This window comes from Bradyrhizobium sp. SZCCHNR1017, from assembly GCF_032381375.1.
Lineage (GTDB): Bacteria > Pseudomonadota > Alphaproteobacteria > Rhizobiales > Xanthobacteraceae > Bradyrhizobium.
In genome coordinates, this window is the sequence record NZ_JAUHIR010000023.1 from 1 (window position 1) to 108,468 (window position 108,468).

Annotated in this window: 91 protein-coding genes and 12 pseudogenes; 37 read left to right on the forward strand and 66 right to left on the reverse strand. The window is 60.7% G+C overall.

What is annotated here, in order from left to right; genetic code table 11:
* The first annotated feature begins 480 nt into the window (after nucleotides 1-480).
* Both QW863_RS33150 and QW863_RS33155 read left to right on the forward strand, forming a co-directional pair.
* Nucleotides 481-1,893 carry an AAA family ATPase gene (locus QW863_RS33150; protein WP_315712578.1) on the forward strand — a complete coding sequence of 471 codons (1,413 nt, stop codon included), beginning with the start codon at nucleotides 481-483 and terminating at the stop codon, nucleotides 1,891-1,893.
* Nucleotides 1,894-1,945: 52 nt separating this feature from the next.
* Complete coding sequence (locus QW863_RS33155; RefSeq protein WP_315712580.1) at nucleotides 1,946-2,824, forward strand: DUF4435 domain-containing protein; 879 nt, start codon at nucleotides 1,946-1,948, stop codon at nucleotides 2,822-2,824.
* A gap of 290 nt (nucleotides 2,825-3,114) precedes the next feature.
* On the opposite strand, the gene QW863_RS33160 is transcribed toward QW863_RS33155, so the two are convergent.
* Entirely contained in the window at nucleotides 3,115-3,750 is a 636-nt protein-coding gene (locus QW863_RS33160; RefSeq protein ID WP_315744949.1) for a LysR substrate-binding domain-containing protein, read from the reverse strand.
* A 54-nt stretch (nucleotides 3,751-3,804) separates the two neighbouring features.
* Here QW863_RS33160 and QW863_RS33165 point away from each other — a divergent pair.
* Nucleotides 3,805-4,434: pseudogene (locus tag QW863_RS33165) on the forward strand (hopanoid biosynthesis-associated RND transporter HpnN); the annotation flags it as partial.
* 295 nt (nucleotides 4,435-4,729) lie between these two features.
* Here QW863_RS33165 and QW863_RS33170 read toward each other — a convergent pair.
* The 6 genes from QW863_RS33170 to QW863_RS33195 form a co-directional block, all read right to left on the reverse strand.
* Nucleotides 4,730-5,107: a GlcG/HbpS family heme-binding protein gene (locus QW863_RS33170; protein WP_409998346.1), complete on the reverse strand. Its 378-nt coding sequence runs from the start codon at nucleotides 5,105-5,107 to the stop codon at nucleotides 4,730-4,732.
* Between the two features lie 73 nt (nucleotides 5,108-5,180).
* Nucleotides 5,181-6,527 (reverse strand): cytochrome c, encoded by a 1,347-nt coding sequence (locus tag QW863_RS33175; RefSeq protein ID WP_315769843.1) that lies wholly within the window; start codon nucleotides 6,525-6,527, stop codon nucleotides 5,181-5,183.
* Nucleotides 6,518-8,689 carry a xanthine dehydrogenase family protein molybdopterin-binding subunit gene (locus tag QW863_RS33180; RefSeq protein ID WP_315769845.1) on the reverse strand — a complete coding sequence of 724 codons (2,172 nt, stop codon included), beginning with the start codon at nucleotides 8,687-8,689 and terminating at the stop codon, nucleotides 6,518-6,520. Before QW863_RS33180 ends, QW863_RS33175 begins: the two co-directional genes overlap by 10 nt.
* A gap of 8 nt (nucleotides 8,690-8,697) precedes the next feature.
* A complete protein-coding gene (locus QW863_RS33185) occupies nucleotides 8,698-9,162 on the reverse strand; it encodes a (2Fe-2S)-binding protein (RefSeq protein ID WP_315769847.1) in 465 nt (154 codons plus the stop codon).
* 63 nt (nucleotides 9,163-9,225) lie between these two features.
* Entirely contained in the window at nucleotides 9,226-9,513 is a 288-nt protein-coding gene (locus QW863_RS33190; RefSeq protein ID WP_315769848.1) for a putative quinol monooxygenase, read from the reverse strand.
* A gap of 63 nt (nucleotides 9,514-9,576) precedes the next feature.
* Complete coding sequence (locus QW863_RS33195; protein ID WP_315769849.1) at nucleotides 9,577-10,110, reverse strand: hypothetical protein; 534 nt, start codon at nucleotides 10,108-10,110, stop codon at nucleotides 9,577-9,579.
* A gap of 603 nt (nucleotides 10,111-10,713) precedes the next feature.
* Here QW863_RS33195 and QW863_RS33200 point away from each other — a divergent pair.
* Both QW863_RS33200 and QW863_RS33205 read left to right on the forward strand, forming a co-directional pair.
* Entirely contained in the window at nucleotides 10,714-11,730 is a 1,017-nt protein-coding gene (locus tag QW863_RS33200; RefSeq protein WP_315769850.1) for an aldo/keto reductase, read from the forward strand.
* Nucleotides 11,731-12,048: 318 nt separating this feature from the next.
* Entirely contained in the window at nucleotides 12,049-12,549 is a 501-nt protein-coding gene (locus QW863_RS33205; RefSeq protein WP_315769851.1) for a DNA starvation/stationary phase protection protein, read from the forward strand.
* Nucleotides 12,550-12,768: 219 nt separating this feature from the next.
* On the opposite strand, the gene QW863_RS33210 is transcribed toward QW863_RS33205, so the two are convergent.
* Entirely contained in the window at nucleotides 12,769-13,206 is a 438-nt protein-coding gene (locus QW863_RS33210; protein ID WP_315769852.1) for an alpha/beta hydrolase, read from the reverse strand.
* 211 nt (nucleotides 13,207-13,417) lie between these two features.
* Between QW863_RS33210 and QW863_RS33215 the strand changes: the two genes are divergently transcribed.
* Nucleotides 13,418-13,543 (forward strand): hypothetical protein, encoded by a 126-nt coding sequence (locus QW863_RS33215; protein ID WP_315769854.1) that lies wholly within the window; start codon nucleotides 13,418-13,420, stop codon nucleotides 13,541-13,543.
* Here the strand turns inward: QW863_RS33215 and QW863_RS33220 are convergent.
* The 6 genes from QW863_RS33220 to QW863_RS33245 form a co-directional block, all read right to left on the reverse strand.
* Nucleotides 13,527-14,273, reverse strand: a complete 747-nt coding sequence (locus QW863_RS33220; RefSeq protein ID WP_315769855.1) for an alpha/beta hydrolase — start codon at nucleotides 14,271-14,273, stop codon at nucleotides 13,527-13,529. The two genes, QW863_RS33215 and QW863_RS33220, sit on opposite strands and share 17 nt — an antisense overlap.
* A 138-nt stretch (nucleotides 14,274-14,411) precedes the next feature.
* Nucleotides 14,412-15,767, reverse strand: coding sequence for a threonine/serine exporter ThrE family protein (locus QW863_RS33225; protein WP_315744966.1), 1,356 nt, complete (start codon nucleotides 15,765-15,767; stop codon nucleotides 14,412-14,414).
* The gene (gene fumC / locus QW863_RS33230; RefSeq protein ID WP_315769856.1) at nucleotides 15,730-17,154 is read right to left on the reverse strand and encodes a class II fumarate hydratase; all 1,425 of its coding nucleotides are present in this window, start codon (nucleotides 17,152-17,154) and stop codon (nucleotides 15,730-15,732) included. The genes QW863_RS33225 and fumC overlap by 38 nt, the downstream gene beginning before the upstream one ends.
* Nucleotides 17,155-17,223: 69 nt before the next feature.
* Nucleotides 17,224-17,880 (reverse strand): NAD(P)H-binding protein, encoded by a 657-nt coding sequence (locus QW863_RS33235; RefSeq protein WP_315769857.1) that lies wholly within the window; start codon nucleotides 17,878-17,880, stop codon nucleotides 17,224-17,226.
* 17 nt (nucleotides 17,881-17,897) lie between these two features.
* Nucleotides 17,898-19,331: an NAD-dependent succinate-semialdehyde dehydrogenase gene (locus tag QW863_RS33240; protein WP_315744972.1), complete on the reverse strand. Its 1,434-nt coding sequence runs from the start codon at nucleotides 19,329-19,331 to the stop codon at nucleotides 17,898-17,900.
* A gap of 962 nt (nucleotides 19,332-20,293) precedes the next feature.
* The gene (locus QW863_RS33245; RefSeq protein ID WP_315769859.1) at nucleotides 20,294-21,823 is read right to left on the reverse strand and encodes an ATP-binding protein; all 1,530 of its coding nucleotides are present in this window, start codon (nucleotides 21,821-21,823) and stop codon (nucleotides 20,294-20,296) included.
* A gap of 213 nt (nucleotides 21,824-22,036) precedes the next feature.
* On the opposite strand from QW863_RS33245, the gene QW863_RS33250 reads away from it, so the two are divergent.
* The 4 genes from QW863_RS33250 (at nucleotide 22,037) to QW863_RS33265 (ending at nucleotide 23,799) form a co-directional block, all read left to right on the forward strand.
* Nucleotides 22,037-22,663, forward strand: a complete 627-nt coding sequence (locus tag QW863_RS33250; protein ID WP_315769860.1) for a response regulator transcription factor — start codon at nucleotides 22,037-22,039, stop codon at nucleotides 22,661-22,663.
* A gap of 40 nt (nucleotides 22,664-22,703) precedes the next feature.
* Nucleotides 22,704-23,057, forward strand: coding sequence for a response regulator transcription factor (locus QW863_RS33255; RefSeq protein WP_315744976.1), 354 nt, complete (start codon nucleotides 22,704-22,706; stop codon nucleotides 23,055-23,057).
* Between the two features lie 66 nt (nucleotides 23,058-23,123).
* Nucleotides 23,124-23,585 (forward strand): aldo/keto reductase, encoded by a 462-nt coding sequence (locus QW863_RS33260; protein ID WP_315769861.1) that lies wholly within the window; start codon nucleotides 23,124-23,126, stop codon nucleotides 23,583-23,585.
* Between the two features lie 10 nt (nucleotides 23,586-23,595).
* On the forward strand, nucleotides 23,596-23,799 hold the full coding sequence (locus QW863_RS33265; RefSeq protein ID WP_315769862.1) for a hypothetical protein: 204 nt from the start codon (nucleotides 23,596-23,598) through the stop codon (nucleotides 23,797-23,799).
* 699 nt (nucleotides 23,800-24,498) lie between these two features.
* On the opposite strand, the gene QW863_RS33270 is transcribed toward QW863_RS33265, so the two are convergent.
* Nucleotides 24,499-25,257 (reverse strand): alpha/beta hydrolase, encoded by a 759-nt coding sequence (locus QW863_RS33270; RefSeq protein WP_315744980.1) that lies wholly within the window; start codon nucleotides 25,255-25,257, stop codon nucleotides 24,499-24,501.
* A 69-nt stretch (nucleotides 25,258-25,326) separates the two neighbouring features.
* A complete protein-coding gene (locus QW863_RS33275) occupies nucleotides 25,327-26,130 on the reverse strand; it encodes an FUSC family protein (RefSeq protein WP_315769919.1) in 804 nt (267 codons plus the stop codon).
* A 416-nt stretch (nucleotides 26,131-26,546) separates the two neighbouring features.
* On the opposite strand from QW863_RS33275, the gene QW863_RS33280 reads away from it, so the two are divergent.
* Nucleotides 26,547-27,044 (forward strand): lactoylglutathione lyase, encoded by a 498-nt coding sequence (locus QW863_RS33280; RefSeq protein WP_315769865.1) that lies wholly within the window; start codon nucleotides 26,547-26,549, stop codon nucleotides 27,042-27,044.
* A 327-nt stretch (nucleotides 27,045-27,371) separates the two neighbouring features.
* On the opposite strand, the gene QW863_RS33285 is transcribed toward QW863_RS33280, so the two are convergent.
* The 3 genes from QW863_RS33285 to QW863_RS33295 all read right to left on the reverse strand — a co-directional run bounded on the left by QW863_RS33285 (nucleotide 27,372) and on the right by QW863_RS33295 (nucleotide 30,091).
* The gene (locus QW863_RS33285) at nucleotides 27,372-27,536 is read right to left on the reverse strand and encodes a hypothetical protein (protein WP_315744986.1); all 165 of its coding nucleotides are present in this window, start codon (nucleotides 27,534-27,536) and stop codon (nucleotides 27,372-27,374) included.
* 334 nt (nucleotides 27,537-27,870) lie between these two features.
* Nucleotides 27,871-28,623 carry an alpha/beta hydrolase gene (locus QW863_RS33290; protein WP_315744988.1) on the reverse strand — a complete coding sequence of 251 codons (753 nt, stop codon included), beginning with the start codon at nucleotides 28,621-28,623 and terminating at the stop codon, nucleotides 27,871-27,873.
* Between the two features lie 454 nt (nucleotides 28,624-29,077).
* Complete coding sequence (locus tag QW863_RS33295; RefSeq protein WP_315769867.1) at nucleotides 29,078-30,091, reverse strand: alpha/beta hydrolase; 1,014 nt, start codon at nucleotides 30,089-30,091, stop codon at nucleotides 29,078-29,080.
* A gap of 359 nt (nucleotides 30,092-30,450) precedes the next feature.
* Here QW863_RS33295 and QW863_RS36070 point away from each other — a divergent pair.
* Nucleotides 30,451-30,624, forward strand: a pseudogene (locus tag QW863_RS36070) (ferritin-like domain-containing protein); the annotation flags it as partial.
* Between the two features lie 546 nt (nucleotides 30,625-31,170).
* Here the strand turns inward: QW863_RS36070 and QW863_RS33300 are convergent.
* Together QW863_RS33300 and QW863_RS33305 are read right to left on the reverse strand one after the other, a co-directional pair.
* Nucleotides 31,171-31,839, reverse strand: coding sequence for a type 1 glutamine amidotransferase domain-containing protein (locus tag QW863_RS33300; RefSeq protein ID WP_315769869.1), 669 nt, complete (start codon nucleotides 31,837-31,839; stop codon nucleotides 31,171-31,173).
* Nucleotides 31,840-32,175: 336 nt separating this feature from the next.
* Nucleotides 32,176-32,673, reverse strand: a pseudogene (locus QW863_RS33305) (transposase); the annotation flags it as partial.
* Between the two features lie 65 nt (nucleotides 32,674-32,738).
* Between QW863_RS33305 and QW863_RS33310 the strand changes: the two are divergent.
* The gene (locus tag QW863_RS33310) at nucleotides 32,739-33,155 is read left to right on the forward strand and encodes a cytochrome-c peroxidase (RefSeq protein WP_315769870.1); all 417 of its coding nucleotides are present in this window, start codon (nucleotides 32,739-32,741) and stop codon (nucleotides 33,153-33,155) included.
* Here the strand turns inward: QW863_RS33310 and QW863_RS33315 are convergent.
* A complete protein-coding gene (locus tag QW863_RS33315; protein ID WP_315744995.1) occupies nucleotides 33,083-33,478 on the reverse strand; it encodes a hypothetical protein in 396 nt (131 codons plus the stop codon). The two genes, QW863_RS33310 and QW863_RS33315, sit on opposite strands and share 73 nt — an antisense overlap.
* A 757-nt stretch (nucleotides 33,479-34,235) precedes the next feature.
* Here QW863_RS33315 and QW863_RS33320 point away from each other — a divergent pair.
* Both QW863_RS33320 and QW863_RS33325 read left to right on the forward strand, forming a co-directional pair.
* Nucleotides 34,236-39,725 carry an AAA family ATPase gene (locus QW863_RS33320; protein ID WP_409998347.1) on the forward strand — a complete coding sequence of 1,830 codons (5,490 nt, stop codon included), beginning with the start codon at nucleotides 34,236-34,238 and terminating at the stop codon, nucleotides 39,723-39,725.
* A 36-nt stretch (nucleotides 39,726-39,761) separates the two neighbouring features.
* The gene (locus QW863_RS33325; RefSeq protein WP_315745072.1) at nucleotides 39,762-40,001 is read left to right on the forward strand and encodes a hypothetical protein; all 240 of its coding nucleotides are present in this window, start codon (nucleotides 39,762-39,764) and stop codon (nucleotides 39,999-40,001) included.
* 341 nt (nucleotides 40,002-40,342) lie between these two features.
* Here QW863_RS33325 and QW863_RS33330 read toward each other — a convergent pair whose 3' ends face one another.
* The 24 genes from QW863_RS33330 to QW863_RS33440 form a co-directional block, all read right to left on the reverse strand.
* Complete coding sequence (locus tag QW863_RS33330; RefSeq protein WP_315769872.1) at nucleotides 40,343-40,564, reverse strand: DUF2274 domain-containing protein; 222 nt, start codon at nucleotides 40,562-40,564, stop codon at nucleotides 40,343-40,345.
* A 3-nt stretch (nucleotides 40,565-40,567) separates the two neighbouring features.
* The gene (locus QW863_RS33335; protein ID WP_315769873.1) at nucleotides 40,568-41,770 is read right to left on the reverse strand and encodes a TrbI/VirB10 family protein; all 1,203 of its coding nucleotides are present in this window, start codon (nucleotides 41,768-41,770) and stop codon (nucleotides 40,568-40,570) included.
* On the reverse strand, nucleotides 41,767-42,714 hold the full coding sequence (trbG, locus tag QW863_RS33340) for a P-type conjugative transfer protein TrbG (protein WP_315769874.1): 948 nt from the start codon (nucleotides 42,712-42,714) through the stop codon (nucleotides 41,767-41,769). Before trbG ends, QW863_RS33335 begins: the two co-directional genes overlap by 4 nt.
* On the reverse strand, nucleotides 42,711-43,394 hold the full coding sequence (gene trbF, locus QW863_RS33345; RefSeq protein WP_315769921.1) for a conjugal transfer protein TrbF: 684 nt from the start codon (nucleotides 43,392-43,394) through the stop codon (nucleotides 42,711-42,713). Before trbF ends, trbG begins: the two co-directional genes overlap by 4 nt.
* 2 nt (nucleotides 43,395-43,396) lie before the next feature.
* Nucleotides 43,397-44,620: a P-type conjugative transfer protein TrbL gene (gene trbL, locus QW863_RS33350; protein ID WP_315769876.1), complete on the reverse strand. Its 1,224-nt coding sequence runs from the start codon at nucleotides 44,618-44,620 to the stop codon at nucleotides 43,397-43,399.
* Nucleotides 44,617-44,931, reverse strand: coding sequence for a putative entry exclusion protein TrbK-alt (gene trbK-alt / locus QW863_RS36075; RefSeq protein WP_409977995.1), 315 nt, complete (start codon nucleotides 44,929-44,931; stop codon nucleotides 44,617-44,619). The genes trbL and trbK-alt overlap by 4 nt, the downstream gene beginning before the upstream one ends.
* Nucleotides 44,931-45,668, reverse strand: a complete 738-nt coding sequence (gene trbJ, locus QW863_RS33355) for a P-type conjugative transfer protein TrbJ (RefSeq protein WP_315769877.1) — start codon at nucleotides 45,666-45,668, stop codon at nucleotides 44,931-44,933. The genes trbK-alt and trbJ overlap by 1 nt, the downstream gene beginning before the upstream one ends.
* Nucleotides 45,665-48,109 (reverse strand): conjugal transfer protein TrbE, encoded by a 2,445-nt coding sequence (gene trbE / locus QW863_RS33360; RefSeq protein ID WP_315769878.1) that lies wholly within the window; start codon nucleotides 48,107-48,109, stop codon nucleotides 45,665-45,667. The genes trbJ and trbE overlap by 4 nt, the downstream gene beginning before the upstream one ends.
* A gap of 10 nt (nucleotides 48,110-48,119) precedes the next feature.
* On the reverse strand, nucleotides 48,120-48,401 hold the full coding sequence (locus tag QW863_RS33365) for a VirB3 family type IV secretion system protein (RefSeq protein WP_315769880.1): 282 nt from the start codon (nucleotides 48,399-48,401) through the stop codon (nucleotides 48,120-48,122).
* Nucleotides 48,401-48,730: a TrbC/VirB2 family protein gene (locus QW863_RS33370; protein ID WP_315769881.1), complete on the reverse strand. Its 330-nt coding sequence runs from the start codon at nucleotides 48,728-48,730 to the stop codon at nucleotides 48,401-48,403. Before QW863_RS33370 ends, QW863_RS33365 begins: the two co-directional genes overlap by 1 nt.
* The gene (gene trbB, locus QW863_RS33375) at nucleotides 48,727-49,707 is read right to left on the reverse strand and encodes a P-type conjugative transfer ATPase TrbB (protein ID WP_315769883.1); all 981 of its coding nucleotides are present in this window, start codon (nucleotides 49,705-49,707) and stop codon (nucleotides 48,727-48,729) included. The genes QW863_RS33370 and trbB overlap by 4 nt, the downstream gene beginning before the upstream one ends.
* 140 nt (nucleotides 49,708-49,847) lie before the next feature.
* Nucleotides 49,848-50,288, reverse strand: coding sequence for a CopG family transcriptional regulator (locus QW863_RS33380; RefSeq protein WP_315769922.1), 441 nt, complete (start codon nucleotides 50,286-50,288; stop codon nucleotides 49,848-49,850).
* Between the two features lie 12 nt (nucleotides 50,289-50,300).
* A complete protein-coding gene (locus QW863_RS33385) occupies nucleotides 50,301-52,304 on the reverse strand; it encodes a conjugal transfer protein TraG (RefSeq protein ID WP_315769885.1) in 2,004 nt (667 codons plus the stop codon).
* Nucleotides 52,305-52,314: 10 nt separating this feature from the next.
* Nucleotides 52,315-54,147 carry an MFS transporter gene (locus QW863_RS33390; protein WP_315769886.1) on the reverse strand — a complete coding sequence of 611 codons (1,833 nt, stop codon included), beginning with the start codon at nucleotides 54,145-54,147 and terminating at the stop codon, nucleotides 52,315-52,317.
* Between the two features lie 77 nt (nucleotides 54,148-54,224).
* The gene (locus QW863_RS33395; protein WP_315769887.1) at nucleotides 54,225-55,148 is read right to left on the reverse strand and encodes an alpha/beta hydrolase; all 924 of its coding nucleotides are present in this window, start codon (nucleotides 55,146-55,148) and stop codon (nucleotides 54,225-54,227) included.
* A 175-nt stretch (nucleotides 55,149-55,323) separates the two neighbouring features.
* Nucleotides 55,324-57,075 carry a relaxase/mobilization nuclease domain-containing protein gene (locus tag QW863_RS33400; protein ID WP_315769888.1) on the reverse strand — a complete coding sequence of 584 codons (1,752 nt, stop codon included), beginning with the start codon at nucleotides 57,073-57,075 and terminating at the stop codon, nucleotides 55,324-55,326.
* 246 nt (nucleotides 57,076-57,321) lie between these two features.
* Entirely contained in the window at nucleotides 57,322-58,038 is a 717-nt protein-coding gene (locus QW863_RS33405; protein ID WP_315769890.1) for a lytic transglycosylase domain-containing protein, read from the reverse strand.
* A 209-nt stretch (nucleotides 58,039-58,247) separates the two neighbouring features.
* Complete coding sequence (locus QW863_RS33410) at nucleotides 58,248-58,763, reverse strand: S26 family signal peptidase (RefSeq protein ID WP_409977994.1); 516 nt, start codon at nucleotides 58,761-58,763, stop codon at nucleotides 58,248-58,250.
* Nucleotides 58,760-59,224, reverse strand: a complete 465-nt coding sequence (locus QW863_RS33415; protein ID WP_315769892.1) for a DUF2840 domain-containing protein — start codon at nucleotides 59,222-59,224, stop codon at nucleotides 58,760-58,762. Before QW863_RS33415 ends, QW863_RS33410 begins: the two co-directional genes overlap by 4 nt.
* A 313-nt stretch (nucleotides 59,225-59,537) precedes the next feature.
* Entirely contained in the window at nucleotides 59,538-60,443 is a 906-nt protein-coding gene (locus QW863_RS33420; RefSeq protein WP_315769893.1) for a replication initiator protein A, read from the reverse strand.
* Nucleotides 60,443-60,724 carry a helix-turn-helix domain-containing protein gene (locus QW863_RS33425; RefSeq protein ID WP_315769895.1) on the reverse strand — a complete coding sequence of 94 codons (282 nt, stop codon included), beginning with the start codon at nucleotides 60,722-60,724 and terminating at the stop codon, nucleotides 60,443-60,445. The genes QW863_RS33420 and QW863_RS33425 overlap by 1 nt, the downstream gene beginning before the upstream one ends.
* A gap of 229 nt (nucleotides 60,725-60,953) precedes the next feature.
* On the reverse strand, nucleotides 60,954-61,466 hold the full coding sequence (locus QW863_RS33430; protein ID WP_315769924.1) for a DUF2285 domain-containing protein: 513 nt from the start codon (nucleotides 61,464-61,466) through the stop codon (nucleotides 60,954-60,956).
* Nucleotides 61,467-61,533: 67 nt separating this feature from the next.
* A complete protein-coding gene (locus QW863_RS33435; RefSeq protein ID WP_315769896.1) occupies nucleotides 61,534-61,803 on the reverse strand; it encodes a transcriptional regulator domain-containing protein in 270 nt (89 codons plus the stop codon).
* Nucleotides 61,804-61,886: 83 nt separating this feature from the next.
* Complete coding sequence (locus QW863_RS33440) at nucleotides 61,887-62,162, reverse strand: DNA -binding domain-containing protein (RefSeq protein WP_315769898.1); 276 nt, start codon at nucleotides 62,160-62,162, stop codon at nucleotides 61,887-61,889.
* Between the two features lie 210 nt (nucleotides 62,163-62,372).
* On the opposite strand from QW863_RS33440, the gene QW863_RS33445 reads away from it, so the two are divergent.
* Nucleotides 62,373-62,522 (forward strand): hypothetical protein, encoded by a 150-nt coding sequence (locus QW863_RS33445; RefSeq protein WP_315769900.1) that lies wholly within the window; start codon nucleotides 62,373-62,375, stop codon nucleotides 62,520-62,522.
* Between the two features lie 536 nt (nucleotides 62,523-63,058).
* On the opposite strand, the gene QW863_RS33450 is transcribed toward QW863_RS33445, so the two are convergent.
* Nucleotides 63,059-63,289, reverse strand: a complete 231-nt coding sequence (locus QW863_RS33450; protein ID WP_315745055.1) for a helix-turn-helix transcriptional regulator — start codon at nucleotides 63,287-63,289, stop codon at nucleotides 63,059-63,061.
* A gap of 373 nt (nucleotides 63,290-63,662) precedes the next feature.
* Between QW863_RS33450 and QW863_RS33455 the strand changes: the two genes are divergently transcribed.
* Both QW863_RS33455 and QW863_RS33460 read left to right on the forward strand, forming a co-directional pair.
* Nucleotides 63,663-64,064 (forward strand): hypothetical protein, encoded by a 402-nt coding sequence (locus tag QW863_RS33455; protein WP_315769902.1) that lies wholly within the window; start codon nucleotides 63,663-63,665, stop codon nucleotides 64,062-64,064.
* A 209-nt stretch (nucleotides 64,065-64,273) separates the two neighbouring features.
* On the forward strand, nucleotides 64,274-64,690 hold the full coding sequence (locus QW863_RS33460) for a hypothetical protein (protein ID WP_315769903.1): 417 nt from the start codon (nucleotides 64,274-64,276) through the stop codon (nucleotides 64,688-64,690).
* Nucleotides 64,691-64,934: 244 nt separating this feature from the next.
* On the opposite strand, the gene QW863_RS33465 is transcribed toward QW863_RS33460, so the two are convergent.
* The 7 genes from QW863_RS33465 to QW863_RS33495 form a co-directional block, all read right to left on the reverse strand.
* Nucleotides 64,935-65,255 carry a DUF736 domain-containing protein gene (locus tag QW863_RS33465; protein WP_315769905.1) on the reverse strand — a complete coding sequence of 107 codons (321 nt, stop codon included), beginning with the start codon at nucleotides 65,253-65,255 and terminating at the stop codon, nucleotides 64,935-64,937.
* Between the two features lie 546 nt (nucleotides 65,256-65,801).
* Nucleotides 65,802-66,266, reverse strand: coding sequence for a hypothetical protein (locus QW863_RS33470; protein WP_315769907.1), 465 nt, complete (start codon nucleotides 66,264-66,266; stop codon nucleotides 65,802-65,804).
* A 170-nt stretch (nucleotides 66,267-66,436) separates the two neighbouring features.
* Nucleotides 66,437-67,372 carry a DUF2493 domain-containing protein gene (locus tag QW863_RS33475; RefSeq protein ID WP_315769908.1) on the reverse strand — a complete coding sequence of 312 codons (936 nt, stop codon included), beginning with the start codon at nucleotides 67,370-67,372 and terminating at the stop codon, nucleotides 66,437-66,439.
* Nucleotides 67,373-67,713: 341 nt separating this feature from the next.
* Nucleotides 67,714-68,766, reverse strand: a complete 1,053-nt coding sequence (locus QW863_RS33480; protein ID WP_315769909.1) for a toprim domain-containing protein — start codon at nucleotides 68,764-68,766, stop codon at nucleotides 67,714-67,716.
* Nucleotides 68,766-73,079 (reverse strand): strawberry notch family protein, encoded by a 4,314-nt coding sequence (locus tag QW863_RS33485; protein ID WP_315769911.1) that lies wholly within the window; start codon nucleotides 73,077-73,079, stop codon nucleotides 68,766-68,768. The genes QW863_RS33480 and QW863_RS33485 overlap by 1 nt, the downstream gene beginning before the upstream one ends.
* A 207-nt stretch (nucleotides 73,080-73,286) precedes the next feature.
* Nucleotides 73,287-75,413: a ParB/RepB/Spo0J family partition protein gene (locus QW863_RS33490; protein ID WP_315769912.1), complete on the reverse strand. Its 2,127-nt coding sequence runs from the start codon at nucleotides 75,411-75,413 to the stop codon at nucleotides 73,287-73,289.
* 110 nt (nucleotides 75,414-75,523) lie between these two features.
* Entirely contained in the window at nucleotides 75,524-76,480 is a 957-nt protein-coding gene (locus tag QW863_RS33495; protein ID WP_315769913.1) for an ArdC family protein, read from the reverse strand.
* Nucleotides 76,481-76,665: 185 nt separating this feature from the next.
* Between QW863_RS33495 and QW863_RS33500 the strand changes: the two genes are divergently transcribed.
* Both QW863_RS33500 and QW863_RS33505 read left to right on the forward strand, forming a co-directional pair.
* On the forward strand, nucleotides 76,666-77,151 hold the full coding sequence (locus QW863_RS33500; protein WP_315769914.1) for a DUF3833 family protein: 486 nt from the start codon (nucleotides 76,666-76,668) through the stop codon (nucleotides 77,149-77,151).
* A gap of 458 nt (nucleotides 77,152-77,609) precedes the next feature.
* A pseudogene (locus QW863_RS33505) lies at nucleotides 77,610-77,997 on the forward strand (Ku protein); the annotation flags it as partial.
* Between the two features lie 17 nt (nucleotides 77,998-78,014).
* Here the strand turns inward: QW863_RS33505 and QW863_RS33510 are convergent.
* Together QW863_RS33510 and QW863_RS33515 are read right to left on the reverse strand one after the other, a co-directional pair.
* Nucleotides 78,015-79,202: pseudogene (locus QW863_RS33510) on the reverse strand (IS3 family transposase).
* A 63-nt stretch (nucleotides 79,203-79,265) separates the two neighbouring features.
* Nucleotides 79,266-79,403, reverse strand: a pseudogene (locus QW863_RS33515) (integrase core domain-containing protein); the annotation flags it as partial.
* A gap of 16 nt (nucleotides 79,404-79,419) precedes the next feature.
* Between QW863_RS33515 and QW863_RS33520 the strand changes: the two are divergent.
* The 11 genes and pseudogenes from QW863_RS33520 to QW863_RS33570 form a co-directional block, all read left to right on the forward strand.
* Nucleotides 79,420-80,157 (forward strand): annotated as a pseudogene (locus tag QW863_RS33520) (IS3 family transposase); the annotation flags it as partial.
* Nucleotides 80,158-80,552: 395 nt separating this feature from the next.
* Nucleotides 80,553-81,057 (forward strand): annotated as a pseudogene (locus QW863_RS33525) (transposase); the annotation flags it as partial.
* Between the two features lie 1,058 nt (nucleotides 81,058-82,115).
* A complete protein-coding gene (locus QW863_RS33530) occupies nucleotides 82,116-83,084 on the forward strand; it encodes an NAD-dependent epimerase/dehydratase family protein (protein WP_315718576.1) in 969 nt (322 codons plus the stop codon).
* Between the two features lie 194 nt (nucleotides 83,085-83,278).
* Entirely contained in the window at nucleotides 83,279-84,214 is a 936-nt protein-coding gene (locus tag QW863_RS33535; RefSeq protein WP_315729396.1) for a glycosyltransferase family 2 protein, read from the forward strand.
* A 19-nt stretch (nucleotides 84,215-84,233) separates the two neighbouring features.
* Complete coding sequence (gene rfbB, locus QW863_RS33540) at nucleotides 84,234-85,310, forward strand: dTDP-glucose 4,6-dehydratase (RefSeq protein WP_315718574.1); 1,077 nt, start codon at nucleotides 84,234-84,236, stop codon at nucleotides 85,308-85,310.
* A complete protein-coding gene (gene rfbD / locus QW863_RS33545) occupies nucleotides 85,307-86,197 on the forward strand; it encodes a dTDP-4-dehydrorhamnose reductase (protein WP_315718573.1) in 891 nt (296 codons plus the stop codon). Before rfbB ends, rfbD begins: the two co-directional genes overlap by 4 nt.
* Nucleotides 86,194-87,078, forward strand: a complete 885-nt coding sequence (gene rfbA / locus QW863_RS33550; RefSeq protein WP_315718572.1) for a glucose-1-phosphate thymidylyltransferase RfbA — start codon at nucleotides 86,194-86,196, stop codon at nucleotides 87,076-87,078. The genes rfbD and rfbA overlap by 4 nt, the downstream gene beginning before the upstream one ends.
* Before the next feature lie 722 nt (nucleotides 87,079-87,800).
* Nucleotides 87,801-88,703 (forward strand): FkbM family methyltransferase, encoded by a 903-nt coding sequence (locus QW863_RS33555; protein ID WP_315718571.1) that lies wholly within the window; start codon nucleotides 87,801-87,803, stop codon nucleotides 88,701-88,703.
* Nucleotides 88,700-89,407, forward strand: a complete 708-nt coding sequence (locus QW863_RS33560; RefSeq protein ID WP_315718570.1) for a class I SAM-dependent methyltransferase — start codon at nucleotides 88,700-88,702, stop codon at nucleotides 89,405-89,407. The genes QW863_RS33555 and QW863_RS33560 overlap by 4 nt, the downstream gene beginning before the upstream one ends.
* Before the next feature lie 14 nt (nucleotides 89,408-89,421).
* Complete coding sequence (gene rfbC / locus QW863_RS33565; protein ID WP_315718569.1) at nucleotides 89,422-89,997, forward strand: dTDP-4-dehydrorhamnose 3,5-epimerase; 576 nt, start codon at nucleotides 89,422-89,424, stop codon at nucleotides 89,995-89,997.
* 472 nt (nucleotides 89,998-90,469) lie between these two features.
* Nucleotides 90,470-91,182, forward strand: a pseudogene (locus QW863_RS33570) (transposase); the annotation flags it as partial.
* 266 nt (nucleotides 91,183-91,448) lie between these two features.
* Here the strand turns inward: QW863_RS33570 and QW863_RS33575 are convergent.
* The 7 genes and pseudogenes from QW863_RS33575 to QW863_RS33605 all read right to left on the reverse strand — a co-directional run bounded on the left by QW863_RS33575 (nucleotide 91,449) and on the right by QW863_RS33605 (nucleotide 97,829).
* Nucleotides 91,449-92,794: pseudogene (locus QW863_RS33575) on the reverse strand (ISNCY family transposase).
* Nucleotides 92,795-92,877: 83 nt separating this feature from the next.
* Nucleotides 92,878-93,854: pseudogene (gene tnpC, locus QW863_RS33580) on the reverse strand (IS66 family transposase); the annotation flags it as partial.
* A 50-nt stretch (nucleotides 93,855-93,904) separates the two neighbouring features.
* Nucleotides 93,905-94,258, reverse strand: a complete 354-nt coding sequence (tnpB, locus tag QW863_RS33585; RefSeq protein WP_315718568.1) for an IS66 family insertion sequence element accessory protein TnpB — start codon at nucleotides 94,256-94,258, stop codon at nucleotides 93,905-93,907.
* A complete protein-coding gene (tnpA, locus tag QW863_RS33590; protein ID WP_315729395.1) occupies nucleotides 94,252-94,674 on the reverse strand; it encodes an IS66-like element accessory protein TnpA in 423 nt (140 codons plus the stop codon). Before tnpA ends, tnpB begins: the two co-directional genes overlap by 7 nt.
* A 106-nt stretch (nucleotides 94,675-94,780) precedes the next feature.
* Nucleotides 94,781-95,695, reverse strand: a complete 915-nt coding sequence (locus QW863_RS33595) for a glycosyltransferase family 2 protein (protein ID WP_315718567.1) — start codon at nucleotides 95,693-95,695, stop codon at nucleotides 94,781-94,783.
* A 65-nt stretch (nucleotides 95,696-95,760) separates the two neighbouring features.
* Nucleotides 95,761-97,077, reverse strand: coding sequence for a glycosyltransferase family 2 protein (locus QW863_RS33600; RefSeq protein ID WP_315718566.1), 1,317 nt, complete (start codon nucleotides 97,075-97,077; stop codon nucleotides 95,761-95,763).
* On the reverse strand, nucleotides 97,074-97,829 hold the full coding sequence (locus QW863_RS33605) for a glucosyl hydrolase (RefSeq protein WP_315718565.1): 756 nt from the start codon (nucleotides 97,827-97,829) through the stop codon (nucleotides 97,074-97,076). The genes QW863_RS33600 and QW863_RS33605 overlap by 4 nt, the downstream gene beginning before the upstream one ends.
* A gap of 478 nt (nucleotides 97,830-98,307) precedes the next feature.
* Between QW863_RS33605 and QW863_RS33610 the strand changes: the two genes are divergently transcribed.
* The 3 genes from QW863_RS33610 (at nucleotide 98,308) to QW863_RS33620 (ending at nucleotide 101,028) form a co-directional block, all read left to right on the forward strand.
* Nucleotides 98,308-99,078 (forward strand): class I SAM-dependent methyltransferase, encoded by a 771-nt coding sequence (locus QW863_RS33610; protein ID WP_315718564.1) that lies wholly within the window; start codon nucleotides 98,308-98,310, stop codon nucleotides 99,076-99,078.
* Between the two features lie 64 nt (nucleotides 99,079-99,142).
* Nucleotides 99,143-100,261 (forward strand): DegT/DnrJ/EryC1/StrS family aminotransferase, encoded by a 1,119-nt coding sequence (locus QW863_RS33615; protein ID WP_315718563.1) that lies wholly within the window; start codon nucleotides 99,143-99,145, stop codon nucleotides 100,259-100,261.
* Nucleotides 100,262-100,314: 53 nt separating this feature from the next.
* Nucleotides 100,315-101,028: an acetyltransferase gene (locus QW863_RS33620; protein ID WP_315718562.1), complete on the forward strand. Its 714-nt coding sequence runs from the start codon at nucleotides 100,315-100,317 to the stop codon at nucleotides 101,026-101,028.
* Nucleotide 101,029: 1 nt separating this feature from the next.
* Here QW863_RS33620 and QW863_RS36080 read toward each other — a convergent pair whose 3' ends face one another.
* Nucleotides 101,030-101,740, reverse strand: a complete 711-nt coding sequence (locus tag QW863_RS36080; protein ID WP_409998354.1) for a WbqC family protein — start codon at nucleotides 101,738-101,740, stop codon at nucleotides 101,030-101,032.
* 143 nt (nucleotides 101,741-101,883) lie between these two features.
* Nucleotides 101,884-102,717 carry a phytanoyl-CoA dioxygenase family protein gene (locus tag QW863_RS33625; RefSeq protein ID WP_315769917.1) on the reverse strand — a complete coding sequence of 278 codons (834 nt, stop codon included), beginning with the start codon at nucleotides 102,715-102,717 and terminating at the stop codon, nucleotides 101,884-101,886.
* A gap of 62 nt (nucleotides 102,718-102,779) precedes the next feature.
* Here QW863_RS33625 and QW863_RS33630 point away from each other — a divergent pair, with 62 nt between their 5' ends.
* Nucleotides 102,780-103,865, forward strand: coding sequence for a glycosyltransferase family 2 protein (locus QW863_RS33630; protein ID WP_315718560.1), 1,086 nt, complete (start codon nucleotides 102,780-102,782; stop codon nucleotides 103,863-103,865).
* Nucleotides 103,866-104,161: 296 nt separating this feature from the next.
* Nucleotides 104,162-105,443 (forward strand): annotated as a pseudogene (locus QW863_RS33635) (IS256 family transposase).
* Here the strand turns inward: QW863_RS33635 and QW863_RS33640 are convergent.
* Complete coding sequence (locus tag QW863_RS33640; protein ID WP_315718559.1) at nucleotides 105,419-106,615, reverse strand: O-antigen ligase family protein; 1,197 nt, start codon at nucleotides 106,613-106,615, stop codon at nucleotides 105,419-105,421. The pseudogene QW863_RS33635 and the gene QW863_RS33640 sit on opposite strands and share 25 nt — an antisense overlap.
* A 986-nt stretch (nucleotides 106,616-107,601) precedes the next feature.
* Between QW863_RS33640 and QW863_RS33645 the strand changes: the two genes are divergently transcribed.
* Entirely contained in the window at nucleotides 107,602-107,985 is a 384-nt protein-coding gene (locus tag QW863_RS33645; protein ID WP_315718558.1) for a hypothetical protein, read from the forward strand.
* Nucleotides 107,986-108,468 lie beyond the last annotated feature (483 nt).

Sequence of the window (108,468 nt, forward strand, 5' to 3'; positions counted from 1 at the left end):
CTTGGCATCAGCACCGCGATGCCAGGACCACACCACTTCGCCGTCGCATCGCTCCGTTCGTCGGCGCGGGCTGTGACACCCGGCTGCGAAGCAACGCGCCCGTCGCATCTTCCGGCTCGACGCTCGTGACGATCGCGAAACGTCCCTCTTCAGCGAGCCGGGATGCGCGGAAATGTGGCGGTGATTTGCCCGACGGCGCAAGGGATAAGTCCGCGACAAACTGGCACGACGGGCAGTTGATGCATACGGGGCATGCGCGGATTGCCCGTCGGGTAGATCCCTCTGTTGAATGCGGCAGCAGGGGGGTCTCGACCGCCAGCGAGGAGCAGAAGTTTAGTGCACTGTCACCGTAATACATCGTCATTTGATCAGCGGAGACGCGGTCGCGCACGAAACGCGAGGACTAGCCCTTATCGCGGTTGTGAATACACCCGCAATGGGCTACTCTAAAGCAATTCTCAACCAAATAGGATTGCGTCAGTGCCAAACGACGCCTCTCCCGTCCTTCGTAGTTTTCGCCTTGTAGGGCTTCACAAGTACAAAACCATTCGTCTCGACTTCGAGAGTCAAGCAAAGATTGTTATCGCCGAAAATGGCGCAGGAAAGACAATCTTCCTTTCAGCACTCGATGCCTTTCTCAAGACAAATTTCGGCAAACTTGCCGATTTGGATTTTGAGAGAATCGAATGCGAACTTGCAGGTGCTTCAGGGCCATTAGTTCTCTATCGGACTCAACTGCCCACGATTCCGGAAGAAATTGAAACCGGCGTAAATGAACTAGCGCATTACGCCAACGTTCGCCCCACTGAGGTTCAAGACCTAATCCTTGACTACAAGGGAGCCGATATTCGCGAGATTCCAATTCTCAATCGCGCGTACATGAATTCGCCGTGGTCAATCCCCGAAATTCAAGAGCGTGTCAACGTTATTCATTCCGCGCTTTCTCGTACCCGGTCTCCAGAAATAAAAGAGCTCGTCTCCTCGATCAAAGATGCTCTCGGCCACACCGACGTCCTATATCTTCCAACTTATCGGCGAATTGAACTGGCGATACAGAAGCGACACAGCCGACGCTTGTCGGCAACGATTCCGCGCCCACGCTCTGCTCAAGGTCTATGGGAATCTTTCGAAACCACAATGGGCATTAACTACGGACTCGCAGATGTCGAAGCTCGACTACTTCAGTTGACCGAATTAATTCAACGCAGGTCAAATAGAGGTTATCGAGAAATAAGCGCGGCGATCATCGACGACTTGCTTGGCGGCCGCTTCCCTTCAGGTGACTGGCAGAGCGAATCACTTCCAACGATCGACTCACTCAGACTTTTCTTTTCACGAATTGAGCAATCAGCCAACGACGCCGAGCAGCGCCTTGACATCATAAATCAGCTCTACAGAAGTGGCGAGATAGGCGAGCAATCGCACCAGCCGCTACGATATTTCCTCGCCAGACTGTCAAAGGTAGTAAACCAGACAAAAGAATTGGAGTCAGATATCGAGAACTTCGTCAACAAGGCCAACGAATACCTCAGCATGTCGGGCGACAGAAAGAAACTGCGCTACGAACCAACACAAATGAAAGTCAAGGTTCTCAATGAATGGACCGGCAAGGACATCCAATTTGACGACCTATCCTCTGGTGAAAAGCAAGTAATCTCACTGTTCGCTCATCTATACCTCAGTCGAACAAAGAAGATTGTTCTGATCGATGAACCAGAACTCTCCCTATCGATTGATTGGCAAAAGCGTCTATTGCCGGATGTTATTCATTCTCCTACTTGCCGACAACTTCTAGCTATTACGCACTCCCCATTCGTTTTTGATAATGAGCTTGACGCCTACGCCAGCCCATTCAACGTCACGCGCGATATTTCCGGTAAAATGAGCAATTGAGATGTCACCTTCCTTAGTGGATGCCGCGCGGCAAAGCAGGAAGAGCCCTGCCGTGCTCAAGCTCCAAATTTTGAGCGTACGATCTCGCGAGAAAATCAAACCAATCTTCGTATTTGAAGGACCAGAGGATCTAGGCCCCTTTAGCGTCTGGATAGGACGGTGCGACGATTCTTTAGCCTTTGAACCGATACCGGCATCGGGAAAGGATCAAATCCTGCGGTTTAGGGACAACATAAAGCCTAACGAAGCATATCTAAAATCTGGCATATATTTCTTCGTCGACCGAGATTTCGATGACCTGAAGGGATACAACGCTGGTCCTGACCTCTTCTTGACGGACATGTACTCGATCGAGAACTATCTGGTTTCAGAACGAGTTTTAACAAGCATTCTGGTCGACGAATTCAAATGCGCAGGGGAGCGAATCGAAGCCGTCCTCCTCTGCTTCGGCCGAGTCCTGCAATGCTTCCATCTCTCGATGCGCGCAGCGAACTTGCGAATATTTGCCGCACGACGACTAGGAATCGGTGTGAGAAATAGCGGTCTGGAAAATCGAATTACCAAGTTTGTTGTCGTAGAGCTTGACGCAGTTAAACCGTTGATAAGCACTGCTGACCTTCTGGAGTTGATCCCTCTGGACCGTGAGCCGACGACAGAAGAGATGAAGGATTTAGAAAACGAGTTTGATAAGTTGGAACCATCAGCGCGATATCGAGGCAAGTTTATTCTTTCGTTCTTTCTACGATGGCTTGATCTTCTTGCGGAGGAACGCTGGCAGCCGAACAAATCGCTATTTGCAACCTCTTTGAGGTCGCATTTTTCGTCCCAGCAACTATCCAAGCGTTCGCTCGCGACGAGATCAGAGCTGCCGCATGGGCTGAGAACGTTCATCGAGCTAATCCGGCAAGACCTCGTTCAATCTCCTGGCTGAGAAGCAAAAAGACGACTGCGCACCAATCAATTCGGCCCACGTTCTTTAACCTACTCCCACTCGATTATCTTGCGTGGCACTAAAGCATTGATCTGTAATGCTTTTACCGACATGCCACATCGGGGCGCCGATGGCGAGACCGACGAATTCCTTTGGTCTTGATTCCACAGGAATATTTTGCGGGATCATGCCGAGCTTCTCTTCGTCAACTATCGGCTGCTTTTGCCGGCACAGCAACAAGTCGTTTGTTAGTTCCATACAGACCCGCGCATCTCAGCGCCTTGTTCTGCTCATGCCTTCCCAAGAGATTCTTCGATCTTCTCCAGCGCACAGCTCAGCCTTGGAGCAACATAATCCAGAAAGGCGCGGCGCAGGAGCAGTTGGACCGGCTGCGGCTGGTGCACGAGATTGACTGGCGTCGGACGATCGTCTTGACGGTACAGGATCTGCACCAGCCGGCCGTCGGCGATCGCCGGAGCGACCTGGTAGGACATCAGACACGCGACGCCGAGGCCGGCTGCTGCTGCCTCCACCACGGCGTCGGCCGTGTTGACCGAAAAGCGTGGCTTGATCGGCAACGTGCGCTCGTCGGCGCCAACGCCGAACGTCCAGCGCATATAGGTCTGCAGGCCTTCGAAGGCGATGCAATCATGATCACGCAGAGCCTCGAGGTCTTCGGGCTCGCCGCGGCGGACGAGGTAGTCCGGGCTGGCGATGAGTATCCAGCGCACATGCCCGACCTGACGGCTGATCAGTTGGCTGTCGGGCATGCGGCCGATGCGGACCGCGACGTCGACATGCGCGTCGACGATGTCGATGACGTGGTCCGACAGGATCAGCCGCACGCTGACCGACGGATAGGCGGCGAGGAACGCATGGACGAGCGGCGCGACATGAAGCTTGCCGAACTTGTTCGGCGCCGTCACCAGCAACTCGCCGCGCGGTTCGCGATACTCGCCGCTCGCCGCTCGCCGCTCACTCGGGTGCAGATTTCGCCTAGAGGCAATGCCAATGACCCCGACGTGCTGCGCGGCTTCGCTCGCGCCGTGCTGGCCGCTGCTCCTGCGGCCAGCGGCGCCGCGATCAACTACTATGAATCCAGCCGCATCGTCACCGGCGCCTTCGCCGAAACCGGAACCCTGGCACTGCTTGCGATCGCAGCTCTGCTCTATATCGCCTTGCGGCGGATCGGCGACGTGCTGCTCACGCTCGTTCCGCTGCTCGTCGCCGGTCTGCTTGCACTCGAAATCGTGGTGATCTGAGGGCTTCCAACCAACTTTGCAAACATTGTAGCGCTGCCGCTTCTTCTCGGAGTCGGCGTTGCCTTCAAGATCTACTACATCATGGCCTGGCGGGCGGGAAATACGCACCTGCTCCAATCGGCGTTGACCCAGGCCGTCGTGTTCAGCGCGCTGACAAATGCGGTTGCCTTCGGCAGCATGTGGGCCTCCGAATATCCGGGAATGTCGAGCATGGGTAAGCTGATGGCTCTCTCGCTCCTGTGTACCATGATGGCCGCGGTGTTGTTTTAGCCCGTGCTGATGGGCCAGCCGAGAGACGTGAAGCCATTCGCCCGTGAATGCCCGGAGGCGTCAGCTCCGGCCGAGTAAGGCGGTACGTGACCGCGAGCACCATCAGCATCGTGCTCGCGTTTCTCTCGTCGCCAGTCTGATCTACTTCGTCGGTCACATGTCCGGACGATTCAACGTCGACACCGTGATCAGCCTCGTCAGCGAGGATGTGCAGGCGATGATCGACTCGCTCACCCGCGACGGCACTCAACCTGCGCCACCCCCTCCGAGCTATTTGGCAACATGCCGGTCCCGATCAGCGATGCAAGATGCAGAGCCTTTCCGTGCCGCGGGGGATGGTCGGGTAATTGATCGGCTGAACATAGATGCCGTGCTACTTGAGGAGAAGATGGCTCCCTTTTTGCACTTCTCCGGATATTCGACCATCGAAGACGGCCGGAATGCCTCCGCCGGAGATAACGACCTTGCCGGCGTTGCTCGCCTGGATGCCGAACGGCGGCTTTCCCGGCTGGGCAAGATGCGCCCGTTCGGACTTCGGCTTGTCGAAAAGCCGCGCCGTGACGGCCTTGTTGATCGCAAGATCGATGCTTCCGCTCAGCGCGCCGTCCTGGCGCGTGAATGCCAGGAGATGGCCATCAGCATCAACGACGGCCATGTTGTAGAGAGTACCAAGGCTCTCGGCTCGGCCTCGGCAGCCGACAGCATTTGCTTCGCGTCTCGAATACGTCAGGCAGTCGTATGAGCACGGCATGACAGATCTCACATGCTGGAGCAGCTTCGATGGCTTACGCCCGGTCTTCGCCGGCCGCCCACGGAACGCGGCCCTAGTTCTGCGCCCTCAACTCGGCAATGTCCCTTGCGGTCAGCGACGAACCCTTCGCGCCGAAGCGGCCGGTCACGTAGTTGGCCACCGCGGCGATCTCATCGTCGGAGAACGCACGCCCGAATGACGGCATCGAGAGCGCGCTATCGACGGGAGTCAGGCGCCTTGTTCCGCTGATAACGATCTGAGCCACGTTCGTAGCGTTCGGGTCGTTGACGGCGGCACTCCCGGTCAACGTCGCGAACTTCGAGACTGCGCTCTCGCCACTCCAACCGTGGCAGCTCGCGCAGGCGCCTTCGAAGATCTTCTTGCCGAGGAGGCTCGCGGTGACGCCATCCTTGTGAGATGCCGGAGCAGGTACGGGCTTCGGCGAGGGACTCGACGAGGTCGCCGGCGGAACGCTCCGCAGGAACGTGACCACCGCCTCGATGTCGGCCTTGGCCATCTTGCTGAAAGAGTGATCGACGGCCTCGCCCATCGGACCCGATGCGGTGCCGCGTCCGGAGACGTGTCCGACACCGAGATAGGAAGCGATTTCGTCGTCGCTCCAGCCGCCGAGGCCGGTTGACTTGTCGGAAGATATATCCGTGGCCTGCCAGCCTGCGACCGGCGCCCCGGCGAACTTCTTCCGGTTATCGAGCGCAAACCCGATGTTGCGCGGCGTGTGGCATTCGCCGCAATGGGCCAGCGCTTCGGCCAGGTAGGCGCCCCGATTCCATTTCAGGGTCTGCGACACGTCGGGCCGGAAGCGCTCGTCGCGATTGAACACCAACGACCAGAAAGTCATGGCCCAACGCTGGCTGAACGGAAACAGCAACGTGTTCTCCGGCGGCACCGAGCGCACCGACGGCAGGCTGAAGAGATAGGCCTTGATCGCAAGCGCGTCTGCGTCCGTGACCAGAGTGTAAGACGTGTACGGCATGGCCGGGTAAAGTCGCGCGCCGTCGCGGCGTACGCCGCGATGCATCGCGTCGAGGAACTCCTGATCGGTGTACTTGCCGATGCCCGTCTCCGGATCCGGCGTGATGTTGGTCGAGTACATGGTGCCGAACGGAAGCTTGAACGCGAAGCCGCCAGCATATTTCTTGCCGCCCGGCGCAGTATGACAGACTACGCAGTCCGCTGCCTCAGTGAGATATTTGCCGCGCTCTATGAGGCTGGCCTGCCTCAACTCGGCAGGCACGCCCGTCGGATCGCCGTGCTCATAGTCAACCACTAGGACGTTCTTGCCGCCGCTGAAGGCCAGCGGACCGGGCCCGCGTACGTACCAGACGGCGCCGAGCGCAACGACGGCGCCCACAACGACAACGCCGGCTGCCCATTTCAAGAGTCCGGCTTTTACAACCATGATTTCTTCTCCGCGATCAAAGCCCGGTCGATCGGAAGACGGCGCAATGCGACACCCGTCGCCGCATAGATCGCGTTACGCAGCGCGGGAGGCCCTCCGACGACAGCGGCCTCACCGATCCCGCCCGGCGCCTCTCCGCTTTTTACCAGGTGGACGTCGATTTTCGGGGCCTGGTCGATGCGGAGCATTCGATAGTCATGGAAATTCGACTGCTGGACCCTGCCCTTCTCCAGAGTGATTTCGCCATACAGAGCGGCGGTCAGGCCGAAGATCATGCCCCCCTCGACCTGCGCAACGACCGTGTCCGGATTGACGGCGAGGCCGCAATCCACTGCGAGGGTCACCCGGCGAATGTAGACGTCCCCGCCGGTATCCACTTCGGCCTCGACGACGGTCGCGATCGACGTGTTGAAGGTCGGTTGTACGCTGACGCCGCGGCCGACGCGCGGCGGCAAAGGCTGGCCCCAGAGCGACTTTTCCGCCGCGAGATCCAGCACGTGCCGGATTCGCGGCGTCTTCCCGAGCATGTCGCGCCGGAACGCGACCGGGTCCTTATTCGCCTTCCGCGCCAATTCGTCCATGAAGCATTCGATCGCGAACACGTTGTTGTTCGGCCCCACCCCGCGCCAAAAGCCGGTCGGCACGGCGGCTGGTTCAACGCGGACGTACTCCACCTGAACATTCGGAATGTCGTAGGGCGTATCGACCGCGCTGTCGACGGCATCGATGTCAATGCCCTGATTGAAGGCCGGCGGCAGGAAGCGCGCAATCACCGACGAACCGGCGACGCGGTACTTCAGCGCGATGACCTTTTCGCCGGACATTCGCGCTGAAATGCTGTCGCGGTAGACGGGACGGTAGATGTCGTGTTGCACGTCCTCTTCGCGGGTCCACACGATCTTGACGGGTCCATCGACCTCGCCGCCGATCCGCACCGCGACGGCGATCATGTCAACTTCGAGCCTGCGCCCGAATCCGCCGCCGAGCAGATGCTGGTGGATCGTTACCATCTCTTCCGGAAGTCTGGTCGCTTTCGCCGCCACGGACCGGGCTCGGGCAATGATCTGCGTTCCCACCCAGATATCGCACGACGTCGGCGTGACGTGGACCGTGCAGTTGAGAGGCTCCATCGTCGCGTGCGCAAGGAACGGCATTTCGTACGAGGCATCGTACGTCTCGCCCAAATAGAGCACGTTGGTGACGTCTCCGACGGATTTTGCGACGACGCCCTCGCCCTCGCTCGCTGCACGGAGATGCTCCCATATGTCTTTGGAGCTGACGTTGGCGTTCGTGCCTTCGTCCCATGTGATGTCCAGAGCTTCGAGCCCTCGTTTGGCGGCCCACATATGATCTCCGACGACGGCGACGAGGTCGTCCAACGCAATGATTTGCTGTACACCAGCGATCTTCCTCGCGCCCTCGTCCTCGACCTTCACCACCTTGCCGCCGAAGACCGGGCACTGCGCCAAGGTCGCGAATTTCAAGCCGGGCATCATGGTGTCGATGCCGTAGATCGTCTTGCCATTGACCTTGTCCATGGTGTCGAGGCGCTTCAGTGGCTTGCCGATCAGGACGAAGTCCTTGGGGTCCTTGAGCGCAACGTCGCCGGGTACCGCAATCTTTTTCGCGGCATCCAGGAGGTCGCCATATGCCGTTTGTCGACCGCTTTCCTTGTGAACGACCGCTCCATTGATCGTGCTGCAGCTCTCCGGTGCGACGTGCCACTGGTCGGCGGCTGCCCTGACAAGAATGGCCCGTGTGGCGGCGCCGGCTTTCCGGAGAGGCGTCCAGAACGCGCGGACCGAGGTCGATCCGCCTGTCGCTTGGAGCCCGAGCAAAGGATTGGTATAGAGCTTCTCGTCCGGAGGAGCATGCTCCAATGCGACCTGGGACAGGTTCGCATCGAGTTCCTCCGCAAGGATTGTGGCAACGGCCGTGTATATGCCTTGACCCATTTCGACTTGCGGCATCATCAGCGTCACCTGGCCGGTCCCGTCGATCCGGATATAGGCGTTCGGGGCGAACGCTGCGCCGTCCGGCCCCTTCTGCACGGGCCCGGCGGCCCGGACCGGGAGATGGAAGGCGAAGACGAAGGCCGAAGCCAATGCGCCACCAAGAACGTGACGACGCGAGATGTCAGACAGTTCGATGGATCCGGTCATGAGGTCACCTAAGCCTTCTGAGCGGCCGCCGCCTGCTTGATGGCGGCACGGATGCGTACATAAGTGCCGCAGCGACAGATGTTGCCGGCCATGGCAGCGTCGATATCGGAATCGTCCGGATCCGGCGTCGACAGCAGGAGCGCCGCCGCCGACATGATCTGGCCGGACTGGCAGTAGCCGCACTGCACCACCTCAAGGTCGAGCCAGGCCTTCTGGACCCTGGCACCTATAAGCGTTGAGCCGATGCCCTCGATGGTGGTTATCGTTCGGCCTTGAACATTGCCGACGGGCAGCACGCAAGAGCGCACCGGCTTTCCGTCGACATGCACCGTGCAGGCGCCGCATTGCGCCATGCCGCATCCGAATTTAGTACCCGTGATGCCGAGTATGTCGCGCAACACCCACATCAGGGGCATTTCGGGTGGCGCTTCGAAGGACCTGTCCTCACCGTTGATGTTCAGCGTGGTTGCCATGTGAGCTCCTGCCGTTTTCTGAGGCGAGTTTGGTGCGATAAAGACGCGCCGGGCTTTGTCGCTTTATGAGACCACGTCCAAAGGATGCGACGTGACGGCGGTTCTCGTCGCGAGCTCGTCGATTCTTGATGCATACTCCCGAAAGTGGGGAGTTGCCCGATGGGCCTCTACCGAAGCAGCATCCTTGTAGAGCTCGTCGATGATGAAATTGGTCTTGTCGCTCTGATCCTGCCAGAGATCCCATCGAAGATTGCCCGGCTCCGACCGGCTATGGTTCGCCAGCTCCCGCAGCAGAGCGATCAGTTCGCTCGCCCTGCCAGGCTTAGCCTTCAATAGCGCCGTCGTTTTCATGTGAGAGGCCACTGATCCCTCCTGTCGGCCGGCCTTGTCTCGCGGCGGCAATCCGCCGTTCAGTCAGGCGGATGCGGCTACGCCGGACCTGTGCCGGGCCGTTGCCTTGTCGAGCGCCTTGACCAGCACCTCACCGACCCCATGATCGGAGCGTAGATTCTGGCCGGTGATGAGTTCACGATCGACGATCACGTGCGGCTCGAAATCGACGTTCGTCATAATTACGTCACCTTCCGCTGCGCTTGGCGCCTGGGGCATCGTGAAATACATCTTGCCGTGCAGGATTTCCTTTTCCACCCATGTCTCCTCGGAAGCGGAAAAGATCGTCATCAGGTATCCGGCGTAGGACCAGCCTCGGGCCTGCTCCTGCGCGTCTATACTGTCACCTTCCATCAGGGCTGCGCGAAGTTCTACCGGACGCGACATCGCCGAGACGAGCGCAATCGGATCATGGCAGAGAAGCGCCCTCGGTTTCGAACAATCGTGGAAATGTCGAAGTACCTCGCCCATCTGGGAGTCCTGCATCAGGTCGACCACCGGCGCCTGGTCGCCCGGCACGAAGACGCCCGCATAGCCGTCCCGTTCCTTCTCGATCACGGCACACAGGGGGCTGGATCTGGTTCATCGCAGGATCATTCATCCAGAACGCCCTGGCGCGGGCATAAGCGGCAGCATCGCCGCCTAAATGCGCGCCGGAGTCCGAGGCCTTGTCCATGTGAGGTTTGGTGCCGTCCGGTGCGGCGAGCTGAATATCATAACCGGCGCTCTGCAGGGCCATGCTCGGAACGACGGTCTCGTTCAGATAGTTTCCGGTCGGCCCCCATTTGCCGCCCTGGACTTCGATCTGGGTCGCATTGGATCCGACGACCAGCACCTTCGTCTTGCTCATGGTATCGCCCTTCCGTTCGTTCTTGAATTTGCCGCAGTAGCTCAAGTCGAGCACCATTGCCGTGGTTACACATAATCGGAAGCGGCAACAGGCGCCCGTAAAGAGATGTAAAACGTCGGCAGCGAAGGCGCCGCGCAGACAATTCGCCTTTCCGACTCGGAGCCCGTATTTTTCGGCGATCGATTTTTCTCGATTTACAAATCGCTATTCGTCTGTGGGGGCTCGGCGACATACAGTCGATGAACCGCGTTTGCAAATTGGCTCGGCGCCAAGACGGCGTCGCGCCGGCACCATCAACACCGGAGGTTCATATGCGAATCAGGGAAGCACTTCAGGCGGGGCCGCTAGGATTCGGCACCGCTCCGCTCGGCAACATGTATCGGGCCATTCCGGAGGATGAGGCGCTGGCGACAGTGGATGCAGCCTGGGACGCAGGCACCCGCTTCTTCGATACCGCACCATTCTACGGAGCGGGACTGGCGGAGATCCGTCTCGGCAAAGCGCTCTCCAAACGACCCCGCAGCGAGTACGTTCTCAGCTCGAAGGTCGGGCGGCTGATCCTCGACGAGGTCGAAGATCCGAGCGAGCGGGATTACGGCGAAAAGGGCGACATTTTTAAACACGGCCGTCTCAACAAGGTCGTTCCCGATTACTCGTACGACTGCACGATGAGGTCAATCGAGGACAGCCTTAGGCGCATGAATATCGGTCATATGGATTTCGTCTGGGTTCACGATATCGCCCAGGATTTCTACGGCGACGGATGGCTTGCGATGTTTGAAACCGCAAGAACGGGCGCCTTCCGGGCTCTTTCCAGACTGCGCGACGAAGGCGTTATCAAGGGCTGGGGTCTTGGCGTGAACAAAGTGGAGCCTGTGGAGCTCCTGCTCGGGCTCGCCGAGGCTGAGCCGGATGCCACCCTGCTGGCCGGCCGCTACACTCTCCTCGACCACGAGTTGGCGCTGCAGCGGCTGATGCCCACGGCGCAGCGCAGGAAGGTCGACATCGTGATCGGTGGTCCCTACAGCTCCGGCGTGCTCGCTGGCGGCCGTCACTTCGAATACGGTGCGGTGCCGCCTGCGATCGCGAACAAGGTCGAGAAAATCTCCGCGCTCTGCGCTGAATACGACATACCCATCAAAGCGGCGGCGCTCCACTTCTCTTTGGCGCACCCGGCGTCGGCCGCGGTCATCCCCGGAGCCAGCAAGCCCGAGCGTATCTTCGAAGATCACGCGGCGCTGAAGACCAGAGTCCCTGCCGAATTCTGGCGTGAACTTCGAAAGAGAGGCCTGGTTTCTGCGGAGGCGCCTCTGCCGATCGATCGATAAGCCTCGACGTCGGCGGCCGCGCTCCACACCTGTAAATCCGGCGGCATGCAATTTTTACACGATGTCACACCGATTTAATTGATACTGAGGATTTGTGGTTCTACCCTCGCCATCAGTTCAGAAATCTTGACGACTTTGGCTTTCAGAAAGTCCGGCGCCCCAAGCGCGCGTCCTTTCAAAGCCAAATGCCCTGCGGATGGCGGCGCGCCATGCGTAGGTCGGGGCGCAAGCCGCCCGAGCTCCTCCCCTTGGGGCGCCCCGATCGTCATTTTTCTCACATTCCGTCGCGGCTCGCCGCATGAACGTTTGGAGACGACAATGATTCCAGCCCGCATACCAACATCCGATTCCGCATCAGCCCCGGGACTGCGAAATACTACCTCAGCCGCCGACGCGCTCAACACAATCCTGGCGGACATGCTCGCGCTCTACTTCAAAACCAAGAATTTTCATTGGCACATGGCCGGCCCGCACTTTCGCGACTATCATCTGTTGCTTGACGAGCAGGCGACGGAAATCTTCTCGGTCGTCGACGACATCGCCGAGCGGCTTCGCAAGACGGGAAATACCACCCTGCGGTCGATTGGAGACATCGCTCGCCGGCAGACGATCAAGGACAATGACGCCGAATTCGTACCGGCAGCCGACATGCTCGCCGAACTCCGCGAAGACAATTTCGCGCTGGTTCGTGCGTTTCGGGAGGCGAAAGTGCTCGTCGATGAAGCCAGGGACAACGGTACTTCGGGACTGCTGGACGGCTGGACTGACCAGGCAGAGCGGCGAGCTTGGTTTCTCTTCGAAGCCTCAAGAACTGCCTGATGCTGGCAGCAATCGGGGCGTAGATTGATTAGGCACACCCCGAAACGCACGCGCCGTTGTTGCGTGGCTTTGATGGTCAAATCGGCAGGTTGATTTGTGCCGCCACACGACATCTCCGTGCAAACGGATATTCGTAGTCATTCTCGGAGAACGCAAACGAAAAGCCGCCTGAAGGCGGCTTGGTTTGGTCCCGCGGCTCGCCGACCGACACGTCTCGGTCTAGAGCGACGACGACGCTTTGGCGATGAACTCGGCAACGACATCGGGTCGAGAGAGCATCGGCACATGCGAGATTTCCAGCACCAGCGACTGGGCGCCCCTTCGCTTTGCGGAATGGCGCTCAACACCGGAAGGAATAGTCTGATCTTGCGCGGCCACGATGTACCAGTTCGGTTTAGAGCGCCATGCCGCCGCCGTGATCTTGTCACCGAAACACTTGACTGCAAGCGGGCCCTGGGCCGCGTACACGATATCGGCTTCATCCGACGGAATGTCCTGCACGAAGTGCTTGCGGACCCCCTCGAGGGTCAATGCGACGTATCCCTCGCCATATGGCTTGATTTCGGTCGCCGCAGGCGCCGGCGTGTAGTTCTTCCAGTCGGCGAACGACTGACCGCTGTCCGGCGCTCCGGCCGAGATATGAACAAGACCCTTCACCTGAGGATGGTTGCCGGCCTCTGTAATGACAGCGCCCCCCAAGAGTGACCGACGAGGAGAACTGGACCTTCCTGCATCCCAATGACCCGTGGGTAGCCGTAACATCATCCGCCAGCGAGCCGAGCGGATTTTGAACGGCGATCGCTTTCAAACCACGCTTTGTGAGCAGCGGAATGACCTTTGTCCAACAAGAACCGTCCGCGAGAGCGCCATGCACAAGAACGATGGTCTTTATGGCCACGATGACTACTTTCTGTTGATGCTGTTTCAAGACATGCCGACCAGTGTGGCGGTCGGCAACATCGCTTGCGGCAGCGCTGCTACTCCGCCGCCTTGATGATCAGCTCGGAGACCTCTTTCGGGAACGCCAGCATCGCGACATGGCTCGGGGGCATCTCGATCGCGGTAGCATTAGCGGCTTTCACCTGGTCCTTCTCCATTTGCGGCGGGATGATGGCGTCCTTGGTCGCAACGACCATGAAGGTCGGCTTCTCCCGCCATGCTGCCTCGCTGATCGTCGCGCCGAGCGCTCTGATGTGGAATGGTCCCTGCGTCGCGGCTACGACGGACTGCTCCTTGGGCGGAAGGTCGGCTGCGAAATATTTCCTGATGCCTTCCTCGCTGATCGTGAGATATCCGTCCGGCTCCTTGACGAAGGTTTTCAGGCTCTCGGGATCCGGATATTTCGAAGTCGCGCTCTTCACTGACTCGCCCTTGTCCGGCCCGTGGGCCGCCAGATAGACCAGTGATTTGACCTTGTCGTCGTTTCCCGCCTCGGTGATGACGGCACCGGCCCAACAATGGCCGACGAGCACGACGGGGCCTTCCGCGTTCCGAATCGCCCGTTTGGTCGCAGCGACGTCGTTGTCCAGAGAGTCGAGCGGATCCTGAACTGCGACTACCTTGAGCCCCGCCTTTTGAGATAGGGGATAACTTTCTCCCCAGCTCGACCCGTCGGCGAACGCACTGTGGAGAAGGACTGCGGTCCTGGCCTTGAGCTCGGCAGCCAAATCGCAGTCATCCCGCTCAGGAGAGCCAAGCCCAAAGCGATTTTGTAGGGGTTTCATAGCTGCGTTTCCTTTTCTTTGCTGGAGATGTCGGCCGCGACAGAACTGGTCATGGCGATCTATCGATCGAACCGAGGTCGTGTGGTCAATAGAGGCGCTGGAGCCGAGTAAAACCAGTATAAAGATGCGCCCGACTGGTCAGCGGCGCCCAATGCGCGGTGGCGAGCCTGCGCCCAGCACTCCGCTTGCTCCGGCATGCTTCTCACAGGCGTCGACGATTAGTTTCGGCACGATCAGACCGAAACTCAATGCGAGGGTGATCATCGCGGCGTTGGCGCCGTCGACCAGGATCGCCGCAATAAGATCCTGCGTCACCTGAGCTTGGGTGGTGACCTGCAGCAGCCCCGCTGCCATCCTGAAAAGATAGACTCCAGGAATCATCGACACGACGGCGGCGAATCCGATGGCGGCAAACGGCATGTTGTCGCGTCGTGCGACCGGCGTCAGCGTCAGACCCACGACCAAGGCCGCAACCAACGCGCCGGTCGCGGCGCCGGCTCCGAACTGCGTGATCGCGACCCATCGCGACGCGTGGGCGACCATGCCGACCCCGACCGGCCACGGCAGCATGCGGAACGGCGCTGAGAAGAACACGCAGTAGGCTGCGACTGCCACGCCCGCTGCGACGACGTCTCTCCACAACGACGCGATGCGACCAGGCGGTTCGATCGGCAACGACGCGCCGAAGCAGGCCAGCCCGAGCAACAATCCCGCCGAAATCGCCGCAACGACCAGGATCGCATAAAGCAGGCGCGACGCGCCGAGCGACAACCGCCCGCGGGCCAAGTCGATCATTCCGTTCAGGAAATGCGGACCCGGCACCAGCACCATGCAGGGGCAGACCGCGACCAAGCGCAGCGACGAACTCACCTGATAGCGGACCGCCAATCCACCGATCAGACCGGCCAGCAGCGCCGCGCAAAACGGTTGCAGAAATAGATTTTCGCTCAAGCGCGCCAAGCCTCGCCGCAGCAAGGCGCCGAGGCAACCGCCGACGAAGATCAAGCCCGCGGCAGCAACATGTTGGACGCCGAAGATGACGGCTAGCGCCAAGCTGCCGGCCCCCGCGGCGAGCATGAAGAGCCACGTCGGCGAGGGACGCAATCGCGCGATCGCATCTATTGTCGTGGCGGCGGTATCGGGCCCCAGACGTCCCGCCTCCACGTCGCAGATGGCACGGATGACGGAGGCCACCCGGTCCATCTCGACGCCCGTAGGGTTCGCCGAGGCTTGGTACAGGAATGTGCGGGCATCCTCGACTACAGAGAGAGTTAGCTCGCCCCACCGAGTGATGAGGGTCGCGCTCAAACCGAGCGCACGCGCAAGCCGCGAGGCCGCAGCAATGGTCTGTTCCGTAGACTGACCGCTTACGTAGAGCACCTCTGCGAACGCGAGCACCAGCCTCGCCCGCCGCTCGCAGTTCAGCGGCGCGTACTCGGTGCTCTCTTCCGTAGGTTCACCCTGCGGCGGATTGTCCCGGAGCCGGCGCGACATTGGGCCTCACCATCTTTGCGGGATCGACGACACGATCGAACTCCGCTTCGTCGACGAAGCCGAGTTTCAGCGTAGCCTCCTTGAGCGTAAGATCGTTGTCCATGGCGAAATGGGCAATCCTGGATGCCTTGTCATAGCCTATGACAGGCGAGAGCGCGGTCACCAACATCAGCGAGCGCTCGACGAACTCCTTGATCCTCTTCAGGTTCGGCTTGGTGCCCTCGACCAGAAACCTGCGGAAATTGGTGCAGCCGTCGGTCATGATCGTGATCGAGTGCGTGATGTTGTGGATCATCAGAGGCTTGTACACGTTCATCTCGAGGTAACCGCCACCGCCGCCGAAGCCGACGGCGACGTCGTTGCCCATCACCTGAACGGCGATCATGGCGAGCGCCTCGCACTGTGTCGGATTGACCTTGCCCGGCATGATCGAAGAGCCGGGTTCATTCTCAGGGATATTGAGCTCGGCGAAGCCGGCTCGAGGACCGCACGACATCAGGCGAATGTCGTTGGCGATCTTGTAAAGCGACACCGCGAGCGTCCGCATCGTTCCGGAGAGCTGCACCAGCGCATCGTGCGCCCCCTGAACGGCGAACTTGTTCGGGGCGGTGACGAAGGGCAGGCCCGTGAACCTAGCGATCTCCGCTGCCGCTGCCTCGGCAAAGCCCGGCGCCGAGTTGATGCCGGTGCCCACCGCGGTCCCGCCGAGGGCAAGACGATAGACGCCTTTTAGTGCGTCCTCAAGCCGTTCCAGATCGTCCGACAGCATCCCGGCGTAGCCTGACCATTCCTGGCCCAACGTCAGCGGCGTCGCGTCCTGCATGTGGGTGCGGCCGATCTTGACGATGTCATCCCATTCCGCTGCCTTGGCTGCAATCGCGTCGCGCAATTGCGCAGCCGCCGGAACGAGCCGCTGCTTCACGTTGACGGCCGCTGCGATGCACATCGCTGAAGGAAAGGAATCGTTCGACGACTGCGCCATGTTGACGTGGTCGTTGGGGTGAACCGGAGCGTGGCTTCCGAGCGGCGTGCCGGCGAGCTGACAGCAGCGGTTCGAGACCACCTCGTTGACGTTCATGTTGAACTGCGTACCGCTGCCGGTCATCCAAACGTGCAGCGGAAACATGTCGTGGTATCGCCCGGCCAAGATTTCATCGCAACTCTGCACGATCAGTTCATGGGGTCTGTCGTCCAGCCGTCCGCCGGCATGATTGGCGACCGCCGCGGCCCTTTTCAGGGTCGCGTAGGCGGTGATCATTTCGCGCGGGATCAGATCGTGTCCGATGCTGAAATGTTCGAGCGAGCGTTGGGTCTGCGCGCCCCAGAGCTTGTCCGACGCAACCTTGACATGGCCAAGGCTGTCGCTTTCGGTGCGGTAGTCGGTCATATCATTCTCTTTTTTTGGTATGGATCGTTGCGCCCCTTGATCGCAAGGGACGCAAAGCGCCGATCTCACTCAGCCGGCGGCCTGCACGGCGACGGCGGTTTCGATGGGCGTCGCCCCCTCCGTCAACTCCGGGATTTTGCGCCGCAAGGCCGGCGTATGTATCACTTGCGCCATGGTTGCCGCTACGTCGTCACGACTGATGTTGGTGTGGAACTCGGCGGGCCCCAGGCTGACAGCGCCGACGCCGGGCTCATTGTTGAGCGAGGACGGCCGTATGATGACCCAGTCCAGCTCGGTTCGCGACAATTCCACGTCGGCACGCTTCTTGACTGCGATGTAGTGCTCGAAGCTTTCGCCCCATCCTTCCCGGCGACCGGCTTCGGGAAACACCGAGACCAGGACGAAGCGCTCGACTCCAGCCCGCCTGGCGGCGGCGATCGATTTGGTCACGCCGTCGCCGTCGACCATATCGATCATGGCATCGCTGTCGGCATCGCCCGCGCCGGCCGAGAACACAATGACGTCACTCCCGGAGAAATGGTGCGCCAGCTTCGTCTGATCCATTCGGACGAGATCGCCATGCGTGCCGGCAACCCCGATCGAGCGCAGCTTTTCACCTTGGTCGACCCGGCGATACAGGCCGTCGACCTCATCGCCTCGCCGTTTGAGCAGGCTCGCCAGTCTGAATCCGGTCTCTCCGGAAATGCCGACAATGAAGATTCTCACGCGCGTCCCCGTCTGGCCTACAGCTTCTCGACGAACACCGTCTTGATGTTGCAGAACTCCCGAATGCCGAACTCCGACACTTCCCTGCCGTAGCCGCTGTTCTTCACGCCGCCGAACGGCAGCCTGGGATCGGACCGAACGTTCTGATTGACGAAGGCCGCTCCCGCTTCCAACTCCTCGGCCGCGATGCGCTCGCCCCTTTCCGTGTCGGCGGTTATGATCGCGGATCCCAATCCGAACTCGCTCGCATTCACGATACGAATCGCGTCTCGCTCGTCCTTTGCGGATATGACGGCGGCGACTGGGCCGAACAGCTCCTCGTCATGGGCCGCCTGGCCCGGCAGAACGTTCGTCAGGATCGTTGCCGGGAACCACGCGCCGGCGCGCTTCGGGACGTCGCCGCCCAACAGGACTTGGGCGCCGTTTTTGACGCTTTGCCGGACCTGGCTTGCGATCTGGTCCCGCGAATGCACGCTTTCCATCGGTCCAAGAAGGGTATTGGGATCGTTGGGATCTCCCATTTCGAAGCGCTTCATCTCCTCGACCAGGGCGCGCTCAAAAGCCTGCTTGACGCTCTCGACCACAACAAAGCGCTTGGCCGCAATACAGCTCTGGCCCCCATTCACCATGCGACCGCGCGCACAGATCCTGGCGGCGGCGACCGGATCGGCATCGTCGAGCACGATATAACCGTCCGAGCCGCCGAGTTCATAGACGCCTTTCTTCATGACGCCGCCCGCGATCGCCGCAACCGACTTCCCTGCAGCAACACTGCCGGTCAGCGTTACTGCGGCGATGTGCGGATCTTCGATCAGCGGCCGCAAGTCCTTCGAAGACAGCAGCACGGTCCGGAACAAGTCGGCGGGAAATCCTGCTAGCTTGAATATCTCCTCCAGCGCCAAGGCGCAGCCCGGTACGTTGGAGGCGTGCTTCAAGACACCACCGTTGCCGGCCATCAGATGCGGCGCGGCGAACCGGATAACCTGCCAGAACGGAAAATTCCACGGCATCACCGCAAGGATGACGCCAAGCGGATTGAAAGTCGCGAACGCTTTAGGCGGCGCGCCCGGGCCGGCATAGCCAGCGCTCATATCGAGAGGCTTCGGTTTAAGGAACCCTTCCGCGGACTCCGCGAAATAGTCGCAGCAGGACGCACATTTCTCGAGTTCGGCAAGACCGTCGGTGACCGGTTTGCCCATCTCCTCCGTCATCAGCTTGGCATAGCGCGTGCGATTGTCGCGAATGACCTCCGCGGCCTTTTTCATCAAGGGAGCGCGCTCCTTGAAGCTCGCTCGGCGCCATACGACTTGCGCGCGATGAACATCGGTCGCAATCGACAACGCCTGGTCCCCGGTATGCCCCGGATAGGCAGCTCCCTTCTCGCCAGTCGCTGGATTGACCGTTTGGAAGAGATTGGGTGCAGCTACTGCGATCGCTCTCTCTTCCGCCATATGTTGCTCTCCTGCTTTCTGTGGCTCTTCGCGTTCACATTGCCAGCGACTCTTCAGCGAGCAAGTAAAGCGAGGTAAAATCAACTTTCACGGCGTCCGTCGCATCCGGGCGGTGGCGTTGGGCCGGTGCGGGAGGCGCGTCCGGAGACGCCGTTCTTTGGTCTGAGCTCACGCAGCGGCTCCGCCTTCGGCCGGGGCCGCCGCGCCCGGAGGCCAGGGGCGTCCGGCCGTCTCAGTGAAGCCCGCCAGGCGATCCGTTACCGGGGATCGAGATCAGGGTCGTGGCGCCGCCCTCTCCGAGCACGCCACCAAGCATTTTGAGCTCACCGGGCACCCCATCATCGAAGGCTACGACCCGCCGGAAGGCTGGGGCTGGTGTTATCGCGACGAGGTATTCATAGACCTCGACGGGCCGACGCCGCAGTTCGGTCCGATACCGCGGTTCGTACCCGGACGATCTGAAACAAATGCCACACGAAGCCAGGCGCAGCGCGCGCCCTCAAACGCGAGTTTGGGCCTGACCGGATACTTCCACCTGATCGACTCTCGGTTCCAAGGCCCCTATTATCGGAGGAAATGGGCCTAGCAATGGAATGCCGGCCTGACGCGAAGAAATCAGGCGGGGACGCTTTCACCCTTCTCCCCGCGGGAGCCTAGAGTAGTGGCGCTGCGCGCCTCGCCCAGCGCGATGGTCTCCTCGACCCGGGCGTCCGCCTCCGCAGGCAGTGCGCCCCAATCGGCCCGCAGCGTCTCGGACCTTCCTCGGGTCTGACTCAGCTTGAACATCGGGCCGCGGCGCGGATCCGGACGCAAAACCCACCCAGCGGGGCCAGGCAGCCGGCTTCGAGCTCAGATCGTGACCTGTCTCCAACATCCACGATGCTAAGTCGCCGCAGGCCAACGAAAGTCGCGAAGCCGCACCGCACATGCAGGTCTGCCGCGTTTGACCAGCGGCCTGAACCTTACAGCGAACGTGCGACGTTTGCCGCGTAGGCTCTCGTCGTCTCAAGCAGGCGGAACATTGGCGCATCACCTGCCCTTTCCACCGCGAGAAACGATTTGTCCAGAAGGCTGTAGAATACCTCCGCGGGGAGCTGGCCTGCGCTCCCGCCACAGCTTGCAATGGCACGTTCGGCCGTAAAAGAGCCGCGAAGAGCCGCGAGGTGCACCAGCATCCGCTGCTCTTGGTCCGACAGCAGGCCATAACTCCAATCGAAGGCTGCGGCGAGGGTACGATGCCTGGGCAGAGCGGTCCGGCGCCCCTTTGTCAGAATGGTGAAGCGATTGTCGAGGCGGGAAGCAATTTCGCGGAGTCCTAGTTCCGCAACCCGGGCCGCGGCGAGCTCGAGCGCGAGAGGTATGCCGTCCAGCCTCCGACAAATTTCAGCTATTTTCGGTAGATCCCGCCGGCACGGTTGAAACCTGGTCGTCGACCTAACACGCTCGATGAACAAGGACACCGCCGAGAAGTTGTTCAGGTGTCTCTCGTCGATCTCCTGTCCCTCCCCCGGAAACATCAACGAGGGCAGGCTGTGGATCCATTCTCCCGCGGCACGCAGCGTCTCTCGGCTGGTTACGAGCAATCTCAGGCCAGGGCATCGACCCAGCAGTGTCTCAGCCAGCATGGCGATGTCCTCCACGATATGCTCGCAAGTGTCGAGCACCAAAAGGGCATCATCGGCTCCAACGCGTGCGCAGAGCCCGTCCATGAAATCTCGTTCCGTCATTGGATGCAACGCTTCAGCGATGACCCGAATTGCTGCTGAGCCGTCGTTGACGTTCGACAAATCGATAAACCGGACCAAGCCCCGAAAATTCTCCGCGTACCGCTTGACCGTCGCGATCGCAACAGTCGTCTTGCCGATCCCGCCAGGACCGGTGATTGTGACCAGGCGGCTTTCCTCCAATGCATCTTCGATGATCCTGATCGCATCATCCCGCCCCACGATTTTGCCGGCGAGGATGGGCAGCGTTGGACTTGGTTGGGCCCTTGAGCCGGTCGATCCTTCCCCACCCGGATGATGGCGCACGGGCAGGACGAAGCAATAACCCCGGTTCGGTACCGTATTGATGGCGCAGTTCGCCTCCTCCCATTGCGACAGGTTCTTTCTGAGGATGTTAATCTGCACGCGCACATTTGCTTCCTCGACCGTCACATTGGGCCAGACTAGGCGCATCAGGTCAGCGAAGCCCACCACGTCGCCGGCTCGGGCTACCAGCAAACAAAGCAAGTCGAGCGCCCGCCCTCCAATTGCGATGCGGTCTGCCCCACGCACGAGAGCCCGCCGTTTCGGAAGCAGTCGAAAGCCCGCGAATTCGTAGCACTCCTCCGCGATCAGTTCGGGATCAAAAATGGGAGCTCCATCAGCAGAAAGCGGATCGAAACCGATGAACTGCCTAGCTGCCGTCGCCGGCCCAAGATTAAGTCCCTCCTGTTTGATGTGAACGACCCCGGCTTGGTCCGAGGCAAGCACCCTGAGAGGCGTGTTCATCGAAGTTTCTCCTTGCTTCTTCGAGCAGAGCGTCAGAACACTAGGCGTACGCCTGCAGTGTGATGGCCAGTCTGTCGAAGGCCAACATCGCAAGGGTCTCTCCGACCCACACCTTGGTATATGCCTCTTGCTGTCGTTCCAGCACCTTAGTTTAATGCGAGCCGGCGCAACTTATGATATCGAGTGTAACCCGTTGATGTGTGGCCCGCGCAAATGGCTCAAGCGAACGAAACACCTACCGTACACGTCATCGATGACGATGACTCGGTGCGCCTGATGCTCGATAGCTTGCTGCGGTCGGTTTGGTTCAATGTCCGTAGCTACGGCACCACGCAGGAGTTCCTGAAGGAGAGCCCACCGGAAGGACCCGGCTGCATCGTTCTGGACATTCGCCTTCCAGGAATCAACGGCCTGGATTTCCAAGAGCAGCTCCAAGAAATCGGGGTGAGATTGCCCGTGGTGTTGATGACCGGACACGGCGATATCCCGATGAGCGTCAGAGGAATGAAGGCCGGTGCCGTCGACTTCCTGCCGAAGCCATTCCGAGACCAAGACATGATCGATGCGGTCACGATGGCGATCAATCGCGATCTTGTGCGGCGCTCGACCGAAGACTTTGCGATGGCCGCCGCCGAACGGTTCGCGGCGCTCTCCTTGCGCGAGCGCGAAGTGATGATGCTGGTGACGTCCGGCAAGCTGAACAAGCAGGTCGCCGGCGACCTCGGCCTCAGCGAGATCACGGTCAAGATGCATCGCGGTGCAGTGATGCGCAAAATGCAAGCCCATTCCCTTGCGGAACTAGTTCGCATGGCAGATGCCCTCAAGTATAAGACGCGCTGAGGTCGACTAGGACCATCCAACTTCGCAGGCGGCGACAGAAATGATCTCCATTGTTGATGATGACCTCGCCGTACGGGAGATGCTGGTCTCTCTAACCCGATCCCTTGGATACGACGCTTTCGCCTTCGCATCTGCCGAAGATTTTCTCGCATCAGTTGATTTCGAACGCTTCACTTGCGCGATCACTGATATTCATATGCCTGGAATGAGCGGCTTCGAGTTGCAGGAATGCCTTCAAAAGCTCGAACGCTCTCTTCCTCTCATCATGATAACGGCACGCACCGAACCAGACCTCGAGAAGAAAGCGCTTTCCGGAGGCGCGATCGGCTTTCTCCGAAAACCCATCGACGTCGAAAAGTTGCTCGGCTTCATCGAACGCGCGCTGAGTGCCTGAATCCTCTGCATACTACTGCTCGGACGTCCTCGCAGCGATTACGTTCTCAGCTCAAAGGTTGGCCGGTTGATACTCGACGAGGTCGAAGATCCGAGTGGCCGTGACCATGGCGAGAAGGGCGAGATCTTCAAACATGGTCGGCCCAACAAGATCGTCCCCGACTATTCGGCCGATGGCACCATGAAATCGATCGAGGACAGCCTCAAACGCATGAAGATCGACCATATCGACTTCGTGTGGGTGCACGACATCGCCCAGGACTTCTATGGTGATCGCTGGCTCGCATTATTTGAAACCGCTCGAACGGCGGCTTTCCGCGCTTTGTCGAAACTGCGCGACGAGGGTGTGATTAAGAGCTGGGGCCTCGGCGTCAATAAGGTCGAGCCTGTGAAACTTCTGCTTGCTCTTAGCGAAGCGGATCCGGACGCCACCTTGCTCGCAGACCGGTATACGCTGCTCGATCACGAGATTGCCCTCCATCGGGGGCCCCTACAGCTCCGGCGTACTCACAGGCCGGCGTCAGTCTGAATACGGGGCTGTGCCACCAGCAATTGCCGTCAAGGTCGAGCAGATCTCCGCACTCTGCGCAGAATATGACATACCGATCAAGGCAGCGGCGCTGCACTTCTCGCTGGCGCACCCGGCTTCAGCCGCCGGCATTCCCGGGGCCAGCAAACCGGGACGCATCCTCGAAGATCATGCAGCCCTCAGGACCCAAAATTTCCGCCGAATTTTGGCTTGAGCTGGGAAAGCGAGAGCTTGTGGCCGCCGACTCGCCGCTGCCGATCGACAAAAAGTGCGCATTATGCCGGCGTCTCACACCGGATAAATTCACGCCCCACGAGATCCTACGCACCGTTACGCCGATTAAGTTGAGCTCCGTCTGGTGTGGTTCTACCCTCGCTACAAGTTCGGAATGCCTGACGACTTTGGCTTTCAAAAGGTCTGGCCGATAAGCCCACGTCTTTCCAATGCTAAATGCCATACGGATAGCGGCGCGCCACGCGTAGGTCGGGGCGCAAGCCGCCGGAGCTCCTCCCTCGGACCGCCCCGATCGTCACTTTTCTTCACATTCCGCCGCGGCTCGCCGCATGAATGTCAGGAGACGAAAATAATTCCAGCCCGCATACCAACATCCGATTCCGCATCGACGGCGCCGCCCTAGCCTTGACCGACCCGGAGAACCAGACCTTTTTGTATCCCAATCACCCGGTGGGCAGCCGTAACATCGTCCACCAGCTAGCGGAACAGTTTTGAACGGCGATTGCTTTCAATCTACGTTTCGTGAGCTGCGGAATGACCTTTGCCCAGAAAGAACAGTCGGCAAAAGCTCCATGCATAAGAACGATCGTCTTTATGGCCATAATGACTCCTTCCTGTTGACCGTTGTTTCAGGACATGCCGACCAATGTGGCGGTCGGCAATATCGCCTGCGGCAGCGCTACTCCGCCGCCTTGATGATCAGCTCGGAGACTTCTTTCGGGAAGGCCAGCATCGCGACGTGGCTCGAGGGCACCTCGACTGCCGTGGCCTTGGCCGCCTTCACCTGGTCGCGCTCCATTTGCGGCGGAATGATCGCATCCCTCGTTGCGACGACCATGAAGGTCGGCTTCTCCCGCCAGGCAGCCTGGCTCATCGGAGCGGTGAGTGTCCTGATGTGGAAGGGTCCCTGCGTCGCCGCTACGACGGCCTGTTCCTTGGGCGGAAGGTCGGCCGCGAAATACTTCCTGATGCCTTCATCGCTGATCTTGAGATAACCGTCCGGATCCTTGACGAAGGCCTTGAGGCTCTCGGGATCCGGATATTTCGAGGTGGCGCTTTTCACCGATTCACCCTTATCGGGCGCGTATGCCGCCACATACACGAGCGATTTGACCTTTTCGTCATTTCCCGCTTCAGTTATGACGGCACCACCCCAGGAATGGGCGACGAGGACGACAGGACCTTCGGCATTCCGGATGGCCCGCTTGGTCGCGGCGACGTCGTTGTCTAGCGAGTCCAGCGGGTTCTGGACTGCAATGACCTTAAGCCCGGCCTTCTCGAGATAAGGAATGACTTTCTCCCAGCTCGACCCGTCCGCGAACGCACCATGCACAAGGACGGCGGTCTTGGCTTTTGGTTCGGCAGCCAAGACTTGTTGGCTGATCGCGACCATAGCTGTTAGGAGGCTCAGGCTCAAAACGCCTTTATACGACTTCATTGCTGCATTCCTTCATTTGGTGGGAGGTCTTGGTTTTGTCGATACGAGATCATCGATAACTTTGCTCGGTCACGTAGCTATAAACTTGCGGCCGCGCACCGCTGTGCACACGTCATAGCGAGAGTGGATGCGGTATACGAGATCGATCGTCGGGAGCATCGCTTGCAGTTCGTCTTGCGTTGAAACGTTCGCTCTGACGGTCATATCTTCCAGTCCGGCCGCGGTTATGCGACCAGTAGAAGCGTCTGGTCGCGATAAAGCGAGTTTAAAGATGTAAAAGCGCTGGGCGTGGATAAATCGTGCCGACCGCACTAAGCGCTGATCGCGTGGGTGGCTTGCTTCGGGATAACCGTCACAGGTGTCGACGATGAGTATCGGCACTTCCTTTTCCGGTAGGAGCGTGCGCACCACGCGCTTCTTGCGATCGGCAGGGCGCCCATCCGGTCGGCGTCTGTCATGCGCCGGCCTGCCTCTCTTTCGAATGGGACGCGTCGTCGGAAGCCGGGACGATGTCAGCTTGGGCCACGGCCCTTTCGCCAGCGTGCCGACCCTGATCCCAACCACGGTGTCGAGCAGACGGAGCGATGGCTGCGCCAGCGCATGCTTCGGATCGATGGCAGCGACGACCAGCACAACCGTCGTCGTGATCCCGATCGTCACCATATCCTCGTGCCGTCCCAGCACCATCATCACAATGGCGCCTAGGCCGATCACGAGGCCTATGCCCGCCGCATTGACAGGAGACAGGGCAATGTAGATGAAGCATAGAACGAAGCTCACGAAAGTCGCGGCCAACCGCGAAATTCCGGATGAAAGGCTCCCCCGGCGCGTCTCGCGGAGGACGAACAGTGTTGCGACAGCGGCCCACTCCACCAAGGAGGGTATCGCTCCGATCGATAAAGCCGCCGAGCAATTCAGTCGTCAGTAGGTAGGCGCCAGCGCAGGCTGCCGCCATAACGGACGCGTGAATCAAGTCCCGAGCCGTGAGTTGGTTCATGACAACCCAGATCCGATGTTCACACAGCGCCGCCTCCCTCAATCGCCAAGAAGTCCGTCATGGCACTCTTTGGCGTGGAAACAGGTGGCGGCAAATCGATCAAGTTCACGCCTCGGCGGCGTGACGTTCAGCTGCGCTGTTGTTCGGCTCTTCATTGTAGGTGCTCTATGCGGGGCTCGATCAGGCCAATCGGCTCGATTGGCTCGGGTCCGCATCGTGGTCAAGCTGTTTGCTAGGGGCGCCGCCCTGTTCATCGCTTTCCTTGCTAACGAACGGACCTACGGTCCAGAATATGGACCGGGACTTCGAGGCTTATACCCAGGTTCTCGGCGGCAACGAGGTCATGCGGGATGGCGATCTTCACGGCCTCCCGATCCATAACACGCTTATTACCGACCAGGACATCGTAGCGCGAGAGCTCAAGGTCGATCCACGTTCGATCGGCCTGCCCGACTTAACGGGCGGCACGCAGCGGCTGGACCTCCGCTTCGTTCAGTTCGACATTTTTGTGATCGAGCTCTTTCAGCATCGCAAAGCGGACCAGCCGATGGGACGCGGAAACAGCTGGGCGGAGCCACGCGACCACATGAGCCCCGCTTACCCACGATCCATGCATATCTGCTACTACATCCACGATGATGTGAATTTTTCAAATTTCATCAACGATCTCGAGGCCCTATGCGCCCGCGGCGGCATGACTCTGGTCAAAGCGAACCGCGTTGTTTCGGTGCAAACGGAAGATCAGCGCAAGGCCGCGCCCCCGAGCGCCGATGCCAACAAGATTGCTTGAGGCAAATCGAATGGCTGGTCGCTGATCTACTGCAAAGGGCCGGAAGGCGAGCAGCTTGAGTTCGTCCTGGCGCTCGCCCCCGTGAAGCAGACTTTCCAACAAGCTCTCGAACAGCTTCGGCGCCCCCGAAGCGCTGGCTGAGTGCCCGATTTCTTGGCGGGGATGTGGAGGGCTGACAATGCTGCATCCGATCAAGGTGCGTTCTTTTGGCTTGTTGTTGGCCGTCGGGATGACTTGCGCGCGAGCGAGTGGGCAAGACGGTCCCCGAGCTGAATATTCCAGCGTACCCGACAATGCCTTCTCGACCGACCATCTTGCTTCTCTTGGTCAGCTCACCGCGGGCGTCGCCCACCAAATCAAAATACGCTCAATTTCGTCAACAACTTTACGGCGTTGGCCGTTGAACTGACGGACGATTTTAATGATCTCTTGAAGCCGATCATCGTCGCAGAAGATAATCCGTTCGAAGGCCGACGAATTGATTGTTCTCAAGGACAATCTCGGGAACTGTCTAGCATGGTGGGCGAGCCGACTTCACCGTCAAAAGTACGCTGCTGCACCCGCGCGACCGCACAGGCGAGCGCCGCTCCGCTGACATCAATGCGCTGGTCGAGGAGAGCCTCAGCCTCGCCTATCACGGGGCGCGTCTCAGCGCATATTGCCTGGCTCCGCCCTGCATTGGGCAGCCATCTCGTCGAGCAACAACCAGAGTCCTTGCACCTTTTTGGGACGCGCGGTCAGGACTGCGGCGATCCTTTACGGCTATAATCATCGCGTGACCTCCACGAACCAGTGTACCCCGTTTCGAGTGAGTTGATCGCGTCGATCATCGATCGGCAGACTCGATGAACGCGGCGACCTCGCGCGGATGAGACAACATGACCGCGTGGCTGCTCTTGATCTCTTCCGTGCGCGCACCGCTTCGCTGGGCCATCTTCCTTTGTGAACTCGGCGTTATCATGCGGTCCTGAGACGGGATCAGGAAGGAGCTCGGCTTTGCCTTCCAGCCAACTTTCGTGATCTTGGCTTCGACGGCCTTCAGTCCCCATGGCACCTGCGCGACCGCCATGAATTTGGTGAGTGCCTCAGGGGAATCAGCGGCGAAGGAAGCCGGGAACTTCACGGGATCAACCAGCAGGTACCCGTCCTGCGGCGGCAGCAGGGGCGCCTTCGCCTCACCGGGCTCTGCTGGCCATTCATTCAGCGATGCGGCAGATTCGCCAGCATCCGGCGCAAACGCCGCGACGTAAGCCAGGCTCTTGACCTTCGGATTGGTGCCGGCCTGGGTGATCACCATGCCGCCATACGAGTGGCCAACCAGCGTGACAGGGTATTTGGCTGCTGCGATCACGGCTTCCGTGGCGGCGACATCACCCTCGAGCGTGATAGTCGGATTCTGGACCACCAGTACCTCGTATCCGACGTTGCTGAGGAGATCGTATACCGCTTGCCAGCCTGAGCCATCGACGAACGCGCCATGCACGAGTACGACGGATGTCGTTTTCTGTTGCTGGGCTACCGAGGAGGTCGACGTTAATGCGAGAGCGGAGAAGGCCAACAAAGATGCCCGATCGTTCATGGGATTCCTCTCGTGTTGTGAGGGCGGCGTTTGGAATGTTGGATTGGATCGACGATCTGGCCGTCATAACGGAACGACGGTGCCATTGCGCACAGAGTTGATCAATTTTGCGAAAAGATAATCAGACCAGGATTCCCGCCGTTGATGAGCCTTCGCGCGCTGATACGCGTTCGTGGTATTAACGAAATACATGGCCGAGTCGGGCGCATCGTCGCTGGTGGGCTGGCGCCCAGTTGGAGTTGCAAACACGACCCTGAACACCCCTCAATGTCCACCGTGGCTGGTGGCACGACCAGTTCATTGAAGTAATGGCCGGTTGGACCGGTCCGACTCGTGCCTATGCGCACGTCGATCCGGGTCGCTGTCGACACCAGGATCTGTATTTTTCCCTTGGACATAACTCATTCTTCCTTGAGCTAAGTAGGCCATGGTCTGGTTCGTGCGAAAGCATGCGTCAGCGTCGTTCATTCATTCGGTCGAGAAAATCGTTGATCAGCGGCGCCATCACGTCGAGTTGGTCCTCGAGCGCGAAGTGACCGGTGTCGAGGAGGTGCAACTCGGCGTCGGGCAAGTCGCGCAGATAGGCGTGTGCGCCGACTTCGGCGAAGACCTTGTCGTTCTTCCCCCAGACAATTAGAGCGGGCGGCTTCCATTCGCGGAAAAAGGCCTGGAACGCAGCGTAAAGCGGGACGTTGGTCCGGTGGTCGTAGAATAGATCGAGCTGAATGTCTTTGTTGCCCGGACGATCCAGTAGCGCTTGGTCGTGGAGCCAGTTATCAGGACTGATGCGCGTCGGATCGCGGACACCATCGGTGTACAGGAATTTCGTCGCTGGGAGAGAGACGAGGGACGAAATCGCATTCCTCCGCTCCTCCGTCCCTTCCTTCCAATACGCCTTGATTGGGTCCCAGGCCTCCCGCAGCCCCTCTTCGTAGGCGTTGCCGTTCTGGATGATGAGGGCAGTCACACGCGCTGGATGCTTGATGGCGAGGCGATAGCCGACCGGTGCGCCATAATCCATGACGTACATGGCGTAGCGCTTCGCTCCGAGTTGATTTAGCAACGCGTCGATCATCTCGGCATAGTTAGCGAACGAATAGGAAAATCGGCTGCGATCCGGCGAATCGCTTTGCCCGAAGCCCGGGTAATCCGGCGCGATGACACGGTATCGGTGGGCCAGATTCGGGATCAGGTTGCGGAACATGTGTGAGGATGTCGGAAAGCCGTGCAGAAGGAGCACGACGGGTCCATCTACTGGCCCGGCTTCGCGATAGAACACGTTCACGCCGCTGATCACGGCCGTGCGGTAATGAACCGTTGAAGCGTCTACGCTGCCGAAGGGCGTCGGCGAAATGCAGCGACGAACGGGCGTTTCGGCCGGTCCAAATGCCGATGTCGTGCACTGCCCAAACGCTGGATGCGCGCTTGCAATGGTCAATGCAATGACGGTCGCGCAAGAAAGTCGCATGGCGGCTCCTTCAGTAGGTACACGTCGGGTCTCTTGGCAATAATCGGGTGTAATCGACCTGAGATCCAGTAAAGGAATGTAAAGGGTGCTGAGACATTATCGAGCACGCAGCATGCTCCTTTGGAGAGGGACGGTCTAGACAGTCGGCGGATCAATCCCGGACAGCGTACGAGGAGTTATCGTTCTCGAAAAGCCAACCCATCGGTTTGCGCACGACTTGATGTCGACAATTGCCTCCATCGAGATCGCGGCGCGAAGGATAACGAGCGAAGAGGTCCGCGTTACACTCGCTAGCGTGGCACAGCACGTTTCAACACGATCCTGACGGACATCTTTGCCGCCATTGCAAGACCAGGAACTATCATTGGTATATGACCGGGCCGCGCTTTCGCGGCTATCACCTATTGCTGGACGATCAGGCGTCAGAAATCTTCACGGTTACGGACGACATCGTCGAGCGGCTTTGCAAGACGGGCAACACCACCCTGCGGTCGCGGAATAGTCGCTCGTCGACAGACGATCAAGGATTATGATGCCGATTTCGTATCTCTCCTCAACATATTCGTCGAGCTCCGCGATGAGAGTTTTGCGCCAGTCCGTGCGCTCTGGAAGGCGAAAGTGATCGCTGATGAAGCCAACGACAACGGAACCTCGGGACTGCTCGGCCCGGCAGAGCGGCGAGCTCATTTTACTTTTTGAAGCCACAAGGTCGACATGATGCTCGCAGCAGTTCAGTCGCGGTGCTCTCTCAAGATGATATTCGTGGATCGGACGCGGAACACGCAACCAAGATGACGATTTCTCAGTCATCTTCCGTCTACCGCCTCCGCCGTCATCGACATACGCTCGGCAAATGCCGAAACCTTGGCCGAATAGGCTTGATAATGATGCGAGGCTCGATAAGCTTCGCTCGCAGTGTCGTCTCGGCAAAACTCTCAAGGCCGCAACGACTGCTATTTTAGCGTACGCAATCGCTCTTGCCCGGATAAGCGACTAAGATAGCAGTAATTTTGACGGTATGTCATAGCTGGCCCGCGGGAAAGTGACTTTTGCCCAGCGTTGCTCGGCCGCCTAATCACTTATTTTCTAAGTGCAGCCAGAAGCTCCTCAGCAAGTAGCCCGGCCGACGCCGGATTCTGGCCGGTGATCAGACGTCCGTCGACGACGACGTGCGGTTCCCAATTTGCTACAGACGTATATTCGGCGCCCTCTGCCCGCAGTGCATCTTCCAATTCGTAGGGAACGTCTTTGCGCGCGTAGTCGTGCTCTTCCTTCTTCGAGAAAGAGGTGAGCTTTTTGCCTTGCAAGAACGGCTTGCCATCGCCGAGGTCAACCCCGAGAAGCGCGCACGGACCGTGACAAACGGCAGTCACAAACTTTCCCGTACTCCAGGCGCGGACAACTGTATTTTGAACGACAGGGTTGCGCTGGATATCGACCATTGGTCCAAGACCGCCTGGCACGAAGATGGCATCAAAATCTGCAGCATCCACGTCCGCAAGTTTGCGACTGCGGTTCAAGCGGCGAAACGCCTTGCTTTCAAAGAAGACCTTCTCCGCGCGATCTTTCTCGTCGTAGGCATCATATGGTGTCCATCCGCCTCTCAAGGAAGCGAACTCGATGGCGATACCTGCCTTGTCAAGAACATCGAACGGATGCGCGACCTCGGCGAAAAAGAAGCCTGTTTTACGATTGTGCGGACCGATCACCGCTGCGTTGGTTACAATAAACAGAACATGGATAGTCATGACTTCCCTCTTTAGTGTGTGGACGCACCAAACCAACCTCATCCTTCGCTAACAATTCGCTATACCCAGCAGCGTGTAGCGGGTCGCCGATCAAAGGAAGCTATTGTTCATAGGCCGATACGAAAGACCTTTGCGTAGAGTGCAAGTGATGTCAGTCCGCTTCTGTAGGCGCTTTGTCGATGAAGGCCGCAACTTCTCGCACGTAGCAGCGCACTTTAGGCTGCCGGGTGACGCAGACAAGTTAATTTAGGTAAAGATTTGCGGTCTTTGGAAGTATCGTAAGCCCCTAGTGACGGCCGCCTTGCGTCGGCGGTGAGGCTTCGCGAAGCGATAGGACTAGTACCTCGACACAGAGGTTTTGACTCTTTGTTTTTTCGCCGGTTTGGCCGGTTTTTTGGGATAGGCACGGCCTAATTTGGTGCGCGCCTGTTCGGTGGTGAACATCCAATTGATTTGGGCGCGCTCGGTGTTTCGACGTCTCTCCCACGCCGGGGTCTCTTGGACGAGCTTGGCGTAGCTGTCGATGCGACGAGCGAGACATTGCTGCTCGAGAGCGCCGATCTCGACCATGTTGAGCCAGCTGGCTTGCTTCGGGGTGTGATGGAATTCCAGGCGTCGCAGCAAGCCCCGCGCCTGTTCGACCGGGGACGCCGAATAGAGCGCGCCGGCCGTATGGGTTGACAGATTGTCGAGCACGACGCGAATGCGACCGGCCCTGGGATAGTACACGTCGACGAGTTCGCGTGTGCACTGGGCGCAGTCGGTGGCGGCGCGGTGCTCGGTGACCTTGACTTGGCGCCAGGGTCGATTCACTTCCATGAACACGAACAGGTTGTAGTGATGAAGCGGGGGCAGAAGCTGTTCTTCGACAGCCGGCTCTCGGGCGACGGGATCGTTGCTTGCGCCACAGTCAAAATCCGGCACGCGCTTTCATTGATGGGCGGTCGAAGTCTGTTGGTATTTACGGCCGCGTCGGTCAACGCAACGCCGCGACGGCGCTCGACGCGTACTATTACACGACCCAGCTCTGGGAAGGCCGTGTTCACACGCTGGAGCAGCAGGCTGCCCTCTCGATCACCAACCCGTTCGAAATGGGCTCATCCAGCGTCGCCGACGCTGCATCCAGGATCGCCGACGATAAGAACTACCAAGCGCAATTCGTGGAGGGCTCTGGCCGCGAGGTAAACGAGAAGGAAATGCTGCGCGCGATAGCGAGCTACGGACGCGCGCTGATTCCTTCGTTTCACCGTTCGATAATTTCGTCGCTGGAGATGCGAACGCCATCAGTGACGCGGCCAAGCGCGGCTGGGATCTGATCAATACCAAGGCGCGCTGCAATCTCTGCTGTGCACCGACGGAGAATGAGCGGGACGTCACGTTTTTCTCCGACAATAAGTTCCATCACATCGGGATTGGGATTCTCCAGCATCACGTTGGCCCTCTGGCACAGCAGGCGAAGCGTGAATTGGTGAAGGGCCAGCAGTTGGATCTCGACATAGTGGCGATCGAGGGCGAGATGTCGATCTTGGGGCGTTTTCTCGTCACGAAGAGGCAGAGTGAAATTGCCGCCTTCAAGACGCCCAACCTGCGGAACGTCCTTTTCACAGGCCTTACTTTCACGACGGGTCGATGCAAACATTGTGCGACGCCATGCATCACCATAACCATGGAGATGGCGTCACAGACCATGGCTCGACCGGGATATCCAGCCTCTGGCGAGCCGATAAAGATCGAAAAGGTGGATGGAACCGTGATCGTCACCAGTGATCTTGTCGGCGACTTTCCCGGAAGCCCCATTGACTTGCGATATTTCCTTCGGCTACAGGCAGAAGGATCGCGGTCCTGGAAATGGCCTTGTGAAGTCCAGCCCCGACCGCCAGGCCAAACGTATTTTGCTCGGCAGATTGGCAGAATAATATCTCACGCGAAGACGAACTCGCCCTGGTGCTCCGCGCGAGCCGCGCATTTTAACAAGCGGAGATCAGCGTTTGGCGCAAGTCATGACTGCACATCGGGTTAGGATGCAAGCTCGTTGATGGACAACGTCACTAGATCGGCCCAGGGCGGAGTCAATGAAGCGGAATGTCGCTCCTGCGAGGTTACTTATCTCAAATATGATCTACTCGATGTGAGTTTGCGTTAACTTCTCAGACGAGATAACGTACAGTACGTCTGCAAGTTTACAAATTTTAACAAGCGCTAAGTACCGAAAGCGAGCTTTCCGGTGCTCTATTGCAACCTCCGCAGTCAGAAGGTGCGGTTCCGTCGATGGCGCAGGACGCAGCTCTCACGGCCGGCGGCTCGGCGCCAGACGTCGCTGGCCGGTGGCCGGGGAGTATGATAAGTTGAGCCAGTCCGTCCCTTTTTTGGGATCCTCGACGCAGCAGGGCGGTGAGTTGCAACCGCTTTGGGAGGATGGAGAAAGGGTATTTTCCCGTGGGCAGCTAAACGGGGACGAGCGCAGGCAGAGGCCTGTGCTGGTGGTACGTGCCGCAGATGATCGAGCGCCGCCAGCACTCCTCGATCGCTTCGCTCATGAATATGGCTTGCGCGATGTATTGATCGATGCGCCCGTCCTCGTGCCACTTGCGTTGGAACGAGACGGCAACAAGACTCTGCTGCTGCTCGAGGATTTTAACGGCGAGCCGCTCAGCCAGTTGCTGGGCGAGCCGATCGAGGTCGGCATCATGCTGCGCATCGCCATAGCAATCTGCGCGGCAGTCGGTGTGATCCATCGGCGCGGCCTCGTCCACAAGGATCTCAAGCCCGCGAACATCGTCGTCGATATTCCGTCCGGGCAGGTGAGACTCACTGGCTTCGGCATAACCTCGCGGCTGCCACGCGAACGGCAGTTTCCCGAGCCGCCCGAGACCATCGCCGGCACGCTTCCCTACATGGCGCCTGAGCAGACAGGGCGCATGAACCGTTCGATCGATTCCCGCAGCGATCTCTACGCGCTCGGCGTGACGCTCTACCAGATGGCAACCGGTTCGCTTCCCTTCTTCGCCCATGACCCCATGGAATGGGTCCACTGCCACATCGCCCGCAAGCCGACGCCGCCAATCGAGCGGCTCGAGAGCCTTCCCAGCGCAATCTCCGCGATCATTTTAAAGCTGCTCGCCAAGATCGCGGAGGAGCGCTATCAGACCGCCAGCGGCGTCGAGCGCGACCTTCGGCGCTGCCTCCACGAATGGGAAGCCGGGGGCCATATCCGCGATTTCCCGCTCGCCCGTGAAGACACACCGGACCGCCTGCTCATCCCCGAGCGCCTTTACGGCCGGGACCGAGAGGTCGAGGCCCTGATGTTAGCCTTCGACCGCGTGGTCGGCTGTGGCGAGCCGGAGTTGGTGCTGGTCTCGGGCTATTCTGGCATCGGCAAGTCTTCGGTCATCAACGAGTTGCACAAGCTACTGGTGCCGCCACGGGGCTTGTTCGCGGCCGGCAAATTCGATCAGTACAAGCGCGACATCCCCTACTCGACCCTGGCGCAGGCTTTGCAGGGACTAGTGCGACCACTGCTTGGCAAGACTGATGCGGAACTGGCCCGCTGGCGCCGCTCCTTCCTTGAGGCGTTCGAGCAGAACGGCCAACTGATGGTGGATCTCGTGCCCGACCTCCGGCTTATCATCGGCGATCAGCCCGACGTGCCGGAAATGCCGCCGCAGCAGGCGCAGGCGAGATTCCAGCGGGTGTTCAGGAACTTCATCGGTGTTTTCGCACGCCCCGAGCACCCGTTGGCACTTTTCCTAGACGACCTTCAGTGGCTCGACGCCGCGACCCTCGACCTGATCGAGGACGTGCTGACCCGATCGGATCTTCGCCACTTGATCCTGATCGGCGCCTATCGCGACAACGAGGTCGACACCGCTCACCCACTGGTGCGCAAGCTCTTCATCATCAAGGCGACCGGCGTGAAGGTGCAGGAGATCACGCTCGCGCCGCTGGGGCGGGAACACATTGCGCAGTTGATCGCCGACACGCTGCACTGTGCACCGATCGCAGTCGCCCCCCTAGCCCAACTGGTATTGGACAAGACCGGCGGCAACCCATTCTTCGCGATTCAGTTTATCTCCGCGCTCGCCGACGAGGGAATGCTGTATGTCGACCACGTGACCGGCCGGTGGTCATGGGACTTCAGCCGTATTACCGCCAAGGGCTTCACTGATAACATCGTGCACCTCATGATCGGCAAGCTCGCCCGTCTGCCGGAGAAGACACGGCGAGCGGTGCAGAATCTGGCTTGCGTCGGCAACGTGGCCGACCTGTCCCTACTCGCGACCGCCTTCGGCGTGTCCCGAGCCCAGGTCGAGGCGGATCTGTGGGAAGCGGTTCGGCTCGAACTTGTGGAACGGCGCAAAGACGCCTACGCCTTTGTCCATGACCGGATATATGAAGCCAGTTACTCGCTGATACCGGAAAATGCGAGGGCGCCAATCCATCTTAGGATAGGCCGCCTCCTAGTCGACCGGACGACGCCGGAACAGCGGCAGGAGACGATATTCGAGATCGTGAACCAGTTGAATCGTGGCTCGGCATTGATCGAGGAAGACGACGAGCGGGCACGGCTTGCTGAGCTGAATTTGATCGCCGCCCGGCGCGCCAAGACGTCGACTGCCTATGTCTCGGCCTGCGCCTATCTGCGTTTTGGCATGGCGCTGCTCGGGGACGAGGCATGGAAGTTTCGACGAGAGCTCGCTTCCACCCTGTGGCTGGAACGGGCCGAATGCGAATATCTGAGCGGTGACTTCGACGAGGCCGAGCGGCGTATCGCCGAGTTGCTAACTCAGGCTGGATCAAAGATCGACAAGGCGGCCGCATATCGCATCAGGATCGACCTTCAGGTGATGAGGTCGGAACATGTGGAGGCGATCGACACTGCCATAGAGTGCCTTCGTCTGTTTGACATCGAGCTCTCGCCCCATCCCCCGCGCGCGGAGATGGACGCGGCCTATGCGCAGGTCCTGCACAAGCTCGACGGCCGTCGGATCGAGTCGCTGGTCTCGTTGCCGAGGCTGACGGATCCGAACGCGGAAGCGGCGATGACGATACTAGCGACGATGTGCGGCCCGGCCATGTGGACCGATTCGACACTCTCGGTACTCCAGCTCTGTCACATGGTGGTGCTCGCACTGGATCACGGCGTGACGGGAGCCTCCGCGCCAGGCTTCGCGGCGTTCGGCATCATGCTCGGGCACGTCTATGGGCGCTACGAGGAGGGTTATCGCTTCGCGCAGTTGGCGCGCGCGCTGGTCGCTCGGCACGGCCTGGCAGCGAACGAGGCGATGGCTCTCTGGGCACTCGAACTCGTAAGCCTCTGGACCCAGCCGGTCTCCACCGCCGTGGAGGCGATAAGGGCGGCTTTCGAGAGCGGCGTGAAGTCCGGCGACATCCCCGTGGCCTGTTATTGTTGCAACCACATCGTCTCCAATCTCCTGCTCCGCGGGGACCGGCTGGAGGAGGTTTGGACGGAATCAGAGCGCAGCCTCGCCTTCGCTCGGCGTGCCGGCTACCGTGACGTGGTGGATGTGATCACCGCGCAGCGGCGCTTCATGCTCACGATGCGCGGCCTCACAGAGAGCTTTGGGAGCTTCGGCGCCGGAGATTTCGACGAGAGCGAATACGAACGCTCGCTGACATCCGACCGCGCGACGATCATGATCTGCTGGTACTGGATTATCAAGGGGCAGGCCAGATTTCTGGCGGGCGACCTAGCGGTCGCGCATGACTGCTTCGAGCGCGCTGCGCCTCTACTGTGGGCCTCTCCGGGGCACATCCAGCTGCTCGACTATGAGCTCTACGCGGGATTGACCTTGGCGTGCCTAGAACCAGAGCTGCCGGACGTGGGAGCCGATGTCAGGCGCGCACGTCTCCTTGGCCATTGCGGTCGTTTGGCAACGTGGGCGGAAAGCTGTCCGTCGACCTTCGCCGACAAACACGCCCTTCTCCGCGCCGAGATCGCCCGCCTGGACGGCCACGATACCGATGCGATGCGCTTTTACGAGGTGGCCGTCCGCTCCGCACGGGTCAACGGATTTCCCCATTACGAGGGTCTCGCATACGAGCTTGCCGCCCGATTCTATCGCGCGCGGGGATATGAGGAGATCGCCGATCTCTACCTGCGCAATGCTCGTCGCTGCTACGCCCTCTGGGGAGCAGACGGCAAGGTGCGCCAACTCGACGAGACCAATCCGCATTTTCGCCCCCTTGAAACCGCTTCCGCCTCCTCCAACACGATCGGGACACCGGTCGAGCACCTCGACCTCGCCACCGTGATGAAGGTGTTGCAGTCGATCGCCGGCGAAATGGTGCTAGAGAAACTCCTCGACACGCTGATGCGAACCGCGCTCGAGCAGGCCGGTGCCGAGCGCGGCCTGCTCATCCTCGCCCGCGCCGCCGAGCCGCGAATCGCGGCGCGGGCGGCGGTCGCCGGCCCCGTCATCCGCGTGGACCTGCCGGACGAGTCCGTCGACCCCGCCGCGCTGCCGCAGTCGGTGCTTCAATATGTCCTGCGTACCCATGACGCCGTTATCCTGAGCGACGCTGCGCTGGAGGCTCCCTTCGCCGGGGACGCCTATGTCCGCGAGCACAGGCTGCGCTCGGCGCTGTGCGTGCCCTTGATCAATCAGGGTAAGCTCATCGGCGCGCTGTATCTGGAGAACAACCTCGCGCCGCGGGCCTTCGTGGCCGCGCGGATTGCGGTGCTAAAGCTGATCGCCTCGCAGGCCGCGATCTCGCTGGAGAACACGCAGCTCTATCGCGACCTCGAACAACGTGAGGCGCGGATCAGAAGCCTGGTGGACGCCAACATCATCGGCGTCTTCTTTTGGGATTTCGAAGGCCGGATCCTCGATGCCAACAATGAGTTTCTACGCATCGTCGGGCGTGATCGCACCGATCTCGCCTCCGGTTCGCTGCGCTGGACCGACATCACGCCTTCCGAATGGCTCACGCGCGATCAGGAGTTGTGGGTACCAGAGCTCCGAAGGATCGGCACCACCCCACCCTTCGAGAAGGAGTTCTTGCATAAGGGTGGGACGCGAGTTCCGGTGCTAATGGGCGTTGCGTTGCTTGAGGGTAACCAGGAGCAGGGCACGGCCTTTGTGCTCGACCTTAGCGAATACAAGCGCGCAGAGGCCGAGGCGATCGAAAGCGACCGTCGCTACCGTGAAGCGCAGACCGACCTGGCGCGCGCCAATCGTATCTCGACGATGGGCCACCTCACCGCCTCGATCGCCCATGAGGTGCGCCAACCGCTCACCGCGACGATCGGCAACGCCCAAGCCGGCATGCGTTGGCTCGACCGTGCACCTCCCGACATAAAGGAGGTCCGCAAAGCCTTCACCGCCATCGTGAAAGACGCGGCGCGCGCTAACGACATTGTAAATCGAATCCACGACATGGTGCGGAAGGCGCCGCCCCGTGTGACGCAGGTCAACGTTAATACGGTCGTGCGGGAAGTCATCGAGCTGACCCGCAGCGAGACGAACCGCCATAGGGCACTGGTCGAGGCCCGCTTTGCCGAGCAGCTCCCTCTTGTCACAACCGATCGGATCCAGTTGCAGCAAGTGATGCTCAACTTGATACTCAATGCCGTTGAGGCCATCGGCAGCGTCGAAGACGACCCCAGGGAAGTCCTGATCCGCACTGCAGTAGAGGGCGCCGGTGTCATCGTGACGGTGTGCGACACCGGGCCTGGGCTGCAGGTGGCCGAGCCCGAGCAGGTTTTCGAGGCCTTCTATACGACCAAGTCGGGCGGATTCGGACTCGGCCTGTCCATCTGCCGCTCTATTGTCGAATCTTACGGCGGCAGACTGTGGGCGATGGCTAACCAACCCCGCGGCACCACCTTCCTGTTCACGCTCCCAGCGTCGATATCGGTCGGGTGAACTAAAACGCCCTCCATGGCGCGACCGGACATGGTCATGGGCCGCCTCAAGCTCGGTCTGGCCGGTGGACCGCCACGCATTCCACACGTCCGAAAAAATGACGCTTCAACCAAGCCGATGTCGTCTACCAGCAGGGTAAAGGCGATAGTCGATGCGATCTGTGAAAATGCAGCCGATCGTCCTGCTGATTCGTTGATTGTCATGACTGAGTCTTGCGTTGTTTCTTGCATGCCACTGATGTGCGACGAACTCTCTTCAGTGGCTCTGGCGGTTTGACTGGCCAATGACTGGACTTATGAGGCGACCACCGCAAAACCTGGCGCCGCGCGCCGGCGCGGCTCGACCTGACTTCGCAATGCGTGTCGTCAAGCTTCTTTTGAGCGCCAAATCCGACCAGCAAATCGCCCTGGTAACCGTTCAAACGGCATGGAATTGGCTAGAAGGCCACCCACATCTCATGCTTGAGCGCGTCGCGAGCATTGTCATGAGAGATGCTTTTGGACGACGTTGCGGCGTGTGGCGCTCCTCTGTAACTTGGATGACCAAGATGCGTCTCCATTAGTGGCCCGTTCCTCGGCAGACGACGGATCATGATGGCCTGATCCTCGCTTGTCATGTTATTGGCGATTTTTCCGCAGTTTCGCGAAGGCCCGGTCTGTCGCCATGAAGCGCGCGACCATCGCGGTCACGAGTTTTCCCAGATCACTGGCCGGCTGCCCCGATTGACGCGACACCAGCTCCGAATAAGCCAGGAGATCTCGGTGCACCGCGGCGGGCAGCTCGACGGAGACCTTAACGGGCTTGTCATCCGGCAAATTTGTAATCCTGAGTTTTGTCATTGCTCACCCTCGATACGGCTCGAGCACAAGATCGCGATTGACCATCACGCGCACCGGAAATCCTGGTCGGATCGTCAATGTCGGCTGGATGTTCATCTGCTGCCGTACGAGTTGCTGCCCTGTCTGGCTCATCGCGTTGCCCAAGCCTTGCCGCAGCGCCTGAATGAGCACCGCATTGTTGGCATTGCCATTGGCTCCCGCATTCACCTCGCTGCCAACAGACAGCAACGTCGACAGCAGGGCCGACCCGATCAGCTGCTTCCAATGATTGTCGACCTCGTCCTCGAGGCCGGAATAGCCACCGGAATCCGCGCCCTGCTGCCGCTCCAGGACGATCGAACGGCCATTCGGCAGGATCAGCCGCGTCCAGACCAGAAGCACGCGCGACTGGCCGATCGCCACCTGGCTGTCATAGGCTCCGATCAGCCGGGCTCCTTGAGGAATGAGCAGCAACCGCCCTGTCGGCGTATCGAACACATTCTCTGTCACTTGGGCCGTAACTTGTCCTGGCAGATCTGAGCGGATTCCCGTGATCAAGGCGCCCGGAATGACCGTGCCCGCCTGCACGACGTAAGGAGACGCCGGCCGCGTGATGCGATCAGGGCTCGTGGTGCGGCGATCCACCGGCCCATTCACGAAGGCGAGCTTGCGGTCCTGGCCGTTCTGCGCGAAGGCATCGTCCGTGGCCGGCGGCATGCCTCCAAGCCCAGCGCCCTGAGCCACATTTGGCGAGGGCTGCGTTGCCCCCGACGTGGTCGTCGCAAACAACCGGCTGACGCGCGCGGCCTCCTGCTCCTGTTCGCGGCGCTGCTGTTCCTGGTCTTGACTTGAACCAGGCATTTGACCTTGAGAGGCTAGGATTGGCCGTCCGAGATCGCCGGGCAACGGCGGCCCGAGCACCGGGACATCTTTGGCAATCTGCGTGTAGTCACGCGGCAGGCTGGAGACGCCGTCCGCGACCTCACGATGCCCCGAACTGGCCAGCTCGGATTGGGCCGCCGGCTGACGCCCGCCGGGGCTTTGCAGCGCCCACAGAACTGCGCCTGCGATCAGCGCTAGCGCGACGGCGCTGCCGCTGGCCAGAATCTTGCGCGACAACCGAGTGATCCGAGGCGGCTCACCGCCGAGGCGGAAGGGCGCCGCAGGATCGGCAGCCCGCTCCGGATCGTTCGGCCATGCGCTCGTGCCTTTGTCCTCCGGGCTCATGGCCGGCCCCGTCCGTCGGAACGAACGATCCGGACCGTCTGCTGCGGGTCGCCGCCGAGGCGCAGCTCAGCCGCGGCGAACAGTCGGTCCACGATCAAGAAGTTGCCATAAGCTCGATAGTTGACGATCTCCGGCTTGCCGTCGGAGCCGGTCACGAACAACGGCGGCATCTCGCCTTGAGCGATGCCCAGAGAAAACTCGACATACACCTTTCGCCCGTCGTCATAGACGGCGACCGGTCGCCACGGCGGATCATCGCCTTCCATGCGATAGCGGAAGCGGCGCTGCGCGGGATCTGGCAGGACGGGTTTCAGAGCCACAAGCGCCGCCTGCACCGCATGCAACTCTGGATAGTACCAGGCCACGGCCGGCATATAAGGCTTCTCGCGAGCGCGGAGCTCGATCAGATAGGTGCGGCGGTCGGTGTTGACGACGAGATTGGTCTCGATGCCAGCGCGTGTCGGCTTGACCAGAATGTGCACGCGACGCGTATCGCCCGCCCCGCTCTCGGTGTCGCCGACCACCCACCGCACGGTGTCGCCGGCCGCGACCGGGCCTGATCCCGTGAGCTGTTCACCTGGCTCGAGCGCGATATCGGTAATTTGCCCCGGTGCTGCGTAGACCTGATAGATCGCTCCTGGACTATAAGCATAGATCTGCGCCGCGTTGTAATAACCCCGCTTGCGCGGTTCGACGCGTGCCGCATCGTTGGCCATTTCGATCCGATCGACAGGATCGCCCTCCTCCTTCGTGCCAGCCTTGCCACCGAAGGTCACCTTCCATGGCGGCGGCACATGGAGCGCCCGCGGCCTGTCATCAACTGTGACAGGCGCTGCCGGCAACGGTGGCACCTCGGCGTCATAACGGATCTCCGGCGGCTTCGACGTGGCGCAGCCGCTCAGCAAGAGCGAAAGCGCCGTCGCGGTGAGGATGCGGCCGTTCATTGCGACAGCTCCTTCGACCAGCTGATGGCGTGGACATAAACCCCAAGAGGGTTCTTGCGCAGCCGGTCGGCATCGTCAGGCATCGCGAGCACGATGGTGAGAATGGCGGTCCAGCGCTCCGTCGCGCTCAGCGCGCCATTGTCGTAATGCCGCTCGATCCATGCCACGCGAAAGCTCTCGGACGAGGCCCGGATGACGCTGGAGACCTCCACCGAGACCTGGGCTTTGCCGAGCCTCGCGAACGGATCGTTCGTCCGGGCGTAGTCATTGAGCGCTGCTGCCCCGCGATCGCTGGTGAAGTCATAGGCGCGCAGCCAGCTTTGGCGCAGGACGATTGGGTCCGCGGGGAGGCTTCTCACGTCCTCGATGAAGCGCGCGAGATGAAAGGCGATCTGCGGATCGGTCGGTTGATATTCGGCATTCGCAGGGGCCACCCGCTGAACGTCGCCGAGATGGCCGACCTCCACCACCCAGGGCGTCACACTGCCCCGTGCCGATTCCCAGACGAGGGCCGCGGCCAGGCCGCTCGCCAGCGTCAGGCACCCGAGCGCCATCAGCCGCCAATTCCGGGCCTGAACGCGCGCCGAGCCGATGCGCTCATCCCAGACCTGCGCCGCCTTCTGATACGGCGTGACCGCTTGCGGGGTGCGGCCATAATGGACGGCGGGACGTCTGAACATCGTCATGATTTGTCCTCCGAGAGATCGACGGAGCTGCCCTGCCCGCCCTGTCCAGCGCTGCGCACGGCCTGCGTCGCCGCTGAGGTGCCCTGGCCGATGGTCCTCCCTGCCTTCAGCTGTTCGGTCCATCGCGGCGAGCCCGATGGGGAACCTCCGCGATCCGCCGAAGCTGCGGACGAAGAGCCGCCCGCATTGGCCGCGGCGGCCTGTCGCAACGGACTGGCGCCGGAAACCTCCGACGGGGATGGCTCTCCGCCGCTGCGCAGCGCTCGGACAACTCCGCCGCTCAGCGCCGACGCGCCTCGACCCGCGCCGGTCGCCGCCGCGCTGGCAAGACCGGCACCGCCCGCAATGAGCCCCGCGCCGGCAACAGCGAGGCCGCCTGCCGCGAGCCCCGAGCCTGCCGCCGATGCGGCGCCGAGCTGCGGTCCGCCGGAGACGAGTCCGTTGGCGACACCAGGACCGAAGATGCCGAGACCGAGCAACGCCAGTGCGCCGAGCACGAGCGTCATCGCGCTTTCGATGGTCGGCGGATCACCGTTGCCGGCAGAGATCAACTGCGAGAACTGGGTCGAGCCGATGCCGACGATCACGGCGAGCACCAGGACCTTGATGCCAGAGGACATGACGTTCCCGAGCACGCGCTCCGCGGCAAAGGCCGTCTTGCCAAACAGTCCGAACGGAATCAGCACGAAGCCCGCAAGCGTCGTCAGCTTGAACTCGATCAGGGTGACGAAGAGCTGGATTGCCAGGATGAAGAAGGCGAGCAGCACCACGATCCAGGCGAACAGCAAGACCGCGATCTGGACGAAGTTCTCGAAGAAGCTCACATAGCCCATGAGATTGGCGGTGGCCTGCAGCATCGGTCGGCCGGCATCGAGGCCGACTTGCGCGATCTTGCCCGGACGCAGGAAGTCGGCAACCGAGAGCGCGGAGCCCGACGCCTTCAGACCGAGACCAGCAAAGCTCTCGAAGACGATCCGGGCGAGGCTGTTCCAATTGCCGATCAAATAGGCGAAGACGCCGACGAACAGGGTTTTCTTCACAAGGCGTGCGATGACATCGTCCTCGCGGCCCCAGACCCAGAACAAGGCAGCGAGGGTGAGATCAATCGCAGCCAGCGTCGTCGCCAGCGTGCCGACATCGCCGCTGACGAGACCAAAGCCGGAGTCGATGGTGCGGGTGAACGTCTCCAGAAACTGATCGATGATTCCTGTCCCGGTCATCGCGGCCGCTCCACGGGTTCAGGCGCTAGCGAAGGCGCGCCGCTGCTTGGCGTGGCCGACAAGACACGGCCGAAGAAGCGGCGGCGGCCCTCCGACCACAACCGACGGCATTCCGCGAAGGCGTCAGCCTGCTCGGGACGCACCGCGCGGCAGCGCGTAAGCGGCTCATCTAGCGCATTGGACTTTGGCGCCGGCTGCCGCGTCTCCGCATCCTGCCCACCCCGCAACGGAATGGTGCAGGCGGAGAGAGTGGCAAGCGTGGCGGCTGCCACGGCGACAAGCCGCCGCAATTTGATCGGACATCTCTGCATCAATGGAACATCTGTACGTTGGAGGGCTGGTAGCCTTCACCTGGTGTCAGGAAGCGCTTGAGCTGCTCGCGGCCCTGATCCTGAGCGGCGGCACGCTGCGCGGCGTCCAACATCACGGCCCGGCCCTGCGCGGCCACGCTCGCGGTGAGATCGGCCAATTGCTGAGCCTGCAGCGCCAGGATCTGGTTGCCGGCCTGGGTGACCTGCAGCGCTCCGCTTGCGCCTTGGCTCGCCGCAATCAGCGCGGACGACTGGACCTTGACAGTGTCGAGATTGCCGACGACGCCCGCTTGGACCTTCAGCGCATCCTGCAGAGCGGCCACGGAGGTCTGCCAGCGCGCCTGCGCATTATCCACCAGCGCCTGACTCGATTGGCTGCTGCTCGCCGGCGCATAGGTGGTCGCGAACGCCTTGTCGATCTGCTGCACATCATAGGCGAGGCGCTGGGCCTCCTTGAGGAGCTGCTGAGTGCGCTGGATCGACTGCTGCAGCTGCGCCAGCGACGAATATGGCAGAGTCGCCAGGTTCTTCGCCTGGTTGATCAGCATCTGCGCCTGGTTCTGCAGCGAGCTGATTTGATTGTTGATCTGCTGCAGCTCGCGTGCGGCGGTGAGCACATTCTGGGCGTAGTTATTTGGGTCGAACACGACCAGTTGCGCCGGCGACATGGAGGCCGACGCCGCCCAGATGACGATAGCCGCCGCAGCGCCACGGACGAGACGACGAGGATCCGTCATGCGAGGACCTCCCGGCCATTCAGATGGGGAATGAGGTCGATCGCCCAGGACACGCCACGATGCGTGAGCCAGCCGGCAAGGAAGCCATCCTGTCCGTGCTCGGCGAGCACGCGCGTCATGTCGGTTTGCTCGGTCTTGGAGGACGCCGCGATCAGCGCCAGCGCGACCTCGCCGAGACCGAGCTCGAACAGCCGATTTCCGCGGCGCGATTGGCAATAATAGTCCCGCTTCGGCGTGGCACGGGCCAGGATTTCGATCTGGCGGTCGTTCAGGCCGAACCGCCGATAGATGGCTGTGATCTGCGGCTCGAGCGCGCGCTCGTTCGGCAACAACAACCGGGTCGGGCAGCTCTCGATGATGGCGGGGGCAATCTTTGATCCATCGATGTCGGACAGCGACTGCGTGGCGAAGACAACGGACGCGTTCTTCTTGCGCAGCGTCTTCAGCCACTCCCGGAGCTGGCCGGCAAAGCCGACGTCGTCGAGCGCGAGCCAGCCTTCGTCGACGATCAGAAGCGTAGGCCGCCCGTCGAGCTGGCCTTCGATGCGGTGAAAAAGATAGGCGAGCACGGCAGGCGCTGCCGCCGTGCCGATCAGTCCTTCGGTCTCGAATGCCTGGACGGACGCATCACCGAGCCGCTCGGCATCGGCATCGAGCAGCCGGCCATAGGGACCGCCACCGAGGCAAAAGGGTTGTAGCGCCCGCTTCAGCGCGTTGGACTGCAGCAGGATGGAGAGGCCCGTCAGTGTCCGCTCAGACACCGGCGCTGACGCCAGCGACGTGAGCGCCGACCAGAGATGGTCTCTCACCTCAGGGGTGATGCTGATCTGCTCGCGCGAGAGCATCGCCGCGATCCAGCCGGCCGCCCAGCCGCGCTCCGTCACATCCTCGATGGCCGCAAGCGGCCGCAGCGCGACCGTCTCCGATGCCTCGTCCGACAAGGCCCCGCCGAGATCATGCCAGTCGCCACCCATGGCGAGCGCAGCCGCGCGGATCGAGCCGCCGAAATCGAACGCGAACACCTGGGAGCCGAGATAACGGCGGAACTGCATCGCCATCAACGCCAGGAGAACCGACTTGCCGGCACCGGTCGGCCCCACCACGAGCGTATGCCCGACGTCTCCGACATGCAGCGAGAAGCGGAACGGCGTCGCCCCCTCGGTCCGCGCCACGAACAGCGGCGGCGCGCCGAGATGCTGATCGCGCTGCGGGCCGGCCCAGACCGCCGATAGCGGGATCATATGCGCAATGTTCAGGGTCGAGACCGGCGGCTGGCGCACATTGGCGTAGACGTGGCCAGGCAGCGACCCGAGCCAGGCCTCGACCGCGTTGACCGTCTCGACCATACAGGTGAAGTCACGGCCCTGGATTACCTTCTCGGCGAGCCGCAATCGCTCATCGGCAACGCGCGGATCCTCATCCCAGACCGTGATGGTCGCGGTGACCAAGGCCTCCCCGATCAAATCCGAACCGAGTTCCTGAAGCGCCGCATCGGCGTCGAGAGCCTTGTTGTGGGCATCCGTGTCGACCAGCGCGGCGGCCTCGTTGGTCACGACTTCCTTGAGGAGCGCGGCAATCGACTTGCGCTTGGCGAACCACTGCCGCCGGATCCTGGTCAGGAGCCTGGTCGCGTCGCTCTTGTCGAGCATGATGGCCCGGGTCGCCCATCGATAGGGAAACGCCAGCGCGTTGAGCTCGTCAAGAATGCCGGGTGTCGTGGCGGTCGGGAAACCGACGATCGTCAGTACCCGCAGTTGAGCGTCGCCCAGCCGCGGCTCGAGACCTCCTGTCAGAGGCTGATCGGCCAGAAGCGCATCGAGATGAACAGGGATTTCGGGGACGCGGACACGCTGCAGCTTGGTCGAGATGGTCGCGTGCAGATAGGTCAGCGTCTCCTCGTCATCGAGCCAGCGACACTCCGGCATGAAGCCGTCGAGCAGCTGCAGGATACGATCCGTGCGGTCGGCGAAACCACGCAGGATCTCCTGCGCATCACTGCCCTCACCTTGCGCGCGTCCCTCATACAGCCAGCGCTCGGCGCGCGAGGCGTCTTCTGACGGCGGCAGATAGACGAAGGTCAGGAAATAGTTCGACTCGAAGTGCGCGCCCTGAGCCTGGAACTGCGCCCGGCGCTCGGCCTCCACCAGTGCGGAGGCGGGATCGGGGAATTGGCTCGCGGGATAAAGCTGCGACGGATACCTGAACGCCTCGACGAAGACGGCCCATCCAGAGCCGAGCCTACGCAGGGCATTATTGAGCCGACCCGCGACCGCCACGAGCTCGGCCGGCACCGCCGAGTCCAGATCCGGCCCCCGAAATCGCGCGCTCCGCTGCAGCGAGCCATCCTTGTTGAGGACGATGCCATGATCGACCAGAGCGGCCCACGGCAGATAATCGGACAGGCGCGCATTGCTGTTGCGGTATTCGCGCAAGTTCATCATGGCTCGCTCCTCACACATTGAGATGACCGGGAATGCGCAGGTGCCGGCGCACGACCTCGACGAAGTCCGGATCGCGTTTGGCGGCCCACACCGCCACGCCGTGCCCGATCGCCCAGAACAGAAGCCCCCCGATCCAGAGCCGCAGCCCCAAGCCAAGCGCCGCAGCGAGCGTGCCGTTGAGAATGGCGATGGCGCGCGGCGCACCGCCGAGCAGGATCGGCTCGGTCAACGAGCGGCGCACGGCGATCGCAAAGCCGGGAAACGGCTGATCGGCATGGAGCGGAGCCTCCATTAGATCACTGCTCCGCCACCGAACGAGAAGAACGCCAGGAAGAAACTCGAGGCCGCAAAGGCGATCGAGAGCCCGAAGACGATCTGGATCAGCCGGCGGAATCCTCCCGACGTATCGCCGAAAGCGAGCGTCAGGCCCGTGCTTATGATGATGATCACTGCCAGGATCTTCGCCACAGGCCCCTGGACCGACAGCAGGATCTGATTGAGGGGCTGCTCCCATGGCATGTTGGTGCCAGCGGCCCAGGCCGGGCTTGTCGTAAAGCTGGCGAGCGTCACAGCCGAGCACGCGACCGTTCCAAAAGCGGAAGAACGAGAGAGCTGCTTCATGGCTGTTCTCCTGACGAGAGCGAGAGCTGAGTGAGCTGATAGTCGCCGCGGGCATTCAGTCCATCGACGCGGGCGAGCTCGACCAGGCGCCGGTCGGCGCCGCGGCCGGCGAGCACGGCGATCAGCTGGATGGTCTCGGCGATCAGAGCACGCGGCACGGTGACCACGGCTTCCTGGATCAGTTGCTCCAGGCGCCTGAGCGCGCCGATCGCGGAGCCCGCATGGATGGTGCCGATGCCGCCGGGATGACCGGTGCCCCAGGCCTTCAGGAGATCCAGCGCCTCGGGTCCCCTGACTTCGCCGATCGGGATGCGATCGGGCCGCAGCCGCAAGGCGGACCGTACGAGGTCCGTCAGGTTGGCAACCCGGTCTTTGGTCCGAAGTGACACGAGATTAGGCGCCGCGCATTGCAGCTCGCGCGTATCCTCGATCAGCACCACGCGATCTTTCGTTCCTGCAACTTCCGCCAGCAGCGCATTCGTCAGCGTAGTCTTGCCAGTCGAGGTGCCCCCTGCGACGAGGATATTGCTGCGCGCGGCCACCGCTGTTCGCAACTGCTTGGCCTGCTCTTCCGTAATAATGGCGGCTGCGACGTAATCCGCGAGCGTGAACACGGCGACCGCGGGCTTGCGAATGGCAAATACCGGCGCGGTCACGACCGGCGGCAGCAGACCTTCGAAGCGCTCGCCGGTCTCCGGCAGCTCGGCCGAGACACGCGGCGCGCAGGCATGAACCTCGCTGCCGACATGATGCGCGACCAGACGCACGATGCGCTCGCCGTCGGCGGGCGAGAGCGTCTCACCCGTTGCAGTGAGACCCGAAGCGAGACGATCGACCCAGAGCCGGCCATCCGGGTTGAGCATCACCTCGATGACGGCGGGATCATCGAGCCAGCCAGCGATGGCAGGCCCCAGCGCTGTGCGCAACATGCGCGCGCCGCGCGAGCTCGCCACCGTCCGCCATGAATGAACCGCCATGATCACCCCCGTGACCGGCGACGGCGCATCGCGCGCCGCCCACAGGGACGATCAGAAGCGGCAACCGGCAGAGCTCCGCAATGCGCTCATCGAAGGCCTCGCGCTCTGGCGTAGGAAGAGAAACGAATGGCGAGATGGTGTCAGGACGAGCGGCTGGACTCGTCTGATTGCGCGTCTCTGGCCGCGACATCCTGAGCAATCTCCGCGGCCAGTGTCTGCCCCTTGGCCAGCCGCCGTCCAAGAGCCTCGACGAAACCCTCATAGCGCTCGCGGCCCTTGGCCTGCGCGGCGGTTTGAGCCGTATCCGGCAGCGGTGGGGTCACGGTCAGCCAGAATCGCACGAACAGCGCGAGCGCTTCATTGGCGATCGTCACATGACGCTCGAGCCGCTCCACCTGACGGGTCAGCCGGTCGAGACGCCGCCCTAGAGCTGCCTCCATCCGCTCGGCATTATCGGGCGACAGGTAGGACGTCAGCGCGGTCTCGACGACGAGCGCCTGAGGCACGCGCTTGCGGCCGGCGTAATCAGCGAGCTGGCCTGCGAGGTCCGGGGGCAGCCGAAAGGTGTGCTTAGTGCGCATCACGAGCCTCCTTTACAGACCAAGGCCATCGTCCGGGTCGAGCGCCGCCTGTCGCGGCAGGCCACGAAGCTGGTCGCGGAGCACGCTGTTGCGCACCGTCTCATTATCCACGTCTCGGTCTTCAAAGTTGAACTCCTGCGCCGGCCGCGCTGGCTCCGGCACGATCTCCTCATGCTCGGCAAGCTCCGGCTCCCTCCGAATCCCGGCATTCGCGGCGTCACCTGCTCCACTCAGCGCAGGCGGCCTCCCCTGCTCTTTTGCAGCGACGGACCGAGCAATTGGCGGCAGCCTGCTCCAGTCGTCCGCTGCTGCGTCGCCGTCCTGATCCGCCAAAACCGGATTGGGAGGATCCAACACCCGATCGACCAGCCGCGGGTCTGCGAAATACCGGGCCTTCTTGCCGCGGATCGGCGGAACGCCGGAGACCAGCACCAGCTCATCATCACTGGGCAGTTGCATCACCTCTCCCGGCGTGAGCAAGGGACGCGCCGTCTCCTGGCGTGAGACCATGAGATGTCCCAGCCAGGGGCTCAGTCTATGGCCCGCATAATTCTTCATCGCCCGCATCTCGGTCGCGGTGCCCAGCGCGTCCGACACCCGCTTGGCGGTGCGCTCGTCATTGGTCGCAAACGAAACCCGGACATGGCAGTTGTCGAGGATGGCGTTATTGGCGCCATAGGCCTTCTCGATCTGATTGAGCGACTGCGCGATCAGAAAGCTCTTCAGCCCGTAGCCGGCCATGAAGGCGAGCGCTGACTCGAAGAAGTCGAGCCGGCCGAGTGCCGGGAATTCGTCAAGCATCAGAAGCAGCCGGTGGCGCCGCTCGCGGGCCTGCAGATCTTCGGTCAGGCGGCGTCCGATCTGGTTCAGAATGAGCCGGACCAGCGGCTTGGTCCGGCTGATGTCGGAGGGCGGGACCACGAGATAAAGCGTGGTCGGCAGCTCGCCTGCGACGAGATCACGGATCCGCCAGTCGCAACGGCGCGTCACCTGCGCCACCACCGGATCACGGTACAATCCGAGAAACGACATCGCGGTCGAGAGCACGCCAGAGCGTTCGTTCTCGCTCTTGTTCAGGAGCTCACGGGCAGCGGATGCGATCACCGGATGCGGCCCGGCGTCCCCCAGATGCGCTGATGTCATCATCGCGCGCAGGGTGACATCGATCGGCCGCCTCGGATCGGAGAGGAAGTTGGCGACCCCCGCCAGCGTTTTGTCCGGTTCCGCGTAGAGCACGTGGAGGATGGCGCCGACAAGCAGCGCGTGGCTCGTTTTCTCCCAATGATTGCGCCGCTCCAGCGAGCCTTCGGGATCCACCAGGACGTCAGCGACATTCTGGACGTCGCGGACCTCCCACTCCCCTCGCCTCACCTCGAGCAGCGGATTGTAAGCCGCCGATCGCGCATTGGTCGGATCGAACAGCAACACCCGGCCATGCCGCGCGCGAAAGCCCGCCGTCAGTTGCCAGTTCTCGCCCTTGATGTCGTGGACGATGCAGCTGCCCGACCACGTCAGCAAAGTCGGCACCACCAGGCCAACGCCCTTGCCCGAGCGGGTCGGCGCGAAGCACAGCACATGCTCCGGACCGTCATGACGAAGGTACTGATCCGCGTAACGTCCCAGCACCACGCCGTCCGCTCCCAGCAGCCCGGCAGCGGAGATCTCCTTCAGCGTCGCCCATCGCGCAGACCCGTAAGTGAAGACATCCGCCGGCTCACGCGCCCGCCAGACCGACAGGCTGAACGCGACCACGATCGAGGCCACACCGCCGAACGCCGCAATCAGTCCTCCCTCCGCAAACACCTCCGGCGCATACGCGTCATAAGCAAACCACCACCAGAAGAATGAAGGTGGGAGATAGACAGGCACGCCCCGCGCGAGCTCGAACCAGGGCGGCCCGAGCTGTGGCTGGTAGCCAAGCCGCCACGCCGCCCACTGCGTCGCGGCCCACATCGTAACAAGCACGATCGCGACGACCGCTGTGATCTGCCCCCAGAGGATTCTCGTGCCGGGCATAACGGACAGATCAGACTCTTAGAAAGCCGCGCGCAAGCAGCTCCGAACGCTCGGCGGCGAGCTCTTGGCAATTCTCGCCGCTCTGGGCGCTTGCTCGGGACGGAAGCGTGAACCAGATGGCAGCCGCGATCTGGAGAGCGACGTTCACGCCGAAAGCTGCTTGGTACGCGATTGCCGGATAGTGACCGTCGACCGCCGGCCAGAGCTGAACCACGAGTCCCGTCAGGCATTGCAAGGCGAACGCGCCGCCGATGTGGAATACGTTGAGCGCCGCATTGGCTCGTCCGGCGATCTCCTTCGGGAAGTACTCTGCCAACACAGCGTAGCTCAGCACGGTCGCCGCACCGACGGAGGCAATAAAGACCCAAGAGATACACGACGGCAGCGGTAGGCGCATGATCAGCGCCGATTGCGCGGCGATGAACAGGATCGCAACGGACGACAGCAACTGACCAGGCCCGATGCCCCGCCGACGCAATCGATCGGCGACAACGCCGAGCAGGAGCGCGCCAACGCTCAGGGCAATCGCCATCATCAAGAGGTTCTGCAGCAAGGCCGGCCGGCCGAGACTGTCGACATCGCTGAACCATGATGCAGCCCAAAGTCCCTGGAGCGACCAGGCCGTCCCGATGCACGTGGCCGAAAGCGGCGCCAGCCGCCAGAAGCGGGGGTCGGCGTAAATGGTCCTCAGGCCGATCTTGGCGGCACCTGAAGCAGATGGCGACGCCGGCACGACCTTGGGCACGATCAGAAAGATCAGCAGCGAGCAGCCAAGCGATCCGAGCGCGAGAAGATTGAACAATCCACGCCAGCCCATCGAGGCGACCAGCCAGTCCGCTGGCAGTGTTGCCGTGACGGCGCCCGATGCCGCCATCATGATCATGAGGCCATTGAGCAACGGCACCCGCTCGCCCGGAAACCAGAGCAGCAGCGCCTTCAGGCCGGAGGTCATAGCGGCAGCAACGCCGAGGCCGATCAGAGCGCGGCCGGCAAGGAGGAGCAGGAAGTGATCCGAGACCGCAAACAGCGCCGCGCCAGCGGCCGCGGCCAACAGCACCGCGCTCTGAACGAGCCGTGGACCATATCGATCCAGGAGAATGCCAATCGGGATCTGGGCTACCGCGAAGGTCAGGAAGTAGACCGACGTCAACAGACCGAGATTGCCGGCGCTAAGGCCGAATTCGGTGGCGAGCGAGCCTGCGATCGTCGCATTGATAGTTCGGAACAGAAACGACAGATAGTACGCACCAACGAATGGCAGAAACACCCTGAGGGTCAGCTGCCACATAGACATTTGGCGAGTGCCCACCTGGCGCGGCGTCGCATGGGCCTGCACATCGTCTACCGAACGCGTGACATCACGATCAGCGGCAGCCGATCCCGCGCTGGTTTGCGAGCGCGCCGTCTCCTCGGAAGCGTCTTCCGGCGCGCTCTGGACCGCCGCGCTGAGCCGGTCCAGCGTCTCCCCAATCAAAGAGCGCCCCTGATGAACGCGAGCGGAGACCTGCGCCGCAAATTCGTCGAAGCGTTCGGCTCCCCGCTGGCAGGCTTCGTGCAAGGCAGCAGCCGGGAGGCGTGGAGTCATGGCAAACTGAAAACGCGCCTGCAGCGCGACAGCCTCGCTGACGAGCCTGACATCAGCCGCCAGCTGCTCCAGCTGCCGGTTCATGATGCCGATACAATCGCGCACGGACTTGCCGTCGTCTTCGTCGGGGCCCAGATAGCGATCGAGAGCGGCTTCCACGAGCGCGGACCTCGACTGGCCCGAGCGTTGAACCGCGACCGCGACCGCCAAGCGTGCTGCGACGTCCTGGGAGAGATAAACGCCGATCCTGGATTTCATATTGTCACGCGGAAGGACTGAGTGGGATCGTAGGATGAGCAGCGGCGTCCATAGATAGCGGTGAGCCGATCGACGGCTCAGCGCATTCGGCGCTGGGCCAAGGAGATCGTTGAGCCTGCCTGCTCGGCGTCGAGATTCCGGAGACGCTGTCTGGATTTGGGATATTCGTGACGCCAGCAGCCGCGCTCGACGGCATCCAAGAAGCCCTCAACTTGCGCGTTGAACGCAGCAGGCTCTTCCAGATTGATGGTGTGACCCGTGTTCGGACAGATCCAAAGGCCGGCATCGGGCAGGCATGCCTTTAGCATCAGGTTGGTGTCGACACAGGGCGTGTCCTCGTCACCGACCGCGAGCAACACCGGGATCGCCAATGTCGCCAAGCTGTCCCTGGAGTCGTACAGCGACGGACGCAACATCTGATAGCGGACCATGGTCGTCGACAGTCCCCGTGCGGACAACCGCCCGAGCCGGTCCGCGAACTCCCGCCATGCCCGGTGATTCTTGTGCTTGAGCTGAATGCGCGTCGGACTGTGCGCGATCCTGTCCGCCGTCACATCCAGACCGCGATCGATGAGCGACCGCGCCAGCGTTGATGTCTGCTTCAGCCATTGCTCGCGCTGCGACGGAGAACAGCCGGATCCCGCGGCTGCGGCAACGATGGCGCTGGCCCGTCCTGGGTAGCGTAGTCCGAACTGCAGGGCGGCGTAGGCGCCCATGCTGGCCCCGACCAGATGCGCTCGATCGAGTCCAAGTCCGCGCATCACCGCATCGATATCGCCGACGGCATGCTCCCAGCCGTACAGCGCGGCATCCTCGGGAACATCGCTGGGGGGGTAGCCCCTTGAGTTGTAGACGATGCAGCGGTGGCTTTTCGCGAAGTGACTGACCTGCAGATCCCAGCTTCGCAAGTCGGAGCCGAACTCGTGAGCGAAGATGATCGGACGGCCCTGGCCGGTTTCCTCGACATAGAGCTTGACCCCGCAGGCATCGACATACGGCATCGCGATCGTCCCCCGTTGCATATCCGCGCTCGTGGGACGAAGGAACCGACGAGATACAGGCGAGGCAATGCCGCAACGATGCTCGTCGTAGTCTTGCGCAGAATCTCGCGGAATAACCGGGGCGTCTAAGCCTCCCTGGTGGTCAGCCCCATGCCATTTTGATGTCTCAGGGCGATCAGAGGCCGAGGCCGAGTTTGCGTCCAAAGCTCCAGCTCACTGCCCCTCCGCTGATGGCGATCCCGCGCACCTCGCGGCCGAGATGCTGCTCCAGCGCCGGACGCCAAGGCACGAGCTGAAAGCCGAGCCCGTCGTCGATCATGGCGAAGCGACCGGACGCCAGGGTCACGCGCTGACGGTAGATGCCCGCGATGGGATCGCCTTCGCCGATCGGCCGGTAGGCCAGCGCCGTCTTGGTCGAAAGCCTGGATGCGGCGGCATTCAGCTCGCGCTGGCGCAGGGTAGCGAGCAGATCGCGCGCGAACACGACCTGCTGCCCTTGCCGACGAGCGAGACCCTCAGCGGCCAGATGATCAATCCGGCGTTCCATGGCGGCCCGGACGTCCGCCCCGAAGCCGCCGGCAGCAGCAACAGGCTCGCGCGCCAGCAATTGCCGATCGAGCCATGTCGCACCATCCGAGCTCACCTGGGCGTCGAGGGCGAGATCCGATCGTGTCGCGAGCGATAGCCGCTTGCGACCCTGCGCATCGTCATACACGCGCGCCTCGACGATCGCTCCAAGCTGAGCATCGCCGGTGAGCTCGAGATCGGCGAATCTGAGATGATGGGTTCGGCCATCGACGCCATCGACGATGGCATAGGCCGAGCCCTTGAGCTCATCGTGGAGACCACGCGCCACGAGGCGACCGAGCACCGGAGCGGCCGGCTGATCACCATGCAGCGCAAAGCCCGTGACGTCGGGCTCCTGGCCGAAGCCCGCGATAGCCCGGTGCATGGTTTTGATGATATCGCCGCGGAGCGCAAGATCGCACAACGTCTCCTCGAGACCCGGCTTCAGCGTCCAACGTCCCGGCGCAATCTGCTCGGCCAGACCAAAACGTTCGAGCCGGGCCGCCCTGCCCGTCATCAGCCTTCGCAGCTCCGGATCTTCCCCGCGGGCCGCTGGGCGAAGATCGGCGACGCCCGCTCCCTCATCGGCCACAGCGCGAAGCGCACGGTCGAGGCCCGTCCAGTGCTCGGCATCGACCTCGCGTTCCAGGGCCGATTTGATCTCGTGCTCGCTGCGCGGACCGAGCTCGAGCGCAACGCGCTCCGCTGCCCGCTCGCGAAAGCCCCTGCTGATATAGTCGCGGCTGATGACGAGATCCTGGCCGTGATCGCTCCGGCCGCGCACGAGAACATGGACGTGCGGATTGTCCGTGTTCCAATGGTCGACTGCGATCCACTCCAGCCTCGTCCCGAGATCGCGCTCGGCATCGCGCATCAGCTCGCGGGTGAAGGCCCGCAGATCCTGCATATCAGCGGCATCCTCCGGCGAGACAATGAAGCGAAAATGATGGCGGTCGCCCTCGGCGCTGGCAGCGAACGCCCGCTGATCGGCCTGGTCCGATCCAGCATCGAACATTGCGGCATCAGCGCCGTCGCGCGTGACGCCATCGCGTTTGAGATAGCTGATGTGCTTGGCAAGCGGCGCCGAGCGGAACTTCGTCCCGCGATGCCGGACCACGCGCGCCTTGATCACGACCCGGCGCGTCGGCGAGCGCAGCGACAGGGCCAGGGCAGCAGACCGCCCGCGCCCAAACCGCGCACCGGCCGTTCGTCTCTCCCGGCCAAAGCCTTTGCCTGTATGGCCGGCCTTCCGGGTTGCGCGCATGACCTGGCCGACAAAACTCTTCGGCTTGGCCGGGCCACGTCCGCCGTTCCTGATCCGACCGGGACGAACGCGGAAGTCGCTCTCGTCCCGGCTCATGTCGACCTCCGCGACAAGCCGGCTTGGCCGACGGCGCTCGGTTGATTGATTTGCCGATGCTTTCGCCGTGAAGCGCCAGCCGGCCTGATCTGGATCACGCCTGAAACACGAGTCCAACCAACCACATGCGCTCGACGGCCGTCGGCGCTTTTATCTCGCAATCCATGGCCGAGCTTCCCAGGCCTCACCTCTTCACCCTCCAACATACGATGATCTGCGACGGGCCGCGAAGAAGGGTGCGTTCGATCATCGCCAGAGATTTCCGCCAACATGCCGGGCAAACAAGGAATGCGACTGCGGCAGGAAGGCCGAGAGGTCGATACTGTCGGCCGCGCGCAATGACCCGTTCGGAGGCTTGCCGGATGCACGTCGAACATCGGGTGAATGCTGCGCACTGCGCGAGACGAACAACATCGCAAGCGATTGAACGGATGCCCGGAAGGCAGCGATCTGGCGGTCCGTTTGCTCCGCTTTGACGAGGAATGAGAGCTTTGCGACGTAGGCTCGAGTCTCATCCGGCAGCGGTTGACCTGTCGCCAGGTGATGTTCATAGCGCCCCGGACCGGCATTGTAGGCGGCAAGGACCCCCCGCATTCCGTAGCGGTCGTGGAGCTCGCGAAGATAGGCTGCGCCCGCCAGAATGTTGTCGCGAGGATCGAAGGGATCGGCACCTAGATTATAGCGAGCACGCAGATCGCGCCACGTCTCCGGCATGATCTGCATCAGACCGATCGCGCCTTTGGGCGAGCGCGCACGCCGATCGCCCCCGCTTTCGATGCGCATGACCGCGTGGATCCAGCCCTCGGGGATGTCGAACCGGCGCGCGGCTTCGCTCACGGACGTGGCGATGGCCTCAGCACTGAAGCTGCTCACTCCATGTGAGCGGAATGACGATGACCCGGCCTGCGCAGTGGCACCGCAGAGCATCGACCATGCGACGGCTGCAGCCATGATGGCGTTCATCGCGCGACACCACAAGCGTATGGTGTTGCCTGCGCTGCTCGCATCCGATGACCGAGCGCACCGATCCTGTGGCTGATCGGAAACGAGATCGCAAGCACACGGTCGGCACGCGAAGTGCGTGGCAACCAGGTGAGGAATGGCCGGGACGAGCGAACGGCCAGACACTCGAGAGACGGAGCGGCTGATAGGAACGCGACCGTAATGCATGATCACTGCTCCCCGCCCGTCCAGAGCGGCTCGGCGCGGCCGATGATGGCGGACACCGGCAGCACACCGAAATATCGCCCATCGAGCGAGATGGCCGATTGCGTGTTCATCAGGAAAGCTTCGCCATCGGCAAGCGTTCGGCAGCCGTGCCAGACCGGCAGCAGACGACCCTGGCCATCGCGCTCTTGCGCCTTCCCCACCTCGATCGTGTCGATCAGGATCGTTAGCCCACACCTGCAGACGGTCTGTCCCGGTAGTGCCGCCACATGCTTCAAGAGCGGCACGCCGCTCGGCAGATAGCCCCCGCTCGCCAGGAAGGCAGCAAGTGGCTGCGGCGCGTCGACCGCGACGAGCTCGCCGACCATGAGATCACCGCGCGGATGAAGCCGATAGAGGCCGGTCGCAACGCTTGCGGAGACGTTCCAGACATAGTGGATGGGGGGCATCTGGAGCATCGCCGACAGAGCGATCGCAGCAGCTCCGATTATTGCGAGACGACGCACGACATCGCCCATCATCGCGCAAGTCTCCGCCGGTGTAGCCAGGCCTTGTGTCGCCCGCGTGTGTAGTCGCGCGGCGCCTCATTGACGGACAGGCGGTTGTGAACGTGCTGCCAATAATCGGGCGCCGCTTCGGCCGGATCGATACCGAGCGCTTCGACCCTGTCGATCCGCTGCAGCACGCTTTCGACCTTCGGCCAGGTTGCGAGCCGCAGCAGGATCTCGCCGCCGGGACGAACGAAAGGCACGGTGGCGTATCCCTGCCCTGGTGCGACGGCCCTGACGATATCGATGCGCGAGACCACGGTCCCGAAATCGTTCGACGCCCACCGCACGAAGGCGAAGACGCTGCCGGGCGCGAACGACATGATGCGCCGGCACCGGTCGATGATCGTCTCTTCGGCCGCGTGACCGAAGCGAATCCAGTTCTCGATCCGCTTCTCGAGCCAGAGCAGCTCGACCTGCGTGAGATCGCTCATGCTGCTCTCCTGCGAGAACAAATGTTTCGACCTCCGCCATCCTGGACGCGCGGCGCGAGCGCGCAGCAGCCTCTGGATCGTGGGTTCCGATCAACCCAGGGGATCCCGCGCCACAGCTGCGGGAATGGTTCATCCCTAAGCGGGTAAAGTGCGCGGTCCGTTAGAAGGAATCCGAAGGATTCCAGGTTAGTAAAGTTACGCGCCCGCCAAGCTGTTGATCCCCTGGCGCTTTCGTTCGATTCCGGTCCCCGTTGGCACGGGAATCCGGTCCCCGACGGCACGACCGTGCGCGTCCTCGATGGCACGAATTGATTCACAGCTTGTCCCCCGACCGAGAGGTGAAGCCGCGCTTGCGCAGACGCGCAGCGAATGGGTCATCTTGGACAGGGGCGAAGGAGAGGCGTTCCGCTCCGCGCAGACCGGCCTCGATTGCGAGCTGGTAGCCTGGCAGCGTCTGACGGCGGACGATGTCGCGCAGATCGTAGGCGAAGTGCTTCAAAGGCGACAGACAGCCGGACTTGGCGTGAAGATGCGCGAAATCAAAGCTCCAGCCGCCTTTCTGACGGCCACCATGCTTGCGCACAATGCGATAGAGCCAGCGCTCGAGCCCGCCTTTCAGATCGAAATACGCACGGTCGATGGTGAGCACGAGGGCGTCGTCGAGCACGCCGGCATAGAACCAGTTCGGCAAGATCAGTTCCAGCCCGCGCGGACGGCCGTGCACATCCGCGGTCTCCTTCCATTCATTGATCCAGGAGAACCGATGCCGCCGACGCTCAGTCGGCTGCCTGATCGACGTCATGATCGTGGTCGACTGCAGACGGTCGAGGGCTGCCTTGAGACGATCGTAGTCGCGCACACTGGTCCCGCGGCCAACGAAGGTCAGAATCTCGTAAGGCGTGGCCGCCATCAGCCGTGAGGTCTTCAATCCGGCGTCACGCGCTTCGACGATCTGTGAGGAAGCCCAGATCAGAACATCGGCATCCCAGATCGTGGCCATGCCGTGCTCCGGCACCGCTTCGACACGGATGCTGATCTTGCCCGTACGGAAGTCGATCGGGACGACGCGTCTGGATTTGGCCAGCGAGAAGAACGGATAGGCCATGAGATCCTGCGCATCACGGGCGGCGAGATCGCCGGGCAACGCGCGGAACAGTTCGAGTTGGCCGCGTTCAGACGGCCGCGGGCGATGGGCTTGCCGATCATACCGCTGGTGCATCAGCGGCGCCCCTTGCCAGCATAGGGAACGAGCGCCGGATGCCGCTTGGCGGGGAGCACGGTGCTCTTTCCCGGATCGGACGTCGATGTCTTGACACCGCCATCCGCCCACGCCCTGAGATCCTCGAGCGCGTAGACCACCCTGCCGCCGAGCTTTCTGTAGGCCGGACCGGTGCCGTAGGTGCGGTGCTTTTCGAGGGTTCGTCCGGACAGGCTCAGGAAGCGGGCAGCTTCTGGCGTGCGAAGGTATCGCGGCGGCAAGCCGGCGTTCGGATCAGGCATTGTCGAGGCTCCGTGTGCTCAGAGCGCGCTTGTGAGGTCAGCGGCGCGTCGGAGGTCACGATGGCGGAGCATACGAGCGAAGGGGGATGCCGAAGATCGGGGGGTGAATGTTCGGCACCCTACGCGGTCACCATCACGATGGCCAACGATCGGCAGAGATCGAGCAGCAACCGAACCGTCGCAGACCCTTGGGCGCACGGGTGGACCGCGGCGTTCGCCGCGACTGCAATCAGCGCCATCTCTTGCGATGGCGCGGACGCAGCAGATCGCGATAGCCGCCACGCATCAGCCGCAGGCCCAATTGCACCAAGCGAATGGTTCGGCTGCGGAGGTCGTGAGTTTTCCAGGCGCGAGCGGGAATGCGTGCGGATCCAAACAGCACTTCGGCGATCGTTCGATACGATGCCCCCTCCAGGTGGCCGTCGAGCGCGCGAAGCGCCGTCGCAAGACGCGCGCGCTGCTGCAGCGTAAGGCCGTCCGGGGACGGCCCTAGCGGCCGATTGTTCAGGGCCCGCCAAAGCCTCTGGGCCGCACGGGCGCGTGCCTCGAAATCCTCATCAAGCGGCAGCTTGACGCTGTATGTGACGCGTTTGACCGGCTCGTCCGGCAGCCACAGTCGGTGTGTACCGCCGCCGAGCGGCAACACAACATGCCAGCCGTCCGAGGCCGCACGCAGTCGGTCTCCCGACAGCTCGGTCAGATCCAACGGTGCGGTGAAATTCGGTTGTGCCGCGCGGTCCATCGACAAGACGGTGGGCAGCGTCTCTGGCGCCCAAAAGATCTGCTGGGCATCAAACGCGTGGCGGGGATCAGCTGCGAAAGACGAGCCCCCATTCGTTGCGGAATTCGGACGGAGCGCAGGCTTCCGGGTTTGTTACTGACTGGTAGTCCTGCTGATAGGCTGGATTGCGGCGAAGACATTCCCAGGCAACGTTTGGATCTGCTGCATGGTCCAAATCGTAAGCCCGAGACGAACGCCACTCGAATTTCGACATTTCGTAGTCCTCATCTGCAGCCGCACCAAGATTGCAACCACACAATGAGGACTCTTTGTGATTGCGGCGCCCGAGAGACCGCATGGCAGGTATCCCGATACGGAACTGCCTTAACGAAGACTGAACACCTCAACCACTGCGTTCAGCGTATCGAACGCCCATAGGCATCAATCGGCCGCACGCCGCAACAGATGACGATAGCCTTTGTTCGACATCCATCTGGCTCGGGCAAGATGACTGTCGTAAGCGCGGCGGGCCCGTTCGGGTTCCTGATCGGGGTCGATATGAAGAACGATTCGAGCCACCTCGCGCCAATCGGCGTCCTCAGCCGCGGCATCGAGCATGCGCAGGTACGTGGAAATGTGCTCGTCGTCATAGGCCGTCAGCGCGTCTTCGGTCGGCGCGAGATCATCGACATCGGGATCCGGCGGGTGCGACGGCATGACATTTGTTTCCAACGTGGTCCAAGTCAAAGATTAGACGTATTTCACGCCGCCGCCAGCACAAGCATTCCGTGTGGCTTCGCATCGAGTGCTCCAGCACCTTTGTCTGGCGACTCCGAGTAAGCTCAACGCCCAGTCGAGATACATCATGGCAAGGTCGGCTACCGCGCAAGCGTTGGAGATCAGCTCCGAGACATTCCGGCGGTCGACTTGAAAGAGCATCCGCCTGCGAAAATGACTTCGCGGGAGGGACTCGCTCATCTCGACAAAATCGACCGTATTCACATCCGTTTAGTTGCGCGAGCGGCAGACGCCGCCAACATCAACATCGCCGGTCATCTTGCTCATCAGCTCAATTGAACAGCCGCCGAGCTTCTCAAGACGCCAATTGCCCGGGGCAGAAGAAGAGAAAGCTCACATCACAGATTTCTTTTAAGTATCAAGCAAGCCAACAATTAGGCAACAACAAAGGATACACGCAGCCAACCTATGGACGCGAAGTACGACCGACGGCTCCCACGCTGACGGTTCACACGTATTGATCGCAACTTTGGACGCCAACAACAACAGTCGGCGCACCACGTACGATCAACGCGGAAGCAAGGCCGAAAAACAGCCCTGAGCCCGGGCGACCACTGAGCGCAACGACAGGCCATCGACGCATTGAATTCGTCGAGACGTACTCATGCGACCACCTTCGGCCGGCGACCTTATCGGAGCATTCCGGTGTGGATAGCACGTGGCTTAGGCGGTCTGTCTTTCCGAGGCTCACAACCGGAAGCTGAGAGGACACTGGCCAGCAACAAAAGTCATTCGGCCCAAGCGCCAGGTCAATCGCGCAGCGGCTATTGCGCTACTCAGCAGTCCGATAATCGTGATCTCCGAACGGCGAGCCCTTAGCTAGTCAGCTTCAGTAGATCGGAGGGCTCGACACCAAGCGCTACAGCCAGAGCCTGGACATTATCGAGTGTGAGATTGATCAGTCCGGCCTCGATCTCGCTGATATGAGGCTGGTCGAGACCGGTTAGCTCGGCCAACCGCTCTTGGCTGAACCGCTGTGCCTTGCGCAGGCGCTTGACATTCGCTCCCAGAATGACGCGCGCCGCCTTTGGTTCCGACCAATCCATCTGGACGGTAGGACCAAAACAGGACTAGAAATTCTATAGGTTATAACCTATAATGCAAAAATACTCAATTGACTGGCATTCGGAGCGCGTTCTCCGAATATCGGCACGCCGGTCAAGGATCATCGACCAAGTTGATGGAACCTAGATGTGAAACTCGGAGGGATACGTCTTCCACCAAACCGAGGACCTACGCAGAGGCCCCGATATCGGCAATCGACGACGCGCTGATAGAGCTTGAGCATCAGTTCGAACTCCTCTCGCGCGAATCTTCGCTGCTATTGGAGGCGTTTTGAGCGTGAAGCGATGGGGTAGATGCGGGGCGCGCGGCCGCGAAGCCGTGTACCGCAAACGGTTCACGGCTATCGGGGCTCAAATGGACACGCAAGCATCTCTTGGCGGTTGCGATTCTGCCACGTCAGCAGACCTGGATGCCGATCTCTCGGCACTTGAGAGACAATTTTTGGCGCTCACAGCAGAACTCGATCGCGCGCCCGCCGATCCAGGCGAGCGACTCGGCGAATACCTGACCGCAGAGGATGAGGCGGTGCTGGCCCGTCTTGATCCCATCGAACGAGCAATCATGGAGACGCCCGCTCGTACGGTAAAGGGCCTGAGCGTAAAGGCCCGCCACTTGGCCTACGTCCTGTCGGAGTATTGGGAAGCCCCGATTGATCAAATCGAGTGGCAAGGACGAGCGATACGTCTCCTCATTGAAGCGATCTGCAAGACTGCGGACGCGCCTCTGCACATTCGAGAGCCGAGGTTCGGGAAATAGCGTTGTCCTCCCCCTGGCCTGTCGGCGTCCCACCTCGAAGGAGGTCACGCAGGAATAGAGAACGTCCGGTCTGAGGGCCGGGCCAACGTAGCGCGATGCGACCGATTGTGACCTATTGCTTGCTTCCTGGGACCGTCGTCAGGGCGCATGATTTCGAGTGTTGCTCGTCGCCAGTGGAGTGATCTCAACAATCAAAGTACGATGGCAAAATGAGAACGCATCTTGAATTTGTCTCCACGGCTTTTCCGCCCGAGCCTGGCGAGGATGAACTCGTCAATCCGAGGCTGTACGGAAAACGGCTTGCAGAATTTCTATGCGAGCAGCTGCCGCATCACGGCTTTGCGGTTGTGAATATGAAACCCGAAGATTGGGGGTGGCGTATCGACCTCGCAAATTCGGAATTTCCCCTTTGGCTCGGATGCGGTCATTGTCAGGAGTTCGAGAATGGCTTTCTATGTTTCATCAAACCTTCCCGTCCCTTCGTTCGCCGACTCCTAAAGAAGACTTCGACGACCGACACAGTGGACCGTCTCGCTCGAGCCCTGACCGAAATCCTGGAGCAGAGCGGGAAGGCGCAGCATATGCGTTGGTGGACCGAAGATGAAAGCGATTCGCTGATCGGATAACGTTGGAGAGACATTTCGCACCGAGAAACCCCAAAAGGGTCCATCGTGAACATCCGGTCTGAGCGAACAGCGTCAGTTGTTCGGCTTGACGGACGGAAAACTTGAGAAGGCAAAACACGCTCATCGAAAGATTCGCTGCGATGGCCGCGGCTAGACAGATTGATATCAGGCCTACCGCAGTCAGCCCGGTCTGGGTTCGAACCGTGCCCCGCCCGTACAATTCGGGCGGAGCCGGCTCGTACCCTTACTCCGCGGTCTTGCGGGGCCGCGACCAGAGGAGCGTGTAGCCTTCGCCGCCCTCGTCGTCGAACAGGTTCGCGTAGATCGGGGCGTTGAACGAGGGATCGTCGAGCTTGAGCGAGAGATAGTCGCGTCCCTCCTCCGAGCGCCGCGCCCAGGCGGCGCCGATCTCGACACGCCCGGTGTAGACGCGGTGGCTGGGCGCGTTCTCGCTGGAGCGATTGGCTTCGGGGACGATGCGGACCCCCTTGGCCTTGAGGCTCAGGGTGATGATCTCGCCCTGGAAATCGTCGCCGACCTTCTTGAAGGAACCGATGGAAGCCATGTTGTCTCTCCTTGGCTGATTCGGGCCGCGACCACCGCGGCCTCGATGGCGCATCTCGGGCGAACGGCGATCGACGGCGCACCCGCAGGGCTGGAGCGAAGCGGAGGACGGCGCCGGACGACTTTCTTGTCCCGCGAGGAATGGGCGGCTCCGCCCAGGGGAAGAAAGTTGGCCGGCGGCGTTGCGCTCAGGCGATCGAGGCGCAGCCGGCCTTCGGCCAGATCAAGCCATCACGAGGCAAGGTGCGTCGCCGTCCCGATCAGCTTCCAGGAGAGACATGGTGAGCCGCGGCCGCACAAGACGGCGGAGAGGCCAAGCGTACGATCAGAAGCCGCCGACAAGAAAAGCGCGTAACGATTTCAGTCCCGTGTCAGCGAACCTGCAGTGAGCCGGTCAGCCAATGCCTTGCGCCCGTTAGATCTTTCTGCGGTGGGTCGCGGCTCCAGTTCGGGGGTGGCTTGCCTTCGCTCAGCTGAGCACATTCGTACCTGCGAACAACTTCGTCGACCGTTCGAGGCCCAGGCGGCTCGACTGCCCAGGCCAAGTTCACAGCGGCGAAGAGTCGAGAGGTCGATCGCCGCCCTGCTCGGACTGCAACGGGCGGGGCAGATCGTGACTGAGCAACTGGTGCAGAGCACATCCGCCCGCCAGGAACGCACCCAACAAACCGATGATCTCACGCCAGAGCGGCGATGGCCCAGCAAGTAAGGCAACGCCAAGCGCCGTGTGACGGCCGGCCATTGCTGCCGGGATGAGAAAGGTAGCTGCCACCAAGCTGCGCATCAGCAAGAATCGCGAAGTTGCGAACAGAATCCGGCCGACGGTCAGAGTGAGAGCCGCCGCGGTGAGCCCCGCCAAAATTGCTCCGCCGATCCCGACGCCTGCATTCAGGACCGCCAGCCCGGTGCTGACCGCGGCAAAGAACGGGAGTGCGTGAACAGCGAGTTTGAACAGCGCGCGGCACAATAGTCCGACGCTGACCAGTCCGAGGATGAGAGTAATCGCGGGCACGGCGGTGGCCTCCGTGCAAAGCTATGACGGGATGCGCCTTCCACCACCACCGCGGCGCGATCCGAACAATATGCATCGTGATTTGGACAAAGTTGCGGAGAGTCGCGCCGACGCTCGAGCGGCGCCCGACGCGTTGTGAGATCGGCAGAGCGTTGAGGAGTTGACGGCGCTCACGCGCCGCCTTTCCCGAAGGTCCAGACGGGAATTCCGAGGCGACGGGCCTTGTCGGCAAGGTTGCCCTGGATTCCTGAGCCGGGGAAGACCATGACGCCGATCGGAAGCGTCTCCAGCATGGCGTCGTTGCGCTTGAATGGTGCAGCCTTGTTGTGCCTCGTCCAGTCGGGCTTGAAGGCGATCTGCGGCACCTTCCGGTTCGCGGCCCATTTGGAGGCAATCAGCTCGGCGCCCTTCGGTGAGCCGCCGTGCAGGAGTACCATGTCGGGATGCTTGGCGTGAACCTTGTCGAGGCGATCCCAGATGAGTGCGACGTCGTTGAAATCTGGTCCGCCGGTGAGTGCGATCTTCGGTCCCTGCGGCAGCATGACCTCGGTCTCGGCGCGGCGCTTGGCGGCCAGGAAGTCGCGGGAGTCGATCATGGCAGCCGTCAGCGTGCGATGGTTGACCTGCGAGCCCGATCGCGGGCGCCAGGGCGATCGCGTATGCAGCTCGAAGGCCTCGGCGGCGAGGTCGCGGAACAGCTCCATGACGTTGCGGCGCTCGACCAGCGACAGCCCTTCCGACGTCAGCCGCTCGAGCTCGACGGAGCGGACCTCCGAGCCGTTCTGCTCGCGCTGGCTGGTCCGCTGCGCCTGCTCGTTGTCGTCGAGTTCACGCTCGATGCGCATCGTAGCGCGGTGGAACAGGTTGACCGTTGACCACAAGAGATCCTTGAGCTCAGGCTCGAAGCGGGTGTCGGAGAGTGTCGCCACCAGGGCATCGAAGATGTCGGCGATCGCGCCGGTGATGGCCCTGCCCTCTGGCAACGGCCGCGGATCAGGCTCGTCGTCGAAGGGCCGGTAGCCGTACAGTTGGAGTTCGGCCAGAGCGTCGTCGGTCGTCGAGCGGGTGTCGTGCGGCTCTCGCATCTCGTCGTGGTGGTCGGACATGGGGATCTCGTCTGTGATCTCTGACCGCGCCGATCGCGGCCTTCCATAGCGATCTCCACGACGGCGGGCGGACCGGACCAGAACCCGCTGATCCCTTCGAGCAGCGGGCCGGAGCGACGGCGGAGGATGGCGGTGCGCGGCTATTTTGCTTCGCGATGCAAAGGCCCGCACACGGGCCGGCGGAAAATAGCCGCGCACCGCCATTGCCGGACCGGACCGCCTGCCGTCCGATCGCGCTCTCAGAAGGCCCCGGCGCGGCTGTCGGAGGCTCGGATGAGATCCTCTCGCCCGCCCCACGAGTTGCGAGCGCGCGAGCAGACCACCCGACTGAAGACCTACGTCTAGGCCGAGATCACGTCCAGGAAGCGCGCGGCGTCCTCCGGCAACAGCTGATGGCACAGCATGTCCCGGAGCCGGGCTTTCCCGAATGCGCGCAGATCTTCGTTGAAGTCCCCAAGGCGAGGACACAGGGCGATCACCTCGATGCCGGCGTCCAGCGCTCTGACCGACAACGCCTGTGCCGCAGTGATCCCGGCAGCGTCAGCGTCGACTGCGACATAGAGCCGGCGCAGCGTGACCGGCCACAGCAGCGTGGCGAGATGGTTGGCCGAGAGTGCGGCGGCAACCGGCAGTGACGGCAGCACCGTCCGCAACGACAGCATAGTCTCGATGCCCTCACCGGCCGCAATCACGTCATCAGCAATCCCGAAGCGAACCGCGCGTCCAAGCAGGTCGCCCATTGCCCGTCGCGGCGTCTCGATCGGCGCCTTTCCTAGCCTGCGATCATCAAAGCCATCAGGATCGAGCCAGGTGCGATGGACGCCGGTGATGCAGTCATCGAGATCGGTCACGGCGGCAATCAGGGCCGGCCAGGTCTCGACCGTCGTGGTGTCATCCGGTCGATAGAAGCATTGCGGGTGGAATCGGAGTGCTGCAGAGTTTGCAGGCGGATCGATGCCTCGATTGCCCAAATAGGTCTCGCCGAGCGTCCCCGTCAGCGGCTGAGACATCGCAAAAAGTCGGCGAGCGGCCTTGATCGGGTCGCGCGAACGCCGAAGTAGCTTGGGCTCGATCGATGGTTCACGCTGCCAGCGTGGTAGCTTCAGGAATCGCCGCGCTTCCTCGGCGATCTCGCGGAAGCTGCGCAGCGCGCATGTTGTCCCTATAACATCGAGCAGATCGCCATGCTCGCCCGTCGCGGCATCGGTCCATTTGCCCGCCGGTCCCTTCGATGAGGCCTGCAGCCGCACGAACAGCGAGCGGCCGGGCGTGTTGTTGACATCCCCGACCAGCCAATAGCGTCCCTCACGTCGGCCGTTGGATAGATAGTGTCGGCACACCGCCTCGGCCTCACGCGCGAGGCGGCGCGCCAGCTCGGACGCGTCCTCCGCCATCACGATGGCTCCCGCCCACGAACGTCAGCGATCGGAAACCGCTCCAGAACCCTGGCCAGGATCGTTGAGCCACTTGCATCGGTCGGCACGAACATCCGCAGCTTCCAGGAGATGATCTCACCGAACAGCCCATAGGCCCTGAGACAATCTCTGAGCCCCTCAGTGAAACCCAACAGCTCGATCCGATCGACACCCATGACGCGGGCTCGCCGCAGCCGCATGCCTTCGGCGAGATCGAGCACATAGCCGTCACGCAGTAGTGCCGTGAACGCGTCTTCAGCTGCGAGCGTCGGTCTCTCCGCCGACATTGCCGTGACCCAACTGAGCGGCACCTTCCGGCCGATGATCCGCTCGCCTGCATTGGTCTGGAGACGGTACACCCTCGGCGACTCCTGAGGGAGCCGCTTCCAGATCGGCAGCAACAGCCCGGTGACGAGGTAGATCGTGCTGGTCGTGAACTCTGGGATGGATGCGAGCTCCGCGCTCCAGCCCGCCTTGAATTGCTCGCGGTCGGTCGCGACCCAATCATGCTCGACCAGCTTGGCAAGCGGCAGAGTGCGGCGTCCCATCGGTCCGATCAGATGGACCCGTGGCTCGATCGCGCCGTCGTCGAGCAGCCAGCTCGGCGCGGGCACCTGGATCGCCGCCCGCGCCGAGCGAATATTGCGCAGCGGAACGGCACAGCGTTGCAACAGCCGCTCCAAGGCTTCGTTCAGCGGCATGGGCCGGTTGCGATCGCGCTGGACGATGGTGACCAGATGAGTTTCGGCGCCCGTGGCACGATGGGTGTAGATCGTGCGCCGCTCCTGGACGACGAAGCTCTCTGCACGTAGCGTCTCCAGGCCGGCATCGTAAGTCCCCGACGCGATCGCGCCCTCGATCCGCGCCGCGAGCAACTGCTCGAACACCGTGAACAGGATGTTCTGCAACTCGATCGTCAGCGCCAGCAGCCGGTTGAGGAACGTCGTGATCGGCGGCAGCTCGTCGCGCAGACCGTTCTCATCGGTCAGCTTCAATCCCGTGGCCTGCTCGAAGCGCTGCAGCGAGCAGCTGCCGACCTGGCCGCGGGCCAGGAGCCCATAGAGCTGACGCAGCGCATCGCGCGCGTGCGGGCTTTCCAGGTTATCCTCGGGACGGAACAGCCCCTGCCCGCCGGTCTGGCGCTGACCACGGGTGATCGCGCCCAAGGTGTCGAGCCGACGCGCGATCGTCGAGAGAAAGCGCTTCTCGGCCTTCACGTCGGTCGCGATCGGGCGAAACAGCGGCGGCTGTGCCTGGTTGGTGCGGTTGGTGCGCCCAAGCCCCTGGATCGCGGCATCCGCCTTCCAGCCCGGCTCCAGCAGATAATGCACACGTAGCCGTTTGTTCTTGGCCGAGAGCTCGGCGTGATAGCTGCGGCCCGTGCCGCCGGCGTCCGAGAACACCAGGATGCGCTTCTGGTCATCCATGAAGGCGGCGGCCTCAGCGAGGTTGGCAGACGAAGGCCTGGTCTCGACCGCCATCCGATCGCGGATGCGGATAATCCGTCGCGACCGGCCCGTGACCTCAGCGACCTCGTCGGTACCGAAGCGCTGAACGATCTGGTCGAGGGCGCCCGGCACCGGCGAAAGCGACGCGAGATGCTCGATCATCTCATCTCGCCGCGCGACGGCCTCGCGGCTCTCGACCGGCTGACCGTCGCGAGTCACAGGACGCGATAAGAGATTGCCCTCACCGTCGGTGAATGGCTCGTAGAGCTGCACCGGGAAGGAATGGGCGAGGTAGTCGAGGACGTATTCGCGCGGGGTGATGTCGACCTGGACGTCGCCCCACTCCTCGGTCGGGATCTCCGCCAGCCGGCGCTCCATCAGGGCTTCGCCGGTCGAGACGATCTGGATGACTGCGGCATGGCCGGCTTCGAGATCACGCTTGATCGCGCTGATCAGCGTTGGCGTCTTCATCGAGGTCAGGAGATGTCCGAAGAAACGCTGCTTGGCGGATTCGAAGGCCGAGCGCGCAGCCGACTTGGCTTGGGCATTCAGAGTGCCGGTTGCACCGGTGATATTGGCCGCGCGCATCGCGGCCTCAAGGTTGTTGTGAATGACCGCAAATGCCTGCGCATAGGCGTCGTAGATCCTGACCTGCTCGTCCGTGAGTCGATGCTCGAGCAGCTCATATTCGACGCCCTCGAAGGACAGCGACCGCGCTGCATAGAGGCCGAGGGCCTTGAGATCCCTGGCCATCACCTCCATCGCCGCGACCCCGCCCTCCTCGATCGCCGCTACGAAATCCGCCCTCGTTGCAAACGGGAAATCCGCACCACCCCACAATCCGAGCCGCTGGGCATAGGCCAGATTATGGACGGTGGTTGCACCCGTCGCCGAGACGTAGACGACACGAGCATTGGGCAGCGCGTGCTGCAATCTCAACCCAGCGCGCCCCTGCTGCGAAGCCGCCTGCTCGCCTCGATCGCCCCTGTTGCCTGCGGCGTTCTGCATCGCATGGCTCTCGTCGAAGATGATCACGCCATCGAAGTCCCGTCCAACCCAGTCGACGATCTGACGGACGCGCGAAAGCTTCTCGGCCTTCTCGTCGGTCCGTAGCGTGGCGTAGGTCGTAAAAAGGATGGCTTCACCCAGCCGGATCAGCGCGCCCTGGCGGAAGCGCGACAGCGGCGTGACCTGAAGCCGCTCCATGCCGAGCGCCGCCCAGTCGCGCTGTGCGTCCTCGATCAGCTTGTCGGACTTGCTGACCCAGATCGCCCGGCGCCGGCCCTTCAGCCAATTGTCCAGCAGGATGCCTGCGACCTGCCGGCCCTTCCCCGCGCCGGTGCCATCGCCGAGGAACCAGCCGCGCCGGAAGCGGACCGCTCCGTCGGTCTCCTCGCTGGCCGCACGAACCTGGTCGAAGGTTTCGTCGATGGTCCAGAACCCGGCCTGAAAGCCGCCATGCGCTTCGCCCGCATAGATGATGCTCTCGAGCTGCGCGTCGGACAGCACGCCATCGGCGACGATCCTGGCTGGCAGATGCGGTACATAGGACGGCTTAGGCGGCGCGACGGAGGCCATCGCTGCCGATTGCACGAGCTTCGTAGGATGAGGCCTCGCGCCCGGAATTCGGATCGACTGCAGCTGATAGGGCTCATAGAGCGCGTCGGTCAGCCGGGGTCCTTCGTCAGTCGCCTCGTCCAATAGCTCGTAGGCAAGCTCGCGGCCTTCAGGCTCGGACGAGGTGCGCGGTGAAGACGAACGAGCCGAATTCAGAGCCTGTTGCTCTCTCGAACGAGAACGAGCTTGCTGGCCCGTCTGAGCCACGAACTGGCCAGCCATCGGCAGTCGTGAGGGCACGAGCGCCGTGATCCAGCCGAGCAAGGTCGCGACGTCAGGTGCCATTCCGACCGACTGTGGAAACACCCGAGGGTCCGTCGCCCGCTGCTTGTCGATCACGAGCATCCGTGTGGCAGTCGTCGTCCCCTGCCGCGCATAGACCGCGCCAGCGATCGCCGCGGAGAACACCAGACGTCCGCGCTCCTGCAGATGCACGAAGGCATCGGTCCAGGTCGGATTGTCCGGCGCAAAGCTGGCAGCGGTGATCGCGACCAGTCGCCCACCCTCGCCAAGCCGTGCCAGCGCCGAAGACACATGCCGCAACGTCGTATCAGCCAAGGGACGATCGACGTTCGCGGTCGCCGAGAATGGCGGGTTCAACAAGACCACGCTTGGAATGATGGCCGCATCGAGATGATCATCGATCTGCGCGGCGTCGAAACGGGTCACGGTCAACCCGGCAAACACCAGATCGAGCAAAGCGGCGCGGCTTGCGGCGAGCTCATTCAGCAGGAGCGAACCGCCGGCAAGCTCCGCAAAGACGGCCAGGCTCCCCGTCCCTGCCGAGGGCTCGAGCACCCGATCGGCCGAGGTCACCTGCGCCGCCGCGGCCGCGGCGAGCGCCAATGGCAGCGGTGTCGAGAACTGCTGAAAGCTCTGACTCTCGAGCGAGCGCCTGGTATGGCTCGGCAGAAGAGCCGCGACCTTTGCGACCATCGGCAGCATGGCCGAAGGCATGCCGCTACCGACCTTGATCATCGCCGGACCGTACTTGGTCAGGAATAGGACCGAGGCGATCTCACAGGTCTCGTACGCCGCCTTCCAATCCCAGCTGCCATCGGCATCGCTGCCGCCGAACGCAGTCTGCATGGCACGACGCAGGCATCTCGCATCGATACGCTCGCCGCGGGCAAGACCTGGTAGCAGCAGCTCGGCTGCACGAAGCACGGCCTTCGCGCGCGCAAGCAACGCAAAGGGTGCCGCGGAGCAATTCATCTCGGTGATCATGTCGAGGAACCTTCAGGGGAGAGTGGAATGCGGAGGAGCTCCGCCGAACGCTCTCTCTGATCCGGCGGCCTCACCCGCGCTGCTCCGCCTCTCTCCCTCTCGGCCCGGTCGACCGGACGGCGCCCTCAATGAAAAAGCCCGGCCGATCTGGCCGGGCTTCCATCTTCATTTTCAAGTCGGGGCGATCAGCCGTATCGGTAAGGTTGATCATTCCGCAGCGACGATCTGCTCAACCTCGTCAGCGCCTTCCATAGGCTCGTCATCTTCGCTGAGGAAGGCGGGTAGGCTATCGGCATCGCCCCCCTCGACCGTCTTCGTCACTTCGGTCTCCGAGCCACGCAGCGGCTCCGGCAGCCAACGGCTGCCCTCGAGGAGTCGCTCGGCTTCGCGCGCCATGTCCGGCTTCTTGAGATGCTCGATGAGCTGCACCGAAGCCTCGCCCTTTGCTTCGCGAACCGCCTGCAGGATGCGGTGTTTGGTGACGCGACCGAGATAGTTGTCGACCGAGGGCTTCCAGCCGGCGCGGACCATATCCAGGCCGACGGCACGCGACAGACGATCGGCCTGTTCGAGGCGTCCACGAACGCCATGGGCTGACAGGCGGCCTTGATGCATTCGGTTAGCCGGCTCGACAATCGCGTTCACCGTCTGCGCAGCGCAATGCGCAAACAGCTCGGCCTGGGCAGTCGCGTCCATCGCCGTCAAAGATGCCCACAGATCCTTATCGGTCGTTGGCAGCCTCGTCTTCCAGGCGGCGTGACGGGCGCCAATCGCCTTTGCTGGAGCGCTGTCCTCCAAGCCCGGCGGTTGCGCCGGGAAGCTCGGGACGCGCAGCGATATCTCCAGACAGTTGAGTGTCGAACCGAACGGATAGAACGTCGCGAGCACGAAGCTGTGCAGCACCGCCTGGAAGGCAATGGATGTTTCTCGACCGAACGCCTCACGAAGCGCGAGCGTGCGATAGGCCGAGAGCTCGCCAATAAGGCGGTCGGGTATCGGCCGCTCGACATCATCAGTGTCGTCGTCAGCGCCCTCCTGCTCGCCGCGACCGACGACGATTGTCGGCGCCGCCGCCCTCGCCTCCAGATCTGGATTGCCCGCGCCATGATCACCGTCGACACCGGCTTCGCTGGCGGGTCCCTCGCCGGTCGCCGGGACCTCATCCTCTGGACGGACGAAGCCGCGGGCGACGCGCAGCTGGCCCTGGGGGTCGATGCTGACGAACGCGCCGGCGCGAGCCATCTCAGCCGCGTCGAAGATCATGGGCCGCTCGTCGAAGGACTGTAGCGCCGCCTCGATCTCACCGAGACGCCGATCGACATCCTCGGGCAGTTCATCGGCTTGACCGTGTTCGGCCTCCAGTCTGGCCTGCTCCGCCTGCAGCGTTTCCATAGCCGCCTGCTCGTCAGCGGTGAGCTCTGCCGGCTCTCCGCGAAGCTCGCGCAAGCCGTGGGTGTGGCCGAACGGAAAGTCCACCGCGGCCGCGATCCACTTCCAGCCCTCGGCGCCAATCCGTTCAGCTTCCGTCTTGAGCTTTTCCGCGACGAGCCGGTCGAGCAGCGCGACATCCTGCAGCCAGCCGCCATCGTCCGCCTCGAACAGATCCCGTAGCGCGACCCCGCCCGCGGCCTCATAAGCAGCGAGCCCAACGAATTGAACCCTGCGGTCGAACACCCGCACCGCCTGCTCCGTGAGCTGCCGGCGGATCTGGTAGGGCGTATCGCCGCCGGAGCGGCTGACCTTGTCCCAGACCTCCTGCTGGCGTGCGTGGTCCGTCGCCACCGAAAACGCCATCAGCTGCTCGAGCGTCATGCCGTCGGCCGCATACACGTCGAGCAGCACGGGCGAGACCGCGGCCAGACGTAGCCGCTGCTTCACGACCGCAACCGTCACAAAATGCCGCGCCGCGATCTCCTCCTCGCCGAGACCGCTGTCGCGCAGCGATTGGAACGCACGGAATTGATCCAGGGGATGCAGGCCGACACGCTGGTCGTTCTCCGCGAGCGAATCGTCAAGCGCCGAGCCGGCATCGCGCACCACGCAAGGCACAGCCTGTGTCTTCGCCATCCGCTTCTGCCTCACCAGCAGCTCGAGCGCCCGAAAGCGCCTGCCTCCCGCAGGCACCTCGAACATACCTGTTTCTTTGCCGTCCTCATCTAGAACGGCGCGAACGTTCAGGCTTTGCAACAGCGTCCGCTCGGCGATGCTCTCTGCGAGCTGCTCGATCGACACTCCGCCCTTGATCCGGCGGACGTTGGACTGGCTGAGCACGAGCTTGTTGAAGGGAATGTCCCGAGAGGGGGACAACGTGATCTTCTGAGCGGCCTTGGTCATGTTCCGATATCTCCGCGACGGGCGGCCCGGAGCCTCTCTCTCAGGCCTGCAACCCGTCGCAGAGCACCTCTCGCCCTCTCCCTCTCCTCCGTTCGTTCAAACGATCGCGCTCAAGCCGCCGCGCAATCCGCTGCGGCCGGCCGAGAGAGGCCAACCCCGTTCGGCGCAAAGCCGAGGAGATAGTCGGCTACGCGGCTCGCCTGGCTTGCCGCCCGCACGATGGCGCGATTGTCCTCGCGCAGGACCTCAAGCCAGGCCCCGATATAGTCGACGTGCCGCACAGTTGGCACGATGCCGAGCGCGGCACAGCTGAAGGCCGCCGCGATCTCCGCGATGAGTTCTTCAAAGGCGTATTTGCCGCTGCCGAACCGTCCTGAGAGATCCCGGTTCAGCCGCGCGGGGTGACCACTCGCATGGGCGAGCTCATGCAAGGCCGTACGGTGCCAGTTGATCGGCTCGAAGAAAGCGGCAGGCGGTGGCACCTGCACGAAATCTTCGACAGGCGCATAGAAGGCCCGATCGCCGCCAATCCGGAAGTCGACGCCACTGTTCGCAATCAGCGTCTCCACCACCGGCTCGATCGTGCCCAGCGGCGGTGGCGGCACCGCGCTCGCGATGTCCGCTGGCAGAGCCGCGCACTGATCGGCGTTGAAGACGGTGAAGCGCTTCAGAAACGGAATTGCCTGCGCCTCATCGCCGGTCTCGCGGGCACGCTGCCGCTCATCGGACGGCACGAAACGATCGGCATAGACGACCGTAACACCACGCTCGCCCTTGCGCACATGGCCGCCGATGGACTGCGCCTGCCGGAACGTCAACCAGCTCTGGCCGGTAAACCCGCGCTCGATCACGGCCCCCCAGAGGATCAGCACGTTGATTCCCGAGTACGGCCGACCCGTGGTCGCATTCCGTGGCAACGCCAACTGAGCCTTCGCCGTCTGCGTCCCCCAGGGCTGGACCCACGGCACGCGGCCGCCCTCCAGCTCGCCGATGATCTTGCTCGTGATCTCCTCATAGAGGCTCGCCCGACCCTCGCTGGCGCGCGCTCCAACTCTCCGTCCCTGCATCGCGGATCTCCGCGACGGGCGCGGCGGAACTCTCTCGCCGCTTCCAACCCGTCACGGCCAACCCGGCCTGCACTCTTCCTCTAATATCGGCGGCGGCAAGCATTCGGAGACACTGATCGTGTTGAGCGAATGTGGCGGAACCTGCTATCCACTGCGGGGTTCGTTCCCATTCGAGGGAGCAGCCGATGTCCATCAAACAATTCGACGGCACCACGCCGATCTTCCTGCCGGAGCGCTTCTTCCATGGAAGGCTGGAAGGATGGGCCGTGCTTGAAAGCCTGATTGGCGGTCTCCTGAAGCGCGCGACGATCACGGCGGACGGCCAATGGGACGAGGCGAAGCAGGTCGTTCACTTCATCGAGACCTACCGCTTCGATGATGGACACGAGGACAACCTCCATTGGACGATCCAAAAGCTTGGCCCCGGCAAGTACAAGGGGTTAGAGCTACACCTCGACGGCGAGGCCGAAGGCGACCAGGCCGGTTGCGCATTCCATTGGCGTTACACGAGGGACACGCCGCAGTCTGGCGGCAAAACCACGAAGCTGAATTTTGTCGACTGGTTTTATCTTATCGACGACAACGCCTGTATCGTTCGCGGATCAGCCGGCCGCGCCGGGCTTCCATTCGCGACCGCCCATGTGACCTATCGAAAAATTGCCGGGCCATAGCGGCTTCCGTTCGCGCGACTCGCTTCGCTTCCATCTGCTCCCATAAGCGGGAGCTGCTGAAACACAGTGCAGCCGAAAGAAGGGCAGCCGCTCGATCGGATCTTTGCTCCGTAAATGGCCGAGCTCGCGCCGAAGCGGAGCGAAGGCAGAGAAGGCACCCGCAGGAGGGTCAGCATAGCGGCCGCCGCGCGAGCGGAGGGACCCGGGACCGAGTGCAGTCGCGAGACCGGTTAAAAAGGCACCCGCGCGAAGGCAGCATGCGGCGCCGCAGCAAAGCGGAGGCGGCCTTCGCGCGAGTGCCTCCGGCGAGCGACACAATAACCGGGTTTTAAGAGGGTAAAGCCTCTTCCTTCTCAATTGCCTTGAAGCCTATTCCCCTCTGCTCGCGGCGAGAGTCGGAACCCACCCCGTCCAAACGTCTTGAATCCGGACCGCTTCAACCCTGGAGTTCCGCGTAAATGGCCCCCCGCGCCAACTGGAAAGGCTTCCTGCGTCTGTTGCTCGTCACGTGCCCGGTAGCCCTCTACCCGGCCACGTTCGAGGAGATCGCTGGAGTCCACGCGCACGATCGAGATCGACGAGTTCGTGTACAAGGCCAACATCGACCCGCGCTATCTGATCCGCCCCTACTACCTGCGTCCCGACGGCAAAGTCGGCCATGATGCCTTCGCCGTGATCCGCGAGACGATTCGGGAGATGAACAAGGTCGCGATCGGCCGGATCGTTCTCACCAACCGCGAGCACATCATCGCGCTCGAACCGATGGACAAGGGCCTCGTCGGCACGCTGCTGCGCTATCCCTACGAAGTGCGATCCGAGCAGGAGTATTTCGAAGAGATCCAGGATGACCTTGCCCCCAAGTTTTATCCAGGTCTGAGTTCGTTCGGGCGGTTGGATGTGCTCATGTGGGCGGTGGTAGCGGCGGGAGCTGGCGCGGAGCCTTCGACACAGCGCAGCGCCAGATCCCGACGCGGATTGCAGGTGGAGGCGAACTCGGATGGCGTCCTCCATCCGAGTTGGGAGTGCGGCCGAGCGTCGTTATAGTCGGCCTGCCAGCATCGGAGCGACGCGGGCCTGAGTGAGCGAGGTGAACAGGGTCTCGTTCAGCAGTTCATCCCGCAGGCGCCCGTTGAAGCTCTCGATGAAGGCGTTCTGCATGGGTTTCCCCGGTGCGATGTAGTGCCAGGCGATGCGGCTCTGATCGGCCCATGTCAAGATGGCGTTGCTGGTGAGCTCACTGCCGTTGTCACTCACCACCATCCCGGGCTTGCCGCGCTCCGCGACCAGCCGATCCAGCTCCCGAGCGACCCGGGCGCCCGAGAGTGAGGTGTCGGCCACCAGCGCCAGGCACTCGCGGGTGCAGTCATCGACCACGGTCAGGATGCGGAAGCGCCGGCTATCGGTCATCTGATCCGACACAAAGTCGAGCGACCAGCGATCATTCGCGAGCAGCGGCACCTTCATCGGTGCTCGTGTGCCGAGGGCCCGCTTGCGGCCACCTCTACGGCGCACCGTGAGCCGTTCCTCCCGGTACAGCCGGAACAGCTTCTTGTGATTGACCAGGTAGCCCTCTCGCTTGAGCAGGACGTGCAGACGACGATAGCCGAAGCGGCGGCGCTCCTGGACGATCGTCCTCATGCGCTGCCGCAGTCCGGCATCATCGGCCCGGCTCGTCTGATATCTGACCGTCATGCGGCAACAGCCGATGGCTTTACACGCCCGCCGTTCGCTCATCCCGTGAACACCCATGAGATGTGCGACAGCTTTCCGCTTCGCAGCGGGCGTTACCACTTCTTTCCCAGGAGATCCTTCAGCGCTGCATTGTCCAGCATGGCGTCCGCCAGCAGCCGCTTGAGCCGCGTGTTCTCGTCCTCCAGCGTCTTCAGCCGCTTGGCCTCCGAGACGTCCATTCCGCCGAACTTGGCCTTCCACTTGTAAATGCTGGCGTCGCTCACGCCATGCTTGCGGCACAGATCGGCGACCGGAACGCCAGCCTCGTGCTCCTTCAAAATCCCGATGATCTGCTCTTCCGTAAAGCGGCTGCGCTTCATGCTCTGGTCCTCGTTGGGGCCAGAACGAACTTCAAGCTGGATTAAGCCCGAGGGGCAAGGTCAGAAGCTCTCGATGAAGGCGTTCTGCGTGGGCTTGCCCGGCGAGATGTAGTGCCATGCGACACGGCTCTGATCGGTCCATGTTAGGATGGCATTGCTCGTGAGCTCGCTGCCGTTGTCGCTCACCACCATCCTGGGCTTGCTGTGCTCGGCGACCAGCCGGGGCAACGTTTATTGTCTACCGCGCCCGGTCTCTTCAACTGACCTCGAGGTCATGCAGCAAATTGATCGGCTGCATCTGGAGTGCCCCTTCGCCGGTTCGCGTATGCTGCGAGGCCTGCTGGCTTTGCGGGGGTGCAAGATCCGCCGCCGACATGTGAAGACGCTGATGCGGCGAATGGGGATGGAGGCGCTCTATCGGCGTCCGCGCCCCACAAAGCCCGAGCCCGGCAACAAGATCTATCCGTATCTGCTGCGCGATCTGGAGATCACGCGGCCGAACCAGGTCTGGGCCATGGACATCACCTATATTCCGATGGCCCACGGCTTCGTCTATCTCGCCGCGGTGCTGGACTGGGCGACCCGTCGTGTCTTGTCCTGGCGGCTGTCGATCACGATGGAGGCAGCCTTCTGCGTCGAGACATTGGAGGATGCTCTCGCGCGTCATGGCAAGCCGGAAGTCTTCAACACCAACCAGGGCTCGCAGTTCACCCGCGTGGCCTTCACCGGCGTGCTCACCGACAACGGCATTGCGATGAGCATGGACGGGAAAGGAGCCTGGCGGGACGACGTGTTCGTCGAGAGGCTGCAGAAAAGCGTCAAATACGAAGAGGTCTACCTGTGAGCCTACGAAACCGTTGCTGAGGCGCGAAGCTCGATTGGGCGATATCTCAACTTTTACAATAGCCGCCGTCTGCATTCGAGCCTTGATGACCGTACCCCGGATCAAGCCTAATTCGATCTTCCTCCGCTCCGCACAGCGGCCTAACCCCGGCAGAGGCGTCACTTATCGACGTGCAAAACCTGTTCACACAACTGGGACTACGTCAAATCGCTTGCGACTATTCGCCATACGGTACATTTCGTTGGAGAAACTTCCTAGCCGCACTGCAGCCGCATTTCGGGAAGTCGCAATCAGGATCGCCGATTTCGCAGAGGTGTTGACACGAATCCTCCACTTTCGGAGGGCGAAGAATAACATTCTGAATCCAGATAGCTAATCTTGTCAGCGTAGCTAATCGCATACCTGAAAAAAACAATCAAAACTTTCGGAGCGAGGGAGGTCGATTGATCGAAAGATACTCTTACATCGACATTTTCGTATTTCAACCGCATCTGCTCCGGTCTTGGCTCGTCGCGGTCAGCGTCAACAGTGATGGAAGGCGCGAGGTCTTCGGTATCGACATTGGCCCGTCGAAGGCCGAGACGCAACGCGTTGGCACATGCCGGCAAGAGCGGGCGGCGCGTCGTCTCCGCCTTCATCGCCACAGCGTTCGCCCAGGACGATGCGGGCGCCCCGAGAGCGCAGTGGCGCAAGGTCGCCGACCAGCTCCGCCCCGAGCTGCCCAAGCTTTCCGGCTTCCTGGACGAGGCCGAGACCGACGTGCTCGCCTACATGACGTTCCCGACCCATCATCGCACCAAGCTGCACTCGACCAAGCCGATCGAACGCCTCAACGGCGAGATAGCGCCTCAACGGCGAGATCAAGCGGCGGACCGAGGTGGTCGGCATCGTCCCAAATAAGGATGCCATCGTCCGCCTCATCGTCGCGATCTCCTCAAGCAGAACAACGAGCGGGCCGTCCAGCGTGCCCGCTACACGACACTGGAAACCATCGCGCCGTTGAGCGATGAACAACCGTTAGCCTTCGGGCTATCGCCGTTTTTGCCGGCATATTCGGTGCCCCCGTCAGCACCGCGCCAGCGGACGCGATCGAGCTGAGCGGCACCTGAATGTCACAGTCCTGGTGATGCTTACCTCTAACGAGATTCTTAATGGTTGAATTTCAGCTATAAGGAGGTAATATTCGGTAGCGTGCAAGGGTTGGGGCCATTATGAGAGAGCGCAAGCTGACGCCTCGGGAGGTGATTGCCAGGTCGTATCCCAGTTGGGATTTCGACATGGCTGACCGGCTAATTGCCTGGTTAGAGCACTGCGGCTACGAAATTTTACCCAAGCAAGAGCTTTGCAGTGAGGGTGTCTCTGCGCCTCGGAGCAATCAGTCGGGGTAGCGGCGCCATCGGCTTGGGTTGCGAGGCTTCCACCGCGATCAGCCTGGCGACGGGATCAGTCGTGGGCGGTTCAAGTCAATGTTGATTTGGGTTCGCTGGCGTCTTCTGGTTGCTGTCAATTAAGGGTTCAAAACTAAGAAGACGCCCGCCGCTATGCGGGGCAATTATTTAGTGGTTCTCGGCTTTCTGCAGTCGTCGGTTGCGGTTGCTACTCTAGAATGCTATGCACGTCCTGATTGAAGCGGATTAGGTTGCTTACGTGTCCCAAGGGCCGACGAAGTGCGGTGGTGCGGATAATAAACCGGTCATATTCTGCAGGCGCCAAGCCTCTGGCCTGACCGTGTGAGAAGAGAGAATCAATTTCTCTCATTTCCAGCTTCTCTTATGTAATCGCGGATGGTATCGGCATGGTATTCAGTACTCCTAGAAATTGCCGTGTCGCTCGGATGCCTAGAGAGAGTTGTCTTGCGGAACTTCGCCAACAACAGACAGTTTCGAGGATGGTGCTGCTCTAAGAAACCACCGCACGTCCGGCCGTCGAGTCTTCGTTCAAATGTCTGATGCGCGCCTCGATCTTCCGGAGCGCGGCCTATCTGAGCCAGCTTCCTAATCAAGGAAGCCTTGTATGCCGGGTTGAATTTCTGCGGTGGTTGCACTCCGTAACACTAATGGTAGAGCTTCGTGAGCAAGCCGATTGCTTTAGTCACTGGATCCAACGGATTTATCGGAAGCGCCTTGATTCGCGCTCTCGATAACGCGGGATGGTCAGTACGTCGGGCGGTCCGAGTGGCAACTGGCCAGGCCGGCGAGGTTGTAGTTGGCTCGATTGGTCGAGCAACTGTCTGGGAAGATTCCGTAAAAGGCGCGGACGCGGTCATTCACCTCGCGGCTCGGGTCCATGACAATGCCGGGAACAAGCTGGAAGAGTCCTACCGGGAGGTCAACACGGCGGGAACACTTTCGCTGGCCGCGGCCGCGGCCAATCTCGGCGTTCGCGACTTCATTTTCGTCAGCACTGTCCTTGTTCATGGAAGAGCGAACATGGGCGCGCCATTGCGTGAGGCGGATCCGCCGTTACCCGACACTGCGTATGCCGCTTCCAAACTCGCGGCCGAACAAGGACTCAGAGGTCTGGGAAGCTCTATGCGGATCACCGTCGTTCGGCCGCCACTGGTCTATGGTCAAGGCGCCCGCGGCAATTTCGCACTGCTACAAAAAGCAGTGCTTGCAGGAATTCCGCTTCCGCTTGCCGACATAGACAACCGACGTGCCTTTGTTTCGCGAGACAATCTGGTCTCATTCGTCCTCCATCGGCTCTGCAATTCTGGCGCTGCTTTTGATACTTTTTTCGTCGCTGACGACGAGCAAGTATCGACTTCAGAGTTCGTCAAGCGGCTCGCCAGAGCTGCCGGCAAAAGTGAGAGGATGTTCAGTTTGCCCCCATCCGTACTCCGCCTCTTGCTTAAGGCAAGCGGCCGCGGAGGGACCATCGGTAGCTTAACGGGTTCGTTGGAGCTAGATATTGCCAAGGTATACCAAGCCGGATGGCGGCCCGTCGAAACTCTAGATGAGGGCCTTCGGCGTTCGTTCTTGACGTGCGCGCCCGATGCGCCGACCTCCCCTCTTAGGACCATGAGGCGAGTAGCTTAGCGTGTGAGTTGTTTCTGAGAGCTGCCGTTGGCAGGAATGGTCGCGCTGTTCACAATTGCGAGCTAGAACTCTCGCAGTCCGGCCGCCACAGCATCTTTGGCGGCCTAGCTGGGGAGAATAGCCCGCTAGTTGGACAAAACAGAAAGAATTGCGACGCAAGCGATGCGATGACGAACCGGACCGCGCGATCGAAAATGAATTATGCTTCGTCTTTGCCCACACGGCGTGTCGCAATACTGCTGGGGACTTGGAATGGAGCCTCCTATCTGCTCCAACAGCTAGACTCCTACGCTAGGCAGACCCACAGCGACTGGTGCCTCTACGTCTCGGACGACGGGTCTAAGGACGGCAGCCTAGATGTGGTCCAGCATTTCAGATCTAGGGTGTCGCAACCCGTCGAGGTGGTCGTCGGGCCTCAACGTGGATTCGCTGCGAACTACCTTAGCCTTGTCAAAAATCCGACTGTTCAAGGCGACTATTTTGCGTTCAGTGATCAAGACGACATTTGGCACTCAGACAAGCTTGAGCGCGCTTTGGCTTGGCTGGAGAAGATCCCTGACGTAGTGCCAGGACTTTATTGCTCACGTACCGACCTCGTCGATGCTTTTGGTGCGCCACTGGGGCGCTCATCGCTGTACACACGTCCACCAAGCTTTCAGAATGCGCTGGTTGAGAACATTGGCGGCGCTAACACCATGGTGTTCAATCGGGCCACGAAACAGCTATTAGAGCAAGTCGAGGGTGACATTGTATCACATGACTGGACCGCGTACCAACTCGTGACGGCCGTCGGAGGACAGATCTGGTATGACTCGAACCCGAGCCTTTGCTACCGTCAGCATACGTCAAACGCGGTCGGGTCGAACCGAGACTTGTCGGCGCGCCTGCGGAGGATCCAAATGCTGTTCGCCGGACGGTTTGCTCAATGGACTGAGATCAACATCAGTATACTTCGCAAATTTCTGCCCCAGATGACACCAGAAAGCCAAAGAAGCTTACAGTTCTTTATGAAAGCGAGAGCCGGCGTGCTGCCGTCTCGGATCTACAACTTGAAGAGGTCGGGGGCTTATCGCCAGACAGTTCTCGGTAACCTTGGTCTTGTGATAGCCGCAATGTTCAGAAGGCTTTGAAAGATGGGGGATTGCGACGATGACGGAGAGTGGGTGCCGTCCCATTTTGGTCACTGGCGGTGCAGGTTTTATCGGTGCGAACTTCGTACTTGACTGGTGCGCGTCGGTTGGTTCGCACGTGGTCACCCTCGACAAGCTGACCTATGCCGGCAATATAAACAATCTGATGGGGCTACACGGGAATCCGGAGCATGCCTTTGTTCACGGCGATATCGGCGATGCCGATCTAGTTAGATCGCTGCTGGCTCGCGTGAAGCCAAGCGCAATCGTGAACTTCGCCGCCGAGTCGCACGTTGACCGGTCCATTCATGGCCCTGAAGATTTCATCACCACGAATATCGAGGGTACGTTTCGTCTGCTTGAATGCACCCGGGAATATTGGCTCCAGCTCCCCGCTCACGAGCAAGACAGTTTCCGATTCCTGCACGTGTCTACAGATGAGGTGTATGGCTCGCTCACTCCGACCTGCGCGCCATTTAGCGAAGCCAGTCCTTATATGCCTAACAGCCCCTATTCAGCGTCCAAGGCGGCGTCCGACCACTTAGTAAGGGCCTGGCACCACACGTATGGGCTGCCCACCTTAGTTACGAACTGTTCAAACAACTATGGACCGTACCAATTTCCGGAGAAGCTAATCCCACTGGTGATTGATCGAGCTCTTAAAGGCCAGCCGCTTCCGCTTTACGGTGATGGTCAGCAGGTGCGTGATTGGCTCTATGTAGGCGACCACTGCAGCGCGCTTCGCCACGTATTGGCCGCAAGCCAACCTGGAGAGACCTATAATGTGGGGGGAGGTAACGAGAAAACTAATCTTGAGGTTGTGAACGCAATCTGCATGATCCTCGACGGCATAAGGCCGCGCTCGGATGGGAGATCCTATGCTGAACAAATACAATTTGTGAAAGATCGACCCGGTCACGACCGACGTTATGCCATAGACGCAGGAAAGATCAGGCGTGATCTTGATTGGCGGCCGAAGGAGACCTTCGAGACAGGAATAGCCAAGACCGTTGGCTGGTATCTCAACAATGCGAGCTGGGTCTCGGACGTAACAAGCGGCAGCTATAGAGATTGGGTTAAGAAGCACTACGCATGAGACTCCTGGTCTTCGGGAAGAATGGACAAGTCGGTACGGAGCTGCAGCGCATATTGCCCGCGAATCGCAATGTTACGCTCGCTGGCCGAAGCGATGCGGACTTCTCCCGGCCAGATTCTGTGCGAGCTTTCTTGGCGGATCGATCGCCGGACGTCATTATTAACGCCGCCGCCTATACCAATGTCGATCGAGCGGAAGACGAGCCGGAGCAAGCGCGCGCCATCAATGTGGACGCTGTCTGTGCTCTTGCGGAGTTTGCTCGCTCACGAGGTATTTGGTTAATCCACTACTCTACCGACTATGTATTCGATGGGGTTTCCTCTTCGCCCTATGTGGAGATGAGCAAGACTAACCCGCTCGGCGTGTACGGACTCACAAAACGCCAAGGCGAGATTGCGATCGAACACTCAGGATGTCAGCACCTGATCTTTCGGACGACTTGGCTTCATGCGCCTCATGGTGTCAATTTCATTAGAACTATCCTGCAGTTGGCGCGGGTTCGCGATCACCTAAGGATCGTCGCTGACCAGATTGGGTCACCGACTGGCGCTGACATTGTTGCCAACGTGACCGCCCGCGCTCTGGAGCATATCCTTGCGCGGGAGGTGCGATCAGGCATCTATCACCTCTCCTGCACAGGCGCGACTACCTGGTATGGCTATGCGCGCTACCTCTTAGAGGTGGCGAGCAGGTGCGGCGAAAAGCTCGCCTGTAGCCCCGAAGCGGTTGTGCCCATAACATCGGCGGACTATGGCTCGCGTGCTCGCCGCCCCCTCAACTCAAGGCTAGATAGTACTAAGCTGATCCAGCAGTTTGGGGTATCGTTGCCGGATTGGCGGGCAGGCGTCGAGCGCACCGTCCACGCATTGATTGAGAAAATGAAATGACGCGCAAAGGCATAGTACTTGCGGGTGGGTCTGGCACCCGCCTTCATCCGGCGACCTTATCCGTTTCCAAGCAGTTGCTTCCTGTCTACGACAAGCCAATGATCTATTATCCGTTGACGACCCTCATGTTGGGCGGATTGCGCGAGATCTTGATCATCTCCACGCCGGAAGATACGCCCCGCTTTCAGCGGCTCTTGGGTGACGGTCACCAATGGGGCATCAATCTCGCCTATGCGGTGCAGCCGTCTCCCGACGGGTTGGCTCAGGCGTTCTTAATCGCCCATGACTTCTTAGCCGGGCACCCGTGCGCCATGGTGCTCGGCGATAACATTTTTTTTGGCCACAGCTTCGATCAACTGTTAGCGCGAGCCGATGCATGTAGTGAAGGGGCGACGATCTTCGCATATCACGTCCAAGACCCTCAACGCTATGGTGTCGCGGAATTCAATTCAGAAGGTCGAGTGGTGAACATCGAGGAGAAGCCGGAGCGACCTCGGTCCTCATACGCGGTCACCGGCTTGTACTATTATGACCATACGGTGGTCGAGCGGGCATTGTCTCTCAAACCCTCGGCACGTGGCGAGCTGGAGATCACCGACCTCAACCAGTCATATCTTCGGGACGGGCAGCTCAGACTGGAGGTCATGCGTCGTGGATACGCTTGGCTTGACACAGGCACACATGACTCGCTGCTCGAAGCAGGCCAGTTCATCGCGACCTTGGAGAAGCGTCAGGGATTTAAAGTAGCTTGCCCTGAGGAGATAGCCTGGCGCAAGTCGTGGATCAACGATGAGCAGTTGCTCGCGCTGGCTGCGCCATTGGGGAAAAGCGGCTACGGACACTATCTCGAAAACCTGACCCGGGAACCAACGCTGAAATAGACAAGTGGTTTGTCCAACATACAGTGCTGTCTATTCAACGTGTCCCCTTCAACTACACTCGCCACTATCAATGAGCAGAGCTGCGTGGTCCTTTTTCGGAGCTCCAGCGTGCATCAGCGCCGTTTGGTTGAGACAGCCGCTTCCTCAACATAGAAATGCGATCCGGTGCTGCGCCGCCGCTCCAGTTGGAGCCGCGCCATATGTGGGGAATTGCATCTGCTTCACGGATGGAGGTGACCGATGGCGGCCGCCTAGCAGTCGTCCTGCATAGCCCGGCTTGAGGATCGGCAAGAATCAGCTATCGAGACTTGCCGTTGCCGAATGTTCCGTGAGGGGGCGGGGCCGTGCCGTAAATGGCCTCAGATTGACTTCCCCAAGATCGCCGCCGATGCTTGCTCGGAACAGTTGTGGGGTGGTAAACGTGAAATCTTCTTGGGAGCCGGACGAGTATGAACTACCCCGACTTTACGAACGCGCTTCGCCGCGAGATTGTCTCTAACATTCGGAACAATTATCACGACAATTGGGACGGCGCCGAGCGCGGTCCGGAGCCTCCGCCGGACGGCTATCCCGCCCTACGAGCCCTTGTCGCACCACTGCGACGGTGGGCAGAAAGGTTCGGAGCGGCGTATCGAAGGCTTCTAAAGCCAATATTGAGCGACATACGGCGCTACTTCCAACCAGCTCGGCCCTACCTAATCCGGACGCACGGCGTTGAGCCGATGCAGTACCTATTCGACAGGCTCGAGGATCAGGCCTCGCGCGATCTTCTGGTTAAACTGGCGGCTTTCCGCCTAATGGGGCATCGCCGCGTCAAACTGCCCCGCAATAATGATGAGTTCTGGCAGAACGAAAATCGCATTGCTACGCTGCCGGCGGTCGCGGACCCTGTGCAGGTCGAATTCATGAATCTTGCGCTGACGCCCCGTGATCTAGGTCCCATCGGATACGACGCACGACTATTTGGTACAGCCCGCGGCATTGCGATGGTCTACCTGCAGCGGCAGTACGACCTGGAACGTCTCGGGGGGATTTGCAGGGTCGTGCCCGGCGACGTCGTCCTCGACGCGGGAGGGTGTTGGGGAGACACCGCTGTGTATTTTGCCGAGCGGACAGGACCTAGCGGTAAGGTTGTGGTATTTGAATTCATCCCGAGCAATCTGGTCATGCTGCGCCGGAACCTCGACCTCAATCCTCAGCTAAAAGACCGAGTCACGGTGGTCGACCGCCCCCTCTGGAGCGTTCCGGGCCAGGAGCTGTTCTACGTCGATTGGGGCCCTGGAAGCCGCGTCAGTTTCAACAAATTGCGCGAGGACTTCCCCGATACGAAAACGTGCACTACCACGATCGACAACTTCGTTGATCAGTCTGGGCTTGAGCGCGTCGACTTCATCAAGATGGACATCGAGGGCGCCGAGCCATATGCTCTACGGGGTGCGGAGCGCACAATCCGAAAGCACCGCCCCAAATTGGCCGTCAGCCTCTACCACAGCATCGATGACTTCAATTCGATACCACGCGTCATCGACGGCTTCGACCTCGGCTATCGCTTCTATCTAGAGCATCATACGATCTATGAGAATGAGACAGTTCTATTCTGCATTCCGGAAGGCCGCGCTGGATGAAAAAATGGAATTTCGAGAACACGAAGGATACACCGCTCGGCCGCGTGACCGAAGAAGCTGCTGCCCGATTTGAGACTCTTGGCTATTCTCCGGCTGACTTCTATGAACAGTGGCCTTGCTTTCTCGGCGCCAAGCAGATCGGCCGCTTTATGTCGATGCACGACTGCTATATGCGAACGCTCGGCCTCGCGGGTCACATGGCTGAGGTCGGAGTCTATCGCGGTGGGATGACGATGTTTTTGGCAAAGCTCAGCTTGCTGTATGAACCTCACGCAACGACCCAGGTGCACGGCTTCGATCTGTTCGACATGGACCTCCCCCGGATCGATGACGGACCGCAGTATATCGAACCCTATGAGCGCATCCGCGAAATGATCGAAGTGCAGGGCTTGCAGCGATATGCCATTCTGCATCAGATGAATGTGGTTACGAAGCTGAGAGACTTCTTCACCGAGTATCCTCATCTGCAGTTCAAGCTTGTCTTCCTCGACGCCGGAGTCTACGACGTTGTCACTACATGCATCCGTGAGTTCTGGCCGCGCCTTTCCAATCGCGGGATAATGGTTTTCGACCAATACAACCACGAGGCTGCACCCGAAGAAACCAGGGCCATTAGGGACTCATTACCCGCTGAGGCCATTATTCGTAGTTTCCCAAATGGATGGATGCCGACTGCCTATGTCGTGAAGGGAGAGCGCGCTTAGGGCGGAAACGAAGAATGAAAGCCACCCGCCTAGCCATTCCTGATGTCGTACTGCTCGAGCCGACCGTCTTTGATGACGTTCGGGGAGGATTTTTCGAGAGCTTCAATAAGCGGGACTTTATGCGCCTGGTGGGGGTGAGTACTGAGTTCGTCCAGGACAACCATTCGATCAGCGGTAAGAACGTTTTGCGCGGACTTCACTACCAGGTGCCCCCGCACGCGCAAGGTAAACTGGTTCGTGTAGTTCGTGGTGCGATCTTCGATGTCGCCGTTGATCTCCGTAAAGACTCTTCTAGCTATGGCCGTTGGGTCAGTCAGCAATTGAGCGCTGAGAACCGGCGGCAGATCTGGATCCCGCCCGGTTTCGCCCACGGCTTCCTTGCAATAGAAGACGGCACAGAGGTTCTGTACAAGACTACAGCGTACTATGATCAATCCAGCGAGCGTGTAATCCCTTGGAATGATCCCCGCCTCGGCATTCATTGGCCGACGCGCGCACCGATCCTGTCTCAGAAGGACGCCGCTGCTACAACGGAGGATCAGCCCGAAGACAATCTTGGCAGTGCTTCCTCTCGAACGATGGGAGACTGAATCCAGCCCGCCGAATCGGCGAGAGGCGGCCCTCTTGGAACTTTCTGTCAGTCCGGCCGTTGCGTGCTCGATCAGCGTTCCGAAGGTGAGAGTCTCCATGCCCTTAAATGTCTTTTTTGCTTACATCGCGATCCGCGAACTCTTTAACCAGCGTGACGCCGAGATCTGGGACGACTGTTGGCGCGGCAAAAATCGATGGGCGTCCTGACGCAAAGAGCCAGAAGGGGCCTCGTTACCTCCGGGCGAGATCGTTCCGGAATGGTGGCGACATCGAGCGGAATCAGCGGTCTGGTTCTCAACGTCGTCAAGGATTGACTGCTTGAACTCGAAAGCGGGCGAGCGGGGCGGGAAGCTTGCTGCTGCAACTGGACTTGATTGTCCTCGACAGCGGCCGTGACGTGCCCCCGCCAATTAGGCCAGTCTGAGCTGGAATTTTCCAATTATGATCCCCGGTCGGGGAGAGGAGAGTTCCATCAAAGCATCGAAGTTTTCCGAGGCGCACATTGCGTTCGTTCTCAAGCAGGCCGAAGGGCGGTGCGGCGGTTGCCGAGGTATGCCGCAAGGCCGGGATCAGCCAGGCGACGTATTTCAATTAGAAGAAGAAGTATGCGGGCCTGATGCCCTCGGAGATGAAGCGGCTGCGCCAGCTCGAAGAGGAAAATGCCAAGCTGAAGCGGATCGTCGCCGACCTGTCCCTGGACAAGGCGATGCTTTAGGATGTGCTCTCAAAAAAGCTCTGAGGCCTGGCCGCAAGCGCGAGCTTGTCGACAAGGTGCGACATGACTGGAAGGTCTCGGTCAGGCGGGCCTGTTCGACGCTTCGGATCGATCGCGCACTTTACGTCTACAAGTCGGAGCGCGGCGACCAGGCCGTTCTCAAAGGCCGGATCAAGGAGATCTGCGAAACGCGTGTGCGATACGGCCCCCGCCGGGTTCATGTCCTGCTGCAGCGTGACGGCTGGACCGTCAACGTCAAACGCGTCTACCGCCTGTATCGGGAGTTAGGCCTGCAACTGCGCAACAAAACGCCGAGGCGCCGTGTGAAGGCCAAGCTGCGGGACGACAGGACGGAAGCGCGCCAGATAAACGAGACCTGGGCGATGGACTTCGTTCACGACCGGCTCGCTACCGGTCGCAAGATCCCAAGATCCGAGTGCTCACCATTGTGGACATCTTCAGTCGGTTCTCGACAGCCTGCGCGGCGACGATCAGGATGAGAACTCGTATTGCCTCACCCAAGTTGTTCCCGAGCCGATTTTCGTTTTTTCCTGTCAAGTGACGCGATGCCGCGCATCGCGCAATTGTCCTTTCCGGCATGGCAGCCCGATGGCGGCGCGCGCGGGCGCCGTCAAGGTTGGCCGTCGGATCGACCTGGAGGCTGGCGCCGAAGTCGACAGGCCACACCTTGACGGTGACGAGCACGACGCCACGCTCGGTCCATCCGGATGGACTTTAGGTTTGCAAACCTACGGCTGATGTTGGCTCCGGACGCTGTGCGTCTGCGGGAGCAGCTTCGGAGGCTCCCGGATCTCGCCCGAACACGAGTTCATGTGCCATGGCGCTACGCCAGATCTTCAGGCGCCGTTGCACTGTGCGTACAAGCCCGTCCGGATATTCTCCGGGGTGCTCGGCCTGCAATCGGTCGAGCAACTGACGACCGGACAAGGACGGATCGGCGTCGAACCAGGAATGCAGATCATTGGTCACAGCGACGAGAGGGTCGGGACGGCGCCGGCCGCGCTTTGCTTTCAGCTTCGGCTGAGATGTCGAACGAATCTCCCCACCTAGCCAGGCGGTGCGCAGCCCGGCGACGAAGCTGTCGAGCGGCACCGTCGGCCCCGACCTCGAGGTCGCGATCGACGCGTTGTCCGCCACGTCCGCGAGCGTAACAAGTGCTCGTTGCGTGCTGCGTATCTCTGCCAATAGCCGGATCGGATCGAGATCGGCACGAGGCTCGGCAATCCGCTCGCGCGATACGGCGTCCACACGACCATCAGTGAGCAGTCGGTCCCACGGCGTCAGCGGCTTGTGATAGCGCTTCTTCACCTGGGCGCCGTTGCGCGTCTTCTCAGCGAGCTTGAAGCACGGCTGGAAGGCATTCACGAACAGTCGAGCCGGCGCGTAGAGCTTCGCGAGTTGTTCGGCTGCCGCGATCCCTTCGTATCGGCGATATCCGACCATTCGCCGAACGGTGTCGCCGTTCTTCTGCTCAACGTGCGCCTGATCGTTCTTACGATACGGCCGACATCGCGTGAACTCGATCTTCTCAGTCGCGCAGTAGTCACGCACTGTCTCGTTGATGAACACTGTATCGTTGTCGGTGTCGAATCCCAGCAACGGGAATGGAAGTCTACGGCGGACCTCGCGAGTACATCCACCAGCACGGTCTGCTCGCGCTGTGGTCGCAGCGCTCGATCAATCGTGGCCGCGCTCACCCGCAAGAGAGATGTACGTACTTGGGCGGTGAGCGTTAGATGGCCGTGGCGCTCTATCGCCTCGATCAGTGTCGGTATGATCGCCTTCAAGCGCTTGCCGCATACTCGGTCCGACGCTTCCCAAAGCACAATCAGCGCCCCGCGCTCGGCTTCGCCGTAGATGCGCCGTGACGGCCGTGGTGCCTCACGGTTGCTTTGGGCCGGACCGGCACGCAATACGCGCATTGCGTGCTTCCGGTGCTAACCTGCCGCAGCGGCAAACTCGTCGATGATCCTCTTCTTGTCAGCCCGATTGCTTCCTCTGTAGCGTTCGCTCACCGCTGCCAGCAACTCGTCCCTTGTCGCCATGCTGATCCGCCTCATTCGGCCCTCCGCCCGGCTCCCGGCGCGGGAGCAACTCAAGGGAGGCAACAGTCATGATTCGGGAACTTTCTGGCGAGGCAATGTGCCTCGCGCTCGATCTTCACAAATTGACGCCGCAGATGCGACCAGCAGAAGGCGAGCGTGCCGGACAGCGCGTCCGCACGCGTCTCCCGGGTCATGGTCTTGTAGGCCTCATAACCATCGCAGTGGATGATGCCGCGATAGCCTCCGAGCAGTCTCAAGCCATAAACTGCGCCGCGGCCCGGTGCATAGGCATAAACGCCCCGGGCGGATCAGGTCCGGCCCAAGGCCTGTCATCGCGCGACAGCGCCCAGAAGTAGCCGGTCTTGGTCCGGCCGCGCCCGGGATCCAGCACCGGCGCCGGGGTCTCATCGACGCAGAGCTTCGGAGAGGCGAGCAGAAGCTCGCGCAGGCGATGTCACAGAGGCTTCAGCTCCTGGGCGGCGTAGCCGATCCAGAATGCGAGCGTGGAACGGTCGAGCGATATGCCGTGGGTCGCCAGCATCTGCGCCTGGCGGTGAAGCGGCAAATGCCAGTGATACTTTGCGTCAATGACATGCGCGACCAGCCGCTCGGCCGGCAGTCCTCCCTTGATAAATCGTTCCGGCGCGGCGTGCTGAAGGACGACGCCATGGCAGACGCGGCAGGCCAGCTTGGGCCGGCGGGTGACGATGACGCGATATTGCGCCGGTACGACGTCCAGCCTCTGGCTCTCATCGTGACCGATCTCAATGAGATCGCCTTCGCAGGACGGGTACCAGGTTGCAGCGCGCTTCAAGGTCTCGACGATGCGCGGCAAATGCTCCGGCAACTGACCGCGATTGGCCCTGCGCGCGGCAGCTCTCCTCTCGCGGGTTCTGGGATTGGCGCGATCCTCGGCAGCTTCGTCCGCGTCCAGCTTTTCCGAGGAGCGACCGAACTGAGCATCCTTCGCAAGCTTGAGAAACCGCTCGATCCGGGCGCAGCGGTCCAGCAGAGCCGCGGCAAAGGCGCGCAGCTCGGCCGGATCGCTCGGCAGCTCATCAGGCAAATCACTCATTGCCCCAAGTCTGCCATGCTTCGCGCTCCGATGCAGCGAAGATTTCTATCTTACGCAAGTGCTTTCGGCTGCGGGATTCGAGGCGCGTGCATGCGCGTCCAATCCATGCCGGCCAGAAGCGCCGCCAACTGCGTGCTGTTCATCCGCATGACGCCGTCCACGACTGGCGGCCACTTGAAGGCGCTGCCCTCGAGCCGCTTCCAAGACAGTACAAGGCCACTGCCGTCCCAGACGACGATCTTCACCCGATCGGCGCGCTTCGCACGGAAAACCACCGCCACGCCCTTCATCGGATCTTGGCCCAGCGTCTCCTTCGCCAGCAGGGCCAGACCATCCGCGGCCTTCCGGAAGTCGACAGGTCGGGTGGCAACATAGATCATGAGGCCCGCAGGCGCCGTCAGCATGAACACATCCGGCGCAATGCCACAAACACATCGCTCAGCACTGCAAGCCCAGGCGCTCCGCGCACCTCCACCCGTGCCCCCAGGAACTCAACCGTAACAACGACAGCCTCCGCCGATCCGGAGGGCTCCGCAGCCGCCGGTGGCGGCGATTCCGACACCAAAGGTACGAACGACGATGTCTCCGCCGAAGCCGGCAGCACCAGTTGCCCCAATCGCGCCCGGCGCCGCCAGTTATGCACCTGTTGGGAGCGGCAGCCGTGGCGGCGGGCGATATCCGTTACAACCGCGCCTGGCTCAAGGCTCTCCGCGGCGATCTGCGCCTTCAAATCATCAGGCCAACGCTTCCGACCCGCGCCAGCATACACTTCGATACGGGGCGGCAAAGGTCGTCTCATGTCGTCAGAATGGTCGTCCATTGTGAGCTTCCCTTCCAGAAGATGACTCTTCTAGCGATGCTCACAAAACGGCCACAGACAATCTCAAGGGCCTCGGCAATACGCTTACATATAACAAGTACGGATCTCAAATTCTTCCTATTAACGCTGCCAAGTAGAGTCCCAATTGATCTAGCCAAGACTGTCGATATACGCCGGAGCGGTACAGATAGAGTAAACTAAATGGCCTAGCCGCATCACGTGCCTTAGAAAATAGCCGAACAGTCTCTTGGTTCTCTGGAGATAAATGATCTTCAGCTATGCCCAACGCCTTTAGATTAGCTGCATTCCACCGGCTTACCCTCCCGGCGGCCAACTCGCGAAATCTGGTCATCCGGGCAAGCCAGCCGCCGCCCGCTCCGATGAGGTTCTCGGCATGCTGGCGGTACTCTATCGAAGGGACCGGATCATATCGAGCCAGACCGCCCGCGCCCGTCACGGTCAAATACACCCACCAGTCATGGGAAACGGGATCTCGACAACCAAATTCGACGAGAAGCTGGCGCGCGGCTCTATTGAAGCACATGGTGTTGCCTCCGCCGATATTTTGGACGAGAGCATTTCGAAAGCTCGGAGGGCGCCGAAATAGCGGTGAGAGCCCGATGTGACGTCCATTTCCATCTATCAGAGCCGTACGAGTAAAGTAGACAGCCGGGCTATCTGCCGGAACGCCAGTCAACCATTCAAGTGCTCGCTCGAGCTTATCATCCGCCCATACATCATCTTGATCACTAAACGAAAAGAAGTCGGCATCAATCGATAGGTCGCAAGCCAACGACATGAAGTTATGCGAATAGCCCAGCTGAGGGCCATGCCTAAAAGATACTTTGCGACTGTGTCTCTGCGCGAATTCTTCGATTAGAGAGATTGTTCTATCCGAAGATCCATCATCAGACACGTAAAGATCCCAACTTCCAATTGTTTGTCTCTCGTAGGAGAGAAGCTGGGAGGCCAGATGCCGCTCACCATTCCTGGTAGCTAGCAAAATTGCGACTGACGGCATGAGTAATCAGCCAATGTACGGCATCATATTGGTCGGCGCAGCCGACTATCTATAGAACAGAATCGTCAAACCGAACGCTTTCGCTTAAGGCGATGATAAAATACCAACACGATGGGCCATCGTTCGACTATCCGGTCCTTTAGACGTTGCAAGGAATAGGACGACGATCGCGCGTCGCCAACTGAACCGAAGCGAAGGGCGGGGCGGGTCTTCTTCAGCATTCGTGATAAAGCCAATGCCAAAGGCCAGCGCTCAACTATTTTGTCCTTCACACGCCGCCAAGAATACTCCGGTACGTCGCTGGCGTAGTCGATCGAGCGCGAGAACAATGCGGAGGCGAGGCGCTTTAAGAAGAAATAGAGATACAGCGGCGCAACCACGAGTAGATGCGTCCAGAACAGCGCTTTTGCTTTCCATGTCAAATGGGAAACGATCTTCCGTTTTGGAGCGAGCAGGACGTAACGCGAAAAGCCTACAACAGCTCCTACAAAGATCTCCCAATATCGCCATCCCATGTAAAGTGAGAAGTGGCGGTATCCATGAAGATGGAACAACCAAAGATCCTCGGAGCTGCGGCCGGAAAAGTGTCCCTGTCCGTGGACGCGATAATTCGACATATATCGGTCGATGCAGTAGAAATCACCGTACATGCCGTACATCATGTTGATAGTAATTTCGCAGCTGTATGGATCAGCTAGAGCTAACGGCGGTGAAAGTCCGAACACGTTTCGATAGACAATGCTGCTCAGGTGATAAACGCCTGCCATTCGCACCAGATCAGCGAGCTTCGCAACATTTCGACCAAAGCCCTTGTACGGGAAGAAATGCTCGCTTGGGCGGCCATCCTCGTAGACCTTCAGCACCCAGTGTGCGCACGCGACATATTGCTTGTTCTGGTCTAAAATACGGACTTGTTCTGCGAGCTTGCCAGTATCTGTCCAGTAATCGTCTCCCTCGAGGATGGCAAAATACTCGCCTCGGAGTGTTTGGAATCCTCGAATCGTATTCAGCTGTGTGTGAATGTGCCCGACATTGGTAGCATTGAAATAGCAGTTGATGATTCCAGGGTGGTGCCCCGCATAGTTCGAAACGATCGATTGCGTTCTATCAGTAGACGCGTCATCAATCACGTTGATCTCGATTTCGAAATCTCGTTCCTGGGACAAAATGCTATCGAGGGCCTCCGCTACGTATTGCTCATGATTGTACGTGATCAACATTACGCTTACTTTGGGACGAGGTGACCCCGGAAGGGACCGAGAGCTGTCCGTAACATTGGCCGTCGACACCTCCAATGCGTGCAGACGCTGCCGCGTTTGATGTAGCCGTCGCCAGAACGAAATGGAAGTCGGAGCAGGTGGATTTGGAAGTGGAGTGATCATGGAGAAGGCAGCTCTCCTTCCCAAACAGCGCAGCCGAAGCCCGTCTGTCCGAAACCATTGCCATTGTAGAAGAGGTAGATGCGGTTCTGAGTCCCCAATAGATAGGGGTAGCAGAGCATGGTGGAGTCCCATCCCTCGGCCGAGCGATCAATCCCGGCAAGATGATCGGCTCGCTGCCATTCTCGACCATTGGGAGAGAACGCATAGCCGATGCGATAGCTGCCCGCCCCGTCCCTGAAGTCCACTGAATCTCTAAAGCAGTACCACATGTGGTAAGCGCCGCCGACTTCGATCACAGTGGGACGAGCAATTGCCTCATTCGGATGCCGCTGCGGAATGACGAGGTCCCCAGGGCGCCTCCAATGAATTCCGTCGTCGGACTCGCCGTACTTGATGCCGTATACAGGCTCTAACCTGCCGTCGATCTGAACCCAACGAAGGCCTGAGACGTACCAGATCCTCCAAAGAGAATGGGACCGGATCACCCAAGGGGTAACAGACATCCAAGGCTCGAGGTGGGTTCGATCAAGGATCGGTCCATCGAAGGCGCGGACAAACGTAATGCCTCCGTCGAAGCTTTTTGCCAGCCCGGTTGTGTTGTGGTAAGGTATAGTTACACGCTGGTTCCAGCCGCTATAATAAAGCCAGATCTCGTCCTCGACGCTCATTGCACATGCTGGCATTATTCCATCATCATCGAACATCCCGATATGACCGTAAGGGATTATGGCCTGATCGTGAACCTGGAGCACCCTCGTCGGATCCTCTAGGGACACGTCGACAAAGAGGGGGTAGCTCCTACCATTGCTGTCTCGCGCTGCAAGATATACCCGCACTCGATCTGTGAGGGCAATTGCAACGGGCCCCTGAACGTGAGTGCGAGGGCGGGCGTCGGACGCAGGCAAGCAGAATGTGCGCCCCAATTTCTTCCAAGCCATCTTTCCCTTCCGAACATGCTTCGCTGCCAACAGAGGGTGGGGGCCAACTCTTGCACCTGGAGCATATTTTTGTTGCATGGCACGCCACGCGCGCATTAGGTAGTATTCTGCTTCCAACGGATTTTCAACCAGGAATCGGATCTCTGAACGTCACACGGGCGATCCATTTAAGTCTTGCGCGCGCAACCATTTAGCGGAATCGTGTCAGTCTAGCGATGCAACCTTAGATTATCCCGTTCCTGGAGCCAAAAGTCGCCCTCTCTCCCTGCCCAATCATCAACGAGCTGACCAGATGAGTTCCGAACAGCAAAGAACCTTTCAAATCGAGACGACTGCGTCGGAAGAACAGCAGAGCTACCGCCGTAGGCTCATCGAGCTATTTGAGCGCAGTCCGCTGCCGATCGACGAGAGGCTGTTCAATATCGGTATGTATACGAGAAGCTCTGTGCTCGTGAAATACCTGGTACTGAATGACATCTATCAACGGGTCAAACACCTTCCTGGCCAGTTTTTGGAGTTTGGGACGTGGTGGGGGCAGAACCTCATCATGCTTGAAAACCTTCGAGCGATTAACGAGCCCTTCAACAAGCAGCGCACGATCGTTGGGTTCGATACCTTCAATGGGTACAGTGGGTTCAGCGATAAAGATAGGCCGAGCGAGGTCTGGGCGGAAAGGTCCTACAGTACTGGGACAAGCTATGTAGACTATCTTCGGGAGCTGCTGGAATGCCATGAGGGCAGCAATGTCCTGGGGCAGGTGAGAGGTATGCATCGCCTCGTTGTCGGTGATGTTGAAGAGACCGCGCCGCAATACTTCTCGGATCATCCGGAGGCTCTCGTTGCGTTCGCCTATTTTGATATGGGCCTGTACAAGCCAACAAGGGCGGCGCTCAACGCCATCAAGCCGCATCTCCTATCGGGAAGTGTCATTCTGCTCGACGAGCTAACTTGGGCCGAGTCTCCCGGCGAAGCGATCGCCTTCAAGGAAGTATTTGACCGCGGTGAGGTGCTCGTCGAAAAGTGCGCTCTCTACCCGTCCAAAGCGCTTGTGACCATGCGTTGATCATGCGCTGGCATTGACCAGTGCCTGAAAATCACCCTCTTGAGACGCCGGCAGCGCAACAATCATGACGAAGCCCGATCCAGTCCTCGTTACGCGGCCGTTCCTTCCGCCACTTGATGAGTTCGTGCCGTATCTGAAGTCGATTTGGGAATCTAAGGTTCTCACCAACAGCGGACCATTTCACCAGCAACTCGAAAAGGCGTTGTGCGAGTATCTGGGCGTAACGCAGATATCGCTCTTTACGAACGGAACAATCGCCCTGGTCGTCGCCCTTCAAGCGGCGGGCATAAAAGGGAGCGTTATCACCTCGCCGTATTCGTTCGTTGCCACCAGCCACTCTCTCGTTTGGAATAGCATTAGACCCATCTTTGTCGATGTCGATCCAGTCTCGCTGAATTTGGATCCATCGAGAATTGAAGCCGCGATCGTGGAGGACACGACTGCAATCCTGCCCGTTCATTGCTACGGACACCCTTGCGACGTCAGAGCTATCCAAGCTGTGGCCGACAAGCATCATTTGAAGGTTATCTATGATGCTGCGCATGCATTTGGTGTCACCGACCGCGCAGGCAGTATCTTGCGTCACGGTGATCTCTCGGTCCTGAGTTTCCATGCGACGAAGGTCTTCAATACGTTTGAAGGGGGAGCGATTATCTCGCCCGACGAGAGGATGAAGCAGCACATTGATCATCTTAAGAACTTCGGCATTACCGACGAAGTCACGGTCGTAACTTCCGGACTTAACGGGAAGATGAGCGAAATTAATGCGGCATTCGGCCTGCTTCAGCTACGATACATAGACGCAGCACTGGCCCGCCGAAGGGAGATCGACGCGAGGTATCGGGATCTGCTTCGTGAGATCCGGGGCATCCGATGTTTAGCTCCGCCCAGAGAAGTCACAGGGAACGGAGGGTACTTTCCCATTCTCGTCAACTCCGACTATCCTCTCAGCCGAGACCAGCTATTTCAGAAGCTTGCAGACCATGATATTCGTGCACGGCGATACTTCTTCCCGCTTATCTCAAATTTCCCAATGTACCGCGACGATTATTCGGCCCAACCAGCCAATCTGCCCAACGCGAACGATGCGGCCTCCAGAGTACTATGCCTGCCTATCTATCCCGGACTTTCTGATGAAAGAGTAGAGGCTATTGCTACGGTCATAAGATCTGTATCCGAGTAGATCCTCTTCTTCGTGAATTCACTCGTTATGGCGCTTTTCGGGAGAGAGATATCGTGCCCACAGCTGTCGCAAAAACAAAGAAGCTCGTGCTTTTCGGTACAGAGGATTTTGCAGACATTGCGTATGAGTACTTTACGCACGACTCAGCTTACGAGATCGTAGCGTTCACCGTTGACAGAGCATACCTTAAGGAAACAGAAAAATTTGGTCTTCCGGTTATTGCCTTCGAGGACATCGAGACGGTTGTTAGGCCCGAAGAGGCCGATTTCTTTGCCGCGATTGTCTACGCTAAGCTTAACCGCTTGCGGCAAGAGATTTGTGCAAAGGCGAAGGCAAAAGGTTACAGACTAGCGAGCTATATTAGCAGTCGTGCGTTCGTGTGGCGCAATGTCCTAGTCGGCGAACATTGCTTTGTCTTCGAAGACAACACCATCCAGCCTTTTGTAACCATCGGCGACAACGTCGTTCTCTGGAGCGGCAACCACATTGGCCATCACTCGAAGATCGGGAATCACTGCTTTCTGACATCCCATGTTGTTGTCTCAGGATGGTGTCAAATAGGCGATCATGTCTTTATTGGTGTGAATACAACTCTTGCGAACAACACGAAGATTGGTGAAGTTAGTTGGATCAATCATGGTGCGTGCCTAAGTGGAGACGTGCCGTCCAAGTCTCTTGTCAAAACGGGAAGCAGTGAGATTGTGCCGCTAAACGAAGCCGTATTGTTCCGTAGCCTCAGTCGTTCGAGTCGTGCACGCTCGCAATAGGTCAGGGAGTCACGCGATCAAGCTGCGTCTTCTGACTAATCTCGCCGAGAATATCAGCGCAATTCTCTGTCAGCAGTCTCTCTAGTATGCTCTTGGATGAGCCTTGATAGTCAGACAGAAAGTTGAGAGTTAGCCCTGCTCGAGCGAACGGGGCGGCCTCATAGAGTGCCCGTCCCCCTGGCGGGTTGATATAGTGTTGTGCGCCGACTCGCCTTGCAATTTCAATTATTCGATCCTGAGCTTTGAGCTCGGAAGGTACATCAAGAGCGCTTGAGAGAACAATGGGTCGCGAGAGGCCCAGCATCTTGGTTGTATTCCTTAAGTTTTCGACCAGATAGTCCGTCGGCGAGCGCGTGAAATCTAAGACCGAGCAGCTTAAGTCGGGGGCTCGCGCTTGCAGGTTCAACAAGCACGGGAACCGGCGGAATTGTTCAATCAGCGCCTCTCGCGCAGAGGGAGGGAATCTAAGATCGCAAATGCGGGTGGAGTCGCGGTCGCCTTTCTCCAGTGGAAGTGTCAGCCAGTCCGGCTGCTCTCGGCTGCTCGTGATCCTATTGCGATGTACGTAGCCTCGCCGCGGAAACTGAACGCAGTCCAGAACTACGAATAGATCCGCTGCTGCAAAGAGCCGGAAATAACCTGCATAGGGAAAAAAGTATGGCTGCATAATCGCAACACGCTGGGACATAGGGCGCCTCTGGAACGTTGGCATCTTTTGATCGCTAGTCTTCGCAGTCGAAGCGCGGCGCGATGACTGGAGTGGCTGGAAATCGTTCGGCGGCCAGTGCGTTTGGAAGCTAACGGCCAAGCCGCGCCAGTCGTCGACGAACGATGAAGCGTGTTTCGACCGCGCCCCTAGTTGTTACTCCACGTCCGGCGGAAAGTGGCCTCGATCTGCTCTTGCGTTGGAAAGTTATCGTAATATTGCTCGCGAGCAACCGACCGGATGTAAGCGGTCGGATAGGCGCGATCTACAAAGGTCGGCTCATCGCCGTTGTCGAACCGTGTGGAGATCGCGATACGGCAGTTGCCGAGCTTTCCTTCAAGGGAACTGCGGTGAACTGTAAAAACGGACATAAAGATTACGTCGCCGACATTGACTTCGACTGGAACAAAATCAGATTGGTTGTAGAACTCCGGCTCAACTTCGGACGTCGACGTGCCGTGTTTGATAGTCGGCAGCACCCCGAGCTTGTGTGTGCGCGGGATGACCTCCAACGGAAAGTTGTCCTTGTTCACGTCCACTAACGGAAACCACACAACGACCCCATCCAGACTGCCTTGAACGGAAGGAAAGTCCTGGTGTGTAACAAACCCGAAATATCCGTTCGGAATCCTAAGCTCGTGCGCCATAATGTGCACGACGTGCCCACCGGGGAGAAAAATGTCAGTCCAGCCGAACTTGCCCTTTAGAAAGTTTACTATGTTGTGATGATGGGCTAACCTGTGTGTCTCCTCCTTACGCCAAAGCGCGCCAAGCACTCTTTTATATCGGTCGATATCCGCGCCATGGAGAGCTTTGAGAGCAGAGAAGACATCGTTATGCTCTCCGGGAGCCGACACACCCCGTAACTGGTCTTCGATCGTCTTTTTCATCGAATGCAGGAACTGTGCGATTGCCTCTTTGTCCAATAGTTCTCTCGCGACGAAAAATCCGTCGGCGTTGAAGGCGTCAAGTTCTTTCGACATAAGGTTGCTGCTCCAGTCAGGCAAATTGGATCGAGACACTAGCACACGGTAAGATAGTTGAAATGCCTCCATCTGTCAGCGCTTTTGTCCCTCTTTACAATCATGAAAATTTCGTTCGGGGGACATTGATAAGCGCTATCAACCAGACCGTGCCTCCGGACGAGGTGGTCGTTATTGACGACGGTTCGACCGACAAGTCTCTTGCGGTTGCAAGATCGGTTGGCAATCCAGCAATTCGGCTGATTGAGGGCGAACGTAATGTCGGTGGGCCCGCGACCATGCGTGGGCTAAGCGAGTGCCGGGGCGACTGCATAGCCATTTTGAACTCTGATGACACCTGGGAGGCAGAGAAGCTAGAGAAGCAAATCGACTACCTCGCAACTGCGCCCGCCTGCGGGGTGGTGTTCACGCTCGTGAATCTGATCGATGATGATGGAAAGCCGTGGCGCGATCGCACGAACCGCCATATGTCGCGGTTCGACGTCACGAATCGCAGCCGCACGGCTTGGCTCCGCCATTTCTTCCATTCCGGCAACGCATTTTGCGCTTCCAGCGCCATGGTGCGCAAAGAATGTTTCGACTCTCTCGGGTTGCTGGACGGCCGCTATATACAGCTCCAAGACCTGGAAATGTGGGTGCGATTGGCGATCGCGGGTTACGAGATTCATATAATTGAAGAGCGGCTGACTAACTATCGCTTGACACGTCGCGGAACGAACATGAGCTTCAGCTCGTCTCGGAATCAAGCTATTTATGCAATGGAGTATGCGCGGCTCCTGAGAAATTTTTGGAAGATTCGAACGCTCGATGAGCTAGTAGAGATATTTCCGGGCGTGAAGGTGTCCGGTCGGGCTGATAACTCTCTCATTTTGTTTTATCTGGCGCGATATGCAGCTGCGCAACCGACGCTGCACCATCGGCTGTTCGCCATAGAAACCATGGCGCAGTGGGGAGGCAATTTTGAGTCAATGTGCCTCGCTGCCTCGTGTGAAGGGTTCTCGAGAGAGGATTACCTAGATTTCATAGCCGGGTGGCCGAACAAACAGGCGCTTCTGTTCGGAATTCGACTTAGGGCACTAGATATTTTGAATTCGTTCGTCCGGTACGACGTTCAGCAGCGGATAAAGACACTCATCTTCGGCCGCTAGGATCTAGCTACCAAGTGCGTTCGCTGAGTCGGCCGCGGTTGCGTTGGTCGGAGATGGCCGTGAGAAGTGTTGCCGGAACCTGGTCCGGGTCTGACGCAGGTCAGTCGGTCGGTCTGCTCGCGTCTGTATTCGATCACTTCCAGCGCTCTGGTCTGCCCGGAATATATGAACGGATTAGTCAGCGGCTTCCCGTGCGCTGAGCTATCGCCGAAAGTTGGTGACGTCGGGAATCGGAAAGGCGGCATATCGCGGGGGTGCTTGACGCCTCCACTTCTCCACCGAAGGAGCGATATGCCGTGTCTAAAGATAACATCATCAAGCTGATTGAGCCAGGAAACGTCGACGACCAACTCACCGAAATCTTGCGCAATGGGGCGCGCACTTTGTTGGCCCGGGCGGTCGAGGCCGAGGTGGCAGACTTTCTCGGCAAGCATTCCGATTTGAAGACCGCCGACTTCCACCAGCGCGTCGTCCGGCGCGGTCACCTGCCGGAGCGGGAGGTGATGACTGGTATCGGTCCGGTCGCCGTCCGCCAGCCGCGTGTGCGCGATCGCGAGGCGGCCGCCGCCGATCCCGAGCGTATCCGGTTCTCGCCGTCGATCCTGCCGCCCTATATGCGCCGATCGAAGTCGATCGAGACGCTGCTACCGACCTTTACCTGAAGGGGATCTCGACCGGCAACTTCTCCGATGCACTGGCGGCGCTGCTCGGCAAGGATGCTGCCGGGTTGTCGGCATCCGCATCGGACGTCTGAAGGACGGTTGGCTCGACGAGCACGCTACGTGGCAAAGGCGCGATCTGTCGGCCAAGCGCTACGTCTACATCTGGGCCGATGGCATCTATCTCCAGGCGCGCCTCGAAGACGAAAAGCAGTGCATCCTGGTGCTGATCGGCGCGACGCCGGAAGGCCGCAAGGAACTGGTCGGCTTCACCGATGACGCCCGCAAGAGCGCGCAGGACTGGCGCGATCTGCTGCTCGATCTGAAGCGGCGCGGGCTCGATGTGTCGCCGCGGCTCGTCATCGCCGATGGCGCGCTCGGGTTCTGGAAAGCCGCCGGCGAGGTCCGGCCGAAAACGCGCGAGCAGCGCTGCTGGGTGCACAAGACTGCGAACGTGCTTGCCAAGTTGCCGAAGAGCCAGCAGCCCAAAGCCAAACGCGCGTTGCAGGAGATCTGGATGGCCGAAACCAAGGCCATCGCCGAACTGGCGTTCGACGCGTTCGTGGAGAGCTACGCGCTAAAATACGCGAAGGCGGCTGACTGCTTGAGCCAGGATCGAGACGCGTTGCTCGCTTTCTACGACTTCCCGGCCGAGCACTGGAAACACCTGCGAACGACCAATCCCATCGAAAGCACCTTTGCCACCGTGCGCCATCGCACGATCCGATCGAAGGGCTGCCTGTCCAACAGGACCGCGCTCGCGATGGTCTTCAAACTGCTCGAGGGCGCGCAGAAAAGCTGGCGCCGCCTCGATGGCCACAACCAGTTGCCAAAACTCGTTCTCGGTGTGACATTCAACGACGGGATAGAGGTCATCGCCAAACCGACTGACCGTCAGCCCGTAACCGCCTCCGCCTGACCGGCCCGTCCGTCACCAAAATTTGGCGATAGCTCCCGTGCGCTTCCGTCAAGCAACTGCGGTCCAGTGCTCATATGCTTGGCTCGGAGAACCATACCGCCGGTTACGCCGACGCCTAGGACGTACATCCATCCTTCGTGGAAATCGAATAAATGAGAGTTTAGCAACGAGCTCACCATATTCTGCACCACCACTAGTGATCCCGCGAAGGCCGCAAGAGACTTCACACCGAACATTCGGAGGTGCGCGATCCACATGGCGTACAACACTAAGACGCCGAGAAAGCCCCACTGGACTGCCACGTTTAGCGTCTGATTATGCGGGTTGCTAACCACGTCTGCGGCGAGCCCGGTCTTACCGGCCGCGTCCTGCTCGAACAGGATCCGAGTTGAGCCGGTGCCGTGTCCGAACAGGGGCGCTTGGACAATAAACTTCAACGACCGTACCCAAAAGCCGAGACGCTGTGCGGTTGAGGTGATCTCGTTGTGCTCATATCCTTGGTATTCGACCGGGATATGGGATACCCGTTCTCGGAGGTAAGGTGAGGTGAACCACACAGCGACAGTCAGAACGGCTACTCCAGTTAGCAGTAGAGCCGCGGTCCGCGCACGAAGGTGTCGTACCGCGAACAGCACCAGCAGTACCGGCGTGTAGACCAGTGCAGTCCGCGCGGACACGACGAACATCATGTTCGCGAAGAAGGCTAAAATGAGAGCCAAGCAGGCGAGCGCCAGTCTCCACTTGCGGTCACTAGCGAACGTCAGAGCTGGTGAGGCAAGTGCAACCATGCAAAGTGCGAACTCCTGACTCTGGTCTATGTAGTTCTTGACCGGCACACCGTCGCCAAGCGTGACACTGATCTTAAGCCAAGGTGCGAACAGCACTACAAAGGAAAAGGCAAGAAGCAGTGTGCAGGAGGCAAGAAACGCTACTACGACCCAAAGCCCGCGGGACGAACGTTCGAACTGATAGATCAATAGCGGTATTACCAGCAGCTTGGAAACGGGGTTGATGCCATGCAGGCGCTCGGACCAAGGGCTTTGTGCCCAAAGCGTGCCGAGTACGGCCAGTGCGAAGAAAAGTATCGGGATGATACAATCTGCTTGGCGCAGCAGGGCCAGTAGAGCCTTGACATCGATCACGGAAAAAAGAACGATCAACCAGATTGCCATGAAGATTGCCGGCGCAGTGGTCGACCAGGGCAGGGACGCGGCGGCGAGCAATACTAGAATATCGGCGGTGCGCCTGCGTTCCGCAGGATCGCGTAGCGGGCCAAGAACATAACCCCGTTGTATTCCACTGAGTAGACCGACGAGGGTACCGCAGCTTTCGGAATCCGGCCGACCTCGTACCGTCGCCCTCTGCTCTTGCGGGCTGTTAATCAAAATGCTTCTCATATTCGGACAATCTGCGGGTGGCGGGGTAATAGAGCCAACGGTTTGATCTGATGAATCGATCACAGACCTCCGTCATGTCGACCGTGTAGAGGCCGCATGCGTTCTGGACCAAGCTCCGCAGCGCTGAAGACTCTTCACGGTGGAAGTTCAAGGTCTAAGAATCGGTCGCCCCTACGAGCGAACACACATACCTTTTACCTTTCTTCCCTTGGAGCGGCAACCTTGAAGGCGAACTGCCAGGGAGGGCGCGCCGAACGGCGGGGGTCTGTTCAACGCTGCTGAACTGCTCGTTTCGAAACAGGGTGTTGGCTTCAAGTCATCTCGGGTCGGACACCGTCGCTTCGCACCCGGATTGTTGAGCTGAAGTGGCGGCTTGCGCGGCGGCGACAATCAAGGTGAGAACCCGGCCACAATCAGGACGAGAGAGCGCCGGCGGGCGCGTCCCTTCAGGCCGTCTGGCGGCCGGGTGTGGTTAGCGCAAGCTTTTGATTCGTCTCGACAAGATAGGTAGACGGCCTGCCTGGCCTCCACATCGCCGACCGCCAGATGAGGCTATACACGAGTTGCCGACCGACGTTATCGGCCGAGGCCGCGACGGCCAAAGCCGGGTTTTCGACGGCGGCTGCCTACCGGATCGAGGCCGATCCGCGGCAGCCCTCGCAGAAGCGGGAGCCGAGGGGGCCGCCGGCGGCCTGCTCCCCTGGCGCCCCGGGGACGCCGAGATCGAGCCGATCCTGAAGGCCGCGCCGGGGGGGGGGGGCGTGCTGGACGAACTGCGCCCACGCCATCCCGATCTCAGCCCCCGCGTCCGCCGCGCGCCGGAGCGGCCGATCACGGCCTGGCGTGCGTTCAATGGCCCCGAGCGGGACGTCATCTTCCGCCAGGAGCACGAGTCCGGGCGGCTTGGCCTATCGGACTTCACCGATACCAACTCGCTTCGCGCCACCATCGCAGGCGTGACGCTCTACCGCCGGCTCTATCGCTTTCGGCTGGCGTTCTCCGGCTTTGCGCAGGCCCATGTCGTACTCGGCGGCGAGAGGCTTCGTCGCACCTGCCGAAGTGCCTGCAGAACGCGCTGCGGGCGTTCGGCGCCGTCCCCAGAGAGCATCACAGCGACAGCCTGTCGGCGGCGTTCCGCAGCCTAGCCATCGATGCGCGCGAGGACCTCACGTAGCCGCTACGACGGGCTGATGAAGCTTTACGGCATGGTGGCGACCCGCAACAATGCCGGCGGGAGTCAGTCCTGACGGTTCGGGCACCGCTGCCTCCTCGGGTTGAGCCAGCATCTCCTTAACCAACGATTTGCCCAACGGCGCAAGAGATTCGGAAAATAAAAGTGTCGATAGAAGTGGAGCGGCCAATAATTCGGCTGTTCGGCTGCCAAGTGACCGGCGGCTGCGCGAATAGCTGCATTGACCCACATTCGTTCCCGAGTTTCGAGCTTCGGTCTTGGCTTTCAAGAAAGTCTTCAGCTCATATCGCCGACAGTTCAAGAAGAGGCTCGCAGGCCTTCAGTGGTCGTGTCCCCGGAGGTGGTGTAGCTCGGTGGAACAAAGCCGCCCGGACGCGCGCTCCCAAATAGCGCCGTAGCGGGCGGGCGGCTTTGCGGTGGTCACCGGCAGTTCTCC

What these genes read in the sequence shown, in the direction of transcription:
- QW863_RS33170 (WP_409998346.1), bottom strand. Translation starts at nt 5,107, where the DNA reads ATGCCGTGCTCATACGACTGCCTGACGTATTCGAGACGCGAAGCAAAT.
- QW863_RS33175 (WP_315769843.1), bottom strand. Translation starts at nt 6,527, where the DNA reads ATGGTTGTAAAAGCCGGACTCTTGAAATGGGCAGCCGGCGTTGTCGTT.
- QW863_RS33180 (WP_315769845.1), bottom strand. Translation starts at nt 8,689, where the DNA reads ATGACCGGATCCATCGAACTGTCTGACATCTCGCGTCGTCACGTTCTT.
- QW863_RS33185 (WP_315769847.1), bottom strand. Translation starts at nt 9,162, where the DNA reads ATGGCAACCACGCTGAACATCAACGGTGAGGACAGGTCCTTCGAAGCG.
- QW863_RS33190 (WP_315769848.1), bottom strand. Translation starts at nt 9,513, where the DNA reads ATGAAAACGACGGCGCTATTGAAGGCTAAGCCTGGCAGGGCGAGCGAA.
- QW863_RS33200 (WP_315769850.1), top strand. Translation starts at nt 10,714, where the DNA reads ATGCGAATCAGGGAAGCACTTCAGGCGGGGCCGCTAGGATTCGGCACC.
- QW863_RS33205 (WP_315769851.1), top strand. Translation starts at nt 12,049, where the DNA reads ATGATTCCAGCCCGCATACCAACATCCGATTCCGCATCAGCCCCGGGA.
- QW863_RS33215 (WP_315769854.1), top strand. Translation starts at nt 13,418, where the DNA reads ATGCACAAGAACGATGGTCTTTATGGCCACGATGACTACTTTCTGTTG.
- QW863_RS33220 (WP_315769855.1), bottom strand. Translation starts at nt 14,273, where the DNA reads ATGAAACCCCTACAAAATCGCTTTGGGCTTGGCTCTCCTGAGCGGGAT.
- QW863_RS33225 (WP_315744966.1), bottom strand. Translation starts at nt 15,767, where the DNA reads ATGTCGCGCCGGCTCCGGGACAATCCGCCGCAGGGTGAACCTACGGAA.
- fumC (WP_315769856.1), bottom strand. Translation starts at nt 17,154, where the DNA reads ATGACCGACTACCGCACCGAAAGCGACAGCCTTGGCCATGTCAAGGTT.
- QW863_RS33240 (WP_315744972.1), bottom strand. Translation starts at nt 19,331, where the DNA reads ATGGCGGAAGAGAGAGCGATCGCAGTAGCTGCACCCAATCTCTTCCAA.
- QW863_RS33245 (WP_315769859.1), bottom strand. Translation starts at nt 21,823, where the DNA reads ATGAACACGCCTCTCAGGGTGCTTGCCTCGGACCAAGCCGGGGTCGTT.
- QW863_RS33250 (WP_315769860.1), top strand. Translation starts at nt 22,037, where the DNA reads ATGGCTCAAGCGAACGAAACACCTACCGTACACGTCATCGATGACGAT.
- QW863_RS33255 (WP_315744976.1), top strand. Translation starts at nt 22,704, where the DNA reads ATGATCTCCATTGTTGATGATGACCTCGCCGTACGGGAGATGCTGGTC.
- QW863_RS33270 (WP_315744980.1), bottom strand. Translation starts at nt 25,257, where the DNA reads ATGAAGTCGTATAAAGGCGTTTTGAGCCTGAGCCTCCTAACAGCTATG.
- QW863_RS33280 (WP_315769865.1), top strand. Translation starts at nt 26,547, where the DNA reads ATGGACCGGGACTTCGAGGCTTATACCCAGGTTCTCGGCGGCAACGAG.
- QW863_RS33290 (WP_315744988.1), bottom strand. Translation starts at nt 28,623, where the DNA reads ATGAACGATCGGGCATCTTTGTTGGCCTTCTCCGCTCTCGCATTAACG.
- QW863_RS33295 (WP_315769867.1), bottom strand. Translation starts at nt 30,091, where the DNA reads ATGCGACTTTCTTGCGCGACCGTCATTGCATTGACCATTGCAAGCGCG.
- QW863_RS33300 (WP_315769869.1), bottom strand. Translation starts at nt 31,839, where the DNA reads ATGACTATCCATGTTCTGTTTATTGTAACCAACGCAGCGGTGATCGGT.
- QW863_RS33315 (WP_315744995.1), bottom strand. Translation starts at nt 33,478, where the DNA reads ATGTTTGCATCGACCCGTCGTGAAAGTAAGGCCTGTGAAAAGGACGTT.
- QW863_RS33325 (WP_315745072.1), top strand. Translation starts at nt 39,762, where the DNA reads ATGGGCCGCCTCAAGCTCGGTCTGGCCGGTGGACCGCCACGCATTCCA.
- QW863_RS33330 (WP_315769872.1), bottom strand. Translation starts at nt 40,564, where the DNA reads ATGACAAAACTCAGGATTACAAATTTGCCGGATGACAAGCCCGTTAAG.
- QW863_RS33335 (WP_315769873.1), bottom strand. Translation starts at nt 41,770, where the DNA reads ATGAGCCCGGAGGACAAAGGCACGAGCGCATGGCCGAACGATCCGGAG.
- trbG (WP_315769874.1), bottom strand. Translation starts at nt 42,714, where the DNA reads ATGAACGGCCGCATCCTCACCGCGACGGCGCTTTCGCTCTTGCTGAGC.
- trbF (WP_315769921.1), bottom strand. Translation starts at nt 43,394, where the DNA reads ATGTTCAGACGTCCCGCCGTCCATTATGGCCGCACCCCGCAAGCGGTC.
- trbL (WP_315769876.1), bottom strand. Translation starts at nt 44,620, where the DNA reads ATGACCGGGACAGGAATCATCGATCAGTTTCTGGAGACGTTCACCCGC.
- trbK-alt (WP_409977995.1), bottom strand. Translation starts at nt 44,931, where the DNA reads ATGCAGAGATGTCCGATCAAATTGCGGCGGCTTGTCGCCGTGGCAGCC.
- trbJ (WP_315769877.1), bottom strand. Translation starts at nt 45,668, where the DNA reads ATGACGGATCCTCGTCGTCTCGTCCGTGGCGCTGCGGCGGCTATCGTC.
- trbE (WP_315769878.1), bottom strand. Translation starts at nt 48,109, where the DNA reads ATGATGAACTTGCGCGAATACCGCAACAGCAATGCGCGCCTGTCCGAT.
- QW863_RS33365 (WP_315769880.1), bottom strand. Translation starts at nt 48,401, where the DNA reads ATGGAGGCTCCGCTCCATGCCGATCAGCCGTTTCCCGGCTTTGCGATC.
- QW863_RS33370 (WP_315769881.1), bottom strand. Translation starts at nt 48,730, where the DNA reads ATGAAGCAGCTCTCTCGTTCTTCCGCTTTTGGAACGGTCGCGTGCTCG.
- trbB (WP_315769883.1), bottom strand. Translation starts at nt 49,707, where the DNA reads ATGGCGGTTCATTCATGGCGGACGGTGGCGAGCTCGCGCGGCGCGCGC.
- QW863_RS33380 (WP_315769922.1), bottom strand. Translation starts at nt 50,288, where the DNA reads ATGCGCACTAAGCACACCTTTCGGCTGCCCCCGGACCTCGCAGGCCAG.
- QW863_RS33385 (WP_315769885.1), bottom strand. Translation starts at nt 52,304, where the DNA reads ATGCCCGGCACGAGAATCCTCTGGGGGCAGATCACAGCGGTCGTCGCG.
- QW863_RS33390 (WP_315769886.1), bottom strand. Translation starts at nt 54,147, where the DNA reads ATGAAATCCAGGATCGGCGTTTATCTCTCCCAGGACGTCGCAGCACGC.
- QW863_RS33395 (WP_315769887.1), bottom strand. Translation starts at nt 55,148, where the DNA reads ATGCCGTATGTCGATGCCTGCGGGGTCAAGCTCTATGTCGAGGAAACC.
- QW863_RS33400 (WP_315769888.1), bottom strand. Translation starts at nt 57,075, where the DNA reads ATGAGCCGGGACGAGAGCGACTTCCGCGTTCGTCCCGGTCGGATCAGG.
- QW863_RS33405 (WP_315769890.1), bottom strand. Translation starts at nt 58,038, where the DNA reads ATGAACGCCATCATGGCTGCAGCCGTCGCATGGTCGATGCTCTGCGGT.
- QW863_RS33410 (WP_409977994.1), bottom strand. Translation starts at nt 58,763, where the DNA reads ATGATGGGCGATGTCGTGCGTCGTCTCGCAATAATCGGAGCTGCTGCG.
- QW863_RS33415 (WP_315769892.1), bottom strand. Translation starts at nt 59,224, where the DNA reads ATGAGCGATCTCACGCAGGTCGAGCTGCTCTGGCTCGAGAAGCGGATC.
- QW863_RS33420 (WP_315769893.1), bottom strand. Translation starts at nt 60,443, where the DNA reads ATGCACCAGCGGTATGATCGGCAAGCCCATCGCCCGCGGCCGTCTGAA.
- QW863_RS33425 (WP_315769895.1), bottom strand. Translation starts at nt 60,724, where the DNA reads ATGCCTGATCCGAACGCCGGCTTGCCGCCGCGATACCTTCGCACGCCA.
- QW863_RS33430 (WP_315769924.1), bottom strand. Translation starts at nt 61,466, where the DNA reads ATGGACCGCGCGGCACAACCGAATTTCACCGCACCGTTGGATCTGACC.
- QW863_RS33435 (WP_315769896.1), bottom strand. Translation starts at nt 61,803, where the DNA reads ATGCGGTCTCTCGGGCGCCGCAATCACAAAGAGTCCTCATTGTGTGGT.
- QW863_RS33440 (WP_315769898.1), bottom strand. Translation starts at nt 62,162, where the DNA reads ATGCCGTCGCACCCGCCGGATCCCGATGTCGATGATCTCGCGCCGACC.
- QW863_RS33450 (WP_315745055.1), bottom strand. Translation starts at nt 63,289, where the DNA reads ATGGATTGGTCGGAACCAAAGGCGGCGCGCGTCATTCTGGGAGCGAAT.
- QW863_RS33455 (WP_315769902.1), top strand. Translation starts at nt 63,663, where the DNA reads ATGGACACGCAAGCATCTCTTGGCGGTTGCGATTCTGCCACGTCAGCA.
- QW863_RS33460 (WP_315769903.1), top strand. Translation starts at nt 64,274, where the DNA reads ATGAGAACGCATCTTGAATTTGTCTCCACGGCTTTTCCGCCCGAGCCT.
- QW863_RS33465 (WP_315769905.1), bottom strand. Translation starts at nt 65,255, where the DNA reads ATGGCTTCCATCGGTTCCTTCAAGAAGGTCGGCGACGATTTCCAGGGC.
- QW863_RS33475 (WP_315769908.1), bottom strand. Translation starts at nt 67,372, where the DNA reads ATGTCCGACCACCACGACGAGATGCGAGAGCCGCACGACACCCGCTCG.
- QW863_RS33480 (WP_315769909.1), bottom strand. Translation starts at nt 68,766, where the DNA reads ATGGCGGAGGACGCGTCCGAGCTGGCGCGCCGCCTCGCGCGTGAGGCC.
- QW863_RS33485 (WP_315769911.1), bottom strand. Translation starts at nt 73,079, where the DNA reads ATGATCACCGAGATGAATTGCTCCGCGGCACCCTTTGCGTTGCTTGCG.
- QW863_RS33490 (WP_315769912.1), bottom strand. Translation starts at nt 75,413, where the DNA reads ATGACCAAGGCCGCTCAGAAGATCACGTTGTCCCCCTCTCGGGACATT.
- QW863_RS33495 (WP_315769913.1), bottom strand. Translation starts at nt 76,480, where the DNA reads ATGCAGGGACGGAGAGTTGGAGCGCGCGCCAGCGAGGGTCGGGCGAGC.
- QW863_RS33500 (WP_315769914.1), top strand. Translation starts at nt 76,666, where the DNA reads ATGTCCATCAAACAATTCGACGGCACCACGCCGATCTTCCTGCCGGAG.
- QW863_RS33535 (WP_315729396.1), top strand. Translation starts at nt 83,279, where the DNA reads ATGAATTATGCTTCGTCTTTGCCCACACGGCGTGTCGCAATACTGCTG.
- rfbB (WP_315718574.1), top strand. Translation starts at nt 84,234, where the DNA reads ATGACGGAGAGTGGGTGCCGTCCCATTTTGGTCACTGGCGGTGCAGGT.
- rfbD (WP_315718573.1), top strand. Translation starts at nt 85,307, where the DNA reads ATGAGACTCCTGGTCTTCGGGAAGAATGGACAAGTCGGTACGGAGCTG.
- rfbA (WP_315718572.1), top strand. Translation starts at nt 86,194, where the DNA reads ATGACGCGCAAAGGCATAGTACTTGCGGGTGGGTCTGGCACCCGCCTT.
- QW863_RS33555 (WP_315718571.1), top strand. Translation starts at nt 87,801, where the DNA reads ATGCAGTACCTATTCGACAGGCTCGAGGATCAGGCCTCGCGCGATCTT.
- QW863_RS33560 (WP_315718570.1), top strand. Translation starts at nt 88,700, where the DNA reads ATGAAAAAATGGAATTTCGAGAACACGAAGGATACACCGCTCGGCCGC.
- rfbC (WP_315718569.1), top strand. Translation starts at nt 89,422, where the DNA reads ATGAAAGCCACCCGCCTAGCCATTCCTGATGTCGTACTGCTCGAGCCG.
- tnpB (WP_315718568.1), bottom strand. Translation starts at nt 94,258, where the DNA reads ATGCTGACGGCGCCTGCGGGCCTCATGATCTATGTTGCCACCCGACCT.
- tnpA (WP_315729395.1), bottom strand. Translation starts at nt 94,674, where the DNA reads ATGGACGACCATTCTGACGACATGAGACGACCTTTGCCGCCCCGTATC.
- QW863_RS33595 (WP_315718567.1), bottom strand. Translation starts at nt 95,695, where the DNA reads ATGCCGTCAGTCGCAATTTTGCTAGCTACCAGGAATGGTGAGCGGCAT.
- QW863_RS33600 (WP_315718566.1), bottom strand. Translation starts at nt 97,077, where the DNA reads ATGATCACTCCACTTCCAAATCCACCTGCTCCGACTTCCATTTCGTTC.
- QW863_RS33610 (WP_315718564.1), top strand. Translation starts at nt 98,308, where the DNA reads ATGAGTTCCGAACAGCAAAGAACCTTTCAAATCGAGACGACTGCGTCG.
- QW863_RS33615 (WP_315718563.1), top strand. Translation starts at nt 99,143, where the DNA reads ATGACGAAGCCCGATCCAGTCCTCGTTACGCGGCCGTTCCTTCCGCCA.
- QW863_RS36080 (WP_409998354.1), bottom strand. Translation starts at nt 101,740, where the DNA reads ATGCCAACGTTCCAGAGGCGCCCTATGTCCCAGCGTGTTGCGATTATG.
- QW863_RS33625 (WP_315769917.1), bottom strand. Translation starts at nt 102,717, where the DNA reads ATGTCGAAAGAACTTGACGCCTTCAACGCCGACGGATTTTTCGTCGCG.
- QW863_RS33630 (WP_315718560.1), top strand. Translation starts at nt 102,780, where the DNA reads ATGCCTCCATCTGTCAGCGCTTTTGTCCCTCTTTACAATCATGAAAAT.
- QW863_RS33640 (WP_315718559.1), bottom strand. Translation starts at nt 106,615, where the DNA reads ATGGCAATCTGGTTGATCGTTCTTTTTTCCGTGATCGATGTCAAGGCT.